This window comes from Xylanibacter sp. (assembly GCF_057607445.1).
In genome coordinates, this window is record NZ_DBLZAX010000007.1 from 57672 (window position 1) to 173014 (window position 115343).

At 50.9% G+C, this 115343-nt stretch carries 71 protein-coding genes and 1 riboswitch (2 of these 72 cut by a window edge); of the genes, 27 read left to right on the forward strand and 44 right to left on the reverse strand.

Annotated elements, in window-relative coordinates:
- The 3 genes from metK to ACZMIG_RS07075 all read right to left on the reverse strand — a co-directional run.
- A protein-coding gene (metK, locus tag ACZMIG_RS07065; protein ID WP_487889363.1) for a methionine adenosyltransferase crosses the window boundary here: on the reverse strand, positions 1-319 show its start. The gene continues 941 nt to the left of window position 1, outside the view; only the first 319 of its 1260 coding nucleotides appear in the window; it begins with the start codon at positions 317-319; its stop codon lies beyond the left edge, outside the window.
- Between the two features lie 313 nt (positions 320-632).
- A complete protein-coding gene (locus tag ACZMIG_RS07070; protein ID WP_482682818.1) occupies positions 633-3596 on the reverse strand; it encodes a rhamnogalacturonan lyase family protein in 2964 nt (987 codons plus the stop codon).
- A gap of 260 nt (positions 3597-3856) precedes the next feature.
- Positions 3857-4312, reverse strand: coding sequence for a cupin domain-containing protein (locus ACZMIG_RS07075; RefSeq protein WP_482682820.1), 456 nt, complete (start codon positions 4310-4312; stop codon positions 3857-3859).
- A gap of 303 nt (positions 4313-4615) precedes the next feature.
- Between ACZMIG_RS07075 and ACZMIG_RS07080 the strand changes: the two genes are divergently transcribed.
- Complete coding sequence (locus ACZMIG_RS07080; RefSeq protein ID WP_053398732.1) at positions 4616-4984, forward strand: winged helix-turn-helix transcriptional regulator; 369 nt, start codon at positions 4616-4618, stop codon at positions 4982-4984.
- Between the two features lie 84 nt (positions 4985-5068).
- On the opposite strand, the gene ACZMIG_RS07085 is transcribed toward ACZMIG_RS07080, so the two are convergent.
- Complete coding sequence (locus tag ACZMIG_RS07085; RefSeq protein WP_487889364.1) at positions 5069-6781, reverse strand: hypothetical protein; 1713 nt, start codon at positions 6779-6781, stop codon at positions 5069-5071.
- Between the two features lie 658 nt (positions 6782-7439).
- Between ACZMIG_RS07085 and eno the strand changes: the two genes are divergently transcribed.
- The 4 genes from eno (at position 7440) to ACZMIG_RS07105 (ending at position 15388) form a co-directional block, all read left to right on the forward strand.
- Complete coding sequence (gene eno, locus ACZMIG_RS07090) at positions 7440-8747, forward strand: phosphopyruvate hydratase (protein ID WP_053398730.1); 1308 nt, start codon at positions 7440-7442, stop codon at positions 8745-8747.
- Positions 8748-9112: 365 nt separating this feature from the next.
- Positions 9113-12601, forward strand: coding sequence for a rhamnogalacturonan endolyase family protein (locus ACZMIG_RS07095; RefSeq protein WP_487889365.1), 3489 nt, complete (start codon positions 9113-9115; stop codon positions 12599-12601).
- Positions 12602-13123: 522 nt separating this feature from the next.
- Positions 13124-14770, forward strand: a complete 1647-nt coding sequence (locus tag ACZMIG_RS07100) for an RluA family pseudouridine synthase (protein WP_487889366.1) — start codon at positions 13124-13126, stop codon at positions 14768-14770.
- A 63-nt stretch (positions 14771-14833) separates the two neighbouring features.
- Entirely contained in the window at positions 14834-15388 is a 555-nt protein-coding gene (locus ACZMIG_RS07105) for an NUDIX hydrolase (RefSeq protein WP_053398728.1), read from the forward strand.
- Between the two features lie 554 nt (positions 15389-15942).
- Here ACZMIG_RS07105 and ACZMIG_RS07110 read toward each other — a convergent pair.
- Positions 15943-18423, reverse strand: coding sequence for a DUF3943 domain-containing protein (locus ACZMIG_RS07110; protein ID WP_487889367.1), 2481 nt, complete (start codon positions 18421-18423; stop codon positions 15943-15945).
- Positions 18424-18652: 229 nt separating this feature from the next.
- Here ACZMIG_RS07110 and ACZMIG_RS07115 point away from each other — a divergent pair, with 229 nt between their 5' ends.
- From ACZMIG_RS07115 to ACZMIG_RS07125, 3 genes are all read left to right on the forward strand, one after another.
- Entirely contained in the window at positions 18653-19558 is a 906-nt protein-coding gene (locus ACZMIG_RS07115) for a helix-turn-helix domain-containing protein (RefSeq protein ID WP_021853526.1), read from the forward strand.
- A 30-nt stretch (positions 19559-19588) separates the two neighbouring features.
- A complete protein-coding gene (locus tag ACZMIG_RS07120; RefSeq protein WP_487889368.1) occupies positions 19589-20476 on the forward strand; it encodes a helix-turn-helix domain-containing protein in 888 nt (295 codons plus the stop codon).
- 221 nt (positions 20477-20697) lie between these two features.
- Complete coding sequence (locus ACZMIG_RS07125; protein ID WP_487889369.1) at positions 20698-22005, forward strand: acetylxylan esterase; 1308 nt, start codon at positions 20698-20700, stop codon at positions 22003-22005.
- 143 nt (positions 22006-22148) lie between these two features.
- On the opposite strand, the gene ACZMIG_RS07130 is transcribed toward ACZMIG_RS07125, so the two are convergent.
- On the reverse strand, positions 22149-23258 hold the full coding sequence (locus ACZMIG_RS07130; RefSeq protein WP_487889370.1) for a carboxymuconolactone decarboxylase family protein: 1110 nt from the start codon (positions 23256-23258) through the stop codon (positions 22149-22151).
- Positions 23259-23402: 144 nt separating this feature from the next.
- A complete protein-coding gene (locus ACZMIG_RS07135) occupies positions 23403-23963 on the reverse strand; it encodes a sugar O-acetyltransferase (RefSeq protein WP_487889371.1) in 561 nt (186 codons plus the stop codon).
- Between the two features lie 344 nt (positions 23964-24307).
- Between ACZMIG_RS07135 and ACZMIG_RS07140 the strand changes: the two genes are divergently transcribed.
- A complete protein-coding gene (locus ACZMIG_RS07140) occupies positions 24308-25093 on the forward strand; it encodes a 4Fe-4S binding protein (protein ID WP_487889372.1) in 786 nt (261 codons plus the stop codon).
- Positions 25094-25633: 540 nt separating this feature from the next.
- Here ACZMIG_RS07140 and ACZMIG_RS07145 read toward each other — a convergent pair.
- From ACZMIG_RS07145 to ACZMIG_RS07170, 6 genes are all read right to left on the reverse strand, one after another.
- Positions 25634-29092 (reverse strand): DEAD/DEAH box helicase, encoded by a 3459-nt coding sequence (locus ACZMIG_RS07145; RefSeq protein ID WP_487889373.1) that lies wholly within the window; start codon positions 29090-29092, stop codon positions 25634-25636.
- A 193-nt stretch (positions 29093-29285) separates the two neighbouring features.
- A complete protein-coding gene (locus ACZMIG_RS07150) occupies positions 29286-30293 on the reverse strand; it encodes a YqiA/YcfP family alpha/beta fold hydrolase (protein ID WP_487889374.1) in 1008 nt (335 codons plus the stop codon).
- 399 nt (positions 30294-30692) lie between these two features.
- On the reverse strand, positions 30693-32945 hold the full coding sequence (locus tag ACZMIG_RS07155; protein WP_487889375.1) for a DUF5074 domain-containing protein: 2253 nt from the start codon (positions 32943-32945) through the stop codon (positions 30693-30695).
- A 34-nt stretch (positions 32946-32979) separates the two neighbouring features.
- Complete coding sequence (locus ACZMIG_RS07160; RefSeq protein WP_487889376.1) at positions 32980-34257, reverse strand: cell surface protein; 1278 nt, start codon at positions 34255-34257, stop codon at positions 32980-32982.
- Between the two features lie 6 nt (positions 34258-34263).
- Positions 34264-35430 (reverse strand): YncE family protein, encoded by a 1167-nt coding sequence (locus ACZMIG_RS07165; protein WP_125105376.1) that lies wholly within the window; start codon positions 35428-35430, stop codon positions 34264-34266.
- Positions 35430-37433, reverse strand: coding sequence for a TonB-dependent receptor plug domain-containing protein (locus tag ACZMIG_RS07170; protein ID WP_487889377.1), 2004 nt, complete (start codon positions 37431-37433; stop codon positions 35430-35432). Before ACZMIG_RS07170 ends, ACZMIG_RS07165 begins: the two co-directional genes overlap by 1 nt.
- A 49-nt stretch (positions 37434-37482) precedes the next feature.
- Positions 37483-37671: riboswitch (cobalamin riboswitch) on the reverse strand.
- Between the two features lie 588 nt (positions 37672-38259).
- On the opposite strand from ACZMIG_RS07170, the gene ACZMIG_RS07175 reads away from it, so the two are divergent.
- The 3 genes from ACZMIG_RS07175 to ACZMIG_RS07185 all read left to right on the forward strand — a co-directional run bounded on the left by ACZMIG_RS07175 (position 38260) and on the right by ACZMIG_RS07185 (position 42802).
- Positions 38260-39903 carry a hypothetical protein gene (locus ACZMIG_RS07175; RefSeq protein WP_487889378.1) on the forward strand — a complete coding sequence of 548 codons (1644 nt, stop codon included), beginning with the start codon at positions 38260-38262 and terminating at the stop codon, positions 39901-39903.
- A 233-nt stretch (positions 39904-40136) separates the two neighbouring features.
- On the forward strand, positions 40137-40490 hold the full coding sequence (locus ACZMIG_RS07180) for a hypothetical protein (protein ID WP_487889379.1): 354 nt from the start codon (positions 40137-40139) through the stop codon (positions 40488-40490).
- On the forward strand, positions 40487-42802 hold the full coding sequence (locus ACZMIG_RS07185; protein WP_487889380.1) for a TonB-dependent receptor domain-containing protein: 2316 nt from the start codon (positions 40487-40489) through the stop codon (positions 42800-42802). The genes ACZMIG_RS07180 and ACZMIG_RS07185 overlap by 4 nt, the downstream gene beginning before the upstream one ends.
- A 198-nt stretch (positions 42803-43000) precedes the next feature.
- On the opposite strand, the gene murI is transcribed toward ACZMIG_RS07185, so the two are convergent.
- The 11 genes from murI to ACZMIG_RS07240 form a co-directional block, all read right to left on the reverse strand.
- Positions 43001-43837: a glutamate racemase gene (gene murI / locus ACZMIG_RS07190; RefSeq protein ID WP_021853542.1), complete on the reverse strand. Its 837-nt coding sequence runs from the start codon at positions 43835-43837 to the stop codon at positions 43001-43003.
- A 235-nt stretch (positions 43838-44072) separates the two neighbouring features.
- Complete coding sequence (locus ACZMIG_RS07195) at positions 44073-44585, reverse strand: OmpH/Skp family outer membrane protein (protein WP_021853543.1); 513 nt, start codon at positions 44583-44585, stop codon at positions 44073-44075.
- 68 nt (positions 44586-44653) lie between these two features.
- Positions 44654-45160: an OmpH/Skp family outer membrane protein gene (locus tag ACZMIG_RS07200; RefSeq protein ID WP_021853544.1), complete on the reverse strand. Its 507-nt coding sequence runs from the start codon at positions 45158-45160 to the stop codon at positions 44654-44656.
- Positions 45161-45305: 145 nt separating this feature from the next.
- Positions 45306-45818: an OmpH/Skp family outer membrane protein gene (locus ACZMIG_RS07205; RefSeq protein WP_021853545.1), complete on the reverse strand. Its 513-nt coding sequence runs from the start codon at positions 45816-45818 to the stop codon at positions 45306-45308.
- A gap of 115 nt (positions 45819-45933) precedes the next feature.
- The gene (locus ACZMIG_RS07210) at positions 45934-48549 is read right to left on the reverse strand and encodes a BamA/OMP85 family outer membrane protein (RefSeq protein WP_021853546.1); all 2616 of its coding nucleotides are present in this window, start codon (positions 48547-48549) and stop codon (positions 45934-45936) included.
- Between the two features lie 24 nt (positions 48550-48573).
- Positions 48574-49314: an isoprenyl transferase gene (locus ACZMIG_RS07215; protein ID WP_021853547.1), complete on the reverse strand. Its 741-nt coding sequence runs from the start codon at positions 49312-49314 to the stop codon at positions 48574-48576.
- Positions 49307-49987 (reverse strand): type IX secretion system protein PorG, encoded by a 681-nt coding sequence (gene porG, locus ACZMIG_RS07220; protein WP_021853548.1) that lies wholly within the window; start codon positions 49985-49987, stop codon positions 49307-49309. Before porG ends, ACZMIG_RS07215 begins: the two co-directional genes overlap by 8 nt.
- Positions 49988-50023: 36 nt before the next feature.
- The gene (bamI, locus tag ACZMIG_RS07225; protein ID WP_482692904.1) at positions 50024-51439 is read right to left on the reverse strand and encodes a BamI family beta-barrel-assembly machinery protein; all 1416 of its coding nucleotides are present in this window, start codon (positions 51437-51439) and stop codon (positions 50024-50026) included.
- 678 nt (positions 51440-52117) lie between these two features.
- On the reverse strand, positions 52118-52897 hold the full coding sequence (locus ACZMIG_RS07230) for a hypothetical protein (RefSeq protein ID WP_287603143.1): 780 nt from the start codon (positions 52895-52897) through the stop codon (positions 52118-52120).
- A 969-nt stretch (positions 52898-53866) separates the two neighbouring features.
- On the reverse strand, positions 53867-55480 hold the full coding sequence (gene pckA, locus ACZMIG_RS07235; RefSeq protein WP_021853553.1) for a phosphoenolpyruvate carboxykinase (ATP): 1614 nt from the start codon (positions 55478-55480) through the stop codon (positions 53867-53869).
- A 419-nt stretch (positions 55481-55899) separates the two neighbouring features.
- On the reverse strand, positions 55900-56427 hold the full coding sequence (locus tag ACZMIG_RS07240; protein WP_147630840.1) for a hypothetical protein: 528 nt from the start codon (positions 56425-56427) through the stop codon (positions 55900-55902).
- 322 nt (positions 56428-56749) lie between these two features.
- Here ACZMIG_RS07240 and upp point away from each other — a divergent pair, with 322 nt between their 5' ends.
- Complete coding sequence (gene upp / locus ACZMIG_RS07245; protein ID WP_053398709.1) at positions 56750-57409, forward strand: uracil phosphoribosyltransferase; 660 nt, start codon at positions 56750-56752, stop codon at positions 57407-57409.
- Between the two features lie 138 nt (positions 57410-57547).
- Here the strand turns inward: upp and ACZMIG_RS07250 are convergent, their stop codons facing one another.
- From ACZMIG_RS07250 to rnr, 3 genes are all read right to left on the reverse strand, one after another.
- Positions 57548-58552 (reverse strand): 2-oxoacid:ferredoxin oxidoreductase subunit beta, encoded by a 1005-nt coding sequence (locus tag ACZMIG_RS07250; protein ID WP_053398928.1) that lies wholly within the window; start codon positions 58550-58552, stop codon positions 57548-57550.
- Positions 58553-58770: 218 nt separating this feature from the next.
- Positions 58771-60621, reverse strand: coding sequence for a 2-oxoacid:acceptor oxidoreductase subunit alpha (locus ACZMIG_RS07255; RefSeq protein ID WP_053398929.1), 1851 nt, complete (start codon positions 60619-60621; stop codon positions 58771-58773).
- Between the two features lie 875 nt (positions 60622-61496).
- Entirely contained in the window at positions 61497-63698 is a 2202-nt protein-coding gene (gene rnr / locus ACZMIG_RS07260) for a ribonuclease R (protein ID WP_021853671.1), read from the reverse strand.
- Between the two features lie 416 nt (positions 63699-64114).
- On the opposite strand from rnr, the gene ACZMIG_RS07265 reads away from it, so the two are divergent.
- From ACZMIG_RS07265 to ACZMIG_RS07290, 6 genes are all read left to right on the forward strand, one after another.
- Positions 64115-68470 (forward strand): CHAT domain-containing protein, encoded by a 4356-nt coding sequence (locus tag ACZMIG_RS07265; RefSeq protein ID WP_487889381.1) that lies wholly within the window; start codon positions 64115-64117, stop codon positions 68468-68470.
- A 448-nt stretch (positions 68471-68918) separates the two neighbouring features.
- A complete protein-coding gene (locus tag ACZMIG_RS07270) occupies positions 68919-69695 on the forward strand; it encodes a hypothetical protein (RefSeq protein ID WP_487889382.1) in 777 nt (258 codons plus the stop codon).
- Positions 69695-70615, forward strand: a complete 921-nt coding sequence (locus ACZMIG_RS07275; protein ID WP_487889383.1) for a helix-turn-helix domain-containing protein — start codon at positions 69695-69697, stop codon at positions 70613-70615. Before ACZMIG_RS07270 ends, ACZMIG_RS07275 begins: the two co-directional genes overlap by 1 nt.
- Positions 70616-70953: 338 nt before the next feature.
- The gene (locus tag ACZMIG_RS07280; protein ID WP_021853674.1) at positions 70954-71451 is read left to right on the forward strand and encodes a hypothetical protein; all 498 of its coding nucleotides are present in this window, start codon (positions 70954-70956) and stop codon (positions 71449-71451) included.
- Positions 71448-72797 (forward strand): hypothetical protein, encoded by a 1350-nt coding sequence (locus tag ACZMIG_RS07285; RefSeq protein WP_487889384.1) that lies wholly within the window; start codon positions 71448-71450, stop codon positions 72795-72797. The genes ACZMIG_RS07280 and ACZMIG_RS07285 overlap by 4 nt, the downstream gene beginning before the upstream one ends.
- Positions 72798-73763: 966 nt before the next feature.
- On the forward strand, positions 73764-74285 hold the full coding sequence (locus tag ACZMIG_RS07290) for a ferritin (protein WP_021853677.1): 522 nt from the start codon (positions 73764-73766) through the stop codon (positions 74283-74285).
- Between the two features lie 197 nt (positions 74286-74482).
- Here the strand turns inward: ACZMIG_RS07290 and ACZMIG_RS07295 are convergent, their stop codons facing one another.
- Positions 74483-76069, reverse strand: a complete 1587-nt coding sequence (locus ACZMIG_RS07295; RefSeq protein ID WP_487889385.1) for a tetratricopeptide repeat protein — start codon at positions 76067-76069, stop codon at positions 74483-74485.
- A gap of 369 nt (positions 76070-76438) precedes the next feature.
- Here ACZMIG_RS07295 and ACZMIG_RS07300 point away from each other — a divergent pair, with 369 nt between their 5' ends.
- The 6 genes from ACZMIG_RS07300 to ACZMIG_RS07325 all read left to right on the forward strand — a co-directional run bounded on the left by ACZMIG_RS07300 (position 76439) and on the right by ACZMIG_RS07325 (position 79260).
- Positions 76439-76615, forward strand: coding sequence for a hypothetical protein (locus ACZMIG_RS07300; RefSeq protein ID WP_487889386.1), 177 nt, complete (start codon positions 76439-76441; stop codon positions 76613-76615).
- A gap of 146 nt (positions 76616-76761) precedes the next feature.
- Positions 76762-77244: a hypothetical protein gene (locus ACZMIG_RS07305; RefSeq protein ID WP_418874098.1), complete on the forward strand. Its 483-nt coding sequence runs from the start codon at positions 76762-76764 to the stop codon at positions 77242-77244.
- A 104-nt stretch (positions 77245-77348) separates the two neighbouring features.
- Positions 77349-77606: a hypothetical protein gene (locus ACZMIG_RS07310; RefSeq protein WP_482682876.1), complete on the forward strand. Its 258-nt coding sequence runs from the start codon at positions 77349-77351 to the stop codon at positions 77604-77606.
- Positions 77607-77729: 123 nt separating this feature from the next.
- The gene (locus tag ACZMIG_RS07315; protein ID WP_021853682.1) at positions 77730-77987 is read left to right on the forward strand and encodes a hypothetical protein; all 258 of its coding nucleotides are present in this window, start codon (positions 77730-77732) and stop codon (positions 77985-77987) included.
- 43 nt (positions 77988-78030) lie between these two features.
- Entirely contained in the window at positions 78031-78627 is a 597-nt protein-coding gene (locus ACZMIG_RS07320; RefSeq protein WP_053398937.1) for a hypothetical protein, read from the forward strand.
- Between the two features lie 174 nt (positions 78628-78801).
- Positions 78802-79260, forward strand: a complete 459-nt coding sequence (locus ACZMIG_RS07325; RefSeq protein ID WP_487889387.1) for a hypothetical protein — start codon at positions 78802-78804, stop codon at positions 79258-79260.
- Between the two features lie 74 nt (positions 79261-79334).
- Here the strand turns inward: ACZMIG_RS07325 and ACZMIG_RS07330 are convergent, their stop codons facing one another.
- The 4 genes from ACZMIG_RS07330 to ACZMIG_RS07345 all read right to left on the reverse strand — a co-directional run bounded on the left by ACZMIG_RS07330 (position 79335) and on the right by ACZMIG_RS07345 (position 85979).
- Entirely contained in the window at positions 79335-81032 is a 1698-nt protein-coding gene (locus ACZMIG_RS07330) for a phosphoethanolamine transferase family protein (RefSeq protein ID WP_487889388.1), read from the reverse strand.
- 193 nt (positions 81033-81225) lie between these two features.
- Positions 81226-82341: a BamA/TamA family outer membrane protein gene (locus tag ACZMIG_RS07335; protein WP_443733731.1), complete on the reverse strand. Its 1116-nt coding sequence runs from the start codon at positions 82339-82341 to the stop codon at positions 81226-81228.
- 102 nt (positions 82342-82443) lie between these two features.
- A complete protein-coding gene (locus ACZMIG_RS07340) occupies positions 82444-83403 on the reverse strand; it encodes a PCMD domain-containing protein (protein WP_125105217.1) in 960 nt (319 codons plus the stop codon).
- 881 nt (positions 83404-84284) lie between these two features.
- Entirely contained in the window at positions 84285-85979 is a 1695-nt protein-coding gene (locus tag ACZMIG_RS07345) for a Na/Pi cotransporter family protein (RefSeq protein WP_021853688.1), read from the reverse strand.
- Positions 85980-86066: 87 nt separating this feature from the next.
- Here ACZMIG_RS07345 and ACZMIG_RS07350 point away from each other — a divergent pair, with 87 nt between their 5' ends.
- Positions 86067-87728 carry a nucleoside kinase gene (locus ACZMIG_RS07350; protein ID WP_125105216.1) on the forward strand — a complete coding sequence of 554 codons (1662 nt, stop codon included), beginning with the start codon at positions 86067-86069 and terminating at the stop codon, positions 87726-87728.
- A gap of 549 nt (positions 87729-88277) precedes the next feature.
- Complete coding sequence (locus ACZMIG_RS07355; RefSeq protein WP_487889389.1) at positions 88278-91340, forward strand: T9SS type A sorting domain-containing protein; 3063 nt, start codon at positions 88278-88280, stop codon at positions 91338-91340.
- A gap of 100 nt (positions 91341-91440) precedes the next feature.
- Here the strand turns inward: ACZMIG_RS07355 and ACZMIG_RS07360 are convergent, their stop codons facing one another.
- From ACZMIG_RS07360 to ACZMIG_RS07415, 12 genes are all read right to left on the reverse strand, one after another.
- Positions 91441-91602: a hypothetical protein gene (locus ACZMIG_RS07360; protein ID WP_487889390.1), complete on the reverse strand. Its 162-nt coding sequence runs from the start codon at positions 91600-91602 to the stop codon at positions 91441-91443.
- A gap of 796 nt (positions 91603-92398) precedes the next feature.
- Entirely contained in the window at positions 92399-93289 is an 891-nt protein-coding gene (locus ACZMIG_RS07365) for a carbohydrate kinase family protein (RefSeq protein ID WP_487889391.1), read from the reverse strand.
- A gap of 28 nt (positions 93290-93317) precedes the next feature.
- Positions 93318-94475, reverse strand: a complete 1158-nt coding sequence (locus tag ACZMIG_RS07370) for an MFS transporter (protein ID WP_125105213.1) — start codon at positions 94473-94475, stop codon at positions 93318-93320.
- 3 nt (positions 94476-94478) lie between these two features.
- Positions 94479-96275 carry a glycoside hydrolase family 32 protein gene (locus tag ACZMIG_RS07375; protein WP_487889392.1) on the reverse strand — a complete coding sequence of 599 codons (1797 nt, stop codon included), beginning with the start codon at positions 96273-96275 and terminating at the stop codon, positions 94479-94481.
- A gap of 5 nt (positions 96276-96280) precedes the next feature.
- Positions 96281-98734: a LamG-like jellyroll fold domain-containing protein gene (locus ACZMIG_RS07380; protein WP_487889393.1), complete on the reverse strand. Its 2454-nt coding sequence runs from the start codon at positions 98732-98734 to the stop codon at positions 96281-96283.
- Between the two features lie 492 nt (positions 98735-99226).
- Positions 99227-100426 carry a DUF4960 domain-containing protein gene (locus tag ACZMIG_RS07385; protein ID WP_487889394.1) on the reverse strand — a complete coding sequence of 400 codons (1200 nt, stop codon included), beginning with the start codon at positions 100424-100426 and terminating at the stop codon, positions 99227-99229.
- 115 nt (positions 100427-100541) lie between these two features.
- The gene (locus ACZMIG_RS07390) at positions 100542-102254 is read right to left on the reverse strand and encodes a RagB/SusD family nutrient uptake outer membrane protein (RefSeq protein WP_487889395.1); all 1713 of its coding nucleotides are present in this window, start codon (positions 102252-102254) and stop codon (positions 100542-100544) included.
- A 135-nt stretch (positions 102255-102389) separates the two neighbouring features.
- Positions 102390-105458, reverse strand: a complete 3069-nt coding sequence (locus ACZMIG_RS07395; protein WP_487889396.1) for a SusC/RagA family TonB-linked outer membrane protein — start codon at positions 105456-105458, stop codon at positions 102390-102392.
- 607 nt (positions 105459-106065) lie between these two features.
- Positions 106066-108705, reverse strand: coding sequence for a substrate-binding domain-containing protein (locus tag ACZMIG_RS07400; RefSeq protein WP_484446207.1), 2640 nt, complete (start codon positions 108703-108705; stop codon positions 106066-106068).
- Positions 108706-108982: 277 nt separating this feature from the next.
- Entirely contained in the window at positions 108983-110473 is a 1491-nt protein-coding gene (gene cysS / locus ACZMIG_RS07405) for a cysteine--tRNA ligase (RefSeq protein WP_287604507.1), read from the reverse strand.
- 1270 nt (positions 110474-111743) lie between these two features.
- Positions 111744-113171 (reverse strand): aspartate ammonia-lyase, encoded by a 1428-nt coding sequence (locus tag ACZMIG_RS07410; protein ID WP_053397530.1) that lies wholly within the window; start codon positions 113169-113171, stop codon positions 111744-111746.
- A 367-nt stretch (positions 113172-113538) separates the two neighbouring features.
- A protein-coding gene (locus ACZMIG_RS07415; RefSeq protein ID WP_487889397.1) for a hypothetical protein crosses the window boundary here: on the reverse strand, positions 113539-115343 show its 3' end. The gene runs 3214 nt beyond the window's last position; 1805 of the gene's 5019 nt are visible here — the last part of the coding sequence; its start codon lies beyond the right edge, outside the window — the gene reads right to left on this strand; the stop codon is at positions 113539-113541.

Sequence of the window (115343 nt, forward strand, 5' to 3'; positions counted from 1 at the left end):
CAACGCCGCGCTTGATGTCCTCGCTCTGCTCGTGTATGGCGTTGAGCACACCACAAGAATTCCAGTCGAACTGATATTCCGACTTTGTATATCCTATTCTCTTTATCGTCTTGCGGGCAATGGTCTGCAGGTCGATATACACATCGCTGCGCACCTCGCCGGCAATGACAACCTGTCCTGTGGTCACGAGCGTCTCAACAGCCACGCGGGCCTTGTCGTCGTAAGCCAGGAACTGGTCGAGTATTGCGTCTGAAATCTGATCGGCAACCTTGTCTGGATGCCCTTCTGATACTGATTCTGAAGTGAAGAAATATGCCATTTTATTTACCTTAATTATAAAAGAGTGTGCAAAGTTAAGGCAATTAGTTCTAAACGCAAAATAAAAACAGCCTTTTTAACTGATTTTCAGTGTAAAAGCCACTGCATCAGTATGGTTATGACATATTTTCATAAACAGCGGCTATGCCGTCTACCGACATGTAGCCGAAAGAGAGACGCCTGCCGCCGGCGTTTCAAAAAAAGGAAAAAGAAACAGCCGGCAGACAGGCGCCTATTGACATTATACACGGTCTGTGCCCCGGAAACGAGCCGGCGGAAAAGCCGGAACCGGGGGTACAGACTGTAAGGATGATTTACTTCTTGACAAACTTTCTCACTTCTGACGATGTTCCGTGGTCAATTATCAGGATATAATAACCCGGTGCAACGCCTGAGGTGATGTTCTCCGGGGCGCCGACTCCGCGTGCAACCACCATGCCGCTCGTAGCCGAAACAAGTGTCAGCTTGTCTGCTGGATGAACGGAAGGCACTGTCTCAATGCCCGAAGAGATGTATTCATTGTAGCGCTCCTTAACCTTGTTGGAACTCATTGCACCTTTATATATAGTGAACTCGTCGATTGTGCCCTCAAGGAAGTTGTTAAGGCTCACGTTGACATTGCCCACGGTGAGCGGCTCGTCGTTGTCTGATATGTCGCCTGTGGCATCGGCAGCCTCGGCTATCAGCACTCCGTTGGCATACAGTTTCAGCGTCTTTGTATAGCTGTCGCGCACGCAAACGATGTGAGTCCACTCGCCGTTGAAGTAAGCTGTACCTGCGGCTGAAGCCTCGCTCTTGGTTACATTGTCGTCAACGGCAAACTTCAGCAGTCCGTTCTTATACTCCAGACCAACCCACTTGCCTGTTGCTCCGGCTGCAGCGTTGGCCGTTATGCTGCCTTTATGGAATATGTAAGCGGCATCGTCGGCAGACTTAATCCAGAATTCAACGGTGAAGTCTTCTGTGCCGAGCTGTATCTGGCTGTATGCCATCTGTGTGAAGTAAGACGCTCCGTCGAGCTGTGCGGCGTTGCCCTTGATGCCCTGCACCGATGCCGGCGCGCCAACGGCCTCTGCCATGCCTTCTACGGTGTTTGGAGTAGAGCCCGCACTGATCTCATCGAACGGATAGCATGCCAGCGGCGTCAGCACAATCTTGTCGCGCACGGTTATCGTTCCTTCTATAGTTGCAGTGGTCTCGCCGCCAGTAGTAGACACCTTATATTTATATGTACCTGTGGCCGAAGGCGTTCCGCTTATTGTAAACTGCCTTGAAGAGTTGTCCACCGACATGGTTACGCCGTCGGGCAGTCCCTCTGCAGACACGCCCGAGGCGTTCTTCCACTCATAAACAATGGCCTCGATGGCCTCGCCCTGCTCCACGGTCTGGTTGAGCTGTCCGCTAACCGCACGCAGCGATGCATCGGTAGAGAATCTGTCGGGCAGATAATAGCCAAGGTGAGGCGGCTGGTTGTATGCCACATTCTGCCATGCTATGGCCATTCTATATATGTGGTCCTGCATGAGGCAGGGCACCTTGTATTTAGTTTCTTCCGTCGTGGTGAATATAAGCAGGTCAGAGTTTGTGCTTCCGTCCCACAGTATCACCTCCTCGCGCCAGTCGCCAAGGATGTCGGCCGAAAGACAAGGAGTCTTCTTCGACGTGTTGCACGACTGCGCGTTGCTGTATTGTCCGAGGCTCCATTTTGCGGCATCGCTCGTCAGTGTGGCGTTGCGCTTAACGATATCTGTGCCGTCGAGCAGCTCTTCATAGAGGTCACCGTCCCAGTATATGCGGAAGTTGCACGACGGACGCTTGTCTGCCACCTTGTTACCCTTGCAGTCGTATGTTGCCGTAGCCTTCGAGCCTGACGTGTAGTCGGCTATTGCCCAAGCCTCGCATCCGCGCCACTTCTCACTCACGTCGGCCACTACGCCGCGGCCTATGTCGTTGCCGCTCTGCTTCTGTCCCCAAAGAATCTCGCCCGTCTTGGCGTCGCGGAACTCTGCGTCCCAGGGGAATGCCGCCGATTTCTCCTCATGCACCATCCATATCTCAAGTCCGTCATGGTCGGGGTCGAAGTCGCCAAGATGCAGGGCGTCGCCATGTCCGGCACCGGTACGGTAGAGCACAGAGCCGTCGTGGTCAACACAAGCTGCTCCATACACAATCTCGTCGCAGCCGTCGCCGTCAACATCGCCAACCGTAAGGGCATGAGCACCTTCACCGTAGATGCCTTCGCCGGCAGTTTCCGACTTATGCAGCCAGCGCTGCGTAAGGTTCTTTCCGTCGAAGTCCCATGCACAGAGATACGATGCCGTATAATAGCCGCGGCACATCACCAGGCTAGGCTTCTGTCCGTCGAGATAAGCCACACACGCCAGATAGCGCTCAGAGCGGTTGCCGTAAGAGTCGCCCCACTGTGAGTTAGAGCGCACTGAGCGCAGCGGCACATAGCTAACGGTGGTTATCTCGGCGCCGGTCTGTCCGTTGAACACCGTGAGATACTCAGGACCCGACACTATTATGCCCATGTTCGAGCCGCTGCTTACGCGATAGTCGTCGGTAACCTTGTCGTCGCCCATCAGCACGGCCTTGCCCTGTCCGTCTATGGTTCCGGGGGCTGTCTTGCATGCCACCTCGGCCTTTCCGTCGCCGTCGAGGTCGTAGACCATAAACTGCGTATAGTGAGCGCCGGCGCGTATGTTGCGTCCGAGGTCTATGCGCCACAGCTTCGTGCCATCAATCTTGTATCCGTCGATATACACATTGCCCGTGTAGGCACCTTTCTCCGAGTTGTCCTTCGAGTTGCTCGGGTCCCATTTAACTATTATCTCATACTCTCCGTCGCCGTCAACGTCGCCCACAGAGCAGTCGTTGGGGCTGTATGTGTAGGCCACGCCGTCGGGAGTGGTGCCGCCTGCAGGTCTGTCAAGGTGCACCTTCTTATACACTTCAGGCCATACGGCTGCCTCAGGCGTGGTCTCAACCACCTGTCCGCCGTCAATTGCCTTAACGACATACTTGGCATCGGCCGTTCCCGAAGCGTCAACATAGTTGGTGCTGCCGGTTATCGGCTCTGCGTTAACCTTCACTCCGTCACGATACACGTCGTAGCCCTGACTGCTTTTGTCAGACGTCAGGCATCGCCACGACAGATAGACGCCTGCCTTTGTCTTTACGGCCACGAGTCCGCGTCCGAGCGTCTCGGCCTGCTGAGCCACAGAATGGCACAGAGATGCGGCAAGCATCAAGCATGAAAAAAACAATTTTCTCATAAGATTTAAGTTATTGATTTATTTTAGCAAGAAAAGTTACGTACGCAAAGGTAATCATTATCGCTCAAATAACGAAATTTATCGGCAGGCAATACTGATTTTAGTATGCATAAGCGCGAAATGCGGACAGCCTCCGGCGACAAGCCGGCAACTGCCCGCAAATTTCATTGCCTGTTACTGACAAGGACTTAGTACAAGACTTCTCTATATACTAACTCTCACTAAACGAGGCATAAGCGGCATCTGCCTGCCACAACAAATCACCACTCTACGCCGCCCTCGGCCATCACGCCGTCGGCAAAGGGAGTGTCGTCGGCACCGAAAGAATTGGCTTTATACTGGATGCATATAACAACCATGTCGTCCGCGCCCGTGTTGCGCAGCGCACGCATTCCTGCTGGAGCAACACGCACTACGCTACCCTGAGCCACAGTGAAGGTCTTGCCGTCTACCTGAAACTCGCCCTTGCCGCTCACGATGATATACAGTTCCTCGTGTGTCTTGTGTGCATGAAGGAAGGTGCTGCCCTCGCCCGGAGCAAAGGTCTGTAACGAAATTTCAGAGCCTGTTGCGCCAAGGGCCGTGCCTGCAAATACCTTTCCTTTGAGAACCACACCGCCGCCGAAGTCGATTTCGTGCTCACGCAACTCGTTGAAACTGCCTGTTGTAACTGCGGTGAAATTGTCGCCGCTACCTATAATCTCTAACTTTTTCATCTTATTATGCTTTTATTGTTCACGATGCAAAGTTAGTTTATATCTGCGTATGTATCAAGAGGTTACAAAATCTAAAGCCGGTTACGCGGAGGTTACTAATGCTGAAACCAAGCCATTTACGCCTATCACTTTTACACACTTTAACAACAGCACACACGCATAATGGCTTTCGCCAAGACGCATGGGCACATCACATCTGGGGATGCACGCCGGAAGAAAGACATTTTTATTCAAAATAGAGCCCCGCATATGCGGTTTATTTAAGAACATTGGTTACTTTTGTAAACCGTAATCAATGTTTTTATGATTAAGAACGAACTAAAAGACACATTATACCCCACCTGCCCCATACGCAACATATTGTCGCGCGTAGGCGACAAATGGTCGATGCTTGTGCTGATAACGCTCAACGGGCACGGCGTGATGAGGTTCAACGAACTGCGCCGCAACATTCCGGACATATCGCAGAAGATGCTGTCGGAGGTGCTGAAGGCGCTCGAGGCCGACGACCTTGTGTCGAGAAAGGTGTATGCCGAGGTGCCGCCGCGCGTTGAATACAAGCTCACAGAAAGGGCGCTGACGCTCATTCCGCTCATAGAAGGCCTTATAGACTGGGCTTTAAGCAATATGGACGACATAATGGAGAGCCGCAAACAGTATCTGCTGAAATAGCAGAACCATTAAGTTTCAGTAAACGTTGCGCATGGATGAATATGCCACTGTCTGCCGACAGACAGCAGTCTGACGACAAAGATGCTATCTGTTGACGTATTTCACTGTCTTAACTTCGCCGCCGTCATACTTTATCTTCAATATCAAAATGCCCTTGCCGAAACTCTTCAGGCCGTCCATGCCGTCTGTTTTTCCTAACAATGCACCAGCCGCTGAATAGACGCTGATGTCCGTTATGCGATGGCTTTCAACATCAGTGATACCGGCAGAGCCCTTAGGCGGTATCTCTATCACAGCCGTGTCACGGCCATGAGCATTTTCTGCATACACCTCCACAGAAGCGCCGTCCATAAGGTCGATGTCGGTAAAGGTCATTGTGGCATAATAAGGGGTGTATGACGTGCATGGAAAAATAAAGGATCCCGACTCCTCGCTCAGCATGGCAGATATGTCATTGCTGCCTTCGTAGCGCGCTTCTACGGTTACATCATAATATGAGCCATTGTCCTTGTCAGGCTCAACGCTCACCAGGCCGGCACTAAGTATGCGCGGCTTCATCTCAAGAGTCATTACATATTCCGACTTTACATCCTCTCCTCCTGACTTTCCTTCTAACGTAACCAGAGCGCGTATGTCGCCGTCTATCGTGCGTCCGTATCTGTCTTCATCGCCTTCAGCAACAGCAGGCACGGTGAACTCTTCGTCGGCCGATGTGGCTATGGTTTCATATCCTCCCGACTTCAACGGCAGACGGCACTCCCAACGGCGGTCTGACACGGCATTGTCGCCTGCAATTATATAAAAGGTGTGCGACTTATAGGCCGAAGCTATTCCCGTGTCGTCAATGTCTCTGCCGGCTATTTTCACCTTGGCATCGTCCGCAATGCTCCAACCCGTTGCGCCGAGCAGACTTAGCGTCACGTCATCAACGGGCATGTCTATCTTGCCTTCGCCTTTATAGTACATCAAACTTTCAGCGCTTGTGAGAAATCTCAGCGACCTGTTAACGTCAAAATTCTTCGGCGCATACAGCTTATAACCCTCTTCTGCATTCAACACATAAAGATAGCCAGCTGCCGGACAAACAAAGTTTTCAAGTGACGTATGGTCTGAGACCGGCAAATCTTCCATGCGCGTGCCGTCTTCAGCAAATATCAGTCTGTCAAAGGCAGTCATGCCTCCGCATCCAAACACAATGTTTCCTTCATTGTCATATCTTACGCCCGAGCCGAATCCCAAGGCAGAAGCCATGGCCCTAAGCATGGCATAGGCAAGATTCTTTGAGCCCGCAACAGCGTCACGGCCAGCCCCTACACACCATTGCGTATTGCTGTTAATATGTATCACCGCGTCAGTTTCGGGCACATTGACAAGCCCTTTGCCTGCCAGTTTACGGCACAGCGCAAGCGGATACATCACCTTATCTGCCGACGAAGGCAGCGCCGAATAATTCACTTCGGTCCTGATATCGGCCCCCTGCATGTCGTCATAGCTCACCTGCAACTTCAGCGTATCTCCCGATGCCATATATCCGCTCCAGATGTCTGACGCCATCTTCAATGCGATTTTAAGATTTTCGGGCATTTTCTCACAGCCGTTTGCTGCCATCACCACGCATCCCGACCGCCGGGCAGACAGGCGCAAGCGCTTGGCATCGTCCGACGGGGCAATCGTTACGGCGCCGCAATCGTAGACATCGTCATGCACAAGCGTAACAACATTCTGCGAATGTCCGCACAATGAAACAGCCGAAAACAACGACGCAAGCAGTATTTTTAACAAGGATGATGATGACATAAGCTATATTTTTTAAATTTAACCGACAGCAAATATATTTCTGCATGCTATGAATATAACGGACATATCATGACTTTTATTTCGTGCCTGTTTACTTTTTATCAAAATCACGCCCCACCATGAGTCTATCCGACAAGCATAATCCATTTTGTCTGAAGGCCTCCTACTTGCTGACTGACAGCTGCGATGAACACACATATTTCAGTTATTACACCTCACGACAAGGCCCGGCTTTCTGCATACTGAACGGCACCGCTTTCTAATATGCCGTCTTTTACATTCCAAAAGGGCACAAATTGCACGCTAAAAGGTGGTCTTTTGGAGGCTAAAACATGGCCTTTTGCAACGCATTAATTATCAGCACGTTACGAAGGCAGGCAAGACACGGCATGCCGGAGGCTGAAAACGGGCGCGCCAACGGCCGGACGAGGCACGCTGACGGCAAAACTGACAGCTGGCATGACACGTATAAGGGTACAAACGACACCTCGATATGACAATTTAGACGGTAAAAACATTATACACATTTTTATGTATTAAAAAAGATTAAATCTTTCAAAATAGATTCGCAAATTATACCTTATATTACTAATTTGGCAGTAACTTTGCAGGCATAAAACCGAGAACAAAAATACAACTCTTTTAAAAATAAGGTAATATGAAGATTGAAAAAGTTCATGCAAGAGAAATCCTCGACTCAAGAGGCAATCCTACAGTAGAAGTTGAAGTAACCCTCGAAAACGGCGTAATGGGCCGTGCAGCTGTTCCGTCTGGAGCATCTACAGGTGAGAACGAAGCACTCGAGCTTCGCGACGGCGACAAGAACCGCTACCTGGGCAAAGGCGTACTGAAGGCTGTTGAAAACGTTAACACAATAATAGCACCTGCATTGAAGGGCGACTGCGTATTCAATCAGCGTGCCATCGACTATAAGATGCTGGCTCTCGACGGAACTCCTACAAAGAGCAAGCTCGGCGCAAACGCAATTCTCGGTGTGTCTCTGGCTACAGCACAGGCTGCTGCCAAGGCTCTCAACCTGCCGCTCTACCGCTACATCGGCGGCTGCAACTCTTACACAATGCCGGTTCCTATGATGAACATCATCAACGGTGGTGCTCACTCTGACGCTCCTATCGCATTCCAGGAGTTCATGATCCGTCCGGTTGGCGCTCCTTCTATCAAAGAGTCTATCCGCATGGGTGCTGAGGTGTTCCACGCACTTGCTAAGCTGCTCAAGAAGCGCGGTCTCTCTACAGCAGTAGGTGACGAGGGTGGTTTCGCTCCCGCACTGAACGGTATCGAGGACGCTCTCGACAGCATCTGCCAGGCTATCAAGGACGCAGGCTACGAGCCGGGCAAGGACGTTAAGATCGCTATGGACTGCGCTGCCAGCGAGTTCGCAGTATGCGAGAACGGCGAGTGGTTCTACGACTATCGTCAGCTGAAGGACGGCAAGAAGAAGGATCCTAACGGAAAGAAGCTTACTGCCGAGGAGCAGATCAAGTATCTTGAAGAACTTATCACAAAATATCCTATCGACTCTATCGAGGACGGTCTCGACGAGAACGACTGGGAGAACTGGGTTAAACTTACAGCTGCCATCGGCGACCGCTGCCAGCTCGTTGGTGATGACCTGTTCGTAACTAACGTTAAGTTCCTCGAGAAGGGTATCAAGATGGGTGCTGCTAACTCAATCCTGATCAAGGTTAACCAGATCGGTTCTCTGACTGAGACTCTCGACGCTATCGAGATGGCTCACCGTCACGGCTACACAACAGTTACTTCTCACCGTTCAGGCGAGACAGAGGATACTACTATCGCTGACATCGCTGTTGCTACTAACTCTGGTCAGATCAAGACTGGTTCTATGAGCCGCACAGACCGTATGGCTAAGTACAACCAGCTCATCCGCATCGAGGAAGAGCTTGGCGAAACAGCTAAATATGGCTACACAAAGCTGAAATAATTTTCCATAAGCATATCAGCTGTAAAGGGGATGCATGAGCCACATGCATCTCCTTTCTTTTTATATGGCACACAAAACCGGACGAGGCATATTTATCTACGAATTATAACTTTTTAGCCCATATTTCTCAATAATTCACGTATTTTTCCGATAAAATCTTCGATTTATCAAAAAGTAATGAAAATATATTAATTTATTGCATTGCAGTATAAAATAAATTCATATATTTGCCAAAGAAGAACATTTCCTGCATTCAACGGGATAGTGGCGCTGCTGAATGTAGATCCGAGACAAGATAATTAACCTATTTATTACAAGTCGGAAGCTTATTAACCTGCTGCTTTATTTAAAATCATCACAGCCCTATGAAAAAGAACATTTTACGCGCAATTGTACTTTTTTCAATTGCTTTTGGGTTTTCAGGGACGGAGAAAATCCATGCGCAAAACGGTCAGCCTCACAGTCTTAAGGCCGATGTTACCTTCTCTGACGTAACGCTAAGTTGGAAGAAGCCAACAGACAACATCATTCTGCAGTGGCACGATGACGAGGACTACAATGGCATGGACGGCGTACTGAAAGATCCTGAAGGGTCAATCGAGTTTTATGCCGCAAGTAAGTTCAGCGCATCTGAACTTGCAGCCTATGCCGGACAGACAATTACTGATGTACGTTACTGGGAATATCGCGAAGCGTACAAAGCCTCAGTAGTTATCTTCGAAGACGGTACGCCGGTGTATGAGCAGGCCGCCGACCTCGCAGGATTTGAGAAAAACTCATGGAGGAACGTAAAGTTTGACACGCCATACACCATCCCCGAGGGCAAGGAAGTGCTGATATCAATCAAATATTCATACGGAAGAAACCTCGACATGGTTGCCATCTGCGACCGCGCTCCTACATACGGCAAGGGCAATCTATACTCATACGACGGAGAGACATGGCACAGCGACGGCCCGGGCGACTTCCTCATAACTGCCGTTCTCGCAAACAATTCTACCGGTGAACCTAAGGGATACAACGTTTACCGCGACGGCGAGAAAGTCAACGGCGAGCTTATTGCCGATGCCACAAGCTACACCCTTAATGGCGAAACCGACGGACAACATGAATATCAGGTGTCTGCCGTGTATGACGCCGACGAGAAGATGTCTGCCAAGACTTTGGCCAGCACCTTGTCAGTATACGGCTGCATGCCTCCGGTTCCGTGCATATCAGGCAAGGCAGACAACCTGTCGGGCACGATAACATGGGGCAGTCCGCTAAAGCGCGGTGCCGAAATGACATGGAGCGGCAAAGAAGTATCCAACGGAATAGGCGGAACCTCAAGCACATCGCCTAAGGTATGGATCAAGCATGAGTTCTCGGCTACAGACATGGCGGCATTCCCCGACCATCAGATTACAGCCATAAATGCATACGTCTTCAACGACGGCACGATAAATTCAGTAACCGCCTTCATAATGAAAGACGGCGTCATCGACTATTTCGAAGAGGTCAGCGCCGACATGGTTACAGCCATAAAGACCAACGAATGGAACAAGTTCGCGCTGCAAAAGCCTTACAAGATGGAGATAGGCCACGGCTATGCATTCGGTCTTTACTACACTCACACAGCCAAAGGCCACCCCGTTGGCGTAGACAACACAGAGGCAATAGAGGTGAAGGGCAACAGCTTCTCAACCTCAAGTCCGTCTTCTAAGGGCTTTGCCGAGTCGAGTCCATACTGGAAGACATTGTCTGAAGGCAAGATACCGGGCAACTTCATGCTGTCAGCAGACGTAGAAGCGCTCAGCAGTCAGGCATCAGAGCCACAGAACATCACGGGATATGACATTTACCGCGACGGCGAGTTAGTTGCCGAAAACGTGGCAGGCCCGTCATACACCGACGTCGTTTCTGACCTCGGAACATACCAATATGCCGTTGTAACCAAAGGAGAAGGCGGCAAGAAATCAGACGCAGAGACCGCATATCTCACATACACGCTGCCAGAAGAATACAAGGCTCCGACCATCGTGAACAACAGTCAGGACGGAAAGAACATTAACATAGCATGGAGTTCAAATGCCTATGAGCTGAAACACTACAGCAGAGCAACCTACATTGCAGGCTTTGCAGAGGAAATGCCGCTGCTTTACGGAGCAAGGTTTACGAAAGAAGAACTGGCTGAATATGCCGGATTCAAGTTCCATTCGCTCACATTCGGCCTCGGCGACAACCTCGACGAATTCAAGCTAAAGATTATTGCAGAGGGCGGAGAAGTACTCTATGAGAAGCAGCTAACCAAGAACGACATAACTCCCGGCTATCTCTACACCCTTGACTTCGAGGGAGAAATAGACGTAAAGGTTCCCGAAGGAAAGGACATCTACCTCGCTTATGAGGCCACGTTGCCAGCCAACACCACACCGATACTGCTCGATGCAGGTCCGGAGGCTGAAGGCGGAGCCGTAGTCAACCTTGCGGGAGGCGCAGGCTCATGGCTCAACCTCAGCACGATAGCCTCTGACTATAAGGGCATGAACGTAGTTATCGGCGCGCTGATAATCGACGACAATGCAGCACAAAGCCCGTCGAAGGTCAAGGCAGCAAGGCTTAGCAGCGTCAAGCTCAACGGCAATGACATGGAGAGAGTAATCATAAAGACGAAAGCTACGGCTGATGCTGAGGGCATGGAGTTTGGCATCCGTACGGCAAAAGAACCTGCCAAGGCCGCTGCCGCAAATGCAGACAAGCCCAAGGTGAAGAGCTACCGCATATACAGAAACGGCGACATGCTGCTCGAAACAACAGAGACGAGCTATGCCGAGACACTGACCGAATACGGCATTATCTACTACTACGTAACGTCTGTATACGAAAACGGATGGGAATCGCCTGCAAGCGACCTCATGACATTCAGAAACACCATTGCACAGCGCACCCAGGCACCTTACGACCTGCGCGGAGCAGTAGACGGAAAGAACCTTAACCTGACATGGAAGCCCGTTAGCGAGGCGCCCGTACTTACCTACGAAAACGGCAGCGGAAATTATATGGCATTCGGCATGACCGGCAGCAATGTCGTTGAAGGCTACATGGTGATAAAATTCCCGGCAGCAGAGATGGCCGACAAGGTGGGCCAGGAGATATCACACATTAACTTCAGACTGAACTCTACCGACCTGCAGACCGCGGCAGCTGTGGTTATGTATGGCGACAACGTTGTCTACATGCAGGACATCAACGTATCTACGCTCAATGTAGGAGCCAACACCGTGCGTCTGAACAAGCCTGTAAAGGTCATTGAAGGCAAGGACATCGGCGTGGGCTATCACCTGTCTTACATGTCGGGAGTTAAGCCTCTCGTATGCGACGACGGCCCAACCGTGGCTGACTATTACAGCGACCTCATCTCGGCTTCAGGCACTCCGGGCTACTGGAAGTCGATGAACAAGGACTATAAGTTTAACTACAACTGGGCAATATCAGCCACAATAAAGGCTGCCGACCAGAAGCTTGACACCGAGAAGGCAAGCGCTCCTGAGGCAGACGGAGTTACATATACGGTATACAGAGACGGCATGCCGATACAGACAGGCCTGACAGCCACATCGTTTGTCGTAGAGAATGCAGCCAACGGCATATATACTGTAACGGCAACTACAGGAGAAGACGAGTCGGCAGAGTCGAACTCTGTTGAATACGGAGAGACTACGGGAATAACATCTCTCACCGACGACGGCAGCGACAGCCTGAAGAAAGGCGACATCTACACCGTAGACGGACAAATAGCAGCCCGCAACGGCGACACATCGAAGCTGAAGAAAGGCGTGTATATCATGAACGGAAAGAAGTTTGTCGTTAAATAACAAGACGACATAATGTGCCCGGACCGACACAGGTCTGACGCAACATCAACCTACAACGAGGCATCCCGAATGGTCGGGATGCCTCGTTCCGTTTATCCCAAACAAGTTATTAGTATTCGGTCTGTTTTTTTGCTTTATATTGAACGGATTTCGGTTATATTTCTCGCAGGCATAGCGGACTATGTCAAGAAGAAGCTAACTAAAAGACACCGATAAAAACAAAAAGACAGACTGAAAGCATAAAAGCACAAAATTGATAAAGCTATGTGCGGTCTGATCCCAGATTTGGGATTACAGCCCTCAACCGAACGCAGCGCTGAACGACCTCTCCAACAGTCCCGAGCCGCACATTCATTCAGGCCAGCATGCCCAAACCGCCAATAAATCACTGTCAGACGGAGAGCCGATGCCTGCCATACCGCCGGGCGGTCTGCATGCATACACTGCCCGTGGAGACACGGAGCGGTCAAAAAACTGCGGCTTACATTTGGCTCAGCTGCGGTCTTTACGTATCTTTGCATCATGCTTACAGAGTTTCATCCCATACACACCGATATACCGAAGCCGCAGAAGTTCACCTTCCCTTTCTGCTACGAGCCTCATCCGCTGTGCCTGCTTGCCGCCGGAGAGGTGCAGAGATATATAGCAGGAGTGGACAAATGGCGTGACGAACTGCAGCACGGCAAGATGTTCGGGGTGCTTGTCGCTGAGGACGAAGAAGGCCGACTGGGCTTCACGGCGGCATTCTCAGGACTGCTCGACGGCAGCAACGACCATCCTTATTTTGTGCCGCCGGTGTTCGATGCCACGCCGGTTGACGGATATTTCAAGACCAACGAGGCACGTATTTCGGCCATAAACCGCACGATTGACGGCATTGAGAAGGGCGAAAGCTATCTTAACGCCCTGCATGAACTTGAGAGTTGCAAGACCGAAACAGCCGCTAAGGAGGAACAATACCGGCTGAAGATAAAGGAGGCAAAGGCGGCACGCGACGCAAAAAGGCAGAGCGGCGCGCCCATAACGCCCGAAGAGGAGGAACGGATGCTGAACGAAAGCCGCTTTATGAAGGCTGAACTGCACCGCATGAAGAAGCGGAACAAAGAGCAAATGGCCGAATGTGAGGCACGGCTAAAGCCGTTTCAGGACGAGATAAGGCAACTGAAAGCTAAGCGTAAGGCAATGTCAGACAGTCTGCAACACTGGCTCTTTGAACAATACAACATGCTCAATGCACGCGGAGAGCGGCGCGGACTATGCTCAATATTTGCCGACACGCCTCAGCACGTGCCGCCCGCAGGAGCCGGCGACTGCTGCGCTCCAAAGCTGCTTCAGCATGCCTATCTAAACCACCTGCACCCGGTGTGCATGGCGGAGTTTTGGTGGGGCGACTCGCCAAAGAGCGAAATACGCCACCATCTGCACTATTATCCTGCCTGCCGAGGCAAATGTCTGCCCATATTAACGCATATGCTGCAGGGCCTCGACGTTGATCCCGACCCGCGACAGGCGCCCGAACAGCGGCAGCCCGAGATTGTTTATGAAGATGAATGGCTCATCGTGGCATGCAAACCTGCCGGAATGCTGTCTGTCAGAGGCAAGTCTGACCGCCAGTCGGCAGCATCGCTGATAGCCCAAAACTATGCCGAAGGCTACGAGCCTGTGCCCGTTCACCGCCTCGACATGGACACATCGGGACTGATAATACTTGCCAAGACGCCCGAGGCATACAAGAACCTGCAGGAGCAGTTCTGCCAAAGAAGCATCAGCAAGCGCTATGTGGCACTGCTCGACGGCACACCCAAGGCGCCAACAAGCGGCAGGATAAGTCTGCCACTCATCGCCGACCCGCTTAACCGCCCGTATCAGAAGGTGGACACCGACAACGGAAAGGCTGCCGTAACCGACTATAAGATTATCGGACAGGCAGCAGGACGCACGCTGATAGAGCTGTTTCCGCACACCGGACGCACCCACCAGCTGCGCGTTCACTGCGCACACAGGCTCGGACTTGGCACACCGATAGCAGGCGACAGCCTCTACGGCCACCCTGCCGACCGCCTGTATCTGCATGCCGAGGCAATAACCTTCCACCATCCTGCCACTGGCAAAGAAATGACATTTGAACGCACTGCCGGTTTCAGACGGTCAATAATGCCGCAGGACTGATAAAGACGGCATACAGGCGTAATAAATCCGAACACAGGGAAAATAAAGACATAAAGGAGATACATTATGGAAGACAAAATGAAATGGAAGACGCTGAAAAGCGAATATCTTATACAAAGGCCGTGGCTGACGGCTCGCCGCGACACCGTGGAACTGCCCAACGGCGTCGTTAACGATGAATACTACGTGCTGGAATACCCCACATGGATCAACGTGATAGCGCTGACAACCGACGGCAACATGGTGATGATAAGACAATATCGCCACGGAATAGACCAGACTTGCTTCGAGATTGTTGCCGGCGTGTGCGAGAAGGGCGAAGACCCTGAGGCCGCCGCGCGCCGCGAACTGCTAGAAGAGACGGGCTATGCCGGAGGAGAATGGCACGAACTGATGGCCGTATCGGGCAACACAAGCACCACCAACAACATAACCCACTGCTTTGTGGCTACGGGCGTTGAGAAGGTTGGCAGTCAGCATCTCGACCGCACGGAGGACATTGAGGTGCATGTTATGACCAAGGACGAGGTGATGCAGCTGCTCGTGAACGACGAAATAAAACAGAGTCTGATGGCTGCGCCGCTGTGGAAATACTTCTATCAGCTAAACATCCGTTAACATTGAACCGACAGACGTTAACATTTCGACATGCGTCAGAAGTGCGCCTTTTAGAAAAGACAAATGTCTTCAGAATGTGCGAATATGCTTATTGAACACTGACAGGAGGTCTATTCTGCACAATTTTACACTGAAATACAGGTGATAAAACAGTGAAACAAGTTGCAAAAAGCAGCCTTTCACCATACGAAACACGGCCTTTTACACTGCAAGAGACGGCCTTTTGCAATGTAAAAGGCCATGTTTTATAATATAGTTTATGGCCATTCAATACACATAAAGCGATAACATATTGACTGACAATACATTACGCAAATTATAAGAAAACGCCGATTTTCCAGCCGAAAACCTGTAAAAAAGATTTCACAAGCCGTTTTCCGCCCTTTTATGTTAAACAGAATGTGCCGCACTTAACGGTTGTTAACCATTAAATGCGGCACACTCTATATTTGTTCTTCATTCAGACTGACAAACCGAACGGCAGCAACAAGCCACATTAAACCATGCCGACAGCATGTCATTGCCATCGTTTTTCCGCCACAGACATAACGTTATCAGAAGCTGTAGCTAAGTCCCATCCTCACCTCGAAGGTTTCCGAGCGCACGTTGTCGTGGTATTTATATCTCGTTTCGCGCATATAATACGATGCAAACAGGTCGAGACTCCAGTTCTTTCTGAGATAAACCTGCAGGCGCGGATTAATCACCAGCAGCGCCGCACTGCTCTTATCGCCCTGCGCGTTGAGGTGCAGCGGGTCGGTGTTCTCGAGGTCCTTGCCCTCATATCCCACCCATGTGTATATGCTGTAGAAGTCGGCGTTGAGCGTAAACTTGCCGAAGCGCGGAAACTCAAGCACGGTCTGTGCCTTCGCGCTGAATCCGCTGCCCATGTTATAGTCGCGGTCTATCACGTTATAATAGTCGCTCAGCGAGCCTCCGAGCAGTATGGCGTCGAGAAAGAGACGCTGCTCCATGCGCCCTACGTTGCCAACTTTAGGAAAGCGGTAGATAAGACCGGGACCGAAGCTGGCAGCCTCTGATATGCGGTAAGGCACACGCGACGTGCCTTCCTTGACGGCTTCAGAGTCGTAATAGTTGAAATGCTGGAACAGACCGAACACCGCCGTCATCTCCTCTTCGTCGTAGAAGTTTACGCCCCACAGCTTTCCTAACAGATGAACGCTGCTTATAAGCGGCTGATTGCCGCTTAGTCCGAAGGTTACGTTGGCCGTAAAATAGTCGTAAGGCTTGCTCTCCTCTCCGTTGAATGCGTCGCCGTAGCGCAGCCACAGGTCAAGATACGGATTGTGCTCGCCCCTGAACAGTCCGCCCTCATCGGCAAGATAGCGGTCGCCGACAGACACGGTGAAGGCCACAGGTATGCGGCTGTAGTCGTGATATTTGTAATAATCATGGCGCACACGCCACGCATCGCCGCTCAATATGCGGTTGAACGCACGGATGGGGCACACCAGCGCACCGGCAAACTCACGCAGAAAGCGGCGCATGCCACGCTCGCGGTCGTCGTAAATGAGGTTAGACACGCGGTGGGTTACCTCGCCTATGCATATTCCGCCAATAGTTGTTGCCATGAGGTCGTTTATTGCAGGCGGCTCAATCTCGCACGCCAGCTCCCACATCAGACTGCCTCCAAGGGCATAAGGAGCCGACTCCCAGAAGCTAAGGCCGTTGCTTCGGGCGGCGTTGAAATATAGTCCGCCGTGGTAAGGATGGGCAAACAGGTTGGTTGAAAACTGGTCGTTGTCCCACACAAAGCCCGTCTTGAAGTTCTCCTTTATGCTGCTCAGATTAACTTTGGCAAAGTCTTCGCACAGCACAAAGCGGTCGAAGCAGTTCACGAGCACGTTGATTCCGACAGCCTCGGCAGCCGCCTTCCAGGGCCGTTTCTTCATATTCTCAGGGTTGTCGAAGGCATATATCGACACCGAATCAGTTACGCCTGCCTCCGTTTCGTCATCATCAGCCCTGCCCTTCAGTCCGCCGCGGTTGTAGGCAAAGGTCAGTCCGGCCTCAACTATGGCTCTGTTGCGGTATTTCCGGTTATGCTCATAATATCTCGTAAAGCCATATCCGGCAGACGCAAACAGCCCGATGTTGTCGTTGAGCCTGTAGTCTACGTTGGCGCGCAGCTGCAGTGAGTATAGGCGTTCGGGCTTGTCGGCCGAATTGTGCTGAAAGGTCTCTATGTGAAAGAAGCCCGCATCGGCGCTAATCGACCACCGGCGGCCGAGGTTGAAATACTGTCCAAGACGATAATAGAGCGCGCCCGAAAACTTCTCGTCGAGCCCCATGTAATGCGTTCCGGCACCAACTATGCTGTAAGTGCTGCGGTTGCGGAACCTGAATGCGGCGTTAATCTTGCTGCTGTTGCCGCCAAAGAACATGAAGTCTACCTTCGTCTTGGGGTTGATGTTCACCAGTCCTATCTTGTGCGCCACTGTGTCGCGGCTGTAGTTTACCAGTCCGAGCTGCACGCCGTGCGGATGTTCCATGCATACATTGGCCAGTCCTATCTGCCATCCACGCAGCGTGTCGGCATAGTTATACGTGCCGAGCTGTGCGCCGCGCATCACCTTCGAACTGATGTTGGCCAGCACGGATAGCTGCATTCCGCCGCCCACTCCGCGCGATATGTTGGTGACTCCGCCAAGCTGAAGGCCCCTGAAGGGCGACAGACTGACGTTGCTGAACGCCGAAAGCTGCACGCCGCACATGTTCATCGCCACGCCCGACAGGCCCGAGAGCTGCACTCCGTGCATCTCTCTGCCGGCAAACGACGTCATGGCATTGAGCTGGAAGCCGTGCAGACGGGCGGCTCCGCCGAGCAGACCGACGTTAAGATACGACGTGCGCACCGCGCTGCTGTCGGTGCGTCCTATGGTCAGCGCCAGGTCGTGGCGTCTGTATTTGAGCGAGTCTTGGGCATAAACGCCGGCGCATGTTGCCAAAGACAGCAACACGGGCAACAGCCTCATGGCACGGCGGAAACGGTAACCGGGTGTGTGCATAAACATTTGTGAAATTCTACACAAAGGTAAACATTTGGCATAACAATATGCGATAAGGAGGCGAAAAACTGCTGAAAAAGTAATAAATATAACAAATTCAGTAAATCGTACACACGCTGTTATGCCGATAAGAAGTATCTTTGCATTAGCATCGGCGAGCAGCAGGCAACACGGCATAAGCCCCTATGCGCCGCAGCCGGCTGAAGTTCAACAAGAAAGAATAAACTATTTGAGCATGGAAAACCTGATAAAATTCAACTCCATCGACGAATACAACAAGGCGATGGGCTTTGAGACGAAGCATCCGCTCGTGGCAGTGGTAGACCTGAAGAAGGCCGACAAGAAGGCATTTCCGCAGGAGGTGTCTTACTATTACGGCGTTTACGCCCTGTTCCTGAAGCAGACTTACTGCGGCGACATAACCTACGGCCGCATGCCCTACGACTATCAGGAGGGCACGGTTACGAGCTTTGCGCCCGGACAGGTTGTACATGTAAAGCACAGACCCGACTATGAGCCCAACGCTCTCGGCCTGCTCTTTCACCCCGACCTCATACGCGGCACGTCACTTGGACAGGAGATAAAGCAGTATTCGTTCTTCTCTTATTCGTCAACCGAGGCGCTCCATCTGTCGGAACAGGAGAAGATGATATACAAGGACTGTCTCGAGAAAATCAAGATTGAGACCGAACGCCCGATAGACAACCACAGCAAGAAGCTGATATGCCGCAACATCGAACTGCTGCTCGACTACTGCATGAGGTTCTACGAGCGCCAGTTTATCACCCGTAAGGTGGTTAACCGCGACATTCTGACCAAGTTTGAGAACGAGCTCGACGGCTATTTCGAGGGCGATACGGCCGCAGTGAACGGTCTGCCTACGGTGAAATATTTTGCCGAAAAGTGTTTCCTGTCGCCCAACTACTTCGGCGACCTCATCAAGCGCGAGACGGGACGCACGCCGCAGGAGTATATACAGAACAAGATTATGGACCTGGCAAAGGACGAACTGCTGGGTACAAGAAAGACAATCAACGAGATAAGCTACGGTCTGGGGTTCCAGTATTCGCAGCACTTTAACCGCTACTTCAAGCGCAACACGGGCATGACGCCGAGCGAATACCGCAAGGCTTCGGTGTAGGACGATGACGGCTAACGCTGAAAAGACAAGATGACGAGAGACACAATGCGCCATATCTGCGACACGACAAACTATGTGTGCGAGTGCAACCGCGCCTTCGACAAGGAGACAAGGCATCCGCAGGTGAGCCTGATAGACATGTCGGGCAAGAGCAGCTGCCGCAACATGGCCACCGACTGCTATGCGGTGAAGGTGGTGAGCGACGGATGCACCGCCGGAAAATGCGGACAGCACTACTACGACTTCTCCGAAGCCACCATGACGTTTGCCACGCCTGCAAGCGAGATAGACCTCAGACAGTGCGGCGGAAGGATGCTGATATTTCATCCCGACATAATAAGATGCACGCCGCTGGGCATGAGGATAAAGGACTTCTCGTTCTTTAAATACCACACGGACGAGGCGCTCCATCTGTCGTGCTGCGAACTGAAGGTGATAGGCAGATGTCTCGACGGCATCGACTGCGAGCTGAAATGGGGCGTAGACGAATACAGCAAGGCTATAATAAGCAACTGCATCGAACTGCTGCTCAACTATTGTCAGAGGTTCTACACACGCCAGTTTATCACCCGCCACGAGGCCAACACGGCTGCAATAAAGACCGTTAACGGCATAATAGACGGCTTTCTGCGCTCGGGCAAGGCCGCCACGCAGAGCATGCTGACGGCATGCCGGATAGCGCCCGAACTGAAAATGTCGGCCGAATATCTCAACGACATGATGAAGCACGAGACGGGAAAGAGCGTGAGCGAATACATACAGCTGAGGCGGATACTGATGGCAAAGGAACTGCTGCTGTCTACCGACATGACGGCAGGCGACATAGCGTCGACGCTTGGCTTCTGTGCCGAGAGCTGCTTCAACACGGTTTTCAAGAAGATTACAGGCTGCACGCCCCATGAATACCGCAACGGCTGACGGCGGACAGTAAACATTTGGGTGCCGCAATGCACCCAAATACCCCAATAACCAACATCCCCATAACTCCAAATCATTAGTTCACATGGTCGCATAAGTCCCATCCCTCTCATCAATTCCCCCTCACCAAAGCCTCAACAAAAATGCTGATTAGCCTTGATTTATTTTGCCGTTAAGGCTGTTTGCATTACCTTTGCACAAAAACTAATATACTACAACCAATGAAAAGAATTGTTTTTACGCTTATCTTTGCCGTTGCCGCATGGCTATATGCCGCAGCCGAAAACTATCCTTACCGCTCTGACTATCTGTGGCTTACCGTGCCCGACCATGCCGACTGGCTCTATCAGACGGGCGAAAAGGCTAAGGTTGAGGTTCATCTGTATAAATACGGCATACCGAGAGACTGCAAGGTGAACTACGAAATAGCCGACGACATGCTGGAGGCTGACAAGGAAGGCTCTGTGAAACTCAACGGCGGAAGGGCCACGATTGACATGGGAACGAGAAAGACTCCGGGCTTCCGCGACCTCAGACTGAAAGCCACGGTTGACGGCAAGACCTACGAACATCACATAAAAGTGGGATTCTCGGTGGACAAAATCAAGCCTTACACCAAGGAGCCTGCCGACTTTATGGACTTCTGGAACAAGAACATTGAGGACATGAGGGCCGTTCCGCTGAAATATACAAAGGAAAGAGCCGACGAATATTGCACCGACAAGATTGACTGTTACCTCGTGAAACTGACGCTCAACAAGCAGAAACAGGCCGTATATGCATATCTCTTTTATCCCAAAAACGCCGCAAAGGGCAGCTGTCCGGTGGTGCTTTGCCCTCCGGGAGCAGGCATAAAGACCATAAAGGAGCCGCTGCGCCACAAGTATTATGCCGAGAACGGATGTATAAGAATGGAGATGGAGATTCACGGACTCGACCCGAGAATGAGCCAGGAGATGTTCAACGACATATCTAAAGCATTCAACGGCAAGGAGAACGGCTATCTTGCCAACGGCATAGACAACCGCGACCGCTACTACATGAAGCGCGTCTATCTGGCTCTTGTGCGCTGCATCGACCTGCTGACGCAGCTGCCTGAATGGGACGGACGCAACGTAATCGTGCAGGGAGGCAGTCAGGGCGGAGCGCTTGCACTGGTGGCTGCCGGACTCGACAGCCGCGTGACGCAGTGCATCGTCAATCATCCCGCACTGAGCGACATGGCGGCATACAGCGCCGGACTTACCGGCGGATATCCTCACTTCAACCGCATTGAGGGCATGCTCACCGAGAACAACATGAAGACCATGGCTTATTATGACGTCGTAAACTTTGCGCGCCACGTGAAAGCCGACACTTATATGACATGGGGATATAACGACAACACTTGTCCGCCGACAACAAGCTATGCCGTATGGAACACTCTAAGCTGTCCGAAAGAGGCTCTGCTGACGCCCATCAACGAGCATTGGACATCTGACGACACTGAATACGGACAGATGGAATGGATGCTGAAACATCTTAAATGATGCTTTATGCATGGCGAAATAAAAGCCGGCCACATCACAAAACGCAAGTGAACGGCGGTTTACATAATGTCATAAGCAACAAAACATAACACCCCGCAGGCTATTGTCTGCGGGGTGTTATAGTTATAAAGACATGTTGAAAGTTACAGTTTGTCATATTCTTCATCCGTAACCGGCTCGAGCCATTCGTTCGACGCGCCTTCTTCGGCAACGGTGAACGTTACGTGCTGGAACCAGCTGTCTTTGGTTGCGCCGTGCCAGTGCTTAACGCCTTCGGGTATTTCAACCACATCTCCGGGCTTCAACATTCGGGCTTCCTTGCCCCACTCCTGATACCAGCCTGTGCCGCCGACGCATATCAACACCTGTATTCCTTTGTGATGGATGTGCCAGTTGTTGCGGCAGCGAGGCTCAAAGGTTACGTTCGACACTGGAACCTTGCCCTGACTGAGCGGTGCAAGATAGCTGTTGCCGATGAAATATTTGGCATAAGCCGAATTGAAGTCGCCTTTGGGGAACATCATCTGCTCCACGGGCTTGCCCTCATCAAACGGCTCTCCGAACACTGCCGCAATGGCCTTGGCAGCGCGCCATGCCTCAACCTCGCCCACACGGGCAGCAAGCGTGGCAGGTATTGAGCGTATCTCGTCGTCCTTCAGGCCCATGTTGCGCGCTCCGCTGACGTGCGACTGCAGCTGCGGCTCAACGCCCTGCATGCCTGACAGCGCGCTGACAGTAACCAACTCGCGCTCGGCGTGAGTGAGATTGTTGCGCGCAAAGATGTCACCAAACAGGTGAGCCTTAAGATAATAGTCGGTGGCTGGGGCGAAATCATAGTTAAACGGCTTGCCGCTCAACTTGGTCTGCACCTCCGTTCCCTGTTTCAGTGCGTCGTATCCTTCTGCCATCGGGTCGGCATCCTTGCCCTCCTCGCACGCCTTGCCCTGCTGACGGCGGCTGTTGACAACGCTCTGCAGTGTGCCAAGGGCGTTAAGGCTGCGCGGAAATCCCGTGTAGGCATACAGCTGCGACAGGGCTTCCTTAATCTCGCTCACGGTAAGTCCGGCGTCAAATCCTGCGTTGATGGCGACAGTCAGACCGTCGATGTCGCCCTTTGCCTCAAGGCATGCAATGGCAGCCATGCACTGCTGCTTTTCGTTTAGTACGTTTTTCATATTCTCTTCAGCTTTTATCTGACTGCATACGGCCATCAACATAGCCGCCGCAATCATTGTTACATTAATCAGTTTCATGCTATCATGTTTTGGTTACGGTGCAAAGTTAGCACATATCCGCCGTCGCCACGATACCACATTTACTGATTATTTTACCCTTTTTACACATATTTCATTACGAGACCTAATGCCTCGCTGAGAGCCGTTTATAGCCTGACAGCATCAGATGTGCTTTATCACGCGCGCCGGAACGCCGCCAACTATCGTGTCGGCAGGCACATCCCTGGTTACCACAGCTCCGGCAGCAACCACCGAATTGTCGCCTATCGTAACGCCCTGGAGTATCGTCGCATTAGAACCTACCCACACATTGCGCCCCAAGACTATCGGAGCAGGAAAAGTGAAGCGGCGGTTTTCGGGCTCAAGTCCATGGTTGAGCGTGGCAAACACCACGTTGTGGCCTATCTGACAGCCGTCGCCAAGGGTTACACCTCCATGATCCTGAAAGTGGCAGCAGGCGTTGATAAACACGTTTTCGCCTATGTGTATGTTCTTGCCGAAGTCGGTATAGAACGGCGGAAACACTCTCAGCGTGTCGGGAACTGTGTATCCCATAATCTCTGAGAGCAGCGACCTTACTTCCTCCTGAGTGTGAAACTCGGCGTTGAGCCTGAACGTAACGCGGCGCGCCTCGTTGCTCATCTCGTCCATAAAACTGCATATCTCGGGTGTGTTCAGCGGTTTGCCTGTGGCCACATAAGCCAAAAAGTCATTCAATGTCATAATGATATATTGTCCTTTTTTCGTTAACTGTCGTTTCATTTGTGCCTTCACCATGACCGCTCCGGCACCGCAGAGCGGCCGTTTTACTGCACGCTGCAAAGATAACTATTATCGGCATTAACCTGCATACCCATATCATGGATAATGTTATATCTTTTACTTTTTTATATTCCGGCACACGCCGCAGCGACGTCTGCTCATGCCTCACGGCTACAGACACACCGCGCGGCACGCAGCCTCAACACATAAAAATCACGGGGCGTATGCTTGCGCCGTGTGTTTTTTATTCTTACATTTGCATAGAGAAACATTTTATCGGCTTCATTTTATACAAAAAACAAATTATGAACATAACGGACATTCACGTGGTGTACTTCAGTGCTACCTACACCACACGCACAATAGTTAGGGAAATAGCCAAGGCCATAGGCGGAAACATCATTGAGCACGACATAACCAACGCCCTGCCCGAGAGCGAAATAACGCTCAGCGGCGACAACAGTATGCTCATTGTTGGCGCTCCTGTCTACGTGGGACGCATACCCGAGGCTGCCGCCGAGGCGCTGAAGATGGTTCACGGCAACAACACTCCTGCCGTTGCGGTGTGCGTCTATGGCAACCGCGACTACGACGACGCGCTGCTCGAGATAAAAGACACGCTCAACGGCAACGGCTTCCGCACGTTTGCTGCCGGCGCGTTCATCGGCCGCCACTGCATATTCCCGAAGGTTGCTGAGGGCCGTCCCGATGCTTCCGACCTTGAAAAGGCTGCCGCATTCGGCAAGAGATGTGCCAAACTGCTCGCCGATGCTGCCGGAACAGACGCCTTGGGCGACCCAGAAGTGAAGGGCAACCGCCCGTATAGGGAGGCTCACAAGGTGCCGATGTGCCCAACGGGCGACAAGAATACATGTACCAAATGCATGACCTGCGCAAGACTCTGCCCTGCCGGAGCGATAAGCGAGAGCGATCCTTGCAGCACAGACACATCCAAATGTATTGCCTGCGGACGCTGCGTGGTGGTTTGTCCTCACGGCTCGCGCGCCATATATCTGCCCGCTTATGCCGAAGCTGCGGCTAAATTTACAGCGGCATTCTCGGCAAGACGCGAGCCCGAAACTTTCTTCTAAGATATTAAAACGTAACGAAGATTATGCCGAAAGTCATTTAACGGCAACATAGTTTCTGCATATCTGCAATGCCGAATGGCGGTAAGCATCACGCAGAAGTTATGCTTCTGTATTACAAAACACCCCAAACGGCATTGTAAAAGGTATGCTTTTGCACCATAAAACACGGCCTTTTGCAGCATAAAAGGATAGCTTTTGCGCTGCAAAAGGCCGATGTTTATTAAACAAAAAAGTTTTTCTCAGAAACTCATCACTCGTCACATCTGCCTGTAACGCTCTAATATTCAACGCCTTAAGGTGTGACGTTTTGATTTGCCGACTCATCACATCAAGGGCTTTACGCTGCCGGCGTGATGAGTGCGGACGGCAACTCATCACACTGCAACAATCTGACTGACTGAAAGTTATGCTGCAATGTGACGAGTGATGAGTTTCTGAGAAAAACTTTTTTGTATTTATTCTCCATTCACGACGGCAGATGCCAAGAGGCATTTTTCAATACACTAACGGCTGAACAGCCGCAAACGCCGTAATGAAAGGCTATTCGTAATATCTGAACAGGCCGCCTTTCGACTCCACATAGCTTATCATCTCACGGAAGACAGCGTTATGACTGAGCGTCTCAACATTGCCGGTCATTATCATCTGACGGCGCGCACGGGTCATGGCCACGTTCAGTTTGCGGTCTATGATGCGTGCGTCGTCCATGAAGCAGTTGGCTGCAAGAAACTCAAGCTGCCACCTGTTCTGCACCGTGAACGAATAGATTATCACGTCGCGCTGGCTGCCCTGATAGCGCTCTACGGTGTCTATGGATATTTCTTCAAGTTCCTTTATCCCGGTTTTCTCTATCTCCTTGCGTATCACGGCTATCTGGTTGCGGTAAGGCACTATTACGCCCACGCTCCTGGCTGCACTGAAACTGCTGCCGAGCATGGAGTAAAGACGGCTCAGAAGGTCGGCCACTATGGTTGCCTCGCTTGTGTTCACCTTGTCGGACACATCGGGACGGCGGCACGGCTGCGACGGAATGAAGATCATGCGGTGAGTGCGCAGCAGCGTGTCGAGCTTGTCTGTAAGGCCTGTGTCGGCATAATTGAGCGACGTTTCCTTCTGATGCTTCAGCGGAACGGGCTCGAGATGCTCGCTGGCGTAGAACTCACGGCAGGGGAACTCTGCCACGTCGGGGTGCATACGGCCATGACGGCGCAGCACACCTGTAAACTCTGTGCGGCCGGCGGCACGCTCCGTGCGCAGCAGACGCTCAAAGAGCGAGTTGCGGCAGTTGTCGAGTCCGATGGCACGCAGCGCCTCGCTGCTCACAGTCGACTCGGTTTCGCTCTGCAGCACCACAGCCGGCAGCTGCTTATGGTCGCCTACAAGGATAAAGCGGTCTATGCTGCAACGCGTGCGCACGCCGCCTTCGTGGTCGTGGGCGGCAAGCAGACCGATAAGTCCAGGCTCGAGTATCTGCGACGCCTCGTCGACAATGGCCAACGAGAAGTGCTTCAGGCTGAACACGAAAGGCCGCGACATAAGCATTGACGTTGTGGCGGTGATGATGCGCACCGAGGCTATGCGCTCGCGGATGTCGGACAGACGGGGACAGTTGCGCACAGCCTCGCCAATAAGACGATGCTTGAAACGGCGGTCGCAGCTGTACTCGCTGCCCAGCCTCAGATAGTCGAGCGAGGCGTCTTCGAGCATTGCGCATATCTCGTCTACGGCCCTGTTGGTGTATGCCATGAGCAAAACCGACGCACCGGGGCGCGTAAGTTCCTCTTCAACCATAAACCTCAGAGCCATTGATGTCTTGCCCGTGCCGGGCGGACCGACGAGCAGATAATAGTCGGATGCCTGCATTGCGCCCAGCAGTATGTCGTCGTAGCTCGGATTATAGCTCTTTGTGAGCCTTACGCTATCGTTTCTGCGAGGGGCACGCTGACCGAGAAGCAGACTGCGGCGGTCGTCGGGAGCGGTTACAAACTCAAGCAGTGCGCGCGCTCCGCTGCTGCCCGAAGCGTCTGTTCCGGCATGCTCTACGGCATATACCATTGCCTTATGCATGTCGTCGGGCATATCCTCAGGATGCTGAACCTGCAGAACGTCGGGGTTCTGCTGTCCGTCTGTCAGCACCACTGTTATCTCGTCGGTGTGCAGTTCGTCGATGTTTCCCTTGTAAAGTATGGCGTTGCGCACATCGGGAACGCTGTCGGCACGATACTGATAGAGATAAATCATGTCGCCGCGACGGAAGTTTGGCAAGAAGCCCTCGCCCTGTCCGGGCACGGAGAGCGTTATGCGGTCGGGCACGGAACTGCCTTCGGCACACTCCTTTGCCTTTATCGTAAGGCCGGTGTATATGTTGCCAGTCTCCAGCTTTTCTGCCAACGGCATGTTCCAAAGGTCTGCCGAACAGCTCGTTACGCCTTCCTGCGAGCCTACCTTGCCTAATAGCTGCTCACGATATACGAACGTCATCATGCGGCAGAAATACTCGCGCTCTAACGGCGGCATGGCTGCCAACGGCCCCGTTACGGCCTCTATCTGCGGCAGGAGGTAGCGCTGAAAGAACGACGAAGCGGTCTTTGTGGTGTTGAGCGTGGCGGGCGTAAGTTCGGGCAGCACGCTGTCGAAACCGTCGAGGGCTATGTCGAAGTCGACAGCGACAATCTTGTTGCGCAGACTGATGGCCTCAGCGAAGAGCTTGCGATAAAAGGCTACGGCAAGGAAGCCCTGTGCCGGGGGATATTTAGAATAGAGCAGACGGATGTCTGTCTTGTTGAAACCAAGGTTGAAGTTGTATCTCAGCACGCCATAATACAGCAGCAGCTGAACATAATGCGGCTCAAGCTGCAGGCCCTTGCCGCCCGACTGTGCGGCGCGCTCTATGTTGAGGTTGCGCCCCGACTTCTGCTCAACAAGCAGACGGAAGTCGGTGGTCATGAGGTCGACACGGCCCTGAAGGCCAAGACGCTCGCAGACGAACGACGGCTCAAGCACAACGCGACTGCGGTCGTATTCGCCGAACATGCCCATAACGGCGGCGTTGATGTTGGATGCCTGCACAGCGGCATTTGCCTTGAACACGGCAGGATTGAAGTCGGTGCAGGTTGAATATTCGAGTGCCTTCTCGCTGAAACTCGACTTCAGCGTAGACGCCATATTGTAGGTGCCGCGACTGTTGATAATATCGTCGAGCACGCTGCCGGCAAGATTACCGAGGAGTATTGCCTGACTGTTGGCGCGCGGCTTCATTCGGTCGAGGGTGTATATCAGCGGATGGTGACCGTACTCCTTAAAGCATGCGGCTATTGAGCTGATGTCGATAAGATAGTCGGGCTCTACGATAACGAGCGAAGGCACGATGATGTCGCATTTCACGTCGCCCTCGCTGCCGCTGTATGTGCATGAGCCTTCGAGCTTGCAGTCGAGCAGGTTGAGCTGCATGCCCTCGCGCAGCAGTTCGGAGAGATAAGTTAGGTCGTCTGCCGTATAGTCGGCAGCAAGCATGGCTCCGCCGAGCACATCTTCGGCCGACACATAGATATATTTGTCGTCGAACCCTCTTACGATACATCTCATGTATCTTACGTCGGTGCCTTCGGCCTTGGTGTAAGGCTTGCGCTCGGCAGGCAGCACACGGAGCAGCTCGCCAGGCACGTCGGTGCCCGTAACGGCAGAGATGAAGCGGCTGAGGGCGCGCATGTCGTAGAAGAAATCTTCGCGCGAGAGCGGCTCACTGCTGTTGGTATGGCGGCGCATGGCCTGAACTGCAATCCAGTCGGGCAGCTTGACGTTGTGCCTCTTGCACAGATAGTCTACCTGCGAAAAGAGGTTACCGAAGGCCTGTCCCGTGTCGCGCAGTCCCTCATGACAGGTCAGTACCAGCGTCTCGTGCGCCATCTTGTTGACGCTCTTAGCATCGGCAGTATCATAAAGGCGCGTAAGTTCTAAAACGCGAGAAAAGAGTTCACTATTAACGTCTTTATAATTCACAATTCACGATTTTATAATTCACGTTTATAAGTCATAATTAGCTAATGCCGAACTTTGTTTCACAATTTATAATTCATAATTGGGCGGGTGTTATTATATATAACATACGATATAAAGTGATATTCTCGTACAAATTATGAAACGAAGTTCTGATTTGCCAAATTATGAATTATGAATTGTGAATTATGAATTATCATTGTCCTCCCAGCCTGCTGAAAAATTCTATTATCTCTTCCCAAGTCTTGAAGGTGTCGCTTCCAAACTTGATTAGCGTGCCCATAAAGTCGGCTGCGCCATACTCTTCTGACGGGTCGATGAGGTAGTCGCCGTAGATAAGGTCCTTGCGGTTGGTGAACACAAGGTGCTGCCATGCCGGAACGTTTACCACGTCTTCAGCCCAGCGCATCACTTCGGCAATGTATTCAGGGTTGTAGGCAGGCGACGGAGCAACGATATACATGGCGTAATGCTCAAAGAGATAGCGGAACGCCTTCATAGCACTCGACATCTGATTGCCGCGCGCGTCGCGCAGCGTGTCGATGCTGACGTATATTATAGGGCGCTCGCGATGCTCCTGTCTGTCGTCAATCCACTGCACTACGGGCAGCACAGAGTGGAGCAATATCTTGTCGTTCATGCGGTGCTCGCCGTGAAAGCTGATGGCGTTGCGGTAGTGCTGCGAGAACAGGTCGCGCGTATGCACCACGGGGTCTTCGTCGCCAAAGAGTCCGTAAACCCTGTCGCGGTTCTCCTCCTCGGTTACGCCGGCAAAGCATTTGGCGGTAATCTCCTTATATTCCTCCACGAGAGCCTTGGTTACGATAAACTCCTGAACGCCGTCCTGACGGGGATTAAGAAAGGTGTTCTTGCCCAGCATGCCGTGCTTCAGCATGGTGTCGCCCATCTGAAAGGCAGGATTTACCAATATGCGGTCGTATCCGTAGAGCATCTCGGCATACATTCCGCCCATCGACGTACCGATAATCAGGTCGGGATTTTCAGTCTCGCAAGTATGGTGAAGCAGGTCCATGGCCTCGGCAGGATGCAGCGGCAGGTCGGGAGCCACTACGGTGGCGCCGGGCAGCATCTCGCGAATCTTGACGACAGTGCCCGACTGTCCCGATGAACTGAAACCATGAACATAAAGGATTTTCTTCCCCTTCATTATCTCGGGGAACTGTATAGCATAATTATTTTCCATTGTTTTTGCAAGCTATAAGGATGTTACTCTGACGGGATGCAAAGTTAATGAAAATATTTCTCACGGAGAAAGGCGCGGCGGGGATAAAGGTTTAAAAAATCGGAACGCCGGCGGACGAAATGCGAAATGCCGTCTTTTGCATTGCGAAAGGTAACCTTTCAGGCTGCAAAAGGTGGTCTTTTAGAGGCCAAAGCATGGTCTTTTGCAACGCATTGAATATCAAGAGGTTACAAAGACGAGTAAAAGACAGGCGAAAACAGGGTTGAAAAGGCGTTTTGACCATTATTTACGCATCTTCATCATGACTTACCGACAAAAAGAAAAGGCACGCCTGACATACGATGCCGGGCGTGCCGTTGATGTGTGATGCGCCACGAGGGGCGCATGCTGCTGCATGATTTAGCGCACGATAACCTTCTTGATTGTGCCGTCGCTCATACGGATTATGTTGATGCCGCGCTGCGGAGCGTTGAGCATCTTGCCGTCGAGCGTGTAGCGGCCAGTTTCCTCAGCCTTGGCGCCTTCAACGGCATCAATGTCTGTAGCCTCAGTTACTTCTACGCTTACAACGGTCTCAGCCAGTTTGCCGTTAGAGTTGATCTGGATGGTTATGTCTGCCTTGCCTGCCTTGAGCGGAGTTATCACGAGGTCGCCGTCGGCCATTTCAGCCTTCAGCACTTCTTCGTCGCTCACCTCCTTGACGGTCTTCACGATGGCAGCGTCCATATTGTCGGCGTCGGTAGCCACGTCTTTCAGCGAAACGGTGGTGCCGTCTTCGGTTGTAAGGCTTACGGGGTCGATGTCGGCAACGACAGGAGCCTCGTTGTCGGGGAATACCGGAAGCGACGGGAACCAGTAGTTGCTTATCATTGAATACTCAGCTATCTGCTTGCCTTCGTTGTCATATTTGCGCACAACGTAGGTCGGGTCGCCGTAGCCTTTGTAGAGGCTTACTATGGCTTCGTCGGTAACAGGGTCTATGCGGAACGAGCATCCGTAGATCTGCCAGCCGTCGGGGTCGTCGTTATAGTCGATGAACGTGCTGAAGGTGTTGCTGTCGATGTCGTATTTATAGACGGTCTTGCCGCTGAACCAGCTGCTGTTTCCGCCGTTCCAGTAGAGCACGTTGTTCTGCTTGCTTGCGCAGAAGCAGTCAGGTGTCCATGCATACCATGAGTTTGCCGGACCGAAGATGCCTTCGGGGCACTCTATGACGGTCTGCTCGAGCGTTGCGGGGTTGAGCTTTACTATACGTGTGTCGGCCTGACCTGAACCTGACGATGCTGCCAGACTGAGCCACAGGTTGCCGTCTTTCGACAGTACCACAGAGCCGAAGCCCCATCCTTCGGGAGCCTCAACGGTCTGCTCTACCTCGTCGGTTGCGGGGTTGATGACGAGCAGTCCGTTCTTCTGATGAACGGCAAACACGCGGTCGTTCACGCGCACCATGTTGCCAATCTGTCCTCCGTAGAGCTGCTGATACGGGTCATCGCTGTCTGTTCCGGCTCCGCCTACGCTGCCCGTAATCTCCAGCTTGTCGAGGTCGAGAACGTAGATGCCGTTGCTTGTGCCTACGTATGCCTTATGCTCGTCCACTCCGAGGAAGCCGCGGCCGTCGGCAATGCTTGAGCCATTGTCGTCAACGGCAATGTTTTCTATCTGCTTCAGCACCTTCATTGTCTTGGCGTCGCAGATGGTTATGCGTCCGCCCATGATGCTTGCGCCCGGATCTTTGGGCTGCTTGGCTATGATGAAGAACTTGTCGCCGTAGATTGCTCCATACTGCACGGTGGCTCCAAGCTCAACGCCGGGATTCTCTTTCTGCACCACGCGGTAAACCCATTCGCCCTCGTCTGTGAGGAAGTTTACGGTAGAGTTCTGGTGGCCATACCAGTCTTCGTTCACGATGAACGTGCCTTTGGTGTAGTCAACCAGCACGGGCTCTGACGTCAGCGCAGGCAGATAATACAGCTCGCCAATCATGTTGCCCATGTTCATGTCGCTCATGTCTCTCACGGCCGACCATCCGTCAACACATCCGTCGACGAGTTTGCGGCCCGTTGCGCCCACGTTAGAGTAGCCGAACGCTTCGCCCGGAGTGTCGCACACCCAATAAGACAGGTATCCGTCATACCAGCCTGAGAACCAGAGGTCGTCCTCGTCGGCCGACACATAGCTGTCAAAGTCGTAGCTGGTGGTGTGCAGCAGTCCGTCCTCATCAGGCTCCACGGCCTCGCCGTTCTTTGTTATGCTGAATCCGTCGCCGTCAAAGTCGTAGCCCACACCGCCGATGGTGGTGCCGTAAGGAGTGTTGCCATAAACGAGAACGATGAAGTTAGGGTCGTTCTTTGCTATGTTGCAGAGCATTGCTGCACCCGTGCCGTCGGCCTCGTCGGTCCAGCGGTAGCCCCACACATAGAGGCGTTCCTCGCGGCTGTCGTTCCATTTGATGACGAGTGCGGCCTGCTTGTCGCCCTCGCCTATCCAGCACGTAATCTTAGAGAAGTCGACATCGCACGTGTTGTCGGTGGCCGACATCATTACGGTTCCGTTCTTGATGTTGCGCGGAACGCCCTGCACCTTTATTGTCTGGGCAATGGCAAACACGCCCGACAGCAGTGCAAACAACAATAAGTAAATCTTTTTCTTCATAAAGAACTTAACTTTTAAAAATTAAACATGTTTGTTATTTATTTGTCTGTTTTGCTCGTCTTATGGTCAGGGGAACCGCATTGGGCTGCATGTCGGCCTGCACGTGCAGGTCTTGCGCACGCGAAATCTCGGTAGAGGTCTCGCCCACCCATCCGCAATACTGGTTTACGCCGGTGTAGACACGTATGAAGTCGGCGCCCGGCAGACTGACTTTGTTTCCCTGACTGTCCACAGCCCAGCCTATGTCGAAGCTGTTTAGGCCGATAGAGTCGTTGGGATGGTTGTCAGCATAGCCCCACGGATATGAGTAGAGAACATAGTAAGAGCCCCATCCGCTCACGTCCTTGCCGTTGTCGGGCAGGCGCGTTCCGCTGAACGTAAGCTCGTCGGCATCTATCCATTCGGGATAATAGCTCTGCGTATGGTACATGTTCTTATATATATGTCCGCTGTTTCCGCGGTTGTCTTTCCATGGTATGTAGAGCGTGTCGGTGAGCGTTCCCGATATGTCGGGCACAGGATCGTGCTCCACCGGACGGCTGTAGGTTATGCCGTAGTTCTTTATCGTGGCGCTGTTGTTATATTCGCTGCCGGCAAGCTCATACCATTCGTCGTCGTCAGGGCGTCCGTTCATGTTGCGGTCGAACGCCACCATCACTATGCCCGGCTCGCAGTTGCCGCCCCGCTGCTCGGCATATCCGGGTATGTCTGAGTAGAACGAATTGCCTTTTATGTAGAAGTCTTTCTCGCCCGGCACGTTCACCACGGTGTGGTCGAAGGCAAACGTAACGTAGCCTCCATAGGCTCCGAGGGTTATCATCACGTCGTTCACTAGGTCGTCCTCGGCTTTCTGCCTCATTGTTTCAGTGTCGTCGCCAGGCTCATAGATAGGCATCGTGTTGACAAACTGGCCCGGAGCGGGGCAATATTCATACACGCTTGCCGTATAAGGGCTGTACTCCACCTCCTCATGAAGCACAGTAACGGGGAAGGTGTGCTTGTATCCTCGCCCGCCGTCGTCAAGCTCGAAGGTAATCACATACTCACCTTCGTGCTGCGCGAGGAAGATATACTCGCGCTCGGTGGAAAGGAGCGAGTCGGCGCCCGATGCCGTCCTGACGGTCCAGCGGTAAGAGTCGCCGGTGTAGGCAGGGGCAAGTCTGAGCTTCTTCATGCGCTCGATGTAGTAATAGTCGTCAAGTCCTGAACTGACATTCTCGGCGTCGCGTTCGCACGAACACGGCAACACAGCCGCCACAACAACGGCAGACATGACCGAAAGGCGCACTATATGATGTTTTATTCTGTTCATAATGAATTATTTTGAAGAACCTTTTATGAAGCACATATGGGCAGGTATGTCGCCCGTGCGCACGCTCCACTTGTGTTTTCCGTCTTTCGAATAGCAGTGAAGCACGCCGCTCGACACGTAGTTTTTGGCGTCGGTGATGTATATGTCGCCTGTGTCGGGGTGTATGCTGATACCATACGGAATGGTGATGTCGGCCTGCGTGCCGTCGGTTATGAACGAGTCGCTCACGCGCTTCATCGTCTCCGTGTTTATTATTCCGTAGGTTATGGTGTTCTGCTGGGTGTAGTTGTTCCACTCGGTGCTGTAGTAATAGAGCGAGTCGCCGCTGATGCAGAAGTTCGAGCAGGGAATGTTGAGCGTGTCGGTTACTTCCATCTCGTTGCGTCCGCTCTTCTTCTGGAGCACGTAGAGATTAGAACTTATGGTCTCATAGTCGCCTCGCGACGTAACCCAAAGCCGTCCGTGGCGGTCGGCCCTGATGCGGTGGAGGTTGATTCCGACGGGTATCTTCTGCATCTGCCTGAACCCTTCAAACTCTATCACCGACACAGTGTTGTCGTAGTTGGGCGCCATGTAGCCGCCGGAGTTGGCCACATAGAGGTATTCGCCAAGCACTTCGAGCTCTTCGGGCTGGTAGCCCACGGTGCATTTGTCCACCACCTTGAGCGTGAGCGTGTCCACCTTGTAAACCGCACCCTTAACAGCGTTAGGATTGTTGAGCTGAACGGGGCCGACATAGGAGCTGACGTAGGCGTGACCGCGGTAGAAGTTTACGTAGCGGCAGTTGGGTATGTCCACCTGAGATATGCGCACCCCGGTGCGTGCGTCGAGCACTTCCATCTTGTTGGAGCAGTTGACCACGACGTAGAGTTTTGAGCCGTAGACACGTATGTCGTTGCCGACGTCGCCAAGTTCCTTTATGACATGGGGATTGCGCTCGGCGTAGAGGTTGCGCACATAGTAGCCCTGCACGAAGTCGAGATAGTCGAGCGTGCACTTGTTGCTGCCCATGTTGCCCTCGTTGAGCAGGTACATGCCTACGACATCGCTGCCTTCGGGCACGGTTACGGGCAGTATGTCGTACTCCGTAGGCACCACGACCTCATCTTCGCGGCATGACGACAGAAGGACAGCCGAGAGCAGGAGGATATACAGAAAATGTATGTTGTGCATCATAATTCAAAACTTAGGGTAAGACGATAGTTGCGCTTGGGCATGGGATAATTGAGTATCACGTCGTAGTCCTGACTGAAGAGATTGTTCACTTCGAGCTGAACCTTGGCCGAATAGCGGCTCCAGCGGAAGCTGCGCGCAATGGAGATGTCGCTCGTGTACCACGGCTGCGTGTGGTTATACACGATGTTTTCCTGCTGATTGTAGCGCTCGCCGGTGTAGATGAAGCTGTAGTTAAGGCTCCATGAGCGCCATGTTGCCTGAACGATGGCCGAGCCACTGTGCCATGGTATGTAGGGTATCTGGTCGCGATAGTAGGTGTCGGCCGGACTAGTTACGTCGATTGCTTCCTGATAGGTGTACTGAAGTTTGCCGGTGATGTAGAGGTCGCGCAGCGGATTGAGCGTGAGCGAGCCGGTCAGGTCGATGCCGGTGATGCGCACACGGCCAAGATTGAGCATGGTCCAGCGGAACTGCGCGCCCTTGGGATAGGCCACAATCTTGTCGCGGACGAAGTTGCGGTAAGCATCGGCATGAAGGCTCCATTCGGTCAGGAAGCCGCGGCTGCGGCGACTGTCGTAGGCAAAACCGATGTTGTATTGGGTGGTGTATTCGGGCCGCAGCTGCGAGTTGCCCATGTCGGCATAATAAAGGTCGTTGAACGTCGGCATGCGGAAACTGCGCTTGGCAAAGGCGCGGATCGTAAAATCGGAGCTGCCGAAGGGCGCCCACGACAGGAAGAAGGCGGGAGTAAGCACGGTCTTGTCGCCTGCCGACTTGGCCAGACGGGTGCGGTCGTGAACGTAGTTGAGCACAAGGCTGCCCTGCATCTTGACGCGGCCGAGGGTAATGGCGGTGGCTGCCGAGAGGAAATGGTGCCAGCGGGTGGGATAAACGAAGCCGTACATGTCGGCATCCATCGTGTTCCACTGCACGTCGTAGGCAGCCGAAACGTCCCAGAAGTTGGTGATGTTATACAGGTGTGACGACGACAGATACAGCTCCTTCTGCCGGTAAACGTTGTCTATCATCATCACGGTGGTGTCCTTGTTGACGTATTTGGTGAGATAATAGGCATACTTTGCCATCAGACGGGTGTGATAACGGCTGCCGAAATCTTTCTGTATTGAGCCTTGCACGAAGGAGTTGTTGTCCCAGATGCGCTCGCCGCGGCGCCAAACATTGTTGACAATGGCCCCCGGCACGCCGCGCTCCGAGGTGTAGTTGTATGCCTTGAGCATCCACTCGCCGCCGCTGATGGTGCCGAAGAGCGCGCCCTCCATGCGCGTGGCGCGCACGTCGCCGTTCTGTCTTACGGCGGTGGTGTCGTACATTATCTCGTCGGTCATGACGGCCTTGCGGCGGTAGCGGAACTTATACTTGCCGCTGCTGCTGAGCCACTCGCCGCTGAACGACGCCGACACCTTGTCGGAAAGGCGCAGCTCTATGAGCAGGGCGGGGTTGACAAGGTCGAACGAACCTGTCTTCAGCGTGGCTTTGAGATGATAACTGGTGCTGTCGGCAAACACGGGGCGGCGCGTCCACATGTATATGGAGCCGGCCGAGTTGAAGTCTTTTGCTGACTGGAATATCTGACTCTTCTGTCCGTTGTAGAGCGATATGGCCTGCATGTTGTCGAGCGAGAACATGCCGAGGTCCACCTGTCCGTTCTGCGCGTTAGACAGCTGTATGCCGTCGTAGAACACTCCCACGTGGTTGGTGCCCATGCTTCTTATGTTGACGGTCTTGATGCCGCCCACTCCGCCGTAATCTTTCAGCTGCACGCCGGCAAAGAACCTGAGCGCGTCGGCCACACTCAGGCTGTTGAGCCGCTGCAGTTCTTCGCCCTTAAGCTGCTGCGACGGAATGACACTGCGCTGGCTGTTGCCCAGCACTACCACTTCGTTAAGTCTCTGCACACTGTCGAGACGGCTCACATGCTTTTGCGCATAGCCCGTAAAGACAGCCATGCACAAGAACATAATGGCTAATCTTTGTTTCATAAAAAATTAAGAATGCTCTCCTGAAGCCTAATCCACGAGGCTGCGGAAGGTTATTAAAAACAGCAAGGCAGGTCTTCTGACTTACCGCCCGGATGCGAACGCCTTCCCGAAAAAATGTCAGTGGCTTCATTGTTCGCACCCCGATATAAGGGCGGATTACAGCAGCGGGTCTGTCCGGGATTCTCACCCGGTTCCCTTTTAATCGCCATACGGCGAACCGTTGCGTGGGCAAAGTTAAGTGTTTTTATATTAACGGCACCATGTTTTTACATAAATGTTTTAAATTTAACATATCGGCATATAAACAGCGAGTTGACAGACATGACGGCACAGTACATCGGCACAAGGCACAAGAACCACTGCCGGAACATGGACCAAGACACAGGGACAGAAAGGCGGAAAGCAACAGAACTAAAGGTCTGCTGACGCCAAAGAAAAGGCATGGCGAAAGCAGCATGAATGTAAAAGGCCACGTTTTGCGATGTAAAAGGTATCCTTTTAGGCTGCAAAAGATGGTCTTTCAGGAGCTAAAAGACCACCTTTTGCAACATACTGAATATCAATACATTACAAAGGCGTATAAAAAGCGGTCTGCCTTACCGCAAAAACCCCACGCACATTAACCTTAAACGGATTGCCCAGACATTGTTTATCTGTGATGCATTCCTCCCCCGGAAACATCTATGCGACAAAGACTGACACAGGCGTGTGTAACGGCGAACGAAAACAACAAAGTATTTTGATTTGGATTTGCCTTAAAATCCTTATCTTTGCATGACAACAAACATGAAATAAGCTATTTATGCATAAAAAGGCAATATATATAATGATGCTGGTTGCGGTGCTGCTTGCGTCATGCAGTTCACCCGGAAGGAAGGCGCTGGAGCTAAGCGACAATATGCTGAAGACAGCACCGGAGAGGGCATTGGCCATACTGGACTCTATAGAAAATGCCGGCGGACTGAACAGGGAAGAGCAGCTGCACCTGGTATGGAACCGGGCTATGGCCCATCAGATAATGGGGATGTCTCTGGCTGAGGACGAACAGCTGCCGGAGGCCATCATGCACTATCGCGAAGAGGCCGACAAGCAAACAGACAGCTATCTTCTGGAGGCATCGTACCTGAACTGGAAAGGCAAGAGGGCTGAAGCCATAAACGTCCTAAACAAAGGGATTGGCAAGATTAAGGATTCAACAAAACGGGTTAAGCTGATGGCCGAACAGGCAAGGCTGCTTGAGCTTCAGCGGGAATACAGCAAGGCTGCCGAGGTGATGAAAAGGGCGCTGGAACTTAATCCGACGAAACGTGACAAAGCAATATTGAACTATAAGATAGGACTGAACCTTTCGTTAGCGGGAGACCCTCGGTCGGAACACTTTTACAGCCAAAGCGTAAGGATGGCCACGGAGAACGGCGACACGGCCATGGCGTGTGAGTTTCTGCGCAACTATGCCGACTATCTGGCAAACAACGGAAAGTATCGCCAATCTAACAACGTTTACCGCGAGATAAGCCGAATGATGCCGCAGATGGCAGGCCTGTCGGCCATTCAGATGGCCATGGCAGGAAACTATATCAATCTGCACATGCCTGACTCTGCACGCATCTGCGACGAAAAGGCCATAGAGAGCGAAGCGAGACTTGAGGCAAAAGGCTTTGACGACATTTCGCGCAGAATGGTGATAGAACTGGAGCGCTGCCTGTTAGACTACGGGGACGGAAAGCCCGTATCTTATGTTGGCTTATCCAGGTATTGCGACTCGATAACTGCCGACATGCATGCCAAGGAGAGCACCCTGGCAAGACGGCAGGAAGCGAAGGAGCGCCTGCAGTGGGCAAACCATGAGCTGAGACTTGACAGACAGCGTATGGGATGGATGCTGGCGGCAGCCGTACTGTTGTTTCTGCTGGGCGTGGCTGGCGGATGGATATATTACAGAAACCGACTAAGCCGGCTGGCAGAAGCCGAAAACAGCATAGACACGCTGAAAAGGATGCTGAAAGAGACGCAGACTCCGGCGGAAGAAACACCTGAAGAAAAGCAGCAGAAGAGTGAAGACGACGCCTTCTTCAAGAAAATACTTTTGCAGCAACTTGGAATAATACGCATGGTGGCAAGCACCCCGACCAACCATAATCAGGCTCTTCTGAAACGCATAGCCGGCATCAGTGAGGGCAAGATTCTGACAGACAGCCTGCTTGTGTGGCCTGATCTTTATCTTGTAATTGACCGTCTTTATGACAACTTCCACAACAGGCTTACGGAACGATACGGCAATGTGCTTACGGAAAAGGAGATACAGATTGCCTGCCTGTTGTGTGCCGGCTTCTCAACAAAAGAGATTGGCGTAGTAACACAGCAGTCGGATGCCACGATTTATGTCCGCAAGACTTCCATCAGAAAGAAGACCGGGGCTGCCGAAGGACAGGACATCGTATCCTACATCAACGGCATTAAGGCCGATTAAGACGCGGCAGGGCGACATTTAGATTTACAAAAAGCGTAACCACTGATATTCAGCAGGTTACGCTTTTCTTATTAAGACTTTTTATTTGCCTGTTTAGTCGTTGTAAGGTTCTTCTTCGCCGTAACTTTGCATCGTCAGAAGCTTAAATCCATAAAGGGCGCATGGGTCATATTGTCATGACGCCCGGCCTCTGACGAAAAACCATAATATCAACAAAACGGAGAAGAACCATAATGAGAAAAAGCAGATTTGTAAAAACAGCAGGCAGCCTGTTGGTCATCATGCTTATTGTGCTTGCATCAGCCGGACAACTGCATCTGCCCGGACACGGCAACAGGACCAACAGAAGTTTTGAAGAGGCGGTAGTAAGCCATGTGCAGGCCACACTAGCCAAGGGAGAGAAGGTAGAACTCAGCAGCAGATTCTTATGTAAAGACTATAAGGAAAACGGCGAGCTGCGTTTCGCCTGCAACGTAACTTACTGTGTGGTTTCAGAGAATGGCGTAAAAGAAATGCATACAGCCCATGTGGTATGCAACGGAGATAAAGACAGAATAATTGAATGGAAGGAGATTGAGAAGCAATGAACATAAGGAAACGTTTCACATTGATTGTGGCAGCAGGCCTTGCCTTATCCTCATTATCCGGCAAGGACATAAAAGGCCGTGTTACCGATACTGACGGGGTACCTATGGAATTTGTAAATGTGGTACTTCTTCATGATTCTGCATTTGTCGACGGAGTTATTACCGACGGCAACGGCTGTTTCTGTCTGTCATACGACGCAGCGCAGGGATTAAGGCTAAGGCTGTCATACGTGGGTTTCGACTCAAGATATGTCGACATCACTCCTGACGGCGAACTGGGCGACATCATGATGACGGCCTCAGCCAACACCATGCTGGAGAATGTGGTGATAAAAGGCAATGCCTCTAAAACTTATCTGAAGGGAAACGCTCTGGTAACGAATGTGGAGAACAGCATCCTGGCCAAGGCAGGAACGGCAAAAGATGTGCTCAGACAGATTCCAATGGTTGTTGAAACCAACGGCAATCTGGAAATATTTGGCAAGGGGACGCCTGCCGTTTATATCAACGGACGTAAGATCAACGACTTGCAGGAATTATCAACACTATTGTCCGGCAATATCCGGAATGTGGAGGTGATAAGCAATCCAGGCTCATCTTATGCGGCAGATGCAAAGGCCGTTATACGCATCAGCACGAAAAAGCCACAGGGCGACGGATGGAGCGGCACGTTCAGGTCGGAATACGGATTCAGACATTACTTTCAAAGTGGCAACATGATGAACCTTAAATACCGTGCAGGTGGTTTTGAAGTATTCTCCACCTTGACATACGATACGGGCAGAAGCAGGGAAAAGAAGTTTACAGACATGGCTACTGTTACAAAATCGGAATGGAAACAGCAGCTCTCCACAGCCAACACCAGGCATTATAACGGCTTTTCAGGCAAATTGGGCTTTTCATGGACAATCAGCAGCGGCCATTACATAGGAGCCTTTTATCAGAACGAATATGCAAAGAATGAAATAAGGTCGTTTCTTGAAAGCGATGTGTCTGAAAACGGAACGTTTTACGACAGTTGGAGCACTGATGCCGACGACATGTCGGAGAACACTCCAAGGCATGCGGCGAACATTTATTACAACGGGCAGATAAACAAACTAAGCATCGACTTCAATGCCGATTACATCTGGAACAGAGGAACGCAGCACACCACCAATGAAGAGACAAGTCTGATGCAGGAAGACCGCTACATAACGACATACAGCAAACGCAAGACCAGCATGGCTGCCGAAAAACTGGCATTAAGTTATCCTATAGGGAAAGGTGTCTTGACATTGGGCGAGGAATATACAAGATCCAGCACAGACAACCGCTTAAATACTGAATATGCCAACCTCAACAGCAGTCATTCAACGATAAAGGAAAGCAATATAGCCTGCTTTGTTGAGATAATGCAGCAGTTAGGCCGGATAAGCATCGGTGCGGGACTGAGGTATAAACATGTAAGCTATGACTATTTTGAGCATTCTCGGTCTGAAAACAACCTCAGCCGGACCTATAACAACATCTTCCCTTCATTCAATGCCAACACAAGACTGGGCGACCTGCAGATGTCGCTATCATATGGCAACAGGGTGGAAAGGCCGGGCTATTCGGCGCTGAATGCCAATGTTTCATATCTTAACAGAATGACATACGAGTCGGGCAATCCGCGCCTACAGCCAACAAGACTGCACAACCTGGAGTACAGAATGGTGTGGAGGAACTATTTTGCACAGGTGGCCTATACCTATTTTGACAATCCCATTGTAAATACCACCAGGCCATACAGCAACGACGGAGAGATAACCATCCTTACTTATGAGAACTTCAGCAGGAGGCACTTCGTGCAGGCATTTATGGGCGGACAGTTCAGGCTTGGGATATGGCAGCCACGTGTAAATGTGGGAATGTTTACGCAGTGGTTTGACATTGTGGTCAACGGCAACAGCAAAAGCATGAACAAGCCCATAGGCATTGTGCAATGGCAAAATGCGATACATCTGCCAATGGACATCTGGCTGAACATCGACTGCCAGTTTACAACTGCGGGAAATGACAGAAATATCTATGCGGCACATTCTTCATACATAAATGCAAAGCTATACAAGGATTTCTGCAAGAACAGACTTAGCATGACACTTGAGGCACGCGACATATTCAACGGCTCACGCCAGAATCTTACTCTATACAACAATGCCGTAACCCTTAACCAAAGGAATTTCAGCGACATGCGATGCCTGATGTTCACACTGCAGTACAACTTCAACGTAACACGTGACCGATACAGAGGCACGGGCGCCGGCAACACGGAGAAAAAACGCTTATAAATATCAGGCAGAAACCTTGTGTTTTTAAGGGTAAATCGTGACGGATGACATAGGAGCAGATTGCTGCAACGGCGAAACAGACGGGAAAGATTCAGGGCGGCACGCTGCAAAAAAACATTGCAGCATGCCGCCCTGAACGGTATGTTATTAAGAACTGATCAAAAGGACGTAAACCGCAAATGTGGCAAGCCTGCGGATTTATCCCAGCGTGATGTTCTCTACGTCAACCCGCTCATGCAGGAAGAGCTGGGCCGACTCACGGAACTTGTCGGTGTTCTCCGTGGTGAGATAATGGCACAAGCCGTTCTTTGTACACTTTGCCTCAATGTCGGGATGGCGCACAAAGTAGTCTTTTAGGCTGTTGGACACATACTCGCCCTGCGGAACTATCTTGACACCGCGCGGCGTATACTTCAGAATCTTGTTGAGCAGCAGCGGATAGTGAGTGCAGCCGAGGATGATTGAGTCGATCTGCGGGTCGCGTATCATGAGGTTCTCAATGCGCTTCTTTACAAAATAGTCGGCACCCGGACCGTCGTACTCGTTGTTCTCCACAAGCGGAACCCACATTGGGCAAGGCTCGCCCGTAACGGTGATGTCGGGGAATAGCTTGTTTATCTCGAGCACATAGCTCTCGCTCTTTATTGTTCCCTCGGTAGCAACGATGCCCACATGGCGGCTCTGAGTGATGCTGCCTATACACTCAGCCGTGGGACGGATGATGCCCAGCACACGGCGGTTAGGGTCGAGAGAGGGCAGGTCGTTCTGCTGAATGGAGCGCAGGGCCTTGGCCGAAGCCGTGTTGCAGGCCAGGATTACGAGATGACAGCCCATGCTGAAAAGCTTCATGACAGCCTGCCGCGTAAACTGGTAAACCACGTCGAACGAGCGCGCTCCATAAGGCGCACGTGCGTTGTCGCCAAGATAAAGATAATCATAGTGTGGCAGAATGTTGCGCATCTGATGCAGGATGGTAAGTCCGCCGTAACCCGAATCGAACACTCCTATAGGACCTGGTTTTTCTGAAAGCTGCATAAGCACTGATATTTTATACGTTGAAGGCTGCCTGCAAATGCGCTGATGACAAATTAAGCCGGTGGCACACGGGCATACAGCCGTGGAAATAAGGCCGGACCTGCCACACAAGGCGCACTGCTCCGGCCTGAAAAAGACATCAGCCACGCACGTCTGAGGCCATAAGGCAGAACCTCAAAGACATGCCGGCATGACAAATAACTGTACGGCATGCACGGCCTGAGCCGGCATGCTGCTATTTCTCCAAATATGTAAACATGTTGCGCACCAGCGAGCTTATGTCCTCACCGCTCGTAGTGTCGATATACGGCACGGCGTCGTTGTCGGTGTTGAGGATAAAGGCATATCCGCGCTCGCGGCCAACCTGACGCAATATTTCGTTAAGACGCTTCTTCAGAGGCGCATACATGTCGGCCTCGGCCTGCTCGAGCAGGCGGGCAGCTTCTTTCTTGAAAGACACGCTGTTGTTGAGAAGCTCCTGCAACTCATATTGTCTTTTCTTCAGAATTGAAGGCGCAAAGTCTTTCTGACCCTCAAGAAACGCCTCATATTTCTGGTTGAACTCTTCTTCAGAGCGCTTTGTCTCGTTGGCATACTGACGCTTAAGCTCAGCCAGACTCTTCTGCATGTCGGCATAGCCGGGCATGGCCTTGATGGCCTCGCTATAGCTTAAATAACCAAACTTAACCTGTGCGTCGGCCATGGCAGCCGGCAGGAGCAACAACAAAAAAAGAATAAGTTTCTTCATAGAGGCATAGTTAAAAAGTCAAAAGCGCCGCCTCCCTGATGGAAAGCAGCGCTCGTTATAGTGTTTAATTATTTCAGTTTATTCATTTCAGCTTTCACATCTGCCGTAACATCCTTGCTCAGAGTGTCGCTGATGTAAGGTATGCCGCCCGATACGTCCATGATGTAAACATATCCGCCGTTCTTGCCTACATTCTTTATGGCAGTCATTATCTTGGTCATGATAGGCTGCATCTTCTCCTGCTGAGCTTTCTGCAGAGCCTGCTGGTTGTCCTGCAGAGCCTGCTGATATTTCTGGAACAGCTGCTGCAGTGAAGCCTCTGTCTCCTGACGCTTTGTCTCGTTCATTGTGCTCTTTGTACGGTCATACTCGTCAGACTTTTTCTGAATTTCGTCCTGCATGGCCTTCATATCATTCTCATACTGCTTTGACTGAGCTTCAAGCTCGCCGCGGGCCTTGATGAATTCGGGAAGGCTCTGCATGATAGCCTGTGCGTCAACATGTCCGAACTTAGCGTTCTGGGCAAACAATGTCAGAGGTGCGCACAGCAACAACATTAAAACTAGTTTTTTCATTTCTTAATTGCAATTTTTATATTTAAATGTTTATTATTTGTCTGCAAAGATAATGCAAGCAGCGAGAACTACAAAATAAAAGAGTGTGAAATGCGCTTTTATTTTAATTTCAGGCGCCGGCCATATCTTGTTCAAACACAAGACATTAGTTAGAATAGCCCAACTTCGACAGCACTTCGTTGCTTATGTCTATCTTCGGCGAGCCGAAAATGATGCTTGTGTCTGACGCACGGTCGAGTATGAGCGAATATCCACGCAGGTCGGCAATGTCCTTCACCGCGTTGTAGATTTCCTCCTGAATCGGAGTCATCAGACTGGTGCGCTTCTTGAAGAGCTCGCCCTCCGGTCCGAAATACTTGCGCTTAAGCTCGCTAGCCTCCTTCTCCTTGTTCATTATGGCCTCCTGGCGCTCCTTCTTCTGCTCCTGAGAGAGGAACACCACCTCGTTCTGATAGTTCTTGTACATGGTCTGAGCCTCTGTATTGAGGGCATCCACCTCTGCCTGCCACTTCTTGGCCACCTGGGTGAGCTGCTCGTTGGCACGCTCATAGGCAGGGATGTTCTTCAGGATATACTCCATGTCAACAAGAGCAAACTTCTGCGCACTGGCCGTAAATGCAACGGCCAGCATGGCAAACATCATCAATATCTTCTTCATACTTTCTTCTCCTTATTATAAATTAAACTGACAAAACCGACGTGACAGATACGCCTATATGTCCTGACGGCCAATTTATTAACTCTCTTTATCTTGACATTCGGCATCTAAGCCATTAGAATTCCTGTCCGAGGATGAAGTGGAACTGTGAGCCGCCGCGTGTGCCGAACACCTTGTCGAAGCCGTAAGCCCAGTCGATACCCATAAGACCTACCATCGGCAAGAAGATGCGGACACCGATACCGGCTGAACGCTTCATGTCGAACGGGTTGAAGTCCTTGGTGTCGTTCCATGCGTTACCTGCCTCAAGGAATCCAAGACCATAGATTGTGGTGTTGCCGAGCAGGAACGGATAACGAAGCTCAAGAGTGAAGCGGTCGTAGGCATAGCCCTCATATCCGTAAGGAGTGAGGCTACCGTTGTCGTATCCGCGCAAGCCGATAGTTTCTTCGGCATAGCCTGTTGAGTAGCCGCTCATACCGTCACCACCCATATAGTAGGTTTCGAAAGGCGATTTCTTATACTTGTTGTAAGAACCGAGCAGACCAAACTCTACGCGGGTCATGAGCACGAAACACTTCTGTCCGTTGGTAAGTGCGGTATATGTCTTGGCACGGAACTTCCACTTGTGATACTCAACCCAGCGGTATTTCTCCTGCTGCTCGGCTGTGTATGTCGGCGACTCCGGATTGACGGCAAGGTTCTTGTAGTCCTTATGATCGAACGCTGACCAAGGCGGAGTGATTGTGAGCGATGCCATGAACTCTGAACCGCGGCGCGGGAAGAGCTGGTTGTCGGTAGATACACGCGACAGGGTGATGCCCAGGTTAAGGTTGTTACAGTTACCGTTGGTAACGATAAAGTACTGCCAGTTCTTCAGCATATAGCGCTGGTAGGCCAGCTCGACAGACAACTGGAAGTAGTCGTCAGGCCAGCGCAGACGCTTACCCCATCCCACTGACACACCGAGCAGCTTGACATACTTGTCGGGGTCGTAGAAGTTTTCATAATAATTATTGTAACTGTTTCCGTAACCGTAAAGGTAGTTATAATAATTATTCATGTAGGCGCTGTTGTAATAGTTGCTCGACACGTCGGTCTGCTTAGAGAAGTAAGCTCCGACGGTGAACTGTATAGGACGTTTTCCGCCGAACCAGTTGGTTGAGTAAGATGCGTTGTACGACTGATAATACGTACCGTTGGTCTGCGCTCCGATAGAAAGCACCTCACCGTCGCCGACGGGCAATATGCCGCGGTGCTCCTTATTCTTGTTGAAGAGGTTGGCCATTGAGAAGTTGTTGAGCTTCAAGCCTATACGTCCGATGACACCGGTCTGTCCCCAACCGAGCGAAAACTCAACCTGGTCGTTAGACTTCTGAACAAGATCCCAATTGATGTCAACGGTTCCGTCTTCATAGTTAGGTCTTACATCAGGATTGATCTGCTCAGGGTCGAAGTGTCCCATAGACGCCATTTCACGTGCTGAACGCATCAAGGCCTCCTTCGAGAAGAGGTCGCCCGGCTTTGTTCTCAGCTCACGGCGCACAACGTTTTCATACACACGGGTATTACCGTTGATGCGCACACGGCTGATGTGGGCCTGGTTGCCCTCCATGATACGCATCTCAAGGTCGATAGAGTCGCCCACGATGTTCACCTCGGTAGGCTGCAGATTGTAGAACAGATAACCGTTGTTCCAGTACTCATTGCCCACAGCGTCGTCGTCTTCAGAGAGTCGCTTGTGCATGAATTTCTGGTTATACACATCACCCTTCTTCATGCCGAGCAGACGGCTCAGATAGTCAGTTGAGAACACGGTGTTGCCCACCCATGTTATGTTTCTTATATAATATTTCTTTCCTTCGTCCACCTTCAGATAAATGCTGACATGCTTGTCGTCAACGTTCCATACGCTGTCTTCAACGATGGTGGCGTCGCGATAGCCAAGTTCGTTATACTTGTCTATAAGGTTCTGCTTATCAGTCTTGTATCGTTCGGGGGTATATTTCTTCGATTTAAGGAATGTCGACAGCTTGCCGGCCTCGTGTGTCTTAGTGAAGGCACCCTTTGTGAACAGTCCGCCCTTAATCTTAGAGTCGCTCAGGTTCTTGTTGCCCTCAATGATAATCTGGCGCACCTTCATCTTCTCCTTCTTGTCAATCTCGACGTCAAGTATCACCTGATTCTTAGCCGTTACGTCGTCGCGCTGGCGTATGTTTATCTCAGCATTCTTATAACCCTTGTCGTCGAAATAGTTTTTGGCCAGCAGCTCAGCACGGTCTATCATGTTAGGCGTAATCTGGTTGCCCTTAAGAAGTCCGAGCTTTGTCTCAAGGTCCTCGCGTTCCGACTTCTTCACACCTATATAATTAATGGTTGACACACGCGGGCGCAGAGCCAGATAGAAGTGCAGATAGATTTTGTCGCCTACAATAGAGTCGGCCGCAATCTGCACGTTTGAAAACAGTCCGTGCTTCCAATAGCGCTTCACTGCCTCTGTAATCTCCTGACCCGGAAGCTCTATTTTCTGGCCGACGGTAAGGCCCGAAATACCCGTAAGCATATAATCTTCGTAACCTTCCACGCCTGACACAGCGATTCCGCCGATAACACCGGAACGCGGAGTGCCCGCATAAGAGATTTCAGGATTAACAATCTTTTCCTGCGCTACAGCCCCAATGCTGAAAAGCAATGCAGCGAGCAGTGTCAAGCATCCTATTATTCTGTTCATCTTATATGTCTGTTGTCTTGAATATTAATTATCGTTTTCAACTTGTTCCTCGGTCTTGCCGAAGCGTCTCTGGCGCTTCTGATAGCTTGCAATGGCCTCATGCAGGCTCTGCTCGTCGAAGTCGGGCCAGTAAGTGTCGCAGAAATAAAGCTCCGAATAGGCTATCTGCCAGAGCAGATAGTTGGATATGCGCACCTCTCCGCCCGTGCGTATCAGCAGGTCGGGGTCGGGCATGAAGCGTGTCTGCATGTGGTCTGCCACGACATTCTCGTCGATTGCGTCGATTGCGAGACGTCCGTCCTTAACCTCGGCGGCTATGTTCTTTACGGCGTTGGTTATCTCCCACTTTGAAGAGTAGCTGAGAGCCACCACCATCGTCATGGCACTGTTGTCCTTGGTGTGCTCCATTGTCTCGTCCAGCTTCTCCCTGACCTGTAGCGGAAGCCTGTCGACATCACCGATAACACGGAAGCGCACATTGTTCTTCATGAATATCTCGTCCTCAAGAGCCGTGAGCACAAGGCCCATAAGTGCGGCCACCTCATCGGCGGGGCGGTTCCAGTTTTCGGTTGAGAAGGTATAAAGCGTCAGATACTTCACGCCGAGCTTCACACACTCTGACGTGATTTTCCTAACCGACTCAACACCGGCCTGATGGCCGTAGCTGCGCTTCTTGCCGCGCTCAGTTGCCCATCTGCCGTTGCCGTCCATGATGATGGCAATGTGCTGCGGTATGCGGTTCATGTCAATCTTAGTCTCAGTCATCTTTATTACATGTTATACATTTAGGCATGAAGCTGTAGGTTAATGTCAGCTTCAGAGCCGAATAGCAGTCAGTATTTTTGAAAAGTCCCGAACTCTTGATGCAGTAAGGGTCTGCCACGCCGTCGAGCTTGTCGCTGAGCGAGAAGTGGACAGCCCACTCAAGACCAAGGTTCAGCCGCGACCCTATTTTATATTTCACGCCCAGGCCGAGCGGAAGGTTTGCCGTAAACACGTTGTCGGCGTCTGCCTTTACGTATGTTGCGCCAAGTCCGAGGAATATGAACGGAGTGAGGCGCTTGGCTCCTCTGTACTCACGGCCCGTGCCGTAAGGCCAGAAGTTGTATTCATAAGTTATTCCGAGGTCGATGAGCGTGTTGCTGAATTCAACCGGATTGTCGGAATACTCGGGATACCATGTCTCAAGCCCGGCCGAGCTGCCCTTCAGCTTTCCGTATGAGAGGTCGAGCTTAAGGCCCATGTACGGATTGATTACACGTCTGAGAATGAGCGACGCCATGGGCTGCATGTTCTTGGTCACGTTGCCGTTGAAGTCGCCCTCGTATGCCACCATGCCTGCACCCACACCAATCTCCATCTTATATTCGTTGTCGTCTTGTGCCATTGCACAAAGCGACAGCGCCGAGACAATGATGCAAAGCAGGATTTTTCTCATTTACGGGTGGTGAACTGTTATTATACGGTTATTTTGTTATTTTGTGAACGAGGTCTGGTTGTCGGCCCATCCCAACTTGTTGAGCCTTCCGCGCCACACCTGTCCGTTGCCGCCGCATATTATCCAAAGGCAGTTTTCGTCGTCAACCGTTATGGCAAACGTGTTGCTCGTTCCGTTGGTGAAGCCCTCGGGCATAACATAGCTGTCGTCAGTATGCCATGTCAGTCCGTTGTCCTGGCTTACATATATCTTTCCGAATGCTTTTTCCTTGCATGTGCCGAGCGCTGTTCCGCCTATGGCTATGAGCACGTCGCCGTAACGTGTCATCTTGAGGTCAGACAGGCGCGGCAGCTGATAGTTGTTCTCTTCGTTGCATTCTATCCATGAGTGCTGCTCCGAACCTGGGGCATACTCCTCTATCTTGCTCCACACGAAAGCCACAGAGTCTGCCGTAAAGGCGTCGTCGGCAGGATTGCCGGCTATTATTATGCGCTCTGAGCTTTTGTCTGTGTTAAGCGCGAAGGTGGCAAGTCCGGCATTGTGCACGGGCAGCTTTGCCTCGTCGCCTACTATGTTGTCGGCTGTCCATGTGGCACCGTTGTCGGCAGAGCTTACGGGTCTGCCTGCCGCATCCATGGCATACATCTTGCTTGTGCCTGCGCCAAGGAGCTGTCTGATATCAGCGGCTGCCACTGCTGTCCAGGCCGTTCCGTCGGCAGATGTCATCACGGTGCCGTTGCTGAGCGTATACAGCATGTTGTCCTTCACGATAACGCTCTTGTAAGCGTCGGCGTCGAGCTGAGTTGCCGCAGTCAGGGCGGTCCATGTGCCTGCCGCATCAGTTGTCAGAGCTGTAGTTGCCGTTCCGTTGCTTCCGAACAGCATCACCTTGCCGTTGAGCGTAACGGCCTTCATGCCGCTCATGGCCGTAAAGCGCGGCTCCACGGGCAGAGCATTCCAGCGGAATGAGTCGGGATCTTCCTTATGGACGTTCACGCTGACCTTGTAGGCACGATAGTATGCTCCGCCTACCGAATAGACTCTGAACTCGCGCGGCTGTGTGAAGTCTACAGAGTCAGAGCTGCTGTAATACGACAGGGTGTCGCTGTCTACATTCTTTATCACCACGATGCCCGAGTTCTTGCTTCCCACGTTGCATATCACGTGCGCGGCATCAGTGCCTGCTGGCAGAGAGTCGGGGTTGTAAATCTCGCGTTTAAGCTGGTCGATGTAGAATTTGTAGTTGCTGCCGGTAATCTCTACCTTGTAGACGCTGTCCTCTCCTTCGGATGACAGAGTGTGAAGATACTGATTGACCGTACCTAAAGAAAATGACGTTATGGCGGTGTCGTCATAATATACAAAATTGTTGTCGTTGTCGTCACTAAGGCATGAAGCCAGTAAAAATGTCCCGGAGAACAGTATTGCCAAACACTGGATAATACGTTTCATTCGCTGAATATTTTCTATTTTTAGCTGCAAATTTAATCAGAATTCCTTAAATAAAGCCTGATTTTAAATACTTTATTGTCTAAATTATTAATAAATTGGACTTTTTATATACATATATAAGTTTTTTTAAAGTTTTTATAAAAAAGAGGCCGGTATGAATCACTCACGCCGACCTCACAAAACCTTAACTGATGTTGGTGTTAATCAAATTAATGATGTACATTTTGGTCATCAACAAAATTTAAGACCAACATCACTTAATTAAAAATCTAATAACATAATCTTTACCTTAAATCTATCAAACTACTAACCTATGAAAACGTATTCTCACGAACACGAAGCAAAGATAGCGCATTGTGTGCGAACACACAAGCGTTTTCCTTTGTTTTTTGCATCAAAAAGCTGTTTTTTTGACTTAAATCAAAACACTTGTTTTTCGTCAACACAAACAGGCTGCCGCACGACGGCCGACTGCCTAAAACAGCCCGAACGGCCACGTAACATGCCCCCTCACGCCGCAGCATGCACGGACGGAAACCGGGCAGCGGCAGCCTGCACGGGAGCTAAAAGCCTGCGGCAGGACATGACAAAAACCGCGCGCGGCCACACACGCACATGCATGCAGGCCGGGCGCACATACCGCCCTGAAAGGGACAAAAAGACTATCACGCAGCGGCATCAGCGGCGCGTGAACACCATGCCGTCTACGACAAAGCTCTCCTTAACTCCGCCAGAGGCACCGACAGACACGGGCGACTTGACCGTAATCTGGCGTGTTGACGGGTTATAAACGAGCACGGCACGGTAAGTGTTGCCGTCGCGTCCGCCTACATACTCAATCACAGCCTTGTTGCCCTCTATCTTGCGGGCCCTTATCAGGCTGTTGTCCACCTTCATTCCGTTGCCGTATGCAACATAAATAGTTCCGTAGCACATCTCGCTTCCGCCTTCGGCGTTTTCCTCATACATGCTCTTGTAGTAGAGGTTTATGCGCAGCGTGCCGTCGCCCTTTGCCAGTTTCCATTCACCGTTGAACGGCGACGCCCTGTGCAGGACATACGAATTCTGCGGCAGTTTCTTCAGTTCGTCGTCCACATACGAGAAGCCGTCGCTGCTGGTCATCTTCAAACTGCCGTCTGCCATATACTCGAAGCTGAGCTTGGAGTCTTTCTCGGCAAAGTAGGCTGTGGCCGTGGCCCTGTTGCCGCTCATCTTAAGGTTTTCAATCGTATACGCCATCGACGTGTCATCGGGCTTGATTCTTATTATGCCGGCACACGGGTCGCCGTCCATCGAGTTAGGGTCAGATATGCTCTTTCCGTAGAAGTCGATGTCGACATACAGTCCGTCGGCATACCAGGCACCCTTGAACGGACGGGCTGTCTGAGCCTGAGCCGCAGTTACAGACGAGAATAACAACACACTGATAATAGCTTTTAGCAGCATTGCAGGTTTCATAATTTTAAGATAAGATGGTTAGGTTAAACATTTAAGAAACTCATCCCCGCGGGGCGTACAAGGGCGGAAGACGCACCATGACACGCACGGGATATTTTTTTACAAATATACTGAATTTATTTTTCTTTCGTGCCGGCAGGATAAAAAATAAAAGCGCAACCGCATAATTTATATACGGCAAAGGGGATATGGCATGAAATGTTGACAACTGTGAAATGCGCAGCAGCAAGATGTCTTGCCTAATGCCGGCACCACAAAAACAGCCTGCTTTGCAAAAGACGGCAAACGGCACGCCGAAACATGGCCTTTTGCAGGCTGAAAGGGCACCTTTTGGAACGCAAAAGGTATGCTTTTGCAAAGCTGTAAAATGCAATATGTTTTCAGCAAAGACTTATCACTCGTCACAATATGCCATAACCTGCTGACTGTCAACAACATAATCCGCAGCAAGCCTTGTCTGTAACTCATCACGCCGGGATGCCATACGGCAGATGTGATGAGTCAAGACATCAACTCATCACACCGCAAACGTCTGGCATACAGCGCATAACATGCCGCCGTGATGAGTGACGAGTAAATACGAAAAACTTTTCTGTTTCATATTATCCCAAATCGTCATCATATCGTATATGGCTTTATCCATTTTGTTCATTCATGCCTTCAAGCCGTCTTTTTGTCTCTATTGAGGCATTTTCGTCTGTCTTTCCATGACATAACCTGCCATAACCGCGAAAGGCGAAAACTACAATCCGCTCAATATAAAGCCAAAATAAAGACTGAACAATAACGGCAGACTTGGGATTATCCATCTGCCCCACCCCGCCTACAGGCATCAGGGGCTGTCAGGCAGACTCACCGCACGCTGCACGGCAGGGCGCCATGGGCCATACGGCAGGGCACAAAAAGAAAGTAGGCATGCCCATAAGGCACGCCTACTTAAAAGGATATCTAAATCTATTTTATTCAGAATTAGAGTTTCGGACCTGCAGCTACGAGAGCCTTACCAGCCTCATTTCCTTCGTACTTAACGAAGTTCTTGATGAAGCGGCCAGCGAGGTCTTTAGCCTTAGCTTCCCACTCAGCAGCGTCAGCGTATGTGTCACGCGGATCGAGGATCTTAGGATCAACTCCAGGAAGTTCTGTCGGAACCTCGAAGTCGAACATAGGTATCTTCTTTGTAGGAGCGTTGTTGATAGAACCGTCGAGGATAGCGTCGATGATACCACGTGTGTCGCGGATTGAGATACGCTTGCCAGTTCCGTTCCAACCTGTGTTAACCAGGTAAGCCTTAGCACCGCTCTTCTCCATCTTCTTAACCAGCTCCTCAGCATACTTTGTAGGATGCAGCTCGAGGAATGCCTGACCGAAGCAAGCAGAGAATGTAGGAGTAGGCTCTGTGATACCACGCTCTGTACCAGCCAACTTAGCTGTGAATCCTGAGAGGAAGTAGTACTTAGTCTGCTCCGGAGTCAGGATAGATACAGGAGGCAGTACGCCGAATGCGTCAGCTGACAGGAAGATTACCTGCTTAGCAGCCGGTGCGTGAGAAACAGGCTTAACGATGTTGTCGATGTGGTAGATAGGATAAGAAACACGAGTGTTCTCAGTTGTGCTCTTGTCTGTGAAGTCGATCTTGCCCTCAGCGTCAACAGTTACGTTCTCGAGCAGAGCGTCGCGGCGGATAGCGTTGTAGATATCCGGCTCGCTCTCTTTATCGAGGTTGATAACCTTAGCGTAGCATCCACCTTCGAAGTTGAACACGCCGTTGTCGTCCCATCCGTGCTCGTCGTCACCGATAAGCAGACGTTTCGGGTCAGTAGACAGAGTTGTCTTACCTGTACCAGACAGACCGAAGAAGATAGCTGTGTTCTCGCCGTTCTTGTCGCAGTTAGCAGAGCAGTGCATTGAAGCGATGCCCTTCAGCGGCAGGAAGTAGTTCATCATAGAGAACATACCCTTCTTCATCTCACCACCGTACCATGTGTTGATGATAACCTGCTCTCTTGAAGTTACGTTGAACACAACAGCTGTCTCTGAGTTCAGACCGAGCTCCTTGTAGTTTTCAACCTTAGCCTTAGAAGCGTTGTAAACAACGAAGTCAGGCTCAAAGTCCTCAAGCTCTTCCTCAGAAGGACGGATGAACATGTTCTTTACGAAGTGAGCCTGCCAAGCTACCTCCATGATGAAACGAACAGCCATACGTGTGTCCTTGTTGGCACCGCAGAAACCGTCGATAACATAGAGTTTCTTGTTTGAAAGCTCATTCTTTGCTATTTCCTTAACAGCAGCCCAAGCTTCCTGAGAAGCAGGTTTGTTGTCGTTCTTATATTCGTCTGAAGTCCACCATACAGTGTCCTTTGAAGTTTCATCCATTACGATGAACTTATCTTTAGGAGAACGTCCGGTGTAAATACCTGTCATTACGTTTACTGCACCGAGTTCTGTCACCTGACCTTTGTCAAAACCCGTAAGGCCGTCTTTTGTCTCTTCCTCAAACAATACCTCATAAGACGGGTTGTAAAGAACCTCAGTTGTACCTGTGATTCCATACTTTTCTAAAACTGACTTATCAAACTTTGCCATTTTAATAATATATTAAAAAGTGAATTATTTGTTCCTGATAGTTACCTTAAATCGGCTGCAAAGTTAGCAAAAAATCGATTATCAGCCAACAATGAAGGGTATAAAAAACACCTATAAAAAGTCTTTTTAGGTTAAAGTATTAAAAATTTAAACTGCCCGAAGTATTTTTGCAATTTGCACTTTGCAAAAACAAACGCTTCTCTAGACAAAAAGACTGCAAAACACTTTATAACCTAGCATCTTGCGCAAATCTTTAAATTATAACAAACAAGCTACTTCTATATCACGACGGAGACCACGAAAAGACGCAGCACCATATAAAACAGGAGTAAACATGGCTAGCACTTTGACAAAACAGGAAGTTATATCTGTAAATAAATCATAGGAAAATACTTACAACTGACTTTAAAACGTTTTAGTTACCATATTGCTTTCGTTTTAAAGAACTTCCATTTTAATTTGTCTGGACTTACCGGAAAATAAACGCCAACCGTATTTCCTTCTACGTCATAAGATATGCACTTGACGAAAGTTGTGGCCTCATAATATCCGTAGCTCATGTTCGGATTAAGGACAAAGCCAACTTTGCCATTGTTGTAATCAGCATAAGCACCTATCGAGTCTTCATCATGAGTAAAATATTCACCTGTCACGACCCAATCCTCATAAGTTGCAGGAATATACTTCAGCACCTTGACGGCTGACACAAAATAAACAGCGCCAGGCGTCAGCCCGTAATCGCTTATCCATGAGCCGAACTTTGCCTTTTCCCATTTATCATATTTCAATTCACCATTGTATCCGTACAGTGAATCCTTATGCCATTCCAAATCATCCTTTACGCTGTCATTATGCTCTCTATTTTCCAATACTGCATCACGAAAAGATTCCTTGTCGCCATAAAACTTGACATCAGGATAAGTATAAACAACCTTACCGTCTTTCATTATATGACGCTCAGTATCATTATCTTCATTAGAACATGAAAACATGATAAAAGCAAAAAGCATAAAAATAACATATTCCACTCTTTTCATATGGCAAACATATAAATTTTATCGACATGCAAGAAATATATTAATACAAAATAATGTTTTTAACAAAATTATATAATAAGCTTTATTGTATTACTAACATTTAAGCTTATTGACAAACATACTTATGCTACATGCCATCATGTTATATGAAAAAAGAAAAATATACCGTTTCATACGAATTTATTTTGCATTGCAACATATTTACGTTATCTTTGTCTTTCAAAAACGACTTATGGAAATCATAGACCTTAGTAAAGGAAACTCAATCATCAATCAGTATCTGGCAGAGATAAGAGACGTAAACTATCAGCAGAACCGCCTGCTGTTCCGCAACAACATAACGCGCGTGGGCGAGATGATGGCCTACGAGATAAGCAAGACGCTCGAATATGAGACGAAAGACGTAACCACGCCCCTGGGCGTATCGCGCGTCAGCGTGCCTGCCGACAAGATTATCCTTGCCACGATATTCCGCGCCGGACTGCCTTTCCACAACGGATTCCTCAACGTGTTCGACCACGCCGGAAACGCCTTTGTGAGCGCATACCGCGAATATACCGACAACGAGCACACCGAGGTGGGCATACATGTTGAATATCTTGCCACGCCGAGCATCGACGGCAAGACGCTCATCATAGCCGACCCCATGCTGGCAACGGGCGGATCGATGGAGCTGGGCTACAAGGCCTTCCTTACCAAAGGCACGCCCAAGCGCATACACATAGCCTGCGTGATAGCCACACCCGACGGCATAGACCACATAAAGAAGACTCTGCCCGACGACAAGACCACAATATGGTGCGCAGCCGTTGACCCGGGCATGAACGAGCACAAATACATCGTGCCGGGATTCGGCGATGCCGGCGACCTGTGCTACGGCAGCAAGCTGTAATCATGACAGACTATTTTTCTTAGCTCAGACTGCTTTTATCAAAATTAGGATTAAGGAAAAACATATAAAAAGAAACGCCCCGCAAACAGCTGTTTGCGGGGCGTTTCTTTTTATACAGACTTTTATTTTGCCCTATATTTATTTAACTTCCCAAATATCGTTGGTTTCGAGCAGCTCCATGAAGTTGTGATATTTCTTCTTGGCGCTTACTTCTTCGATTTGCTCCTTAACTGCCATTTCGTAGGTAGGAGCCTCAACGTCACGGATGACGCCGAGCGCAACGGGGAATCCGTGCTCGTTGTCCATCATGGCAAGTTTCAGCTGCAGAGTGTTGTCAAGGCAGTGAGCGTCGTGCACGAGAATGTCTTTCTCTGTGATGCCGTTCTCGCCCAGCTTAACAACCTTGAGGCCGAAACCTTCCTGCATGAGTCCGTACTCATTGTTCTCGCCGAAGATCAGCGGCTCGCCGTGGCGAACGTAGATAGCGTTCTTGGCGCGCACTTCCTTCTTGTAGATCGGATCATAACATCCGTTGTTGAAGATCACGCAGTTCTGCAGAATCTCGCACACAGAAGCACCCTTATGCTTATATGCAGCCTTAAGGATGTCTACTGTGCCCTGAGCGTCGGTGGCAACTGCACGTGCGAAGAAGTGGCCGCGTGCTCCGAAGCACAGTTCTGCCGGCAAGAACGGGTCCTCAACTGTACCGTAAGGTGACGACTTGCTGACAAATCCGCGCGGAGAAGTAGGCGAATACTGGCCTTTGGTAAGTCCGTAGATGCGGTTGTTGAGCAGAATCATGTTTATGTCGATGTTGCGGCGCATGGCGTGGATGAAGTGGTTACCGCCGATAGCGAGTCCGTCGCCGTCACCGCTAATCTGCCATACTGCCAGGTCGGGATTGGCAACCTTGGCGCCCGTAGCGATAGACGCAGCACGTCCGTGAACGGTCTGCATGGCATAAGTGTTTACATAATAAGGCAGACGGCTTGAGCATCCGATACCTGAAATGACGGCTGTCTGATAAGGCGGAACGCCGAGTTCTGCCATAGCCTTGTGCAGCGATGCGAGGAAGAAATGGTCGCCGCAACCGGGACACCACCGCGGCTGTCCCTTTTTATAATCTTGCGCAGTATATTCCATTGCAATTATTTTTATGGAGTAAAGAGTATGAAGCTAAGGAGCTAAGACAACAGCAAGCGCAGCGATTTATCATGCAAGCATGCCATAAAATCTGTCTGATTGTTATGTCAGCAATCTCTTCTTATCCATAGTAAAGGATATCCACGGCCAATACGGCCTTCAAGACATTTGTCTTAACTCCTTTACTCCATTACTTCTTTACTCTTGTATTTTACTTCTTAATTATTAATTATTTTGGTGAACGCCTTTACAAGCTCGCCTACCACGAAGGGCTGACCCTTAACCTGGTTGAACTGATAAGGCATGAAGTTGTCGATTCTCATGCGCAGATAGCCTGCGAACTGACCAAGGTTCTGCTCTGCCACAACTACCTTCTTATACTTGCCAAGCACTTCAGCTGTGTTCTTAGGCAGCGGGTTGATATAGTTGAAGTGAGCGAGAGCCACCTTATGACCGGCACTTCTCATCTCTTCCATAGCAGAATACAGATGGCCGAATGTTCCGCCGAAACCAACGATCAGCAAGTCGGCATCGTCGGCGTCGCCCTGCACTTCAAGGTCTGGAACAGGAATCTTGAACACTTTTGCTGCACGCAGACGGCACATCTTGTCGTGGTTCTCCGGATCGGTAGAGATGGCACCTGTGTCGCCGTCTTTCTCCAGTCCGCCCAGGATATGCTCGTAGCCTTCCTGTCCCGGTATAGCCCAGTAGCGTGCACCTGTCTCCGGATCTCTCTTATACGGAGTGTAAACGCCCTTCTGCTCAGGTGTTGCATAGTGAGGATGTATTTCGGGCAGCTCGTTGATGTCGGGCAGTTTCCATGCTGACGAACCGTTAGCCACGAAAGCGTCGGTGAGCAGCACAACAGGAGTAAGGTGCTCGAGAGCAATCTTGGCTGCAGCATATACAGAGTCGAAACAGTTTGTAGGACTTGTTGCGGCAATCACCGGCATGGGCGACTCACCGTTACGTCCGAAGAGAGCCTGCAGCAGGTCGGTCTGTTCGCTCTTTGTAGGCAGACCTGTTGACGGACCGCCACGCTGAACGTCGATGACAACGAGCGGCAGCTCGTCGATTACAGCCAGGTTCATGGCTTCTGACTTAAGACAGATGCCGGGGCCTGATGTAGATGTTGCGGCCAGGGCACCGGCGAACGATGCGCCAATGGCACTGGCGCATCCAGATATTTCGTCTTCGCACTGCACCGTCATGACACCGCACGACTTATGCTTAGCCAGTTCGTGCAGGATGTCTGTGGCAGGAGTGATGGGATATGAGCCAAGATAGAGCTTAAGGCCGGCCTTCTCGGCAGCGGCAATAAGTCCATAGGCAGTAGCCTTGTTACCCGTTATGTCCATGTAGCGTCCCTTAACCTTGTTCTTAGAGTCGATGCGGTAAGTGGCGGGCACGCTTGCGTGAGTGTTGTGGCCGTAGTCATATCCGGCATGCACCACCTTGATGTTGCACTCTGCAACAGCAGGCTTCTTGGCAAACTTCTCGCGCAGGAACGATGTAACAAAGTCGAGATTGCGGTTAAACAGCCAGCATACGACGCCGAGAGCAAACATATTGCGGCACTTCAGCACGGTCTTGTTGTCGAGTCCGCTGTCTGCCAGGCAGTCTTTCACCATCTGAGTTATCGGACAAGCCACCACGCGGTCGGGGTCGATGCCCATCTCGCCCAGGTAGTCGTCAGTTTTAAACTCGGCCTTCTTCAGGTCGGCCGGACCGAAGCTGTCGGTGTCGATGATTATCGTAGCCTGTGGCTTGGCAAACTTGTACTGAGTCTTCAGTGCAGCAGCGTTCATGGCCACCAGCACGTCACATTTGTCGCCGGGAGTGTAAGCACGTCCACTGGCGATGTGAACCTGAAAGCCCGAAACACCCGTAAGCGATCCTTGCGGGGCGCGGATGTCTGCCGGATAATCCGGAAACGTCGAGATTCCATTACCTATCGTAGCCGAAACTGTCGAGAAGATGTTTCCCGCCAGCTGCATGCCGTCGCCGGAGTCACCCGAAAAACGCACTACGACATCATCTAACTGTTTTACTTCCAATTCTTCTGCCATAAAAAGTCTTTTTAAACTTTATAACTTATTAGTATGTTTTTCTACCGTCTGTTGCCGCGCTGGGCTGACCCAAACGCGAGAACAATACTATGTATTTAAGATTAATTGCAAAGGTCGTAAAGATTATCGAAACCGCAAAATCTTTTTGCATAAATATTTAGCATCTGACAGCATTTTGTCGAAAATTGTTCACTTCTGCGACAAAAATTAAGTGTTTCAATAACAATAATAACACAATAAAAGTGATGAAAAAAATAATATGTCAGAGCTATTTTTTGCTAAAAAAACATCTTTCCGCTACATCAAGAAAACGCTGAAAGGCCCTGAAACACGCATATTTACGAGCCAAAGCATATCTGCACGGCAACCTTCAGGCATCACGTACAGCAGCTTTTCTGCCACGGCAAGGGCGAAAAGATGATAAACGATGCCTCAAACCACAAAAATTTCAAACTGAAAGCAGGCTGTCAGCGCTGCCTATTATAATATAATAAGGTGTAGCTCTACAGCATGCCATCAACGACAGATTCATCTGCACATCAATCCTGAGGCTATCTACCGGCATGAGTTGCCATAAGTATCTGTTTTTCTGCATATAATCATCTGCGTGCCAACAAAAGGCGACATTACAACAAATAGGATAAAACTTTGCTTTTAATCTGAAACGCCGTTATACACGAAGCCATAAAAACCGGCCGCATAAGTCAGACAAAAAACGCCGTATATGCCGTTTTATCATCAACAAGTTACAATCTGTAACCTTGACAAGCCCATAACAGGGGTTATCATACATTTTCTGGCTGTTATGATATAACAAATGCCGGTATGAGCCTTGATGCTTCATGCCGGCATTTGCAGTTGCCACAGCTGTATTTTTATTGTTCTTCAGCCAGTGTGAAATCGAGCTGGCGCTTCTCAACGTTGGCGCGTGCCACCTTGATTTTTATCGGGTCGCCCAGCTGATATTTGTTGTGATGACGGCGGCCAACGAGACAATAGTTGCGCTCATCGAAGTCGTAGTAGTCGTCGTCCAAGTCGTGCATGGGCACCATGCCTTCGCAGTGGTTCTCGTCTATCTCGCAGTAAATGCCGTAAGACGTTATGCCGCTGATGTGGGCAGGATATTCGTTGCCTATCTTGTCGGCCATAAACTCAACCATCTTATACTTTATAGAGTCGCGCTCGGCGTTCTGTGCTATCTGCTCCATGTCGCTCGAGTGTTCGCACAGTTCCTCATAATACTCTTTGTTTGCGCTGCGTCCACCGTTCTGATAGCGTGTGAGCAGGCGGTGAACCATCGTGTCGGGATAGCGGCGGATAGGGCTTGTAAAGTGGGTGTAATATTCGAAAGCCAGTCCGTAGTGGCCGATGTTGTGCACGCTGTATTTAGCCTTCATCATTGCCCTCAGCGCAACGCTCTCTATCACGTTCTGCTCGCGGCGGCCGTTGCAGTCGTCCATCAGCTTGTTCAGGCTGCGCGATATCTCGCCCTTGGTGCCTTCTGTCTTCAGCTTGTAGCCGAACTTCACGATAAACTCGCGCAGACGCTCCAGCTTCGTCGGGTCGGGCACGTCGTGTATACGATAAGGCAGCGTCTTTGCCTTCTGCCCCTTCTTCACCTTGCCCACGCCCTCGGCCACGCTGCGGTTGGCCAGCAGCATAAACTCCTCGATGAGCTTGTTGGCGTCTTTCGACTTCTTGAAGTAGCAGCGTGTGGGCTTGCCCTTCTCGTCAACGTCGAAATGAAGTTCCTCGCGGTCGAACTTCACCGCGCCGTTCTTGAATCTCGCCTTACGCAGCTTCTTTGCCAGCATGTCGAGCGTTATCAGCTCCGTGGCAAACTCGCCCTTGTATCCGTCCTTGCCTGCAGGCGGTGCGGGCTCGCCCGTGCCTTCCACCACTCCGTTGTCTTCCAAGATCTGCTGCACCTCCTCATAAGCAAAGCGGCGGTTACTCTTGATAACGGTGTGAACCAGTCGCCAGCTCTTCACGTTGGCATCAGCGTCAAGGTTGAACACAGCACTGTAAGCCAGTTTCTCCTCGTCGGGGCGCAGCGAGCATATAAAGTTGCACAGGCGCTCGGGCAGCATAGGTATAGTGCGGTCAACGAGATACACGCTCGTGGCACGTTTCTGTGCCTCCTTGTCTATTATGGAGCCTTCGGTAACATAGTGAGACACGTCGGCAATGTGTACGCCAACCTCCCAAAGGTCTTTGCCCAGCGGCTTTATTGACAAGGCGTCGTCGAAGTCCTTGGCGTCCTTCGGGTCAATGGTGAACGTGGTTACGTCGCGGAAGTCCTCGCGCTCCTTATAGTCTTCCTCGGTTATCTCGGCACTTATCTTCTCGGCAGCCTCCTCAACCTTCTTGGGATATCTGTACGGCAGACCATACTGTGCCAGTATGGCGTTCATCTCAACATCGTTGTCGCCGGTCTCGCCCAGGATGTCAACCACCTCGCCTATGATGTTCTTGTTGTCTGTGTCGGGCCACTTTGTAACCTTCACCAGTGCCTTGTCGTTGCTCTTTCCGCCCTTCAGCTTGTTCTTCGGTATGATGACGTCGTGAACAAATATGTCGCTGTTCGAAACAAGGAAGGCAAAGTCTTTCTCAACTCTCAGCTTGCCCACGAACGTGTCGCGCGCACGCTCAAGTATCTCTATAACCTTAGCCTCCTTGATGTGGTTCTCCCTGCGCGCCATGAACGTAACCTTGACGCGGTCGCCGGTAAGGGCGAAGAGCGAGTTGCGCTCTGCCACGAACACGGGCTTGCCGCCGTCGTCGGGCACAAAACTGTTCTTGCCGTTGGCCTTGCGTATGAAGCGGCCTTCCTGCACCTGTCCCTTGGTGTTCAGTTTGTATGAGTTGTCGCTCACCTTGCTCAGGAAGTCGTCCCATGCCATCTCCTCCATCACGTCCACAGCCAGCATCTTTGCCGGATGAGTCTTCAGGTTAAGAGTCTTGAATATGTTTTTGAAACTTAGTGTCTTGTCTGAGTTCTGCAGAAAGAGGTTTTGCAGCATCTCCGATATTTTGTTCTTGGTCAGCCTCTTTGTCGATTTTTTTCCTTTTGCCATAATCTTGTGTTTTTTTTTAATTCCCGGCCTGCCGTCAGCCTCGGTTCTGTGCGCGGTCTGTGCATCAGCCCTGCCTGAGGGCTCTGTGCTGTTCTGCGCCGTGCAGGCGTGGCATAGCCTTTCTGTGCGAAGTTACGAAAATAATTTCTTACTTCAGCATTAATTTCACCTTAAATAATTAATTTTATGTTACATATCGGTTAAAACTGCCAGCCGCAGCTACCTTAAGGACACAAACAAGGCATATTGGGGCAGCATTTTTTGCGTGTTGTCAAAAAATAAGCGTATCTTTGTAAAGACGTTGGCGATGCGTTGCCGACACAAGAAACGTTCGTATAATCATAAATTTGCGGATATTATCTGTCTTGCCGTGTCTTTCGGTCCGGCTCTTTTTACTAACTAAAGATTTTCATGCCATGATGCCATTCCGTATAAATCTTCATAAGCTGTCTGTCGCCGTGCTGATATGCCTGGCAACAGTCTGCGTACTGCATGCCCGAAACATCGACGCAACCGATGCCCCTGACGAGGCTATGCTGATAATGAAGGCGTCCGACGCCGTAAGCTCGCTCGACAGGAGCCAAGCCTCAACAGAGCGCATAAGAGCGGCTGCAAGGCTCGTTCCTGTGCTGAATGACTATGCAGACATGCTGGCGTCCAACCGTCTTGACCCGAAAGGCAGCATGAAGATGGCAGCGCTGAAGGCCTGCGCCGACGCTGCCGAGAGATATTCGGAAGAATGTCCCGAGGCGCTGGCGCGCACGCTCTACAACCTTGCCAACCTGCAGGGCTCATACTACGACAGTGCCTGTATCCCCACGATAGAGCGGGCGATAAGTCTAGTAGAAGGCATAGCCACGGCCGAAGAGGCACAACTGCTTTACAAGATAGCGCGCCAGCACCTGCTCTACAGCTATGTTGAAGGCGAAAGCCCGATGCGCATAAGGGAGATATTCGGACTGGAGAAAGACTTTCTGAGATTCTACAAGAGTCATCCTGAAACGGTCAACAAGGCGGAGATGATGCACATGCTGGCCATAATGAAGGAGCGCACCGAGTTTGACAACGACTTCAAGCAGGCAACCGACAGCGTGCTGTTTGCCGACAAGGATATCGACACCACACATTACGACATCATCCCATTTACCGGGATTATAACCAACTCGCCTTATTATTACAGAGAGAGCCTCGCCATATTGAGGCGGCTGCTGGGCAACGACAGTCCCGACACGATGGTGCCGTGGATAAACTGCCTGATGGCAGGGGCCATGCCGGGCGACGGGGCTGCGCTCGTGGCGGCTGCCGACAGCGTGGTGGCCATAACCGAAAGCAAGATGCCGCAGGGGCATCCGATGATAACAGACATGAAGGCCATACGCGACTATATTGCGGCAACCAACGGATATCCGCTGCGATTCGACTGGAAATATGCCGGCGAGCTTGAGCCTTACGCCGGATACTACGGCGCAGGCTCAAGGGCGTATCTGTCGCTGCCCGTAATCTACGGACTCAACCTGGGCATGGCTGCGGGCGCATCGTCAGTGGCAGACGTAATGAAGATGGAGCAGATATATGACGCCACGGCGCGCACCACCTACGCCGACGACCCGGGACAATATATCATGGACAAGATGTGCTTCATGCAGGCATACGAGAAGAGCGACGTGACGACGTTGGCATCGAGGCTGCAGGAACTTACGGCCATGGCACTCGACCGCAGACTAAAGCCTTCATGGCGGCTGTTTGCGGCGGCACGGCGACTGGCGCAGGCATGCAACAGGAACGGACGGACGCAGGACGCACTGGCCATAACACGCCGACTGGCCGGCGACCTCGACATGCTTACCGGCGGAAAGGCGCTGCCCATAACGGCTGACATACAGCTCGAGACGGCGGGATATGCGCAGTATTACTCTCAGTCGGCCGACACGATAAGGCGCGAATACGACAAGACGCTGAAACTCTATGCAGAGGTAGGCATTCCGCCCACGATGCCGCTGCTCAACTACGGACTATATCTCAACAGCATAGGCGACTATGACGGAGCCATACGGCAGTTTGAAGCCCTGCTGAAGCTCGACGCGCTGCGCGACCTGCCTTACGACCGGGCATACACGCGCCTGCTGCTCGGCCAGTCCATGCTCAACGCCCATATTACCGACACGGCACGGCTTGCCGACGTTTTCGGCGAGGCTGAAAAGTTGTATATGGCTGACACCGTCGACCTGAACAGCGAAACGGTAAGGGGCTACATGCTTCTGGCTCACTACTATAACTATCTCAACCGTCACGACCTGACAGAGAAGGCGCTGCGCAAGGGCTGGGAACTGGCCTCGCAGCTGTGCGAACCTCTTGACGCAACGCTGTTCGACTTCAACAACGAGCTGTTCAGCCTCTATTTCTTTCAGGGCAACGACCACGAGGCCGAACTTTTCAACGAGCAGAACATAGCTGCCATCGAGGCTGCCGGACTGCAGGAGTCGGCCCTCTATCTTGAAGCTCTGTGGAACAGGTTTATCATCATCAACTGGCGCACGCCCAACGACCTGCTGCAGTATCTGCCTGCCGTGATGGAGCAGATACCCATAATAGCGTCTGTGTATGAACGCACCGGACAGTCGCCCGACATACTTTACAACTACGCACTGCGCATACTTACCGTGGCGCTCGACGCCGCGGCCGAAGGCAAGACTCAAATGGACAGCAGCGCGGAAGAATATGGCAAGACTGCAGAAAAGGCTGCCGAATACCGCAAGGGCAAGGAGTTTTTCTACAGGATGATGAGCATGTTTAAAGAACAGGCCTTGCCGCTGATGCACAAAATAGAGAAAGACTTTCCCGAATATGTCAAGCCTTACGACTATCGCGCCACTCCCACATGGCTGAGCATAGTCAGCAGTCTTATGAAGTGGTATGGCAAGGTGGAAGCCGACAAGCAGCTTGAGCTGCACTACCTTAACCTCATGGCAGAGGCATACACCGCAAGCGGTACACCCTGGCAGGCAGACAATGCCATGGCCGAATATTACATCAGGGAGAGCAACTGGCAGAAGGCATACGAACATACGCAGCGGTGCTGTCAGCACATCGACAGGTTCAGCACGTTCGAGAAGCTTCAGATTGGCGACAGGATGGCCTTCCTTGCCAACACGCTGCACCACGACGACGAGGCCGTTGAGACTGCCGTGGCACAGGCAGGGCGCATACGCTCGTATGTGCTTGCCAACTTCGACTTCATGTCGTCTAACGAGCGCGCCGAGTTTCTTAACTCATACGGCAACACGGGCATACGCCTCAACGACATGCTGTCGCGCCGCCCCGCAGAGCTTGCTGCCGACGTATACAACGCAGCCCTGTTTGACAAGGGTCTGCTGCTGCACTCGTGGGAGAGGCTGCGCCGCTCCATCCTGCGCTCTGGCGACAAGGCGCTTGCTGCCAAGCTCGACACGCTCGACATGCTGAACAAGCAGAAGAGGGCCATGAGCATGGACATGACCGACTCGGCATCATCGTGGGCACACGCCAAGATGCAGCGCAGCATAGACAGACTGGAGAAATGGCTGTCAAGACAGACCGTGAAGTTTCGTGCCGACACCATGCGCGTGGTGTCGTGGCAGGATGTCAGAAGCAGTCTGAAAGATAAGGAGGCGGCAGTGGAGTTTGTGCTGGGCGACAGCTCGCTCATGGCGCTCGTGGTGCGCCCAGGCTGTGAACGGCCGCGGTATGTAAGGCTGTGTAACGCCGCCGAATGCTACGAGACACTGAGCAGGGTTGACAACTTCCCTGCCGAGACGCGGGCCCGACGGCTCTACACCTACGGGCGCTCAAAGCTCTACGACCTGATATGGGCACCGCTCGCCGGCGAGCTTGAGGGCATAAAGACGGTGTATTATTCGCCCACGGCATTCCTCAACCGCGTGGCATTCGCCGCACTGCCTGTGTCGGCAGACAGCTGTCTGGCTGACTGCTACGACCTTCATCAGCTGTCAACCACGGCCCTGCTCGCAGCACGCGGCAGAACAGGCAAGATAAGCTCGGCAGCGCTCTTCGGCGGAATAAACTACGGCAACATGCCCGAAAGCATGACACAAAATGCCGACGGCTCACGCGCAGCCTTGTCGGTGGCCTTTGCCGACCTGACCGAAACACGGGCAGAGACCGACACCATTGCCGAAAACATGACTGCCGGAGGCATAGCCATAGACAAATATATGGGCGACAACGCCACCGAGGCCAACTTCTACGCGCTCGACGGCAACAGCCCGGGCATAATACACCTGGCCACGCACGGCTTCTACATCAGCGAGAAAAACGTTGAAAGCAACGCCTTCCTGAAGAATCACCCCGGCGGACGCTATCACTCAATGCAGCGCAGCGGACTGGCCTTTGCCGGAGCCAACGCCACATGGATGGGCGAAAAGAAGCCCGACGGCAACGACGGCATCATGACGGCCAACGAGCTGTCTATGCTCGACCTTAGCCGCACTGACCTCGTGGTGCTCTCGGCATGCGAGACGGCACTCGGCGACTACAGCCTTGAGGGCGTCTACGGACTGCAGCGCGGATTTAAGGAGGCAGGCGTAAGGTCGATGATTCTGTCGCTATGGAACGTCAACGACCGCGCCACGTCGCTCTTCATGCAAGACTTCTATCGCCTGTGGCTCGGCGGCCGCTCCAAGCACGAGGCTTTCAGCCAGGCCGTTGCCAACCTGCGCGCCACCCACCCCAGCCCGTTCTTCTGGGCTGCATTCGTACTGCTCGACGCCGAGTAGGCAGCGTTGCAAAGAAGCAACTTATATGCTGTCAGACAATAATATTAAAGGTGAACAACGGCCGTAAACTTTTACGGCCAAACACAACGAACCTGACAAACCGGCAGGCTTCATGCCGTGCCCGCAAGGATTAGGAGTTGAAAATAAATGCATTTCTTGTATACAAAGAAAATTTTTAGTAATTTTACAACATATATCGGTAATTACATAAAACGCCTTTATAAGCCACGCCCAAGAAGCCTGCCCTGTCCGGGGGCGCTCTGCCGGTTTTAGTTGTAACAACAATACCATTATTCTGTTGTCTGACACAACAAGACAAAAAGAGAACAGACATAAAAAGCGAGGACATGCATTCAGGCATCTCCTCAGCCTTAACAGGAAACAGGCATAACACGGATATGTGGACAGAGTTAATCAGAACCTACAAATGACTATATAAAGACAGACAATGAATACGAAAAACATCAAGCCGCTTAAAAGCATTTTCATTTTTATCATGCTTATGGCAATAATGCCGTTTGCAGAAGCAGCGCCACAGGGCAGCAACAATTCATTAAGGAATTACAGCTCCTATTCAAAACTGTCAAGCTCCGTCCTCCTCAAAAAGGCCGAAAAATACCTCGTAAACGGGGTAAACACCGACAGTGCCATGCTCTGCCTGACTATTGTCACGCACAGATATAACAAGAACATGACCGACGAGGACAAGATAAAGGTTATAAGCGCCTACAACGGATTATGGTATATCCGCTTCTTTACGTATTTCGACTATGCCAAATCTTATGATGCGCTGATCACCGCACAGCACATAGCCAATGAGATTAATCACAGCGAGACCCAAATACAGCTAAACTTAGGCTGCTTCTATCAGACCCTGGCGGAAGAAGGCAAAGACGAAAAGCTGATGAGGAAGGCTCTTGACGCTTACCGCATTGCCTTCAGAGAAGGTCTGCGCCAGAAAGACTCCAATGGAATAATCAACAGCTTCGGCAATATGGTCACCGTATGTGCGCGCTTCACTGCACGGACAGCCTTGCCGGAGAATGGAAACAGTTTGCGGCAACTGAATCTCTACATCCTGCAAATCTTTTTAAATACACATCTCTCCTTTATAAAGGCGTCATTGCAAAGGAACACAACGACTACGACAGGGCCTTGCAATACTTCAAGGAGCAATATCCACATACAAGCGAAGAAAGAGACTATATCCGCAACCGAATACTAATGTTTGTAAACATCGGCGGAACGCTTGCCTGTCAGAAAAAATACGAAGAGGCTGCCGAATACACCATGAAGGCACTTGACCTGAGCTACAAATTTGACCTTAAAGACAGCAAGCTGCAATGCTACGAGCTGCTTGCAGGATACTACAGCAAGGCAGGACTAGCCGAAAGGTCAAATACTTACCATAACAAGTTCTATCAGCTGAAGGACACGCTGCTCAACTATCAGCAGCTGGCAAGCGTAAAGGACATACAGTTTCTAAGCCAGATCAACAAGCTCGACGAGCAGATCACGAGGGCCGACATGATGAACACCATAAAGAACTACATAATAGGTCTATGCGCCGTTGTCGTGGTGATAATACTGGTGCTTCTGGTGGAGCTTTACCGGCGCAATAAGGCCCTGCGGATAAACAACGAGATGCTGTTCAACAAAAACCAGGAGATACTTGAACAGGAACAGCGCGAAAGGCAGGAACGGCTCGACAGGGCCGGAATAGGAGCCGATGCGCCTTCGAGAAAATATCAGGGCAATCCCATCAATGAGTCGAAGAGCTATGCGCTCATGTCGGAAATAAGAACCGTGCTTGACACAAGCTCTGAAGTGTTTTCTTATGAATTTAACCTGAACAGGCTTGCACAGATGGTGAACGAGCAGCCCAAAAACGTGTCGCAGGTGATAAATCAGCTTACGGGCAACAACTTCAACACGTTTATAAACGAATATAGAATAAAGGAAGCCTGCAAGCGCATAAGCGACAGAGACAACTACGGAAACATGACCTTGGAAGCTATAGCCAACAGCGTGGGCTTTAAGTCGGTTAACAGCTTCAGAACTGCCTTCAAGAAGGTTACGGGCCTGTTCCCGTCAAAATATCAGCAGCTGGCCGACAAGAAGAACAGGGCAGCCGAGCAGGCATAGGCCTGCGGACATAAAGCAGGCTTACAGACAGAGATGTTTTATTGAAAGTCAGCTACAGGATTTCTTACGCAGCTGACTGTATTATGCAGAAAAACGAACAGACAAAAACTGCAGCCGAAGCAGACGATCAGCTTGCAATACAATAACGTTATTCTGCCGTTTTTCACCTAAAAACGGGAAAATAACGCATAATTTAAGCGCAAAATCGTGATTTTGCGCTTTTTCAGCACTTTTTTCTTCATTCTTAAATCTTATTCCAAATTAAATTTGCGCAGACGATTGGCCATTGTCTCTGGAATTTTATTTCCATCTGAATTAATTAAAAAAAACGCAAGTGTATGAAACATTTTAAGAAAATCAAATTGCTTTTCGTGGCGATAGCCCTGTTCTCGTACAGCCATATCTGCCATGCAGGCGACACGGGGGACGAGTCTGTCGTACTGTGGTACACAAACGGTGAAAAAACTTGTTATCTGCTGTCAAGCAAACCGGTTATCACTTACAATGAAGAAAACCTGATACTTACCGCCACCGACGTGAACATAGAAGTGGCACGGGCCGACATAGACAGGATAACCATAGACAAGCAGGCTACAGACATAAAGCAGACCCTGTCTGAAGAGCAGCAAGGCCGCATAACCGTCAATGCTGACGGAGCGCAGCTATCAGGTTTCGGGAAAGGGATGAAAGTGTACCTCTATCAGGTAAACGGAGTTCTTATCAGCCAATACACAATCCCGGAGTCAGGCTCGCTTGACATTTCGCTAAACGGAATGGAGAGGGGCATTTATATCATAAAAGCAGGACGTTCAACAATTAAAATAGCAAGAAAATGAAAAAATCTATCATACTATTAATCGGAATAATCGTTAGTATTACCGCTTCAGCACAAAACGTGATGCGCGTGGAACTTAATGACGGCACAGTAGCAAAATATCCAACAGCCGACGTAAAGCAGATAACATTTGAGGAAGATATGCCTGTCGGCACTCCTGTTGACCTCGGACTGCCGAGCGGCACCCTATGGGCCGACTTCAACGTGGGCGCCAGCAAGCCTTCGGAGCCGGGCAACTATTACGGATGGGGAGAGACAGAGACTCACACCCTGTATTCATGGGAGAACTACACTCTGTACGATTACGACAACGAGGTCTGGATTAAATGGGAAGGCGACTCCTTAGACTTCGGCAATACGGACATTGACGTTGCTCACGTAAAATGGGGCGGACAGTGGCGCACACCTTCATGCGCACAGTATAAGGAGCTTGCCGAATACTGCACATGGACACTGACCGAAGAAGACGGCATGAGGGGCTATAAAGTGACAGGAAAGAACGGCAACAGCATATTCATACCGTTCAACGGCGTCATAACAGACCACATTCAGTCGGTAGGCGTAATAGGCAACTATTGGTCTTCATCAAGATACAAAGATCCCGAATACTTAGGCTATGCACTGTTCATCGCCCCGGGCGAGGACATGGAAGACTCTTTAGACCCCGACGCCTGTGCATACAGATACTATGGATACGGCATACGCCCGGTTATAGGCAACTATATGGAGACAAAGAAGTTTGAAGCCGTAGACATGGCCCTGCCAAGCGGAACCAAGTGGGCAAACATGAACATAGGAGCCACATCGCCCGAAAAGGCCGGCAACATCTATGCATGGGCTGAAGTTGAAGTGAAAAACACATACAGCAAGGAGAACTATTCTTTCTACGATGCTGCTACACAGACTTTTGAGCCTGTTGGCGAACAGCGCGAGTCGATTTACTATAACGTTGCAGAAGAAATGAACGACACCGTCAACGTGTACGACATACAAGGCTCAGGCTATGACATGGCAGCGCACGAGCTGGGCGAAAACTGGACCACACCTACCCTTGAGCAGTATGGAGAGCTGATGCAATATTGCACATGGACATGGACCACACAGAACGGCGTAAACGGATATCTCGTTACGGCGTCTAACAACAACAGCATATTCCTGCCTGCTGCCGGAATATACATCAACGAGGACATTTCCGGCAACGGCATCAGCTTCTATTACTGGACTGCAAACATGCCAAGCAGCACAAGCGACCAGGCCTACCAGTTTGTGGGATACCGCGACTATGCCACAAGCCTTATGCCAGGCAACCGCTTCAGCGGATGTCCCGTAAGAGCGGTCTGCAAGTGATTGCCCACTCATGAAGCCTGCCGGGCATGCCCATACCGACACATGACATAAAATACAGCATCATTGCCTATACGGCATAGCAGCGTGATACGCGGAAACGTGCCAACGCATAATATGGCTTTACTGCAAGGCCATAAATGCCGGCCGAGCCGGCAAGACCATGATTCTACGACAACCGCAGAATTATGACAGACCTGCATGGCAAGGCCGCATGCGATGAATATCACTTCTGCCATAATGGACTTATTTGGCATCTTATCCGGGTTTCATCAATATGACTTACCCCACAAACTGCATGTCTGGCAGGCATTGTCACCACAGAAAACTCTTTACAAAATTTATGTATAGAGTTTTCTGTGAAATAGAAATCCGATATATAACGTATGTTAAACAGACGGGCTGCATGAGGCCATCTGTTTAACATACGTTTGCTTTTACGCTGCTTTTTCATGCCCGAAATGCCTGTTTCGGAGATTAAAACCGCAGGTTTTGCACTGCAAACAGTGCCACTTTTCATTGCTAAACCTATCGTTTAAGCATGCTAAGTGGCCGAGTAATGTTTTTTAACACACACGTCTTCACTCTTAAACCGGCATAAATGCCTATATATCAGCACGTTGACAGAAAGGCCCGTTTTCTGCGTTTTTCGGGCAAAAAGCAAGACCGGCGCAGAAAAGCGGCATTCTGAGAGCGTCAAAATAAAAAAGTTTTCTGTTGCAGGCAGTCTGCCGCTACTTCCGGAGCGGCATTGCATGATGACAGCAAAAACTGCAATAATGCTAAAAAAAAATAATAAATATACAGCATAGCTTGCCGTATGATTTATTTTTCCTATATTTGCAATATATAGGATGCGGCTCAGCAATACAAAATCAGGAACAAAGTTTTTGTTTTTGCAATGCATTCGCCTTTCACTATATCCGAGAAATGAAAAACAGAACTATTAAAAATAAAAAAGTAGGAATTATGTTGAATAAGAAGGTTGAAGAGGCGCTCAATGCGCAGATTAATGCCGAGATGTGGTCGGCATATTTGTATTTGTCTATGGCTGCCTATTGCCACGCAGAAGGCCAGCCGGGTATGGCAAAATGGTTTGAGGTGCAGTTTCAGGAAGAACAAGACCACGCCAAGATTCTGTTTAACTACATCAACTCTCGCAACGGACGCGTGGAGCTGAAGGCCATCGACGAGGTTCCGACAAAATGGGACTCTATTCTCGATGTGTTCAAGAGCACGCTGAAGCACGAGCAGAAGGTTACGGGCATGATCAACGACCTGTATGCGCTGACACACGAGCAGAACGACTTTGCTACGCAGAGCATGCTGAAGTGGTTTATCGACGAGCAGGTTGAGGAGGAAGAAACAGCTCAGACCATTATAGACAACATAAAGATGATTAAAGATAACGGATACGGCATATACATGCTCGACAAGGAGCTCGGAGCAAGAACTTACACACAGGCCGCACCGTTGAATGGTTCTCTCTAATTAAATTTAGAGCAGGTATCTTAATAAAAACAATCAGGGGAAGCCGGAGAATAAACTTGTTCTCCGGCTTTTTCTTGCCGGTTTGCCAAGACTTGCATCGCCATATAACCACCACTCGCAGACACTGAGCTGACACACAGCCACAGCAAAGCCAGCTTGCAAGGACAAGACAAGCCATATTTACCCTCAAGGCAAACCTAAGCTCCCCCACGGGGGGAGTTGAGGGGGCTTCTCCTCAACCTGTATTTCATCGTCCTTACGGCGCCCGCCGTCATGTTCATGGCACGCTGGATATCGCTGTCGGACAGGCCGGCGAGGGGCAGCATAAGGAAAAACGTGTTGTATGGCGTCAGCCGCCTGTGGCTCTTCTCTATGGCGGCTATGTCGTCGGGCATCAGCGTTCGGCCGTATTCAACGGCTGCCTCAAAGTCGGCTTTCTTCCATTCGGCCGTGTTTCCTCCGCCGATAATCTCCTCATATCGCCTTTGTCCCAGTCCTATTATTGCCGCTCTCTGCTCCCTGAGCGTGTCGAGCTTGCGGCTCAGGCTGCCAATCTTTCTCTCATTCTCGTCTTTCGACAGGCTCAGCTCGTCTATCTCCTTTCTGTATCTGTCGGTTAGCCGCTCAATCTCGCCGAGCCGTTTTTTGCTTCGGTTTATCTTTCTTCGGTGAACCACCAGCAGCAGCGCGAGTGCCGCCACTGCCACCGTTGCCGCCACAGCCGCCGTCTTCAGCTTCATGTCGGCCTGCCGCGCGGCCTCTGCCTTGTCTATTTCGTTTTGCAGGCTCAGCATCTTTTCCGTGTTTTTGCTTTGCTCAATGCTGTCTTTCATCGCCTTCGACTTTTCTATCAGTTCGGCAGCCTCGCGATATTCTCCCTGTTCTTTTTTAACGTCTGCCATCCACGACATAACTTCTGCCCTCACTATAGGGCTGCCTTTGCTCATTGCCCTGTTCCACAGTTCAAACGCTTCGCTCTCTTTTCCTTGTTCAATATATATGTTGCCGAGAATAAAGTAAGCGTATGACGTGGGCTTTATTGATAAAGACATTTTGGCGTATTTCTCTGCTTTGCTCAATTTCCCCTGGTTAGAGAATTCGGCACTGATGTCTGTAAGAACATCAACTTTTTCTTCCTCTCTTAAATATTTAACAAGAGGTATTGATTTTTCTGTATAATATGCACCACTGTCAAGCATATTAAGTGAAGTGCAAATATTTCCAATTTTATCCAAAATCAGGCAAGTCAAAGCCCAGTCTTTGCGCTTTTCGGCAAGTGCCAGTGCTTTCTTTTCATAATGTAGAGCCGTGTTTTGATTGCCAATAGAAGTATTTATTGCGCCAAGATTGGCATAAATCCTGCTTAATAATTTTGCATCATTTACTTTTAACGCAAGATGTTCGGCTTCTTTCAGACAAGTTAAGGCAACATTTATATTATTATTCCTAAAAGAAATCATACCTTTATAATATAAGGCTCTTGCCAGATTATATTTGTTGGCCGTTTTTCTGTAATATGCTACGCTATAGGTTATGCCGGAGTCTGATTCAACAGGAATCCTGAGCCTGTATGTTGCCATGTCGTGCAACAGACCATAGTATGCCCGTTCTTCATCTGTTTTCAAATCGCTTTTGTTGATTGTCAAAAGTTGTCTTATTGCTGCGCTGTCCCTATTTTTGTCGATAAGGCTGTCTGCGTTTACAAGACAATCATATACATTGCCGTGTCTTTGGCATGCAGCGATTGTTACGATAAGAAATATTATAGTCAAAATGTGTTTCATGTTGTGGCTTTTCAGATGCTCAAAGTTATTGATTAATTCTGTTATGTGCAAGTTTTTATGCGTTTTTGCTCGTCGACAACGCCGTAAAGCGTCACATTTTTGTGTTTCAATTTGTTGCATTTCTATATGTACGGCATTGATAATCAGAGATTTAAATACTAAATCAAAATGTGACGCGCTCAGAAAAAATATGGATTAAAGTTTGGCAGTATGGCTTTGCGTTTTATAACTTTACAAAAGCGACGGAGGCAGAATGAGTCGAAGAAAAAGAATTTGTCAAAGTTATTTTTGAGATTTATCGGCTGCGCCGGCGGATAGGATGTTGAATTGTTGCAGGTTAAATTTTTAATAATAAAAAAAACATTGGTTATGAGAAGAATAATATTTATCATCGGCATGACGTTGGGAATGTGCTTTTGCTTGTGTGCAAGGGGGCAAGTAAAGAAAGACATCTGGTCGGAAGTGTCGACACACTTGTCGATGTACGGCAGTTCAAACAAGCACATGGAGGTTTCTTACACGCTGGGCTGCATCGTCGTTATGTAGCGGATTAGAATAATTATGCACGAAAATGGCGCGAATATTAGGAAACATGGAAATAATTTTGTAGATTTGCCTTTTGAAAAACTTGTAGACTTCAGGAACTCTGATTCTGTGGACATAAAAATGTTGCTTGACTAAATCATATACTTATGAAAAGATTTTTGCTGACGTTATTTGTAGTCTGTATCTTATCCGTGTACGCTGTTTCCCATGCATACGGACAGGCAAGACAGGTGAAGTATGATGATTATTGCATCGTTCTTATAACTTCTGCCCAATGCGGCTATTGCATTGTGAATACAGGCTGGTTTAATTCCCTTGCAGACAAGTATTCTGACGATATACAGATGGTGGCATTAAGCGAGTCGAAGCAAAAGACCATAGACAAGCTGAAGACACAATTTCCTGACAGAGATGTTACGCTGAAAGGATGGGAACTGATACCGAACGCAAGACATCTTATATCAAAATTGGTAGAACAGGAAACATATCCGCAGATAATCCTTCTGGAAAAAGGCAAGGTGAAGAAACGCTTCATAGGCACTATCCAGTCGGTAAAAGACGCTGTTGAGGAGGCTATCCCTTTGTTTGTTTCAGAGAAAAAGAATTCAGTGCAGCCTTATGGCGCGTAAAGGCCGGAGACTTAACGGCACCATGAAAATTAATGATTGACGCAACCGCAGGCGGAGATGTTCCTGCCCAAAGTTATGTATTAACACCTTAAACAGATATAATTATGAATAAAATCAGATTTGCTCAGTTGTACGAATGGTTTACGCTTTTAATATTCGGCTTATTCTTGATATTCGATCTCACGTACCGGGGCAACACTATGTTTAATACAATCGCCTATGTCTTGTTCGCAGCAATAGGACTTATCGGACTGCTTACGTTGAAAAAGCGGAAACCAGACTGGCGCATATTCGACATTGTGTTCAATGTGCTGTTGCTGCTGTACAGTGCAGTGATGCTTTATTCAATATACATCGAATAAGGCAGACGAAGGGAGCATGCAAATGCAAAAGACTTAACGGCACAATAGAATTTAAAGGTAGACACAACCGCAGGCGGATGTGTTTTACCTAAAATCGTTATTAACACATTAAACAGAAATGTTATGAATAAAAAGACACTTGCCAGGCTTTACGAATGGTTTTCGTCTATAGTATTGATATTCTTCTTAGTTGTAAGATTTGCGTTCCATGACAACGACACGCTTTATACAATCGTCTATATCTTGGTTGTTGCGGAAGGAGTTATAGGTCTGCTTACGTTTAAAAAGCGGAAGCCCGACTGGCGCATATTAGACATTACGTTCAATGTGATTTTGCTGCTGTTAGGCGGATTGGCGCTTGGGGCTACGTACATCGAATAAGGCAGACAAAGAGATTTACAGAAATGAAATATGGAAACATAATATGAGCAATTTAAGTTTAATCGCAGGTCTTGGCGTCGCCGTGGTGCTGTCTGTGGCGGCGTTTGTGGCAAGACGGCGCAAGAAGGTTAGCCACGACAGCATGGACTTATGCCTGGAACTGGTGTTCTTTTTTGCCGCATACAAGCTGTTAAAGGTTGCGGCCGTAACGCTGGGCATGCCTTCGTCATATTTCTATTTGGCGGCATTTGCGGTTTCTGCCGTAGCCCTTGTATACAGAATGTTGAGAAAATCAGCCGGGCGGCTTTACAACGGACTGTTGCTGCTTGCGTGCATGGGGTCGGCTATAGGCATTATAGATGCCGTGGGCTTGGCCTCAGGCCGCTGGTTTATGGTGTCGGCGAGCGCAGTAGTGGCGCTTGGCTCGCTCGCGTTTATCATGACAAGTATGCACAAGAAGAAAGACTTTGGCAACGACACGGCCGACATGGTGTCGGGAGTTGCGTTTATGGCCTCTGCCGTAAAGTTCTGGCAGCTTACGCTTAATGTGTCATGGCTGTGGGCTGTGCTGCTTGCCGTAGCCGTGCTCGTGGCCTCGCTTGCCGTATATCTTGTCGCGCTGATGCGCGGCGGCAGATGACGCAGCGTGCATTTATCAGGTATAACGCATTAATAATGCGCCGGCATGAATAACAATGCCGGCATAGATAAGCAGGTATGGCGGCGCGAACGGGCAGCGTAGGCCGTGGCAAAAGGTCTGCATCATGTGTTTACGTTCAGATTAGATGATTAAAAAAGAAAAAGGAGATTATATATGATACCATTACATATGTGCTGCGCTGCCGGCAGGACAAAAGACGCACTGGGCAGTTACTCGATATTTTTATTTCCGATAGCTATAGGGCTGATTGTTGGATTTGACTCGTCAGCGTTTTACTTCTTTCTTATTCTGGCAGTGATTACAGTAGCGCTGAATATGGTTAATAAAGTAAAAAATGAGGAAGACAAAGACGCAGAAGAGCCAAATGCGTATGTCAAGGTGTTCAGATGCTTTTCGTTTTTGGTAATCCTGCTCTTTGTTATGGCTGAGACAATGTACCGGGACAACGCCACGCTTGGGGCAATGGTCTATGCCTTGTTTGCAGCAAGGGGCCTTATGGGGCTGCTTACACTGACTAAGAGAAAGCCCGACAGGCGAATGTCAGACATTGTGTTCAATGTGCTGTGGCTGCTGTTCGGTGCCCTGATGCTTTATTTCACATACGCCGGATAGCACCTACAGGCCACATCAGCACATCTACGCCAAGAGCCATGCACAGAATAATAGAAGCTGCATTGGCTGCAGCGTCAGTATTTCAGGTTCATCTTTCTGAACATAACAAAATCTTCGTCGCCACGCAAAATCTTCTTTATAGCCACAGGCAAGTTATGATCGTTGAGATAATGGCGCTCGCCCGGCTTATAACTGCTGCTTGCCACAGACAGGCTGTCGGCACGCAGGGGCGTTGATATGCCTGCAAGCGAGAGCATGGTGTGGAACACCGACGCGCTCGTGGCCACACTCTTGCGGCTGTTAGAGCCGACAGCTGAAGCCTCGGCGGCATACATCTGCCTGTAAGACGGCGACATCCATATCAGCAGAGGCACGTGCAGCTCATAGTATGAAGGTATGGGCGAAGCATGAAGAAACAGCCTGCGGCCGTCGTCGAAGATGTTTTCGCCGTGGTCTGAGGTGTAGAGCATGGCCGACACGGCACCGCTGCGGTCGAGCTGACGTATGAGCAACGACAAGAAACGGTCGGTGCTCCTGATGCTGTTGTCATAGGCGTTGAGCAGCTGCCTGCGGTTAGACACCTTGGCCTCGCTGGCGTTGTCGGGCCTGAACACGGCCTCTGACCGCCTGTAACGCTCGCGGTAGTTGAAGTGAGAGCCATACGTGTGCAGCACAATCAGCTCCTTTGCACGTTTCTTATCCAGTATGTCATTCACCATATGCAGCATATCTTCGTCATACATATCGCTGCGTTCAGTTTCTTCTTTTATAAACTTCCAGTCGTCGGCCTCCTTGCCGAAGATGTCAATAAACGAGTGGTTAGGCCGTTGGTTTGATATGAATGTCGTGTGGAAGCCTGCCTCGCGGAACGCCGTGATGATGCCTTTCTCGCGGTATATGCGGCCATAGTCTTCAGCCGAGGCTGCCGACATGAGCATCGGGACGCTCTTGTGTGTGGTGTTCGACTGTGTTATGGCATCGCTGAACACCGTGAGTCCGCCGGTGCGCTGAAGCATGGGCGTGGTGTTGCGGCCATAGCCGTAAAGCCCGAAGCTGTAGGCACGCGCCGTCTCTCCGATAACCAGCACATAGACCTCGCGCCCTGAGGCGGCATGGGTGGGCACGGCATTAAACCTGAAGCCGGCCGATGTCTGTGAATAATCTGCCGTGGCCTTGTAGCGGTCGGCGGCAAGATATATGTTGTAGAACACGTTGAGGGGATACAGATGCAGCCGTGCGCTGTAGTCGCGGCCGGCAAGATAGCTGCCCGCCATGCATGCCGCCCCTGCAACGAGAGCCGCAAGCGAACGGCGCCGCTGGCGCAGCAGGAAACTGCGGCTGAGCACATCGCCGCGGCGCAGCGACACAACGGCCAGCACTATCACGGGCACATAAATAACCACGACGATTACTATGGCCGGCAGAAGATTGTCGAGCAGTTCCATTGCCTCGCCCACATTGGTGGTAACAAGATTGAGGAACATGTCGACGGCTATAATAGAATGGCCGAAAAGATAAAGCAGCACTATCTGGAAGGCGGCCAGAAACATCAGCGGAAAAAGCAGCAGAGCCGTCTTGCCGGGCTTACGGCCCAGCGCCATGAGCAGCCATACGGCCGCCACGGGCAGCACGATGTTGGTGACGGAGGCCATGATGCCCATGCGCTCGGTGAAGCACAGAGCCACGTTGGGTATTGCCAGCACGGCAACAGTAAGCCAGAATATGCCGTGCGGCGAGGCGCAGCATCTTATTATGTCTGTTGATTTGATCATTTCCTTTTATTGTATGTTTGTTGATTATGTCGTTGCAGGCGCCCCGACAGAACTTTGTCACGGCGCGGCAGCACACAGCCTCACGGCGGCAGCTGACGTAGAACGTAAGCGGCGGGCGCTATGATGCGACTGACAGGGGACTATGATGTCCGCTGACGGCGCATGACAAGGCACAGCCGCAGAGAAGACGAGGTCAGAAGGCCTCGTTGATATGGAAGAGGAAGCCCGACTGTCCGCTCTTGCCGAAGCCGTAGTCGAGGCGTATGTTCACGTCTTTCTTGAACTCCCAGCGGTAGCCTATGCCGAAGTTGGGCAGCACGCGGTCGGCGCGTATGGCGCTGAACTTGCTAAACACCGTGCCCGCTCCGGCCCATACCACCATGCCGTTGCGCCCCCACAGATGCTGACGCAGCTCTACCTGAGCCTCTATCTTGTGCTTGTCGCGATAGCGTCCCTCATAATATCCGCGCATGGAATAAGAGCTGCCCAGCAGCGCCATCATGCCCCACGAGGGATTGCCGAAGTTGAGCGTACTGGTGATGTCGCCCGCGATGATGCCTCCCTTCCACACCCGTCCGTATGCGCTGGCATGAAGATCGGTGGTGCTGAAGGCATAGTCGTTGCCGAGAAATGCCGGCCGGAAATATTGCGACAGGTTGACATAGAAGCCCTTGTGAGGGTTGGTTATGACGTCGCGCGAATCGTAAACGAGCGAGACGCCCGCGCCAACGTTCCATGTGCGCCTGTCCATGCCGTTGAGCAGTTCGGGGCGCTCTACGTTGTTGGCATAGGCAAAGTCGTAGACCAGCACCGGACCTGCATACAGATTGTCGGCAAAGCGCCACAGCAGACTTATGTCGGCATTGACCTGGCAGCGGTTCATCTCCGACTTGTTGGCGTCGTTGTTGCCCATCTCGTAGCCGATGCCCCAGAAGTCGCTCTTGAACGAGTCGAACGACACGTCGTAGACCATGCGGCAGCGGTCGTGCGGAAATATATGGTTGCCCCTCACACCAATCTTATAATAGTTTGCCGTGGTGATGTCGCCGTAAAGGGCCACGTTAGAGCGCGTAAGGAGCGAGTCGGTCATGTCGGTGCGATACAGTCCGGTGGCAACAAGTCCCAGTCCGAGCTTGGTGTCGGTGCTGTAGTGCGGTCCGCCTATTATGCTGAAGTCGAACTTCTTGTAAGGTTTCTCCTTGTTCGAGTCGGCAAAATAGTCGATGACGCGGTTTATCAGTCCCTTTTTCTTCTTTTTCTCCGTAGTGTCGGCAGGACATGTTCCGGCCTGTTCACACGTGTCGGACATTATGGTTCCGGCCTTGTCTCCGGCATCCTGCGCCCCCGCGGCTGCGGTTCCGAGCGCCATGATGGTTGTAAGCAGCAGAGTCTTCATCAGCTGTTGTCTTTATCAGTAAACAAGTTCAACATTGTCTATCCACAGAGTGTTTCCGGGCGATCCGATGTATGCACCGCCGTGGCTCGACGAGAATTGCAGCATCAGATGCGTAGGCGCAGTGCCCTTGGCAGCCCATCCCGTCTCAACCACGGGCACGCTCTTGCCCTTGCTGTTGCGTGCATAGTCGGTCTTGCGCAGCCCCATGGTCCTTGCGTCATAGTTAGGATTGTTCCTTATGTCGCCGTAAAGTATCTGATATGTGGCGTTGTTCACCCATCCGTTGGTGCTTGTCCCGTATTTCACTACGAGCGTGCCCACTCTTTCTGCCGTGATGTTCCCTTTGCTGTCCTCATGCCTCTTCTGCAGATACAGCACGGTTATGGCGTAGTCCTTGCCTGCCACGGTAGAACTCTTGCTGAATCCGGTCTGCTTTATTCTGTTGGCCGTGCCGGCCACCTTCACCCTATAGTCGTAGCGCAGCGCCTTGGGCCTGCCCGTAAAGTGTATACCGTTGTTCATGGCCTTTGGTCCGTCCTTGGTTCCGGTTATCGGCTCCTTCATGTCTCCCAGGAAGATAGAGCCTGCCGCCAGCACCTTGATGTTCATAAGGCCCATCACCTTGACGCTCTCGATGTGAGTGGTCAGCTTGGCGCAATATCCGCTGCCGTGCTTGTCGCGGTAGACCGAGTTGTTGGTCTTTACCACCCCCATGACCTTTGCCATCACGTTAGACGTGCCCCAAGGCGAACCTCCGCCGTTGACGTAAGGCTTGTTGCCGCTTATGGTGCGGCTTGGTCCTATCTCATACAGCGTCTTTGTCTGTCCCCCGATGATTGCAGATTCCTCTATCTTACGTATGGTCCAATTGTCCATATTGCCATAGCGAATGGGGACAACCTTCTCTGTGGCAGACGCCGGCAGGGTCAGCAGGATGACTAATGCCAGCATGAGGTTATTACATTTATGTTTCATAATGGTGGCAAATATATGAAAACTTTATTGTCTAAAAAAGTTTTTGAAGTGTTTTTGACTGTTAGAAGCTCCAAATGTGTGTATTATTTTGCAGTGGAAAACATTATTTAACTTTTAGTATACGATTATTCCACATCCAGCCCTATGACACAATACACGGCCGCACATGATTAAAAACGAGCCGCGTATTACGGTGCATATCGTTTAACCTAAATCTGTCGATTTGGGTTAAAAGTTAAAAATGAAAAACATCTCCGAAAAAGCGGAAGCCTCTACGCTCAAGATAAAGCCAAAATAAAACAGAACGATAAAGACGGATTTGGGCAGAAAAACATTCAATAACAAACTCATCGGGCATGCTGTTCAGGAGCCGCAAGACGGCTGCCTGCTGACACCGGAAACAGGGATACACAAAAAGTGGCTGAAAATCGTAACATTTTCAGCCACTTTTCATTAACATAGGATTGTTTTGTGATGAATATTCAGCAATTCTTTAAGGAATTGCCGCCGATTTACTTTCAGACTGTTAGTGGGCCGTTTACGGTGCAAAAGTGGGCCACTTTTGCACCGTAAACGGCCCACTTTTCATGCGCAAGTCATAGGTTAATTTTGCCTGTACGGCATGGCTGACGCAACATGGCGCAGCCACACACGCCAACGATTTGGTACGCAGCAGCGGCGCACCGTTCTACCGGCTGACAATCTGCCTGCCGATGCTGCACAAAAAAGGCCGTCGGCACTGCCTCCGGCAAATGTAGATGCCGGAAGACAATACGGACGACCGTATAGCGTGTATATCAGTCCGGCCGGAGCGGTATGCCCTGGCCGGACCTTGTTATTACTGATGCCATGCCCATGCCGCCGCGGCGGCCGTGTCATGGTCAGGCTTCTCTCTGCTTCGTACCCATTCGGGCCTCAACAACGTTGATAACGTAGTCGCCAAGCTTCTCGCACTCGCATATTATGTCCATATACATCGTGCCGATGGCGTAGGTGTACTCATGGCTGTTCACGTCGTTGATGTTCTGGCTCTTCAGCTGGTTGCGGTAGTTGTTAATCTCGTTCTCTATGTTGAACGAGCGGTTAACGTCGAGCTTGTCCTTGCGTCCCGAGAGCATGATGTTCATCTGCGTCAGGCTGTCGTCGGTAAGTTCAAACATCTGGTGCAGGTGTTCATACTGGCTTTCGGTGAAGTCTTCCTTGCCCTTAAACTTTCTGCTGATGTTGCGGGCTATGTTGTAGCAGCTGTCGCCGATACTCTCAATCTCCGATATCTCCCTGAGCATGGCCCTTATCCTGGCCTTGGTCTCGTCGCTGAGGTGGGCGTCGCTCACGCTGTCGAGATATTTGGCAATCTCTATCTCCATGTTGTCGCTGATGCCCTCATACTTCTCTATTCTGGTAAAGAGCTTCGTGAAGGCCGTGTCGTTGGTGGTGTTGAGCAGCTCGCGCACAAATCCGAACATGCGCTGTATGCGCTCAGCAAAGAGAATAATCTCCTTCTGTGCCTCGAGCACCGACAGCTCCGGCGTCTCCATGATGCTGTTGCCGCCGATGTAGCGCAGGCGGAACTCCTCTTCCTCGTCGTTGGTGCGGGGCTTGATGAGCCAGCAGACAAACTTCTCAATCTGCGGTATGAACCATATAAGTATAAAGGTGTTGCAGATGTTGAACGACGTATGGAACGCTGCCAGCACGACAGAAAGCTTTATTGGGTTGAGGTCGTGCGACTGCGGGTCGTAGTTGACAAAGTTGCAGACAAGGTCGACAAACGGATAGAACACGCACAGCACCCACAGCACGCCGAACACATTGAACACCAGATGGGCCAGCGCAGCCCTGCGCGCCTGTGTGTTGGCTCCGAGGGCGGCCAGGTTGGCCGTGGCGGTAGTACCGATGTTCTCGCCCATCACGAGCGCTATACCCAGATATATGGGCAGCACGCCGCTCGAGCAGAGCACCATGGTGATGGCCATCAGGGCGGCCGACGACTGCAGGATGCAGGTCAGCACGGTACCGATAAGAAGGAATACGATTATTGTTATGTAGCTGTTAGTGTCGAACGAACTGAAAAACTCTAACAGAGCCTGATTGTGGCCAAGGTCCATCTCCTTGCCCGTGTCGCTGAGAATTGCCAGCGAGAAGAACATGAAGGCTATGCCGAAGAGGAAGTCGCCTATGTAGCGGTGGCGCCGGGTGTAGATTAGCAGGATGCCGACAATAAAGGCAGGGAACACCACGTCGGTGAAGTTGAACGAGAATCCGAGGCTCATGATCCATGCCGTAAGCGTAGTTCCAATGTTGGCTCCCATAATAATTGATATGGCCTGAGCCAATGTCAAGAGTCCGGCGTTGACAAACGATACTGTCATTACCGTCGTGGCCGACGACGACTGCACTGAGCAAGTTACGAACATACCGGTGAGCATTCCGGTAAACCTGTTTTTAGTCATCGTGCCGAGGATGTGGCGCAACTGTGAGCCTGCCATCTTCTGCAGAGCTTCGCTCATGCCTTTCATACCGTAGATAAGAAGGGCTAATGCTCCAATAATCTTAAAAAAAATCCAAATCGACATATTTTAATTTAATTTATCATGTCATGTTGCGATGTGATGCGAAAAACGGAGTATCTTTACGAGCGTAAATCGTTTAACCGCATGGATATGAAACAAACAATTCAAATACGTTGCAAAAATAATAAAAAAATTAAAAATTTTGCAATAGGAAGTACACTTTCTGATGTTTTTCGTGAATTTAATCTCGAAATGGATTACGGCCCCATCAGCGCAAAAGTAAACAACAAGGTGGAGGGGCTCAACTACAGAGTGTACCACAGCAAGGATGTTGAATTTCTTGACATAAGGTCGGCCTCAGGCTCGCGAGCCTACACGCGCACACTGTTCTTCGTGCTGTGCAAGGCCGCGCATGACGTGTGGCCGGGAGCCGAGGTGGTGATAGACATACCCGTGTCTAACGGCTACTACTGCAACATCAACATAGGACGACCGCTCACCGAGGCCGACGCCGACGCGCTGCGCTCGCGAATGCAGCAGATTATCGACGACGCGCTGCCCATACGCCGCCACGAATGCACCACGGAAGAGGCCATCGGCATGTTCTCCGAGATGGGCATGGACTCTAAGGTTAAGCTGCTAAAAAGCGTAGGCTCGCTCTACACCACATACTACGAAATAGACGGATACAAGGACTACTATTACGGCACGCTGCTCACCAACACGCGCCAGCTGTATCTCTTCGGCCTCGAGAAGTATTACGACGGCATGCTGCTGCGCATACCTCTGCGCGACGACCCGTCGCGTCTGGGCGACCTGATAAGGCAGGACAAGATGTTCGAGATATTCAAAGAGCACCACCGCTGGCAGAAGATTCTGGAAATGAGCACCGTGGGCGACTTTAACGACGCCGTAAAGAACGGCCACTCTACCGACCTTATCAACGTGTCGGAAGCCCTTCAGGAGAAGAAGATATCGCAGATTGCCGACATGATAGCGGCGCGCAAGGGCGTAAGAGTGGTGCTGATATCGGGCCCTTCATCGAGCGGCAAGACAACGTTCTGCAAGCGTCTGTCCATACAGTTGCTCACGTGCGGTATCAAGCCTGTGCAGATTTCTTTGGACGATTATTTCGTCAACCGTGAGCTTACGCCTAAGGACGACAAGGGCGACTACGACTACGAGAGTCTCTACGCGCTCAACATACCGCTGCTCAACGAGCAGCTCAACGCGCTCTTTGCGGGCGAGGAGGTTGAGCTGCCGCGCTATAACTTCCAGTCGGGACGCAGCGAGAAGAGCGGACGCAGGCTGAAACTGCTGCCCGACAACGTGCTCGTAGTGGAAGGCATCCACGCGCTCAACCCCGAGCTCACGGCCAAAATACCAGAGGAACAGAAGTTCCGCGTGTATGCATCGGCACTGACAACCATACTGCTCGACACGCACAACTATATACCGACGACAGACAACCGACTGCTGCGCCGCATCATACGCGACTACAAATACCGCGGTGTGAGCGCCGCCGAGACCATACGCCGCTGGCCGAGCGTGCGTGCCGGCGAGAACAAGTGGATATTCCCCTATCAGGAGAACGCCGACGTGATGTTCAACTCTGCCCTGCTCTTCGAGCTTGCCGTCATAAAGAGCCAGGCCGAACCGCTGCTCGAGCTTGTGCCTGAGAACATGGAGGAGCACGCCGAGGCCTACCGCCTGCTGAAGTTCCTCAAGTATATCGCCCCGATACCCAACCGCCAGCTGCCGCCTACGTCGCTGCTGCGCGAGTTCCTGGGCGGCAGTTCGTTCAAGTACTGATGCCGTTGCTTTTAGCATTATTTCAATAAAAAACAATATAGCCGGATGTCTTTATACATATATTTAATAAAGACGTCCGGCTATTTCTTTGCATACGTCATCTGCAATACTACGAGTTGATGGCTGAAGACGCATTGCAGCCATGCCGACAGGCTGTTCTCTCCATACTAACAGTGCCGGCTTTGCCATGACGGTGCGGCATACTGCATGCCCGGCAGTCGGTCATAAGCCAATCACCGTCTGTCGTCAGCCTTGCCGACACAGCACGAGGCAGTCTGTCTTACCCATAATACTTTCTGCCTGAAACGTCATGCCCGCATCCAAACTGTCACACCTATAACGCATCTGTCTTTAAAATCTTCCGTTTAATTCGCATTTATTACTGATTAAGCAACATAAAACAGGGGCTTTTTACTTCATATTGATACATATGAAGTGAAAACGGCAGGATATTTTAAAGAAAATAACAACATTTATTTAAATTTGCAAATGACAGACACTTTGTTACCTCGAAGTATCATATTATGTTTAATTTAAATTGTTATACTCATGAGAAAGACGTTACTTTTATTGGCTGTTGCACTTGCAACATTTGCTGAAAATGCATGGGCTGACAAAAGCTTTAAGACATTACCGGAGTTAACTTACGGAGTGGCGATTTCACCCAGCGGACAATATCTTGTAGGAGTGAATCCCTCATACATGGTTGACGGCTCTTATTCTGTCAGCTATCTGTATGACACCAACACAGGTGAGACACAGTGGCTTACCGAGTTTGACCAAAACGACTTCAGCAAGTCAGGAGAATTTAAGGCCGTAAACGACGCCGGCGTGATTTGCGGATCATCAAAGGACCCGGATCTTCTCATAACTTACTCTGACATGTTTGGCACTGAAACCAGACCAGCCAACTCTGCCGCAATATGGAAAGACGGCAAATGCACGCTTCTTTACTACGGCGACTTCGACACATCTAAGTTTGAATTCCTGGGTGACGGCTCACAGGCTACAGACATTTCGGCCGACTCAAAGACCGTCTGCGGATATATCAGCACAGGCAATGCCGCATCATTCTATCCATGTATGTGGAAAGAGGGCAACGACGGCAAATGGACTCTCGAGTGGCTCGCATTACCTGAAGATGCAAAAGACGGAATGACTTACTTCATTTCTGACGACGGCAAAACTATTGTAGGAAAAATAACAGACGCTACAAACAACCAGCATGTGGCATTATGGAAAGACGGCGCATGCACCATCATAACAGACGAGCAGATTGGATGGGAGTCTTCAAGCTACGGCGGACAGGTGAAGATTCTGTCAATGAGCGCTAACGGCAAATTCTTTGTGGCCAAGAGCGCAGCCAATGCTATATATATCTATAATATAGAAACCAATGAAGGACGCAAGATTCCTGCCTTCGAGACAGCAGCAAACATAGAATATGCAGCCGTAGACAACGAGGGCAACGTGGTGGCTGCCTATAACTATGGCTCTATATTCTTCGGCGGAGACGTATATACACGCCCGTTCTGGTACTCATACAAGGAGGACCGCAACCTCGACTTCCCTTACTATATGCAGCTGTTTGCCAGCGGAGTTACTCCCGACTTCACATTTGAGTATGGCGAGAAGACACAGGCTGTGCCCATGGCAATATCTGCCGACGGCAACGTAATAGTAGGAAACATCGACATCTATGCAGCCGTAGGACAGAAGGCTAAGTGCTGGATTCTGAAATCAGAAAGATACGACGTGTCTATCCCTGTAACCCCGTCAGGACTCTCTGCCAAGTCGGAGGCTTTAGGACAGGTTACGCTGACATGGGCAAAGGACGAGACTAAATATGAAGACCTGACCCTGAAGTCATACAACATCTACCGCGACGGCAAAAAGGTTGCCAACGTTACAGCCGACAAGCCGATGACTCTGACCGAGAACAACGTTCCGGCAGGACACCCGGGCTATGCCGTTGAAGCAGTGTTCGAGACAGCAGACGGCGGCGAGATGCTTTCGCCAAAGTCAAACATTCTGAAGGCTTCTGTGCCCGATACATACGACATGCCTCTGTTCGACGACTTCTCGTCAAACTCTCTTGAGACAAACTACTGGGAGTCTAAAGTTGAATACGGCGATCCTACTGACGCAATGTGGGGCGTCATGCAGGACTACGGACTGATAGGCAGCAGCATTTCTTACATGGTATTCTCACAGCAGCCTTATTCAGGAAGCCTCATATCACGCCCGCTCGACGCCACAAAGGCAGAATCAGTAAGCCTGTCGTTCTTCATGCAGATGACACCGCTGAACTCCGTAGACCAAGATCTCGAGAAAGACTCTATCAGCGTTGACATCTCTACCGACTTCGGAAAGACATGGAAGGAGATAAAGGCATGGTCGCTGAAAGACATCTATGCACAATACAGCTACAACGTAATTAACCTTGACATATCTGCCGGAACAACAGGCAAAATCTTCCAGCTGCGTCTGCGCAAGCACGGACAGGGCGTTGCTCAATACATGATGTACGTAGACAACCTGAGGATTGAGGCCGGAGGCTCTGGCTCAAAGGCTCCTGCCGGACTTACAGGCACACTGGGCAAAGACGGCAAGTCGCTCTCACTGATGTGGCAGAACCTCTCAGGCGCTTACCAGCTCAACTACATCAACGATCCTTCTTTCATCAAAAAATACACCATAGGCAACGAAGGCAAGGAACTTATTGCCGCCAACAAGTTTGAACCTGAAGACTTGGCTGCATACAAGGGCAAATATCTCTCAGGCGTGCAGACAACCATCAACTACTACAGCACAGAAGAGGAAGTAAAGGGCATACACGCTTCAGTAGTAGTGTTTGAAGACGGCAAGATGGTACGCGAACAGGAAATAAAGGACATGACATACAACGAGGCTCTGACCGTTGCTCTCGACGAGCCGCTCCTCATCGACGGAACCAAAGAGCTGATGATAGGTGTTAAGATCTTCGACTACGACGAGCAGCAGATACCTATATGCTACATTATAAGCGACAAGTTTGTTGCAGGCAAGAGCGACCTCTACTCTGAAGACAACGGCGCAAGCTGGCTGAAACTCTCTGAATTCTACAACGAGCAGGGCACACCTGAGCAGGGATACTGCTGCTGGGACATCACCGGATGCATCACTGACAATCCTGAACTCACACCGGTTGCAGAGGGCGATCTGTTTGCATACAACATCTACCGCGACGGCGAGCAGCTCAACGAAGGAGTAATCGACAGACTGCAGACCCGCTTCACCGATCCCGAACCTACTGAGGACGCATGCTACCAGGTAGTTGGCTTCTTCTACGACGGCACAAAGTCAGAGGCTTCTGAGCAGTTCTGCCTCGACGACGTAACAGGCATTGAGCACAACATAGCCGACAACGTGACGATAACACGCAATGAAGGCGACAACTGCCTGACCATCAACGGCAAGTTTGACAATGCCACTCTCGTTGACATCAGCGGCGTATGCGTGTCACGCTCTGAAGGCAACCGCCTGTCGCTGAACGGAGTTAAGGCCGGCATCTACATCATCAGCATCAATGTTGACGGCAGAGTTTACACACAAAAGATGATTGTAAAGTAAAAGTCAGCAGCTAATCCTGCTGCATGATTATCACCCTAACCTATTTTCAGGCGGTTCTTTCCTCGCGAAAGGGCCGCCTTCTTTATCCCCTTGCCGGTAGTCATGCCGTGCCTATAATACACATCACGGCGGCACACGGCACCCCACTACTCACGCCCATTGCCGCCGCACAGCCGCCGACAGCAGACAGCTCCTCACCGCGTGCCACGGCGGCAACGGCCGAATACACATTGAGCCGCATCGAAGCAAAACGCTTACACATTGATTTATGCTGACGCTCTCATACTGCGATATTTGAAAATTAAAATCTCCCGGCCGCAAAAACGGGCAGTTTTCGCGTGCAATCGCAACAGTCTAAGCATCAGAGTGTTATACTCATAAAGAGCATAATGTGCAACATTTTTTGTCCCAATTAGGACAAAAAAGCCATTATTTCAATAAAAAAACAGGCCCGTTTACGGTGCAAAAACCGCCTGTTTCTCATCCAAAAGTGGTCGAGTAATTTTTCAAAAGCATACCTTTTACATGATAATGTAAATATTGTTTACCGCCGCCATGCCTCCGCTGCCCTCACGAATTCTATTTCGTCTGAAAATCCTGACAAAACTCTGATGACACATTGCCATGTCTGACGGCTGTAAAGACGACAAAAAGAAATGTCTCCACAACACGATGCACAATCCTTTGTGTGTGCCGTGTTGCAGAGACAACATTACCCAATAAAAACAATCTTAAAACCCAAAATCGGTCAGCAGACCGCATATTATGTTCATCAGCCAAACTAATACCTTCGTCTGTCATTGTGCTTTCTGTCGGCATCTTGCCGTTTGCATTATCCTTACACAGGCTGCCAAGACGGCGTAAAAGATGACGGCTGTAAGCTCAATATAAGACATGGATGCGGCTGAAACATAAAGAAATCATTAAATAAAAAGCCCGCACCTGCCACACGGCAACAAGAACGATAGGAACAAATTGCCATAAGGCTTTCCGTAACGGAACGGCACGACTGCCTGAACCACACGAAACTGCCGGCACGGGCCTTGGCGCTGTCAGTCTCAGCGCTTTATAAAACTTTTGATGTTGTCAGGTATTACGGGCATGGCGCCGCTCTGTGTGCACACATAGGCTGACACCTTTACCGCAAGGGCATGGGCATCCCTGACGTCCATGCCGCTCAATATGGCAGCACAGAACGTGCCAGTGAACGAGTCGCCAGCGCCTACAGTGTCTGCCACCTCTACTATCGGGGTCTCCTGGAAGGACACGCTCCCGGGTGTGAACACGTAGCTGCCGTTGACGCCGCATGTCAGCACAAGCATGTCAAGGTTGTACTTGCCAAGTATCAGCCAGCACTTGTTGCTCATGTCAAGACCGGGATAGCCGAACAGACGGCCTATCACGACGAGCTCCTCGTCGTTTATCTTCAGTACGTTGCAGCGCTTCACAGACTCGCTTATCACTTCCTTCGTGTAGAAGTTCTGGCGAAGGTTGATGTCGAATATCTTCAGGACGCCCTTGTCCGAGGGCATCGCATCGAGGAACTTGCCGATAGTTTCGCGCGAAACTACATTGCGCTGGGCCAGAGAGCCCCAGCACACTGCACGGCAGTTGCGGGCAAGGGCCTCAAGCTCCGGGGTGAAGGGGATGTTGTCCCAGGCCACGTTCTCGCGGATGTCATACGTCGGGATGCCGTCGTCGTCGAGCGTAACCTGAACTGTGCCCGTAGGATAAGGAACGCGAGGCATCATGTATTTAAGACCTTTGTCGTCAAGGGCGGCGAGGGTCTCGTCGCCTAGGCGGTCGTCGCCCACGGCGCTGACGGCTACTGAGTCGAAGCCGAACTGGCCGGCATGGTAGGCGAAGTTGGCAGGAGCTCCGCCCAGCTTCTTGCCGTCGGGAAGAACGTCCCAAAGGGCTTCGCCAAGACCTACTATTATATCTTTCATATCGTTATGCTTGTTTGTTTGAAGTTTGTCAATGTTTTACCTTGTTTATATAATAAAGGAGATAGACCACGCCGACTGACATCACGCCTACGGCTCCAGCCTGGCCTGCAGCGTCGGAGGCAAAGCCCATCAGAAGGGGGAACACGGTGCCGCCGAACAGCCCCATGATCATCAGGCCAGAAACCTCGTTCTGACGATCGGGGACTGAAAGAAGCGCCTGAGAGAACACTATCGAGAATATGTTAGAGTTGCCGTAGCCTACAAGCGCTATCGCAGTGTAGAGCACGGCCTTCGACGTGCCGAAGAACATGCCGCACATGCTAAGGGCCATCATTACAACGCTTATGGCGAAGAACACGCGGTTGTTCATCACGCGGAGGAAGAACGAGCCTGTCAGGCAGCCTGCCGTACGGAAGATGAAGTAGAGGCTCGTGGCGAAGGCGGCGTCGTTAAGGCTCATACCAAGACGCTCTATAAGGAGCTTGGGCGCAGTGGTGTTGGTGCCTACGTCGATGCCCACATGGCACATGATGCCAAGGAAGGACAGAAGGACGATGGGCTTGCCGAGAAGGCGGAGGCAGTCGCCGAAGCCCGAAACCTTGCCCGCCGGGGCTTCTTCCTTAATGGGGGTTACCAGCAGAAGGAGCGTGGCAAGCACGCCTGCAACGAAGTATACCAGGAACAGAACGCGCCAGCCCATGCCAAAAGAAGGAAGCACGCCAGTGGCGCCCCACATGGCTATGTAGGGGGCGAGGAAAGAGGCGATGGCCTTGATGAACTGACCGAACGTAAGGGTGCTGGCAAGGTTGTCGCCGCGGATTACGGTCGAGATCAGCGGGTTGAGCGATGTCTGCATCAGGGTGTTGCCTATGCCGAGCAGCGAGAACGACAGAAGCATTATGGCGAAGCTCTCGCCGAAGAGCGGAAGAACGAGCGACACGGCAGTCACCGCAAGCGACAGAAGCACCGTGTTCTTGCGCCCGATGCGGTTCATAAGCATGCCCGTGGGCACTGAGAAGATAAGGAACCAGAAGAACACCAGCGAGGGAAACACGTTGGCGACGGAGTCGCTCAGCCCAAGGTCTGACTTCACGTAGTTGGAGGCTATGCCGACAAGGTCGACAAAACCCATGGCGAAGAAGCAGAACATCACAGGGATGAGATATATGGTCTTGGTTGGTTTCATAAGTTATTTGTTTAAAGGATATACAACGAGCGAGGCCGACTTCTTCTTGCCGTCGCACTTAACTGATATGCTGTTGTATGGCTCTGACGGGAACACGAGGTTGGTCATAACCGAGCGTCCGCCGTTGGCAAAGGCCTCAACGCTGCAGTTGTCTACATAAAGGCGCAGCTCGTTGAGCTTAGATCCTACAACGGGAGCCACAGACACGGCAGGGAACTGGTCGCTGAACGAAACGTTTCCGCTCTTGCGACGGTCGAAGCTCAGTGTGCCTTTGGCTGCATCATACATCATGCTTACGTTCTCACCCTTTGTGTTAGAGAGCACAAGCTCAACGTTGCCGGCATTGTCATTGCCAAGAGTGAGCACCACCTCATAGGTGCCGCGCGGCTTGCTGAACATCTTGCTTATGGTCTTCGAGTCTGAAATATTCTTCTTCACGGCAGCCTTTCCTCTCATCTTCTCGTTCTCTACAGAAGGCTTCGAGGCCAGATATTCTGTCGTTCCGTCTGTATAGAGATACAGGTCGCGCGCAATGGTGTTGGCACTTCTATACTGCTGTGTGGGCGCCTGGTTGGCATACTGCCAGTTGCTCATCCAGCCTATCATTATGCGGCGTCCGTCGGGAGCATTGTCAAAAGTTACTCCGGCATAGTTGTCCTTGCCATAGTCGGCCCATTTTGTAACCTCGGGCTTTGTGTCACAGGTAAACTTGTGGCCGTCGAATGTTCCGGTGAAATACTGTGTGGCGCTGCCGCCTGCAGGTCCGCCGGGGTTTATGTTGCACACAAGCACCCACTTGCTGTAGTTCTTGCCTTCAACCGGCAGTTCAAAGAGGTCGGGGCACTCCCACACGCCCTCATGGCATCCGTAGCCCTTGCCGAAGCTGCTCTCATAGGTCCAGTCTTTCAGGTTGGCCGAAGAGTATATGCGCATCTCCTGCCCTGCCGCCAGAATCAGAATCCAGCGGCCGCTCTTTTCGTGACGGAACACGTGCGGATCGCGGAAGTCTGGCACGTCGGCAGTCAGAATTGGGTTGCCGTCATATTTGGTAAATGTCTTTCCGTTGTCAGTGCTGTAGGCCATGCTCTGCGTCTGGTTCTCGCCTGCCGTGGTGTAGAATGCCACTACGGCTCCGGCACCAAACCCAGCGGTATTGTCCTTGTCAACCACACAGCTGCCGCTGAAGATTGTGCCAAGGCCGTCGGGTTCAATGGCCAAGCCTTCGTCGGTCCAGTTTACGAGGTCACGGCTTGAGGAGTGTCCCCAGGTCATGTTCTCCCATTGTGAACCGTACGGATTGTATTGATAATAAAGATTGTATACGCCGTCTTTATAGAACATTCCGTTAGGGTCGTTCATCCAGCCGTATGCAGGCGTGTGATGATATGCAGGACGGAACTTCTCGCGGTTGGCAGTGTCAAAGGTGTCGGCATAAGAAATGTTTTTCCAGCAGGCATAATCCTTCATTGCCGTAGGCTTGCCGTCAACTCCGTTTACATGGAAGTCGAACAAAACCTTCTTGCCGCCAAGCTTCGAGATGTCCAGCGGAACGTAATAGTCAACCTTATCGGCTGCCAGTCGTACGTTCAGCGTCTTTACCACATTGTTGTCTGAAATAACTTTGATGTTGCTCACTTCCGACTGTTCCTCGACAGGCAGAAGAACGTATCTGCTGGCTACTTCTGCACGCATCATGCAGTGAGTCTTGCTCAGGAACATCACTTTGTCTGACTGGGCAAAAGACGGCAGGGCCATGATTGCCAAGGCAGAGACAAAGGTATTTTTTATAAAGTTTCTCATAATATTTATTTTATAATCAGTTTTTTGCTTATTGTTCTTGCGGGTGTAACCACCTTAAGTATATATATGCCGCTGCGGCTGATGCCAAGCGAACCGCTGCCTTCAGTGAGCCTGCTACTCAAAACGGGGCATCCGTTTAAGTCATATACTGTGGCCTGGGCGTTGCCGCAGGTGTTATAATATAGGATTTTTCCTTCAGAAACACTGAAGGAAAAATCTGTATTCTCAACATTTATTGATGTCTGCCCTCCCTGGTCGGGATCGAGTGTCCATGCATTGAGCTGCTTAACCTGCGTGGCACCTTCAGAGAAGACCGACAGGCCTGAAGCATCGGCATCGGTAGGGAACAGTCTCATTGAGAACGCCCATGTGTCGTTGATAAACACGTCGAGCATGGAATGGTCGACAAAGGCATTTATCCTGACCGTCTCGCCTGCCTGTATGGCACGTGGAAGCTCACTGCTGTAGAATCCGTCGAACATGCCTTTATCGTTAACTATGCGGTCTATCTGGGTTGCATCGACAACAATGCCGTTGCCAGAGGGCGAATAATAGAGCTTTACGGCCTTTCCGTCTTTCTGGAAAAGGTTGAATCCGAACTTGCCTGAACCTGCCACAAACTCGCCGCAGACCTCATACTGACGGCCTGACACAGGGCTGAGCGACTCTTCGCCGTCAAGCGTAAAGTCTGACTTGGCATAGCTTACGGACGTGCGCATGGCTGCGAGTCCGCTGTAAGGCTTCTGCACGAGCTGTCCTGAAGCGTCGATGCTGCACTCGCGCGGCAGGCTGTAGGCATGGGCCCAGCCCAGCTTGTAGTTTTCGTCAGACGGCAGCTTGTCGGGAACAATGCCCATGAGTATTGTCTTGCCGTCGTGACTGAAGATGGTCGGCGAGAGCAGTCCGTAACCGTCGCGGCTGAATCCGTCGAGCTCGAGCTTGCCCGGCTCCGTGACAGACGACGAAGTGGGAGTGAACGTTCCGTCAGCGCCGACAGTTCCTGTCCAGTAAATCGTCTCCACGCCATCGGCCATGTCAAGCGGCGTTACCGTAAACAGCCACTTGTCGCCCATCTTCGTCATGTTGGGCATCTCCCAGAAGCGGCCCGTCTGATTCTTGTCGGTTCCGGCAAAGAAGGTTCTTCCGTCGTTACTCCATGTCTTCGTCGCAGCATTATATTCGTGCAGTGTGACAGCACCGAGATTGTTTTTTGATGTTCCCACAATTATATACTTCTTGCCGTCAGAGGTAAAGAAGTAGGGATCGCGGAAGTCGTCGCTGAGCCCGCTGGGGCGCCCGTCGATGACAGGGTTGGTTTCATACTTGCTCCAGAACGTGAGGTCGGCGTCGTCGGGCGATGCCATGTTTATCGTCGCGCGGGCATTGTCAACGCCGGTATAGAGGATGTATGGCTTTCCGCCGGTAATCTCCTCGTCGCTGAACACTGCGCCCGACCAGCATCCCTTAATGTCGTATGTATCTTCAGGAGTAAGCGCCGTGCGGTCCTCGCTCCATTTATAAAGGTTCTCACTGTAGATATGTCCCCAGTGAAGGCGTGCCATATAAGGGCCGTTGGCGTTCTTCTGGAAGAACAGATGATATTTTCCGTTGGAGAAAGCCATGCCGTGACACTCGTTTGTCCATGCCGCAGCAGGCATTCCGTGGAACACGGGGCGCAATATGTCTGACGCAAAGCGTGCGGCAGGTATGCTCAGGTCGGCAGCATTCTCGGCGGCAGGAGCGGCAGCCTCGGCGGCCGTCAGCACCCTATTGTATATCGTGATATCGTCTATCAGACCGTTGAACGTGTTGAGCAGATAACTGTCCAACGTCCTGTCAGCAGAGCTCTTGCCTATCAGCAGCACATCGTCTCCCACGTTGAATGGCGACATGCAGCGGCTCGTGGCCACCGGCTCGCCGTTACGGTAAAGAGTAGCCGAACGGTTGTCGGCATCAATCACCGCAACAAGGTGGCTCCACTCATAGCGCGGCAGCTTGGCTCCAGCCTGAAGAGTGACGAGCCATCCACCCGTATAGCACTTGAATCCGTAGTCGCCCTGCGACGTAAGCGTGAAGGCAAAGCCTGCATGTGCCGACTCGTCAAGATTGCCTGCGATCCATGTCTCGGCATTCTCTGCCTCCGAGGCGTTCATCATCGGATATGTCTCAGGCGCGCACCACAACGAAAAAGAAACTCCGCTGGTACTAATGCCTGCCGCGTTGATTCCGGCATTAACGTATGATGAATATCCGTCAAGACGCAGCGCCTTGCCCACGGCACCGTCGACATTCTCGGGTGCATGCACACCGCTGACAGCCCATCTGCTGCCGCTGACACCCTCGGCTATGGCGTTGTCGCTGCCTACCGTCATGTCAAAGCTTGCGGCTATGTCGCTCTGGGCCGTAGCAGCAAGTCCTACAGCCAATGCAAATGCCATGCTATATAATCTTTTGTCCATTGTCGTAATTTTATTTCTTAATACCAACGTTTTTACTTAAAGCCCAAACCGGTGATTAGACCGCACATAGTTTTATCAATTTTGTGCATTTATGCTTTCAGTCCGTCTTTTTGTTTCTACTGGCGTATTCTTATGCGCTATTTCTTTAAACAACCTGCCATGCCGGCAAAAAATATAACGAAAAGCCGCTCAACATGAAGCAAAAATCCCGACCGAATCTTAATAGCCGATTTTGGTTAAAGACGTATCTGTGCAATATCTGTAGCCTCATCCGGAATAATATAGAACTTATATTTCTTGCGAATATGTAATTACCTGAAAATCAATCTTTTACCTATAGCCTTGCAAAAGGTGGCATATTGGCATGCAAAAGGTGGCCTTTTAGGCTGCAAAATGCCGTCTTTCATAATGCGAAATGCCGCTAATTGCAAACATCAATACCTGCTCCGGAATTATTGCACGAAGATAATCACACAGACACGCCATGCATGCTTATTGCTTCAGATAGTCAAGACAGTTCTTTGTAAACAGCTCGATATTATCCTGATATACGTTCTCTGTGTCTCTCTGGTTCCACTCGTAGGCATTAAGTCCTACTGCCACGATGCGTCCGAGATAGTCGCCGTCAGGATTAAAGTCGATAATGCCGGCGCAGCAGTAGTCGAGCACATGGCCCCATGTGGCAAGTACGGTAGAGTTTGTAGCCTCCTCAAAGCCCTTAACCACATTAGGAATGGTTGATATGTCGAGGGCAGCGACGTTAAGGTCCCACATACAGTTGTGGTCCTCGCGCCATCCCGGACCTTCCATTCCGAAGGTGTCGTCGCCGAAGCCTGTCTGTTCTGAGGTTGCAACCTCAAGACCGGCAAATATCTGATGGCCTGTGTGGTCGTAAGCCTCGCTCTGCCCACTGCCTATCACGGCGTTTGCGGTCCAGATGTCTGTGCCCACTCCGCCTTCGCCGGAACTGAACAGATTAGGCGCGCGGTTTTCTGAAACGCGTCCTATGGCAGCCACGAGCTGTGTGGCATGCTTGGTGAGCAGCAGGTTGCCGCCGTTCTTCACATAGTCGGCAAGAGCGCTGATCACGTCGGCGCCGACAAGCTCAGAAGGCAGATTCTGCCATCCCTGGGCTATGCCTACACGGTCTACCTGCACCCATATCTCACCATACTTGTCAGGTGTAACTGTGCCCGATGCCATGTCGGCAGGCGTCAGCACGGCTCCGTCGGCATAGTTGGCACGGAACCAGTCGAGAGCGGCTTTCTCGTCATCGTCGAGCGCATTCTCGTCGGCCGTAGGCAGCAACATGGCAGCAGGCGTAACGTCGCCGTCGTAGCGTGCCATCACGGTCTGTCCCTCTGACACGTTGCCGTCGGCATAGCGTGCCTTCACGGTGAAGAACACGTCGATGTTCTTGTCGATATGGCGTGCCACGTATGAGTTTGCCGGAGAGTCAAGGCTGACCAGCTGTGAGCCGTTCTTGTCTATTCTTACACCCAGCAGATTCTCCGACTGCGGCAAAACCCACTTCAGGGTGACGTTGCGTCCCTCCTGTGTCATCTCCAGATTGCTGACTGTAGGGTAAAGTTCTGCCGACGGAGACGCTGGTATGTCTACATCAGAGCAGGCTGCAAGCGAGAAGCCTGCAAGCAGCACAGCTAATATCTTGATTATGTTTGTTTTCATCATTGTCTGTTTTTTATTGTTAAACTGATATTTTTATTTATTTTATCGTAAGGACGCGAGGCGCCGGCCATCTGTGGTTCAGCGGCCCGTGTCCTTACATTAGTTAGCTTAAGGTTATTTAGTCCTGCGGCTCGTCGTAGCCTCCGTTGGCGGCATTGTCAACCTCCTCGAGAGGTATCGGGAAGTAAACCTCGCTGTCGCTGATAGAAGAGCCTTCATAATATGTGCGCAGGCTGCTCTCATTCTGCATATACTTGTTAACCACGTCTACGACGGTGCCCCAGCGCACGAGGTCGAACCAGCGGTTGCCTTCCATTGCGAGCTCAAGACGGCGCTCCATGCGCACGGCGCGGCGGGCATAGTTCTGTGTCCAGCCATCTGCCGGATAAGGCTCCACCTTATAGCTTGCGCGCATCGGGTCGAGGTCAACAGGCGAATAAGAAGAGTCGATACTGCGCTTAGCCTTCAGGCGCACGTCGTTGATAAGCTGGCGTGCCACATCGAGATCCTTGTTCTGCTCGATAAGAGCCTCTGCCTTCAGCAGAAGGATGTCGGCATAGCGGATAAGGCAGAAGTTTAGCCCCGACGCACCCCATGGCACGATGCCCGACACCATGTTTGGGTCTTCAGGAGCCAGCTGGCCCTTCTTGCCCGAGTATTCTCCGTAGATGTCATAGGCGCGGCACCAGCCCGATGTGTACGTATGGCCACGGAACGGGAATCCGATGCGGCCCACGGTGAAGTCGAGACGCGGGTCTACATTGCCCTGATAGTCGCCTGTAACATTGACGCTGTTGTCCACGTCGCCGGAGTTTCCGTTAAGATAAGGCAGACCGTTTTCGTTTGTCCTGAATGCATTTACAAGGTTCTGGCTGCCGAGGAAGAAGTCGTCGCCGTTGCCGTAAAGGTTGCCTTCGCTGATAGTACAGTTGAGCATGTTGGAATAATTGTAGTGCATGTTGTCTGAAGTCGAGGCAAACTGTATGGCGAGAATAGACTCGTAAGAATTGTCAAACTCAACCTTAGACATATCAAGGAAGTTAGGATAAAGCTGATACTGTCCGCTTCCTATCACATAGTCGGCATAGGTAACCACCTCGCCCCAGTCGCTCTGGCTGTTGTTTACAGAAGCCGTGAAGGCACAAACCTTGGCCATAAGGGCAGCGGCCACATACCTGTTGAAGCGTCCCTTGTCCTGCTGTGTCTCCGGCATTACGGGATAAGCCTCGCGCAGGTCTTTCTTGATGAAGTCGAATATCTCGTTGCGAGAATACTGATAAGGTGAAACCGAACTCGGGTCGTCTACAGTCTCGTCGAAGTAAGGTATGTTCTTGAACACACGGATAAGGTCGAAGTAGAAATACGCACGCAGCGTCTTCAGCTCTGCCAGCATCGACTCGCGGTTGGCAACGTTTGTTCCCTCGATGGCTCTCATGGCCTTGTGAACACGGTCGATGGCGTAGAAGTTGTTGCGCCACTTGTCGCGTACGCACACGTTGTCGCTGCGCAGGTTAGACACTTCGAGGTCGTGGATGTTGCTCTCCATCGAGAGAGCGCCTCCGCCCTTGTAGGCATCATCTGAACGGACATCGAATATCCAGTTGGTGATAGGGCCCTGGAACGACTCATTGTTGCCGAAGAAGTGGCACTCAAGACCGGCATAGGCCGACGTCAGAAGTCCGTCTATAGCTGTTGAATCGAGCTGAGCGTCTGTAAATGTGCCTTGCGGGATAAGGTCGAGCATGTCGTCGCATGACGAGAAGAATGCCGGAGAAACAACCATTGCCACGCCGAAGGCTGCTTTTACTATATTGTTTTTAATCGTTTTCATATCTTGATGTTTTTATTGTCGGGGCTGCATGCCGGCAACTGAAGGTGAGCTTTGTCTGCATCCAGACGTCATCCGCCCGCGCCTTTAAGCTCTTGGGCCGTCAGCCTGCGCCCTGTTTCGTTGTCTACTTTTATATTAGAATTGAAGATTTAAACCGATAGAGAATGTGCGTGAACGCGGATAAGGAGAGTTGTCAACACGTGCTCCGTAGCTGCTGAGAGGAAGCTCTGGGTCGAGTCCTGAGTAGCCTGTTATCGTGAACACGTTCTCTACCTGTCCGTAAACGCTGAGTCCCTGACAGAACTTCTTTGCCAATTTTGAGGGCAGGTCGTACTGCAGCTTGATATACTTCATCTTGAAGTAAGAGCCGTCCTCTATGAAGTAAGTAGACATACGCATTTCGTTGTTGGCGTCGGTAAGAGCCAGTGCCGGAATGTTTGAGTTAGGATTCTCGGGAGACCATGCGTTAAGTATCTCCGCACCATGGTTAATGTCGCGCAAACCAGTGCCCATGAAGTCGAGCTGCTTCTTCACTATGTTGTAGATGTCGAAGCCGAACTCGCCGGTGAAGAATGTGCTGAGAGTAAATCTCTTGTACTTGAAGCTCAGGTTAAGACCGAGAGAGAAGTCGGGGTTAGGATCACCTATGACGCAGCGGTCGTTCTCATTGATCACGCCGTTTCCGTCAAGGTCTCTGTATCTGATGCGGCCGAGGCCCTTGCCCTCCTGGTCGGCAGAGTTGTAAACTTCCTCCTCTGTACGGAAGAGTCCGTCGGCAACATATCCGTAGTAAACGCCCATAGGCTGACCTTCCATGATGCGCCAGTCGCCAGCGCTAATGAAACTTACATAGTCGTTGAGCTTCTCAACTTCGTTGCGGTATAGCGAGAAGTTGAACGAACCGTCCCAAGAGAAATCGCCGTACTGCTTGCTATGATAGTCAGCAACGAGCTCGAAGCCGTGGTTCTTCATACTTCCCGTGTTGCGGTAGACAACAGCGTTCTCGCCTGCTACAGAAAGCACTGGCGGCTGTGTCAGCATGTCCTTGGTGTTCTTGATGAAGTAGTCGAGAGAGAGACCGAACGAATTGTTGAACATACGGAGGTCAAGACCGATGTTGGTCTGTGTTGTTGTCTCCCACTTAAGGTTCTTGTTTCCTGATGCCGACACGATCACGCCACCGATAACCGAATTGTTTGTTCCGGCCATGTCATAGGCTCCGTTGCCTGACGTATAGGCATACGACGTGTATCCTGCGTAGAAGTTGTCGATGGCTGCATTACCGTTCTGACCCCATCCAACACGTACCTTTACGTCGTTTACGATATCGTTCTTCGGGAAGAACTTCTCTTCAGACAGACGCCATGCGGCAGAGAATGCAGGGAATATGCCGGAGTTCTGTCCCTTCCATAGTCTTGACGTTGCGTCGCGGCGTATTGTAGCAGAGAGCAAGTAGCGGTCTGCATAATTATAGTCTGCCTTTGCGAAGAGCGAGAACAAGGCCCACTCGTTCTTTCCGCCGCCATTGGTCTGGTCGCCTGTTCCGGCTCCTATCTGCATGAAGCTGTCGTCCTCGAAGGCATAGTCGTAGCGTGTAGCCGACAAGTCTTCGAATGTATACTTGATAGCCTCAACACCGCCGAGCACGTTCAGGTGGTGGTCGTCTATATCGAGATTATAGTTGGCTGTGTTAGTCCATGTCCAAGTGTCGCCGCTGCCGTATGCACGGTTAACATTGTTACGGTCAGAAGGATTAACCTTGCGGTTAAGAGTCTTGTTGAAATACTGCACGTGCTCAATACCGATGTTGCTCTTCAGTGTGAGTCCCTTCACCGGAGTAACCTCGATGAAGCCGTTGCCGAAGATTCGCCAGCTGTTATTGGTATTGTCGCGTCCGTTATAGATAGTCTGTACAGGGTTTGCAAAGTCTGAATTGCTCAGATACATCGGACGTGCGAAGTCTCCGTTTATGTCATATACGGGGATTGCCGGATGCAGGAAGATAGCCATTGCGGGCACACCGCGGTCAGCATTAGTGGTGAAGCCACGGTCCTGCCAGTTGGCAACCATAAGATTCTCGCCCACTTTCACATATTTACCTATATTATATGTAGAGTTCAGACGTGCCGAATAGCGGCGGTAGAAAGTGTAGTCTACAAGACCATCCTGATTTACATAGTTTAGCGAGAACATCACCGAACCGTTCTTGCTGCTGTTGGCAACACTTGCCGACAGGTTGTGTGTCCATGCCTCTGAATATACTTCATCCTGCCAGTCTGTATTTGAAGACCTTACAGTGTGGGCTGCATCGAGCCACTCGCCGAGCTGAGGAGTTTCGCCGCTTCCGTAGAAAGGATGCGAAGGTGTTATGTTAGAGTTCTTTGCTGCAGTCCAATATGCCTGTCCCCACTGTTCTGCCGTAAGCATGTCGTATGTCTTGGCCACAGTCTGCAAGCTGAGAGAGTAGTTCACATTTACCGTGAGCTTGTCGCCCTTGCCCTGCTTCGTCGTGATGATGATAACACCATTAGCAGCACGCGAACCATATATTGACGCAGAAGAAGCGTCCTTCAGAACCTGTATCGACTCTATGTCGGCAGGGTTGAGAGAGTTAAGATTCTCAGTAGTAGCAACACCGTCTATAATATAAAGCGGTGAGTTGTTAGGATTGACAGTACTCATACCGCGCACACGGATTGTAGAACTGCCGCCGCCGGGAGCTGCGTCGTCGGAAATAGTCACACCTGCAAGCTTTCCCTGCATTGATGACAGCATGTTAGGATTAGATGCACTTATCGGTTCGTCCATATTCATCACCGCCACCGAACCCGTCAGGTCGGCCCTGCGCTGTGTGGTGTAACCCGTCACGATAAGCTCATCCATAATGTTGCCTGCTTCCTCAAGAGTAACAACCATGTTATGACTTGCCGGAAGTGTCACTGTGTTGTAACCCACATAAGAGATTCTGAGCTTTGCGCCTTGCTTCACCTTTAACTTAAAGTGGCCGTCAATGTCGGTCACCACTCCGTTGCTGGTACCTTCTTCAAGCACACTGGCTCCGATAACCGTCTCACCCAGGTTGTCTTTCACCGTACCGCTGACTTCTGTAACGTCCTGTGCTGCGGCATACAAGCCGAAACTCACGAGGATGAAGCACAGCATAATACGCTTCATGCCGTAAAGCATTAGTTTAATGTTTTTCATAAATAACCGCGTTTTTATGGTTTAATAAATTGTTTGTTTACGTTGACATTTTTGTCAGTCGCAAAATTATATAAAGCGGAATATTAATGTTAAAAAAATTATACCAATGGATAAGAAAAATCGTTCATGTAACAAAATTTACACACTTTGTACGATTTCTGTGGTCTGTTTTGCCCGTTTCATGGCCAATAAAACCTAAAAGGGCTACACACTTATTAACATTTTCTTTATATTCCTTGATGCGGCAACAGAGATATGCCGTGACTGGACACGGCGGCAGAGCAGGAATGAACAGACAGGACGAACAATAATGCAGACGAATCCCGAAGATAAATATGAGGTTAAGAAGTTTTGTTTTGTCTGGTTGGCACCGGGAATGAAAAGAGGGTGTGTCAAAACTAAAATGGGCACTCTACAAAGTTACAGATTATAACCATAGCACTAAAAAGGGTCGTATAAAACTCTGTATTGAGTAATTATACGACCCTTCATTTAGCTTTTTGGAGATGTTCAAGTTTCAAATTATCAGCTCATATTTTTTAAGAATGGAGTTTTGACACACACCACGCAATAATTATTTTTTACTGATATTTATCTGACAAGCCGACTACACGCCACGGCCCTCGTTGGGCAGATGGCCGAAATAGTCTTTAAAACACTTGGTGAAATAAGACGGCGACGAGAAGCCTACGTCGTAGGATATCTCCGACACGGTCTTCGATGTGGTGCGCAGCAGCTGCTCGGCGGCCTTCAGGCGCGTTATGCGTATTATCTCAACGGGCGACGAACCTGTGAGCTGCTTCACCTTACGGTAGAGCTGCACGCGACTAAGGCCAAGTTCGGCGGCAAGAGTCTCCACATTGAGCTCTGAGTCAGACAGATGCTCCTTCAGGCGATGTCTGAAGTCGGCCACAAAGCGTGTATCGGGATCGTCGGCAGCCTTGTCCTCTTCTGTCTCGGCACCCGAATAGATATTTTTCAGTTTCATGCGCTCATTGAGCAGATTGCGCACTCGCGACAGCAGCACGTTGCTGCTGAAGGGCTTGGTTATGTAAGCGTCGGCGCCGCAGTCGTAGCCCTCGGCGCGCTGGTCGTCGAAGGTGCGGGCCGTGAGCAGTATGACGGGCACATGGCTCGTGGCCGTCTCCGCCTTAAGCCGGCGGCACATCTCAAGACCGTCCATCACGGGCATCATCACATCGCATATAACCAGGTCGGGCACATACTTGACGCATAAGGCGAGGCCCTCGCGGCCGTCGGACGCGCACTTGACATCGTAGTGGGCCGAGAGCAGGCTTACAATATAGTCTTTAACGTCGCTGTTGTCGTCTACCACCACTATCGACTTGCGCTCGCCGTCGTCCTGTGCCGTCATCATCTCCACGCCGCCGCTCATAGGTATGTCTGCCGGAACGCTGTCGCCTGTCTCCAGGGCTGCTGCATCAGGCTGCTCCACTATTGTTTCTCCGGGCTGCGTCAGCGGCAGACTCACCGTAAACGTTGCCCCGCCGTCGGCGTTGGCCTCTGCCGTAACCTGTCCGTGATGAAGGTCGACAAAAGCCTTTACTATGGCAAGCCCGATGCCCGTGCCTCCGCGGTTTTCGGCTGATGCCTGGAAGAAGCGGTCGAACACGTGGTTAATCTTGTCGCGCGGTATGCCTATGCCCGTATCGCTTACGGTCAGGCGCGCCATGCCGCCGTCGGCAGCAAGACTTATCCTCACTCTGCCGCCCTTGCGGTTGTATTTTATGGCGTTGCTGATAAGATTATAGCATATACGCTCCATCTTATACAGGTCAGCCTCTATGTTTATGTCGTGGCCGCAGTCAACGCTCAGCTCCACGTCCCTGCTGTCGGCCAGCGGCGCAAAGTTGGCCACCCACTGCCCTACGCTGTCCGACAGGTTGAAGCGGCTCACGGTGAGCTGCATCTTGCCGTTCTGAATCTTGCGAAGGTCGAGAATCTCGCCAACAAGTCTGAGCATGACGTCGACATTCTTTCTTACCAGGCAGAGCATGGAGCGCTGCTGCGTGGTCAGGTTGTCGGCCTCGAGCATGCGCCTGACGGGGTCGGCAATGAGAGTGAGCGGTGTGCGGAACTCATGGCTTATGTTGGTGAAGAACACCAGCTTGGCGTTGGCAGCATCCTCGCGCATGCGCCGCTTTACTACGATGGTGCGGTAGAAGGCTACAAACGAAAGCACCAGCAGCACAAGGATGATGATGAACATCATGAGGTAGACCTTCTGATGGCTATACTGCGTGAGATACATGTTCACGCGGTCGTGCATCATGTTGAGCTTGTCGTTTAGCTTGTTCATCTCTTCGGCCTGCATAAGCAGCACCTCGGCATTGTCTTTGGTTACGAGGGCTGTCTTCATCAGGTTCTCGCGCTGGTAGGGATGCTTCTCAAGAATGCTCATGGCCAGCTGCATTACCATGTCGCCGCGCGTGGGATAGATATATGATGCGTCGAGCACGCCGTCGCGCACCAGCTCGATGCCTCCGCCCTTGCCCGGCAGGGCGTCGATGCCGATAAACTTTATGCGGCCTGCCAGTCCGCGTGCCTGGGCTGCCTGACGCGCTCCGAGGGCCATGCGGTCGTTGTGTGCAAACACGTAGTCGATGTTGCCGCCCACGCTGTCGAGCATGGCCTCCATGGCCTTGCGCCCGCTCTGCTGCATCCATGTGCCGCTGCTCACGGCCACCAGCTCGATGCCCGGATAGTGCTTCAGGGCATCGGCAAAGCCCTGATGGCGCTCTATGGCCGGCGACGAGCCTTTAAGGCCCGTTATCTCCAGGACACGCCCCTTGCCGCCAAGGCGCGAAGCGATATACTCGCCCATGGTGCGCCCCATCTTTACGTTGTCGGCGCCGATAAATGCCGTGTATTTGTCTGAACCGGTCTTGCGGTCGAAAAGTATTACAGGTATGCCTTTGTTGTATGCGTTCTCGATGGCCGGCGTAACGGTGTTCATCTGGTTTGGGGCGACAATAAGGATGTCGACGCCATCGTTTACAAAGCCGTTTATCTGCTCAGTCTGCCTTACGTTGTCGTCGTTGGCCGAGGCCACCCTCAACGTGACGTTGTCGTAAAGATAAGTGCCGGCAAGCATCTCGGTGTTGAGCTTTTCGCGCCAGATGTCCTCGCTGCACTGCGACATGGCTATAACATACTCCTTACGGTCGGAACAGGCCGTCATGAGCGTTAACATCAATAAAGACAAAACGTAAGCAATATTTTTCATAGTCTGACCTCTGTTGGTTAATGCCTCACATAAGAGGCTATCCTGCATTGGATAAAAAAACTTTTTTGAAAGAGCAGCGGCACGCATGCCTTAGGAAACGGGCGGCCAACATGCCGCTGCTCTTTATATATTATATAAGATGTGTAAACAGAAGCATCATACGGATGACCTGCTGAAGCTGCGGGCAGGCCGCAGACAGGCCGGCATCACGTTGCCAAAGGATTTGGCAGGCACGACAGACATACACATCACAGGTTTCAGTAACATGACATCAACATTATTTGTCGAGTCTCCATACGCAGCCGTCCTTGGTGTCTTTCACCTCGAATCCGGCAGCAGCCAGCTCGTCGCGTATGCGGTCGCTTGTGGCCCAGTCTTTCTCGGCCTTTGCCTTTGCCCTGAGGCTCAGCACCATGTCTACCACCTTGCCGTAGGCTTCCTCGCGTGCGTCAGACGAGTTGCCCTTCTCTTCCTTCAGTCCGAGCAGGTCTATCGCAAAGAGGCGCATCGTGTCGGCAAGCTCCTTCAGGCAGTCGGCACAGATAGTGGCCTTGTGGTCGAGCAGCTTGTTGACCACTCCGCAGGCCTCAAACAGATAGCTGATAACCTGAGGTGTGGCAAGGTCGTCGTTCATGGCGTCGTAGCACTTCTGGCGCAGGTTCTTCACAAACTCCTCGGTCTGCGCGTCGCACTTGTCTGACACGGGCACGCGGTCTAAGTCGGCGATGCCTGACATCAGTCGGGCCAGTCCCTTCTCGCTTGCCAGCAGGGCTTCGTTTGAGAAGTCTACCGTGCCGCGGTAGTGGGCAGAGAGGATGAAGAAGCGTATCGTCATGGGCGAATAAGCCTTGTCGAGGCTCGGATGGTTGCCCGTGAAGAACTGCTCGAGCGTGATGAAGTTGCCGAGGCTCTTGCCCATCTTCTGTCCGTTGATGGTTATCATGTTGTTGTGCATCCAGTATTTCACCATCTGGTCGCCCTGGCTTGCCACAGCCTGCGCAATCTCGCACTCATGATGCGGGAACACGAGGTCCATGCCTCCGCCGTGTATGTCGAAGTGGTCGCCGAGATACTTGCGTCCCATGGCCGTACACTCGCAGTGCCATCCGGGGAAACCGTCGCTCCAGGGGCTCGGCCAGCGCATGATGTGCTCGGGCTGCGCCTTCTTCCACAGGGCGAAGTCGGCCTGGTTGCGCTTCTCGCCCACACCGTCGAGCTGGCGGCTGGCGTTGATGACGTCGTCGAGGTTGCGTCCCGACAGTATGCCGTAGTGATATTTCTCGTTATATTTTGCGATGTCGAAATAGATGCTGCCGTTGCTCTCATAGGCAAAGCCGTTGTCTATAATCTGCTTCACCAGCTCCTCCTGCTCTATGATGTGTCCCGTGGCGTGAGGCTCAATGCTTGGCGGCAGCACGTTGAGCGCCTTCATGGCGTCATGATAGCGGTTGGTGTAGTGCTGTGCTATCTCCATAGGCTCGAGCTGCTCCAGACGTGCCTTCTTTGCTATCTTGTCGTCGCCATCGTCGGCATCGTGCTCCAGATGGCCCACGTCGGTGATGTTTCTGACGTAGCGCACCTTATAGCCCTGATGCTTGAGGTAGCGGAACAGGATGTCGAAGGTTATTGCCGGGCGTGCATGGCCCAGATGCGGATCGCCATACACTGTAGGGCCGCACACATACATGCCCACATTGGGGCTGTGGATAGGCACAAAGAGCTCCTTACGGCGGCTCAGAGTGTTATATATAAAAAACTTTTGTTCCATATTTTATTGTTTAAAATTAAACATGTCATTAACAGAATGATAACGCTACCCGACAACAAAACCACCAAGATACGTTTGAGCGTTATGCCGAGATGCTGATTATCTTATGCAAAGATAATGCAAATCGAGAGCAGAAACATCAAGCGTGCTTGAATGTTATGCCGAGATGCAGCTTATTATTATGCAAAGATAACGCAAATCGAGAGCAGAATCGCCAAACCACGTTTGAGTGTTATGCCGAGATGCAGCTTATATTATGCAAAGATAACGCAAATCATTGGTTTAACAAAATCAATGCAATGTTTTTTGAAAATATGTCAAAAGTGAACATCAGAAGCCACGCCTCTCATTTATATGCCACGGATAAAAATATTCGCTGAATAAGATTTCACATTCCGGCTATTTATACTTGAATCACATTAAAACCCCAATCTGTTATTAAGATTCGGTCGGGATTTTTGTTTTATCTGAGCAGATTTTCGTTAAATTTTTCACAGCACTTTTATGACTGGCTACGCCGAAGTTAAAGGAGTTCAAGCAGTTAGAATCAAATGCCAACGTAGTGCTTGCGACAAGAAGCAACAAGACTTTTGGAGCCTCCAAGTAGTGCAATGTAGGGACGCACCCCAGGTGCGTCCACCTATCATCAAACATTCCATTTTATCGTAAACCATTGTAATACAATGATTATCGGGAAACGCTGTTTAATTAGCCTGCGCTGAACTTGGTTTGCGCTTAGCGCCTTGCACCGATAGAAATAAAAAGACGGGCTGAAAACTGGAATGCACAAAATTGATAAAGCTATGTGCAATCTAATGACTGATTTGGGGGTAACATACAGACAGCGACAACGTCTGCCTCCATCAGTCGCAAAAATCATAAGGAGAAAGCACGATTATGCTTAAAAAACATTCAAGAAGAAAGGTTTAAAAAGAAAAACTGTAACCAAAATCAGACGTATAGATTTCAAATCATTAACCTATCGTTTACGCATCGTAACTCGGCCACTTTTCACCCAAAAGTGGCATGTTTTTCAAGGCCAAACCGGCCTTTTGATTTTCATGTTTTGGCGAGTAGTTTGTTGAGAAGATGCAGAGAGGCATCAGCAGGCATGTATCACAGCCTGCCACATGGAGACAGATAAGCTGCGCACCATAAGGGATGACAAAAGGACGTGCCGCCCAAATTCCCATGAAAGGAACCGGACGGCACGGAAAATATCAACTTAGCCCTTAAACGAAATTAAAGGCAGAAAGCAGGAACATCAAAACTAGCATTTCGGGTGGATGTCGAGCTTGACAGGGCGAACCATGTTCTTGGCATCAAGGATGGTGTCGAGATCTTCCTGAGTAAGTATTCCTTCCTCAAGCACAAGCTCAACAACGCCGCGGCCTGTCTCCATGGCCTTCTTGGCAATCTCTGTAGAATGCTCGTAACCGATGTAGGGGTTGAGGGCTGTAACGATGCCGATGCTGCGGTTAACCTCGCGGCGGCAGTTATCCTCGTTGGCAGTAATGCCGTCAACACAGAGCGTGCGCAGTGTGTCGCATGCGTTGGCCATAAGGTCTACTGACTCGAAGCAGCACTGAGCCATGACAGGCTCCATGGCGTTAAGCTCCATCTGGGCAGCCTCGCCGGCCATGGTGACACAAAGCTCGTTGCCGATAATCTTGAACGCAACCTGGCTTACAACCTCAGGAATAACGGGATTTACCTTTCCGGGCATTATTGACGAACCGGGCTGACGTGCCGGGAGATTGATCTCTCCTAAACCGCAGCGCGGACCGCTGGCCAACAGGCGAAGGTCGTTGCTTATCTTGCTCATCTTAACGGCGATGCGCTTCAGCTCTGACATATAGCCTATCATGCAAGATGTGTCTGAGGTTACGCCCACGAGGTCTTTTGCGAGAGTGATGTCCCATCCGGTAATCTCAGCCAAAGCCTTAACACACTTCTCTGCGTAGCCCGGCTCAGAGCAGATGCCCGTACCTATGGCAGTTGCGCCCATGTTGACCTCAAGGAAGTCGGCTGCAGCCTGGTCGAGATGCAGCAGCTCTGCCTCGAGTATGCTTGCAAAGCCAGAGAAGGTCTGTCCGAGAGTCATCGGCACAGCGTCCTCGAGCTGAGTGCGTCCCATCTTTACGATGTGTGCAAACTCTTCCGACTTCTTGCGGAATGCCGCGATAAGCTCTTTGATATGTGGAACAAGGGCAAGATGACTGGCATACATGCCCATGTGGATAGCCGTAGGATATGCGTCGTTGGTAGACTGTGAGCGGTTCACGTGGTCGTGAGAAGAGCAGTGCTCATAGTCGCCCGGCTTGAAGCCCATGTGTTTCAGCGCAATGTTGGCGATAACCTCGTTGGCGTTCATATTGGTGCTGGTGCCTGCTCCGCCCTGAATCATGTCCACGGGGAACTGGTCGTGATACTTGCCGGCCAATATGTCCTGACAAGCAGCCTTGATACCCTCATACTGGGCATCGGTAAGCAGCCCGAGCTGATGGTTTGCCTCAGCAGCAGCCCACTTTGTGTATGCCAGACCGTTGATGAACAGAGGATACTGGCTGAGTTTGAACTTACTGATTGAGAAATTCTCAACGCCGCGCAATGTCTGTATGCCATACAATGCGTCTGCCGGAATCTCACGTGCGCCGAGGAGGTCGTGCTCCATACGGATATTCTTTTCTGAATTCATAGTTTTAAGGTTTATATTTCAATTATGTGTTTTTACTATATTATTAAGGTGTTTCGGCATTATGTTATGCCTCCTTCCTTTCAGTGTCAAAGATAGTGCTAACTTTTCATTGTGCCAAACATTATCAGGTTTTTAACACATCAAACGCACGTATTAGCGTAAAACAGACTAAAAAGCAGTACATATATCTTACAAATAGTCAACAAACGGCAAATTTGGCATCGTCATCTACTCACCGGCAGTCATATGTCCCATCTCCGTTCTTTCCGGTATGTCCTCACAACTGGCATAAAAAATGATGGGAGCATCCTCACGGACACTCCCATTCTCTCCTGCAACTTGACCTGTCGGTCAAAATATAAAAAACTTACCTAACTCTTATTTTCGTCACCTGCGAGCCGCTCTCTGTCTCTGTGCGCACGACAACCATGCCGCTGTCGACACCATTGAGAGTGCAGGTGAAGTTGCCGCTGGGCGATACTTTCTTCAGAAGTGCACCGCCTGCCGACCATACGCTCACTGAACGCAGAGCCGTGTCTGACGTAACGACAACCTGGCGCGGAACGATAGAGCTTACGCTGACGTTGCCCTCTGCGCCCGTTTCGGTTATGCCCGTTGTGCCCGAGCCGTGACCTATCAGGAAGTAGCGGCCGTATGACGGACCGTTCACCGTGAGCTGATAGCCTTCGTAGAGCGGTGTCTCGCTCTGCAGCTCGGCGTCGTAGATAGCGGCATCCTTAACGGCTGCCACGCCGCTGAACGTAAGGGTTACAACTGAGCCGTCGGCTGCCGTAACGCCTAACGGTATACGCTGTGCGTCCTTCAGCTGGTTGACGCTCACTGCCGTGTTGCCGGCTACGGTGTAAACCTTAGGAGCGTTGTCGGCATTGCCTGTCAGTCCGCTAATCATCTGTGCATCCTCCATGCCGAAGCCGTTGCTTGCCGAAGCAGCATAGCGCACAGCCGCGCTGCTTGAGCCTTCAGCGTCTTCTGCCGTTATCTTGAGAGAAACGGTCTGTGAGCCTTCACCTGTTGAAGTTGTTTCAAACTTCTGCATGGCAGCAGTGAATTTAACAGTCACATTAGCATCATAAATTGTTTCTGCCTCTGTTTCATGACCGAGAGCCTCAACATAGAATACTGAATATGGTGCAATAAGAGATGTCTGAGCAGACCATCCGTTTTCAGTAAAAGCAACCGCATTGTCTTCTGACATATCGCCAATCCAATATTTCTGTGCCAGCACGTCGCTATTGCTCTCAACAAACGCCTGGACATCAAGCGGAGCCATAAACGGATTACCTACCATCAGATACTTGCCGTCAGCAGACGGAGTAAGCGTAGTCGTAACATCATTTTGAGGATTGTATTTTAAAGGATTGCTTCTATCCAACAAACCTGTCACAAGCAGCTTGCCTGCATTGGTACGGTCAACGCTTTTATCCTCCTCAGCAGTACTTACATCATAACTTTCATCGGCCTTCGGGAAACGGAATAGCAATGATGTTGCATCTTTAAGTACACCCTTGATAGAGAATCCGCCACCTGCAACATAAGGCACGCTTGCGTCGTTGTATGCAGAGCTCCATTCTGTAGTAAACGATACAGGAGTGGTGCCACCGCCATTTTCAACAATACTTGCTCCTGTACTCCAGCTGCGCTGGTAAACCGCAGGATTCAGGCGGCTATAGCCTCCATCAGTGAAGTTGATATCCTTGAAATACTCTGTCTCTTGCTTTCCTGTTGTAGGAGCATACCAGTCGCCGGCAACAACGCCCTGCAGCGGTGTGCTTACGGCTGTCCACTGTCCCGGAGTAACCTCCACGTCTGTCCACGCCTTGTTATAGAGCAACTGCTCAGCATGCAGCATCTGTGCGCCCAGTTCAAAGTGGATATCGCGGCAAATATTTACACGGTAGCGCTGAGTGGTGAGCGCTCCGTCTTTTTCATAAGCCATCAGGTCATACTGAATATTCTCTGTCGGCAGTTCCATATAATCCGGACGGCTCGTATTTGTCCATGCGCCGCCATCGCCATATCCTGCCATATAAAGCTCAGCCTTGCTTCCTTCTGGCATGACAACATTAGAGAACAGCATCGGCACGAAACCTTTTTCAGTGGTATTAGCCTCATTAGTCAGATAACTGTCGTCAGCAGCCTTCTTCAATGCGG

Bases quoted from the DNA above. Each gene is read 5' to 3' on its own strand.
- ACZMIG_RS07070 (WP_482682818.1), bottom strand. From the start codon at position 3,596: ATGAGAAAATTGTTTTTTTCATGCTTGATGCTTGCCGCATCTCTGTGC.
- ACZMIG_RS07075 (WP_482682820.1), bottom strand. From the start codon at position 4,312: ATGAAAAAGTTAGAGATTATAGGTAGCGGCGACAATTTCACCGCAGTT.
- ACZMIG_RS07080 (WP_053398732.1), top strand. From the start codon at position 4,616: ATGATTAAGAACGAACTAAAAGACACATTATACCCCACCTGCCCCATA.
- ACZMIG_RS07085 (WP_487889364.1), bottom strand. From the start codon at position 6,781: ATGTCATCATCATCCTTGTTAAAAATACTGCTTGCGTCGTTGTTTTCG.
- eno (WP_053398730.1), top strand. From the start codon at position 7,440: ATGAAGATTGAAAAAGTTCATGCAAGAGAAATCCTCGACTCAAGAGGC.
- ACZMIG_RS07095 (WP_487889365.1), top strand. From the start codon at position 9,113: ATGAAAAAGAACATTTTACGCGCAATTGTACTTTTTTCAATTGCTTTT.
- ACZMIG_RS07100 (WP_487889366.1), top strand. From the start codon at position 13,124: ATGCTTACAGAGTTTCATCCCATACACACCGATATACCGAAGCCGCAG.
- ACZMIG_RS07110 (WP_487889367.1), bottom strand. From the start codon at position 18,423: ATGTTTATGCACACACCCGGTTACCGTTTCCGCCGTGCCATGAGGCTG.
- ACZMIG_RS07115 (WP_021853526.1), top strand. From the start codon at position 18,653: ATGGAAAACCTGATAAAATTCAACTCCATCGACGAATACAACAAGGCG.
- ACZMIG_RS07120 (WP_487889368.1), top strand. From the start codon at position 19,589: ATGACGAGAGACACAATGCGCCATATCTGCGACACGACAAACTATGTG.
- ACZMIG_RS07125 (WP_487889369.1), top strand. From the start codon at position 20,698: ATGAAAAGAATTGTTTTTACGCTTATCTTTGCCGTTGCCGCATGGCTA.
- ACZMIG_RS07130 (WP_487889370.1), bottom strand. From the start codon at position 23,258: ATGAAACTGATTAATGTAACAATGATTGCGGCGGCTATGTTGATGGCC.
- ACZMIG_RS07135 (WP_487889371.1), bottom strand. From the start codon at position 23,963: ATGACATTGAATGACTTTTTGGCTTATGTGGCCACAGGCAAACCGCTG.
- ACZMIG_RS07140 (WP_487889372.1), top strand. From the start codon at position 24,308: ATGAACATAACGGACATTCACGTGGTGTACTTCAGTGCTACCTACACC.
- ACZMIG_RS07150 (WP_487889374.1), bottom strand. From the start codon at position 30,293: ATGGAAAATAATTATGCTATACAGTTCCCCGAGATAATGAAGGGGAAG.
- ACZMIG_RS07155 (WP_487889375.1), bottom strand. From the start codon at position 32,945: ATGAAGAAAAAGATTTACTTATTGTTGTTTGCACTGCTGTCGGGCGTG.
- ACZMIG_RS07160 (WP_487889376.1), bottom strand. From the start codon at position 34,257: ATGAACAGAATAAAACATCATATAGTGCGCCTTTCGGTCATGTCTGCC.
- ACZMIG_RS07165 (WP_125105376.1), bottom strand. From the start codon at position 35,430: ATGCACAACATACATTTTCTGTATATCCTCCTGCTCTCGGCTGTCCTT.
- ACZMIG_RS07170 (WP_487889377.1), bottom strand. From the start codon at position 37,433: ATGAAACAAAGATTAGCCATTATGTTCTTGTGCATGGCTGTCTTTACG.
- ACZMIG_RS07175 (WP_487889378.1), top strand. From the start codon at position 38,260: ATGATGCTGGTTGCGGTGCTGCTTGCGTCATGCAGTTCACCCGGAAGG.
- ACZMIG_RS07180 (WP_487889379.1), top strand. From the start codon at position 40,137: ATGAGAAAAAGCAGATTTGTAAAAACAGCAGGCAGCCTGTTGGTCATC.
- ACZMIG_RS07185 (WP_487889380.1), top strand. From the start codon at position 40,487: ATGAACATAAGGAAACGTTTCACATTGATTGTGGCAGCAGGCCTTGCC.
- murI (WP_021853542.1), bottom strand. From the start codon at position 43,837: ATGCAGCTTTCAGAAAAACCAGGTCCTATAGGAGTGTTCGATTCGGGT.
- ACZMIG_RS07195 (WP_021853543.1), bottom strand. From the start codon at position 44,585: ATGAAGAAACTTATTCTTTTTTTGTTGTTGCTCCTGCCGGCTGCCATG.
- ACZMIG_RS07200 (WP_021853544.1), bottom strand. From the start codon at position 45,160: ATGAAAAAACTAGTTTTAATGTTGTTGCTGTGCGCACCTCTGACATTG.
- ACZMIG_RS07205 (WP_021853545.1), bottom strand. From the start codon at position 45,818: ATGAAGAAGATATTGATGATGTTTGCCATGCTGGCCGTTGCATTTACG.
- ACZMIG_RS07210 (WP_021853546.1), bottom strand. From the start codon at position 48,549: ATGAACAGAATAATAGGATGCTTGACACTGCTCGCTGCATTGCTTTTC.
- ACZMIG_RS07215 (WP_021853547.1), bottom strand. From the start codon at position 49,314: ATGACTGAGACTAAGATTGACATGAACCGCATACCGCAGCACATTGCC.
- porG (WP_021853548.1), bottom strand. From the start codon at position 49,987: ATGAGAAAAATCCTGCTTTGCATCATTGTCTCGGCGCTGTCGCTTTGT.
- bamI (WP_482692904.1), bottom strand. From the start codon at position 51,439: ATGAAACGTATTATCCAGTGTTTGGCAATACTGTTCTCCGGGACATTT.
- ACZMIG_RS07230 (WP_287603143.1), bottom strand. From the start codon at position 52,897: ATGAAACCTGCAATGCTGCTAAAAGCTATTATCAGTGTGTTGTTATTC.
- pckA (WP_021853553.1), bottom strand. From the start codon at position 55,480: ATGGCAAAGTTTGATAAGTCAGTTTTAGAAAAGTATGGAATCACAGGT.
- ACZMIG_RS07240 (WP_147630840.1), bottom strand. From the start codon at position 56,427: ATGAAAGACGGTAAGGTTGTTTATACTTATCCTGATGTCAAGTTTTAT.
- upp (WP_053398709.1), top strand. From the start codon at position 56,750: ATGGAAATCATAGACCTTAGTAAAGGAAACTCAATCATCAATCAGTAT.
- ACZMIG_RS07250 (WP_053398928.1), bottom strand. From the start codon at position 58,552: ATGGAATATACTGCGCAAGATTATAAAAAGGGACAGCCGCGGTGGTGT.
- ACZMIG_RS07255 (WP_053398929.1), bottom strand. From the start codon at position 60,621: ATGGCAGAAGAATTGGAAGTAAAACAGTTAGATGATGTCGTAGTGCGT.
- rnr (WP_021853671.1), bottom strand. From the start codon at position 63,698: ATGGCAAAAGGAAAAAAATCGACAAAGAGGCTGACCAAGAACAAAATA.
- ACZMIG_RS07265 (WP_487889381.1), top strand. From the start codon at position 64,115: ATGATGCCATTCCGTATAAATCTTCATAAGCTGTCTGTCGCCGTGCTG.
- ACZMIG_RS07270 (WP_487889382.1), top strand. From the start codon at position 68,919: ATGAATACGAAAAACATCAAGCCGCTTAAAAGCATTTTCATTTTTATC.
- ACZMIG_RS07275 (WP_487889383.1), top strand. From the start codon at position 69,695: ATGTTTGTAAACATCGGCGGAACGCTTGCCTGTCAGAAAAAATACGAA.
- ACZMIG_RS07280 (WP_021853674.1), top strand. From the start codon at position 70,954: ATGAAACATTTTAAGAAAATCAAATTGCTTTTCGTGGCGATAGCCCTG.
- ACZMIG_RS07285 (WP_487889384.1), top strand. From the start codon at position 71,448: ATGAAAAAATCTATCATACTATTAATCGGAATAATCGTTAGTATTACC.
- ACZMIG_RS07290 (WP_021853677.1), top strand. From the start codon at position 73,764: ATGTTGAATAAGAAGGTTGAAGAGGCGCTCAATGCGCAGATTAATGCC.
- ACZMIG_RS07295 (WP_487889385.1), bottom strand. From the start codon at position 76,069: ATGAAACACATTTTGACTATAATATTTCTTATCGTAACAATCGCTGCA.
- ACZMIG_RS07300 (WP_487889386.1), top strand. From the start codon at position 76,439: ATGAGAAGAATAATATTTATCATCGGCATGACGTTGGGAATGTGCTTT.
- ACZMIG_RS07305 (WP_418874098.1), top strand. From the start codon at position 76,762: ATGAAAAGATTTTTGCTGACGTTATTTGTAGTCTGTATCTTATCCGTG.
- ACZMIG_RS07310 (WP_482682876.1), top strand. From the start codon at position 77,349: ATGAATAAAATCAGATTTGCTCAGTTGTACGAATGGTTTACGCTTTTA.
- ACZMIG_RS07315 (WP_021853682.1), top strand. From the start codon at position 77,730: ATGAATAAAAAGACACTTGCCAGGCTTTACGAATGGTTTTCGTCTATA.
- ACZMIG_RS07320 (WP_053398937.1), top strand. From the start codon at position 78,031: ATGAGCAATTTAAGTTTAATCGCAGGTCTTGGCGTCGCCGTGGTGCTG.
- ACZMIG_RS07325 (WP_487889387.1), top strand. From the start codon at position 78,802: ATGATACCATTACATATGTGCTGCGCTGCCGGCAGGACAAAAGACGCA.
- ACZMIG_RS07330 (WP_487889388.1), bottom strand. From the start codon at position 81,032: ATGATCAAATCAACAGACATAATAAGATGCTGCGCCTCGCCGCACGGC.
- ACZMIG_RS07335 (WP_443733731.1), bottom strand. From the start codon at position 82,341: ATGTCCGACACGTGTGAACAGGCCGGAACATGTCCTGCCGACACTACG.
- ACZMIG_RS07340 (WP_125105217.1), bottom strand. From the start codon at position 83,403: ATGAAACATAAATGTAATAACCTCATGCTGGCATTAGTCATCCTGCTG.
- ACZMIG_RS07345 (WP_021853688.1), bottom strand. From the start codon at position 85,979: ATGTCGATTTGGATTTTTTTTAAGATTATTGGAGCATTAGCCCTTCTT.
- ACZMIG_RS07350 (WP_125105216.1), top strand. From the start codon at position 86,067: ATGAAACAAACAATTCAAATACGTTGCAAAAATAATAAAAAAATTAAA.
- ACZMIG_RS07355 (WP_487889389.1), top strand. From the start codon at position 88,278: ATGAGAAAGACGTTACTTTTATTGGCTGTTGCACTTGCAACATTTGCT.
- ACZMIG_RS07360 (WP_487889390.1), bottom strand. From the start codon at position 91,602: ATGTGTAAGCGTTTTGCTTCGATGCGGCTCAATGTGTATTCGGCCGTT.
- ACZMIG_RS07365 (WP_487889391.1), bottom strand. From the start codon at position 93,289: ATGAAAGATATAATAGTAGGTCTTGGCGAAGCCCTTTGGGACGTTCTT.
- ACZMIG_RS07370 (WP_125105213.1), bottom strand. From the start codon at position 94,475: ATGAAACCAACCAAGACCATATATCTCATCCCTGTGATGTTCTGCTTC.
- ACZMIG_RS07375 (WP_487889392.1), bottom strand. From the start codon at position 96,275: ATGAGAAACTTTATAAAAAATACCTTTGTCTCTGCCTTGGCAATCATG.
- ACZMIG_RS07380 (WP_487889393.1), bottom strand. From the start codon at position 98,734: ATGGACAAAAGATTATATAGCATGGCATTTGCATTGGCTGTAGGACTT.
- ACZMIG_RS07385 (WP_487889394.1), bottom strand. From the start codon at position 100,426: ATGATGAAAACAAACATAATCAAGATATTAGCTGTGCTGCTTGCAGGC.
- ACZMIG_RS07390 (WP_487889395.1), bottom strand. From the start codon at position 102,254: ATGAAAACGATTAAAAACAATATAGTAAAAGCAGCCTTCGGCGTGGCA.
- ACZMIG_RS07395 (WP_487889396.1), bottom strand. From the start codon at position 105,458: ATGAAAAACATTAAACTAATGCTTTACGGCATGAAGCGTATTATGCTG.
- ACZMIG_RS07400 (WP_484446207.1), bottom strand. From the start codon at position 108,705: ATGAAAAATATTGCTTACGTTTTGTCTTTATTGATGTTAACGCTCATG.
- cysS (WP_287604507.1), bottom strand. From the start codon at position 110,473: ATGGAACAAAAGTTTTTTATATATAACACTCTGAGCCGCCGTAAGGAG.
- ACZMIG_RS07410 (WP_053397530.1), bottom strand. From the start codon at position 113,171: ATGAATTCAGAAAAGAATATCCGTATGGAGCACGACCTCCTCGGCGCA.